Genomic DNA, 115,343 nt, shown 5'->3' with positions numbered 1-115,343 from the left:
GTAAACAATTCCGCCTAATGAGGAACCAAAGGCGATACCGACATTGCTTGCCACAGGCATCAGTGAAGCAGCCAATCCTGTAGCTTTGGGTTGATAAATACCGGCTAGGTCTATCAAATATAGCTGGGTAGATGTTGTTAAAAGGATGGCCATTAATGACATCAAGCTAATGTTAATCAAGCCAAAGATAAAATTATCTGTCGTCCAATATAAACTGATCAGGACAACTGCTTGGACGAGGAAAACAAACCTAAGGCGTCCGATGGCATTGTAGCTGGCAATTTTACCAGCGAGTATGTTGCTGAAAATGGAAATGAATCCGTAGCCAAACAAGATCCAACTGATTGAACCACTTGGTGCTTCCATTCCTTTCAGGATCGGAACAAGATACGTATAAACGGCATACGTCGCTCCAAATCCAAGCGATGGAATGAAAAAGGCCATTAAGATTCGCGGGTGTGTCAACAAAGAAAATTGATCACGCATTGAGCTGCGGAATGTACTGTGCATAGTAGGCAAAATGAAGAAAGATGCCAAAAACGCAATAGCTCCGAGAAAAGTCGTTAACAGGAAGGTTGCATTCCAGTCGTACCTTTCAGCGATGACAGTGCCAATTGGTACTCCGATCACGTTTGCAAGTGTAAAACCACCGAAAACGAATGATATAGCAAGTCCACGTTTTGCGATTGGCATGTTTTCACTGGCAACAATCATAGCAAGAGAAATTAAAACTCCTGTTACAATCGCAGTCATCATCCGAAGTGCAAGGAGCATGACGTAGGTGGTTGAAATCACGCACAAAGCATTCAGGATGATGAATGAACCTATCAAGAACAACATCCATTTCCGTTTTGGAAAATGGCTTGTTGCCGACATCACGAGCGGTGTGGCAATGGCAAACGTAATGGCAAACGCAGAAACGAGTGTGCCTGCTTTTGCATTCGTAATATGGAGACTCGAGGAAATATCGGTTAAGATCCCGACGATAACAAATTCGCTTGTCCCGAGAACAAATGTTAATAAAGTAAGTGTTAAGATGAGCAGCCAATGCCGCTTGGTTAATTCTGTGGTGTGCATAAATACCTCTTTCCTTGATGAATGTAAAAGTTGTCACAGGGTGGAAAAACAATCTAACTATCATACCATAAAACATTTTTATGAGGAAAACCCTTGCATAGTTACCATAGATTATTTCCTGCTAAAAAAGCTTGTACCTGAATCACTAATTTTACCGTAACCTGTTATGTTAGAAAACAAAAAAAGAATTCGAAACGGATTAATAAGGAAAAGCATAAGGGTAACAAGATAATAAAAATGTAATACTCTATATCAGGAAGAAGACATAAATCAAACAAGAAGGATGGGATCCTGATGGTTGATGAAATAAAACGGGAACAATGGAAAAAGAAAGTTATCGAAAATCTGAAGAGGGAAGCTGTCAAAAATATCATAGCAATAACGGGAGACCTAGCAAGATTAGATGCTAAAGTCAATAATACTTACACTGTATACATCAAGGATGGAAGGATGATAAAGAAGCAAACAAATGGGAAGTGTGTTGTCATTAATGGGAAAATACAAGGATAAAAAGTAGTGTAGGAAAAAAGAATGCACTTTTTGAATGCGAAGGAAGATAGCGGCTGGACAGTTTCCTGCTTTTAGCCCGGGTAAGGGATAAAGACGATAAAATAGTTGTATAGCATAAAAAAATACTCTGGGATGAGTTATTCTCCAGAGTATTTTTTTGTACTTGGCAGCAGCGGTAGCTAGGCATCTATTTTTCCAAGGCAACAAAACAAAAATATGAAAACTTAGCTAAAACAGATTGACAATGATAATCATTATCACATAAAATACTAATTGAAAATGATTATCAATTTCGATTGGTTCTCTGCATGTTAATAAAATGAATTTTGAATAGGCGGTAGCCGTCAAAAACAAATGGACTGACCAAGTGCCAAGGTTGAAGAAGAATTCAAAAAAACTGAATGTGAGTGAAGGAGGAGCACCTATGGATAAAAATTTTATTATATTAGAACTATTTCAGCATGAAGTAAGCTGCTGCTGTCCGGGTGAAAGGCACCAACATATAATTGAGTTTCTTCAAGGAGATGTTTGGACAATTACAAATGAACGGAAGTACATTGATTGCCTAGGATGGCACTCTTTAATAGTTGTCAACAACGAGTTTCAGTTTTTTATGCACGTGGAAGATATCGAGGAACTGTATTCCAAGGGCAGCATTTGCTCCATTTTGGATTTGAACCTTAAAATTAACCATTTGAGTTTTAAAGTAAACGAAGCACTTGATGCACATGATAGGGAGTCATTTCTTTCATTTTCCGATGAACTGAGCAACGTACAAAAAATTAAGAATAAAATGAACTTTGGTGATGTACATGCTTTTTAAGAAAACAAATTTCATGTACATATAACATAAAAACAATAAATCGTTCGAGATGTTGGAAGGGGAACTTATCATGTCTAAAATCATTATAATTTTTGCCAGTATGAGTGGAAATACAGAAGAAATGGCGAATACCATTGCAGAAGGAATCACAGAAATCAGTGATGTGAGTATCAAAGATAGATATTATGGATGGTCCTGAAGCTTCCATGCTTGAAGATTACGATGGAATCATATTAGGGGCATATACGTGGGGAGACGGGGAGTTACCCGATGATTTTTTAGACTTTTATGAGGATATGAATCATATTGATCTAACTGGAAAGAAGGCTGCGGCGTTTGGTTCCTGCGATTCATCTTACCCACAATATGGTGCAGCCGTAGATATTTTAACAGAAAAATTAAGGGAACAGGGTGCTGTTATCGTCCTGGAAGGGTTAAAAGTAGAATTAACCCCAGATGATGAGGATATCAAGAACTGCCAAAATTTCGGGAGGGAATTTATAAAGAATAGTTTTGTCACTTCAATATAGAATTTGAAATTTTATGAGGAGAGAGAGGAGAAGGGAATGATCGATAGGGAACATCGGATTTCCATTGCTACTTTAACTGATTATCATTTACAGGATTTTATAAGATGTCCTTATCAATTTTACTATTTTCATATAGAAGGAAAAATCACCACTCAATCGGATTGGAGGAAGATGGTTCAATTTGTGGTTAATCAAGTTGTAAGTCGATATTATAAACTTCCTCCAAAAAGTCAGACGACTAAGAAGGTTTTGGAGTTCATAGATGATCATTGGAGTGCCATTGAAGTACGTCAGTTCGAGTCGAAGATTCACTATTATAAGGCTCTTGCTAATATTACAGATCATTTACTCCAATGTTTAACTACTGAAAGAAATGAAAATCCACCTTTGTTTTTATATGAAAAATTTAACATGGACATGGATGAGTTGGGTACCGAACTTTCCTTAACTTTTGAAGTGGCAGAATGGTCAGGCAACTCATTCATCATAAAGAAGTATTTAGTTGATACAGATGAAGAAATGAATCTTTTATTTAATAATATGATTTCGGTATTTTGTGAAAAGGCATTTGATCAATTACCGGAAAGAATAGAGATATACTCGCTTATGGAAGGTAAAAAAGAAACGTTTATACCAACCAAGAAGGATGTTTCTGGTGGATTGGAATACCTCAACATGATCAAGAATCTTTTACAAGAACCCAAAAAGTATTTGAAGACGGATTCCTTAGCAGTTTGCAAAAGCTGTTCTTACCAAAAAAGATGTTATGAAGGAATTAATATAAACCAAGAAAGATTTAGTAGTCAATAATCGTGTTTGAAAAACCTGGAATTATTGTCTATATTATTAGGAATTACAGTATATTAAAGAAAAAAGAAACGTTCCTGGATGTTGCCTAATTAACTGAATCAGAGAAATATCCTTCCAAAAAGGTTTTGGAGGGTTATTGGGCATGGACCAAAATAGTAGATCTAAGGGAATTGAATCTTTTAGAGAAGGATATTGACATGCTATTAGCTGGTATATTTCACTAACTAAAGCTGTTAAATAACCATTGTATTAAGCAAAAAAAGAATGAGATTTGAGCGTAAAAAGAAGAATTGTCTATTTATTACATTTTGTATTCCAAGAATAACCTCGACAGAATACAAGTTCAAAACCAAATTCAAAGCGGTTAAGTCATAATCAAATCATTAAAAATGGAAAAAAATAGATTTTTAAAAGGAAATTCCATACTTTTGTTGAACATGAATATTGAGGAACATTTTAATTGTTTGAAATTGTAACCGTTTACAACGAGGCGTTTAACATATTTTATTTGTTCATGCTAGTAATTATCAGTAAAAAAAGAATGGAGGTTAGCCCATGGTTAGCACGATGGCAATCAATAAGGATGATTCCCGTTCCTTTCTAACGGAAGAACACCTATTATTTAAACAATCAATTCGTGAATTTCTCGCCAAGGAGGCTGTCCCCTTTTATGATCAATGGGAAAAAGAGGGGGAAATACCTTACTCATTTTGGGAAAAGGTAGGAGATAATGGGTTTTTATGTCCATGGATTGAAGTGGAATTCGGTGGAATAGGAGCAAATTTTGGATATTCTGTTGTGCTGGCAGAGGAATTGGAGATGGTGGGTTCAGCCTTGGGAGGAATATCCATTCATTCTGATGTTGTAGCCCCTTATATTGCTTCATTCGGAACAATAGATCAAAAACAAAGATATTTACCAAAGTTCATTACAGGGGAAATGATTTCTGCCTTTGCATGGACAGAGCCGGAAATGGGATCGGAATTAGCTGATATCCAAACCACAGCCATCAAGAAAGATGGGTATTATCTTCTCAATGGAGCCAAAACGTTCGTTACAAATGGCTTTAAAGCTGACTTCATGATAGTAGCATGCAAAACAGATCTAAATGCCGTTCCTCCCAAGGACGGAATCAGTCTACTGCTCATTGATAAAGATACGCCAGGGTTATCACGGGGAAGAAAGCTTAGTAAAACAGAACAGGGAAGCTCAGGCACAGCCGAACTATTTTTCGATGATGCTTCAGTTCCAGTTGGAAACCTCCTTGGGGAGGAAGGGAAGGGCCTTTCATATATCATGCAAAAACTGCAGCAGGAAAGACTAATCTGTGCGATCAGGTCTATAATGGCAGCAAAAGACATGCTTCACTTGACGATGAATTTTATAAAAAGTCAAAAAGCAATTGATAAGAAAAGAAGTGCATTTAAAAAGGCACAGATTACCATCGCTGAAATAGCGACAGATATTCATCTGGGAAGAACGTTTATTGATGGGTTGATCTGTAAACATATGACTGGGGAGAATATCATAACTGAAGTATCGATGGCTAAACAATGGATAACGGAGATGTCTAAGCGAATATCTGATAAGTGCATGCAGTTGCATGATCGTTACGGAAGTATGTGTGACGATAAAATTGCCCGGCGTCATAGGGACAATTCTTTGCCAACATTCTTTACAGGGACAGATGAAACCATAAAAACCCTCATTGCTAAAAATATAGGATTTTAATTCATTTTTAATACTATAAATCTATCAAACTGCCTCATACTTAATTGGGGCAGTTTTTTTATACCATTTTTTCAATATAAATACAATGAACTAGTTTTTTATAAAAAAAGGTTTAAGTAGTTCACCTTATGGGTACAAGAGACTGTGCATATGAAAAATTAATATTTTTGTAAAATTTGTAATTGTATGCGAATGATGGAGGTGCTTTTTATGTTAAAAATCGAAAATGTATCGAAAATCTATAAGGGAGGAAAGAAAGCTGTAAAAAATATATCATTGGATATTAAAAAAGGGGAGTTCATTTGCTTCATTGGTCCGAGTGGATGTGGAAAGACAACGACAATGAAAATGATTAACCGTCTTATCGAACCATCTGAAGGCAAGATGCTTATTAATGGTGAAAATATCATGGATAAAGACCCAGTCGAGCTAAGAAGACAGATCGGGTACGTTATCCAGCAAATCGGCCTTTTCCCTCACATGACCATTCTTGAAAATATCACCCTCGTTCCAAAACTTCTTAAATGGAATGAACAGAAGAAGAAGGAACGCGCACTGGAATTGCTTCAGCTTGTCGATATGGGACCCGAATACCTGGAAAGGTATCCCTACGAATTGAGCGGCGGGCAGCAACAAAGGATAGGCGTTCTCAGAGCACTTGCTTCCAATCCTCCACTCATTTTAATGGATGAACCTTTTGGCGCACTAGATCCAATCACCCGCGATGCCCTTCAGGAGGAGTTTAAAAATCTGCAGCGCACACTTGATAAAACAATCGTTTTTGTTACGCATGATATGGATGAAGCCATTAAGCTAGCCGACAGGATCGTCATCTTAAAGGCTGGTGAAATCGTCCAAGTGGGAACACCGGATGAAATCCTCAGAAACCCAGCCAATGAGTTTGTTGAAGAATTCATCGGCAAAGATCGTTTGCTTCAAACAAGACCCAATGTTGAGTTGGTTGAACAAATCATGAGTCGAAACCCAATTTCCATTACAGAGGAAAAATCCCTTACCGATGCTATTACGATAATGCGCGAAAAAAGGGTCGATTCTTTACTAGTGGTCGATGAGCAAAATGTTTTGAAAGGGTTCGTAGATGTTGAAACGATCAGTGAATATCGAAAAAAAGCTAAATTTATCAGCGAAGTCATCAATACTGAAGTCTATTCAGTGAAACAGGATACTTTAATCCGTGATTCCGTTCAAAAGATTTTAAAACGAGGTTTCAAATACGTGCCTGTAGTTGACCAAAATAAGCATTTGGTCGGAATTGTCACTAGGGCTACATTGGTCGACATCGTATATGACAGCATTTGGGGGGAGGAAGAAAATCAAGTGGCAGAAGTAGTAGAAATGTTTTAGGGGGTATAAGAGATGGAAACAATGCTCGAATTTTTACAAACGAACTGGCAGGAATTGATCTTTAAAGCATGGGAGCACTTATATATTTCCATGATCGCTGTTTTCCTTGGAATAATAGTCGCTGTACCACTAGGGATAATGTTGACGCGAATGAAAAGGAGCGCATCGATTATAATCGGAATTGCGAACATTATGCAGACATTGCCAAGCTTAGCGGTTCTCGCCTTTTTCATCCCTTTCCTTGGAGTTGGGAAAACACCCGCAATCATTGCGTTATTTTTCTATTCCGTTTTACCCATACTCAGGAATACATACACAGGCATTAAAGGAGTAAATGAAAATCTGCTGGAATCCGGACGCGGCATCGGGATGACAAGCTGGGAGAGGATTCGACTGGTTGAGTTCCCGCTTGCACTTTCCGTCATTATGGCCGGTATCCGTACGGCTTCCGTCTATTTAATTGGATGGGCCACCTTAGCTTCCTTTATTGGAGGCGGGGGCTTGGGAGATTACATTTTTATCGGCCTGAATTTATACCAAACAGAATATATCATCGCTGGTGCAGTTCCGGTAATCATCATGGCTATCCTGGTTGATTATGTATTCTCGATCATAGAGCGAAAAGTCGTACCAAAAGGCTTGAAAGGCATGAAGGAAGTTGCTTGAGGAGGATTACCATGAATAAAAAAATAAGAAATACAATTTTAATGGCTCTTATCGTTTGTGCATTAATGATCACCGGCTGTTCTTTGCCTGGTCTAGGGTCATCTTCTGGGACTACTGTAAAGATCGGTGCCCAAAGCATGACCGAATCCGAAATCCTGGCGAACATGATCGCTCAACTCCTTGAAAGGAATACGGAACTTGATACGAAAATCATCAAAAATCTAGGTTCGAATTTCGTTCAGCAAAAAGCGATGGAGACCGGTGATATAGATATAGCCGCAACTCGATATACAGGGACTGATTTAACGAGTGTCCTGGGACAGGAAATCGAAAAGGACCCAGTAAAGGCGATGGAAATTGTTCAAAGGGAATTCAAGGAACAATATGGGTTCAAATTTTTTGATTCTTATGGATTTGATAACACATATGCCTTTACGATTTCAAATGAATTGGCTGAGGAAAAAGGGTATCAGAGAATATCGGATTTGGAAAAGGATGCAGATAATTTAAGGCTAGGTGTGGATAGTGCTTGGCTGAAAAGAAAAGGGGATGGTTATAAAGGATTCGTCGATACATATGGATTGGAGTTTGGCGAAACTTATCCGATGCAGATTGGCTTGGTATACGATGCAGTCAAAAATGGTCAGATGGATATTGTCCTTGCATATTCCTCAGATGGACGGATTAAGGTTAATGATTTGAAGCTCTTAGAAGATGATAAACAATATTTCCCTCCATATGACTGTTCACCGGTCGTTACTGAAGAATTATTGGAAAGGTATCCTGAAATTGAAGAGGAACTTAACAAGTTAATTGGCGAGATCACTACTGAAACCATGCAGGAACTGAATTATGAAGTGGATGGGAACTTGAAGGAGCCATCGGTCGTAGCATCGGAATTCCTTAAAGCACATAAATATTTTGAATAATTGGGAGGTGCAAACTAATGGAAACCTTGCAACAGTTGGGAACTTATTATTCCCAAAATTGGATGTATGTTCTTACTGAATTTTATCGCCATTTTTTAATGTCTGCTTATGGAGTGTTATTTGCAGCAATTGTAGCCATCCCGATAGGCATTTTCATCGCGAAACATAAGAAATTGAGTAATTGGGTATTTTCGATAACGAATGTCATACAAACCACACCAGCATTGGCTATGCTTGCACTCCTGATGCTAGTGATGGGGCTGGGGACAAATACGGTAATCTTATCGTTGTTTTTGTATTCATTGCTGCCAATCCTGAGAAACACGTATGTCGGGATTACAAGTATAGATCATGCTTATTTAGAATCTGGCAAGGCAATGGGAATGACAAAGCTCCAGTTACTAAGAATGGTCGAACTGCCATTATCTCTATCTGTCATCATGGCTGGCTTACGTACAGCTCTTGTCGTTGCAATCGGGGTAACTGCTGTCGGTACATTCGTAGGGGCAGGCGGACTGGGGGATATCATTGTCAGGGGAACGAATGCGTCAAATGGAACGGCAATCATACTTGCAGGAGCAATTCCGACTGCATTGATGGCCATTCTCTCGGATCTTTTACTCGGATGGCTGGAACGGATTCTTTCACCGATAAAGAAGAAAAAAGTTCATACTGCCTAGAACAAATCAGGAAAATAAAAAAGCCGTTGCATGTTAATGCAATGGCTTTTTCTTAGCTTACCGATTAGAAGTCAGAAGCTTAGACTGGCAGATTTAGTTTTTTATTTCACGAAAAGGGTAACTATAAGGGTAGTCCTAAAAAAAGTATAAGGGGAATCATTCATGAAACTTACACCTGAGCAGCGTATTGAACTTCATGGCTTTAATAATCTTACGAAATCTTTAAGCTTTAATATGTATGATATTTGTTACACAAAAACCAGGGAAGAGAGGGAGTCCTACCTGGATTATATCGATGAACAATATAATGCAGAGCGGCTTTCGAAAATCCTGCACAATGTTGCGGATTTAATAGGGGCGCATGTTTTAAATACGGCCAAACAGGATTATGTCCCTCAAGGCGCCAGTGTAACCATTCTTGTTTCAGAAGGACCTGTCGTCGAAGTACCTATGGGGACTTATGAGGAATCACCAGGGCCTTTACCTGATAATGTGGTCATGCAACTGGATAAAAGCCATATTACCGTACATACTTACCCTGAATACCATCCAAATGAAGGCATTAGCACATTCAGGGCCGATATCGATGTCTCTACATGTGGAGAAATATCACCCCTTAAAGCCCTTAATTATCTCATTCATTCCTTCGATACCGACATTATCACGATCGATTACCGAGTAAGAGGATTTACGAGAGATAAAGATGGGCGAAAATTGTTCATTGACCATGATATTAATTCCATTCAAAACTATATTCCTGATGAAGTAAAAGGTTTATATGACATGATCGATGTAAATGTATACCAGGAAAATATATTCCATACGAAATGTAAGCTGAAAAGGTTCGATATTAATAATTACTTATTCGGTTATACAGAGGAAAAGCTGAATAAAGAGGAAAGGCAAGAAATTATAGAAAGGCTTCAAACGGAAATGGATGAAATTTTTTATGGTGCCAATGTTCCACATCCAATAGAAAAAAACAAGCATGCCGATTAAGGGATGCTTGTTTAAATTGAAAAGTTAATTTAAATGGAAAGCCTGAACCAATACATACCCGAGGCAAGTCAAAAATATAGAGCCAACGAGTCCAGCAAGAAAAGGTTTACCGCCATATTTCCTAAAAGTTGCAAGGTCGATATTCAATCCTAGTCCCGCCATCAACATAGCCATGAGGATATAGGAAAGCATAACAAGCTTTTCGGCCAAAGGTTCGGGAACTGCACCTGAAGAATAAATGGCACTCATCAATAAAAATCCAAAAATGAACCACGGTATCTGGATGGATTTCCAGGAAAATTTCTTTCCGGTAACCGTTGATCGTTCTTTCCAATTCATGATGAATCCAATTAAAATGGCAACGGGTATGAGCAGGGCCACCCTAGTCAATTTGACCACCACTGCCAAGTCGACAGCCTCATTTCCCCCTGGTGCCGCAGCAGCGATGACGTGAGCAATTTCATGGAGTGTACCACCCGAAAAAACACCATATCCTTGATCGGATAACTCCAATAATGGATATAGGATCGTATATCCGAAAGTGAAGGTTGTACCTAATACAGCAACCGTAGCTACAGCTATTGCTGTATCTTTTTCTTTTGCTTTTATTTGGGAGGAAATTGCCAGTATGGCAGCAGCTCCGCAAATTCCCGTTCCGCAAGCTGTCAATATGCCAAGCTTTTTCTCAACTTTAAATAGGCGGGTCAATCCATAAACTACTAATATACCAAATGCAAGACTAATGGCACCAACTGCAAATGTTTTCGGTCCGGCATTAATAATATCCTTTAGGTTCAAACGCATACCCAATAAGATAATGCCCACTCTCAAAAGGACTTTACTTGAATAATTTGTCCCAGCAACGGCGTAAGCCGGGACGCCGATCAGCGATTTCCAAACAACACCAATCAGTATTGCAATGACTAACTGTCCCATTATATGAAGGAATGGAAGCACTGCTAAGTATTTTGCGACAATGGCAATTAGCATAGTCAATGCTATTCCTTTTGTAAATCCGAATTTTTTTGTTTCAACTTTTATTTGTTCCAGTGTGATCACTCCATCTATGTTGATGCTTTAACTTTAAAACTAAATTAAAAATAAGTGAAATATATTTTTGCTATTTCAATGATTACTTCTACTTATGATAAAATGAAACGCATAGGAAAAAAGGGAGGTAACAATGGATCCGTTAAAAGTATTCGTAACTGTAATCGAACAGAAAAACTTTTCAAGAGCAGGGGATATCCTGAACCTGTCGCAGCCAGGAGTCAGTCTTCACATAAGGAATCTGGAAAATGAGTTAGGAACGAAATTAATTTATCGTTCCCCCAAACAAGTTCAAATAACAGAGCCGGGAAAAATTTTGTATAGACATGCAAAGCAAATGCTTAACCATTATGAAACAGCAAAAAGAGAAATAAATGAATTTAATAACGTGGTTAGCGGAACGATGAAAATAGGTGCAAGCTTCACGATAGGGGAATATTATCTTCCAAAAGTATTGGCAGAATTTGCGGCACAGTATCCGATGGTGGATATACAAATCATCATCTCTAATTCAAATGATGTCATTCAAGGAATCCGTTCGAATAAGCTTGATATAGGCTTGATTGAAGGGGAAACGGATTATAAAGATATAGATGTCAGGCCCTTCATGAATGACGAGATGATTGTGGTCGTTCCCCCGGATCATCCACTTTCACAGATGGATCTCATCGAGGGCAATATGCTCCAAAACCAAACATGGGTACTTAGGGAGCAAGGATCGGGGACCCGTACATATTCCGATAAACTTCTGAGCAGTCTGGAGTTAACCTAAAGAAAACCTTTATTTTCACCAGTATCCAAGGAGTGAAAGAAGCGGTGATGGCTGGACTCGGCATTGCCTTGTTATCCCGATTGACAGTACAAAAAGAATTGAAGTCCAATGAATTGAAAACTTTCCATTTGAAAAATGAGCCCCTAATAAGACCTTTTTCGATCGTGAAAAAGTTGGACTTTGAAGCATCAAAAGCCATGGAGCTGTTTCTAAGGAAGGTCGAAGAATTTGCAATAAAGGGCCGTCCTAAATAAAACCCTAAACATTTGCTCATCCTTTCATTTTCAATGAAAAGGTTGGGCATTTTTAACGACGAATTATTATTAATTTTAATGAAAACGTCGAAAGTAATTTGGAATATGTCAATGATTAAACAAATTTTACGTATTTTAACATAATTGCAAACATATAAATTAAATAGGTAGTCTCCAGGAAATCCCAATTTCCTGTAGACTTTTCCTGATATTAATAATCTTAAAAGGAGCAACCACATTGGCTATAGAGGAGCAGAAAGATAAACGGATTTCTGTTTTCGACAGGATTATAGGATTCATGCCAAAATTTTATGTGATTGGGACAATTTTAATTTTTGTTTACACGTTAGTTGCGATGGCTCATTTAGGTATCCAAACTTTAAAAAAGCCAGAGGAAACCATTGTACCTGCCCCCCCTGTTTCTCAGGGATTTGAACATACATTGATATCGTTAATCATCGAACCTATCGTAACGTCTGAATTTTATCAAATCATCTTTAACACATTATTCCTTTACCTAGTTTGGATATTGCTATTCCTATTAGCCCCGATTGCTTTTTACCGTTTAAAACACTTTAAATTTTTTAATATCGAAATTGAAATTGAAAAACAAGATGCAGCCGTTTATGAAGTATTCAGCATGAGCAGTTCAAAAATGAAATTTGCAGCCTATTTAACATCCGAGGAATTTCAATTGGAGATATCAGAGGAAATTGCCAACAGTAAAGACTTTAAAACACCCTTAATCTATACATTGGACTGTGCCGTGGATTTTTATTCCGATCAATTAGGTCTTTCCTTTACCTATGATATCTATACCCTGAACCAGTTCAAAAAAGCAAAGCTGCCTAAATCCATCAAAGCGATGCTTGATAAGTCCATTCAAACCGGCGATCCGTGCATTACGAATAAAAGCAATAGCGACAGTGAATATTACAAGAACTTTCTTATCCATTATTTCGAAAACATGGACGGGAAATTCGTCACCGTCTTAAATAGTTATCAAACTGAATTCGATACATTCGATAAATCACTGCTTAAAATCCTGCAAAACGTCATATACGATTACTATTTACAATATAACTATATTTACGAAGCAAGTGAGAAGTTGGAAAAGAATGAAACCATTTCCCCTAATAATTAAAAAAACCACCCTACAAGTGGTTATTTTTTTTGGAAAGGTGATTGTTAATTATATTTTGGACAATTACATTATTACCAATGAGCTCCGACGATTTATTTACATGCCGTTCCCGAAAATCCATGTTCTTTATTTTCTTGGACTTTTTCCCATTTTTAAAATTATTGAAGGCATTTAAAAAAGCTATCTGAATCACTCCCCTTATAGATTAGTATATTCATATTTTGGATAAAATTTCATGAAAAACCTCATTTTACTGAAAAATATTTTCTTGAATACACAAAGCAATTATAGACATTTAGAAAAAGTGTTTTAAATGTACGAAAAGATTTTTTATTTGCTCTAATCACTGATTTCTATGGCTTTATTTATAAGAACTAGAGAAATTTTCCCCAAAATGTTGTATAGTTAGGTATGCAGAGATTCGAACAAACATTCGTTTCTTGAGCAGATTACTTCTTAGAGGGACAGGAGAGAGACAGTGAACGGGACAGCACACATGGCTATAGGGGCAACAGTTGGATTCTTGACGGCAAACACACTTCAAACAGATTCAACCACCACTTTATTTTTGGTGGGCATCGGGGGAGTTTCAGGGCTGATGCCCGATATGGATATTGATGGGAAGTTAAGTAATAGGATTACCTTTTCACATAAGTTTATCCGAACGATAGCACAAACGATTGGAATTTTAATGATCATTTATAGTCTTTTGGAAGGCTCTGAAACGGAAAAGTGGATCGGTGCAGGGGCAGGAATCGGAATCATCATTATTTCATCTTTCATTAGGCAAAGGCATATGCTGACTTTGACTGGATTAGCGGTATTAGGAGGCGGTTTATCTTTGCAGGAAAGCTGGTTGTGGCTGTTGGGAGTCTATATAATCCTGGCATCCTTTACACCACATAGAAGTTATACCCATTCGATTGCCGGTATCGCTTTCTTTGGCATCATTGCCTTTCAATTCGAAGCTTTTATGGGGATTGACGGAATTTTCGCCACTTGTTCATTAGGATACATAAGTCATTTAATTGCAGATTTGAAATGTTTACCTTTCAATAAACGTGGGGTAAAACTATTTCTTCCATTTTTCTCAAAAGAATTTTGACAGTGGTTTTTTACCGCTGTTTTTTTATGAAGAAAAGATAGTTTTATTAAAGGTGCTTTTCAATATATTGAATGGACACTTGATTCGACTTATTTCTATGTTTTATATGGACATTCTTCCTAAATCTACTAAATGTAACATATTCGTAAAGATCCTGTGATGCGAGTGATATAGCTTTTCTAGTATATTAGGTTTAGCAAATCACATCAGGGGGTAAATAATTTGTTTAAGAAAATTGTCGTCGGATTGTCATTGGCTATCACGCTTGTAACCGCATCCTTTGCTGGAAACCAAGTGGAAGCTGCTTCATATCATACAAAAGCGATTAAAGTGGCTAAAAGTGAACTAGGTACAAAATATAAAATGGGTGGCATTTCTTCATCAGGTTTTGATTGTTCGGGTTTAGTGAAGTATTCATATCAAAAGGCTGGTAAGAGTTTACCAAGAACTGCTGCTGACATATATAAAAAAGGAAAGAAAGTTAAAAGCCTGCAAAAAGGGGACTTAATGTTCTTTGCACCAAATAAAGCGAAAACACCCACACATGTGGCCATATACATAGGAAACAATGAATTCATACACTCGTCATCATCAAAAGGAGTGTCATACGCTAAAACCAATAATAGTTATTGGAAGCCAAAGTATATCGGTGCGAAACGTATAAAGTATATCGGTGCGAAACGTATATAATAGAAGAAAATCAATCTTAATATAAAAAAGCTAAGAGACTTAATGAAGTCTCTTTCAAATTGTAGACAAAAAGGTTTCGAAAGGTTTCATTCCGAAACCTTTTTGATTTTTTATTGGAATTGAAGCAGCTATTGCGGAAAGGAAAGCATGGCATGGGTTGAACAACGAGGGGACTTTTAAGAAAGTATCGATATCACCTCAAGTATTAATACTACTTAAAAACAAAAAAAGACTGTAGGCAAAAGAGTTCTATTTTAAAATTAAAACAAAGATCATTGGAACGGAAGGTGCGAGACTCCTGCGGGAAAAGCGCGTCAAGGGGAGATCCCACAGGTGCGAAGACGCCGAGGAGGCTCCCCAACCGCCCGCGGAAAGCGAGTACATGGAGTGGAAATCCAACGTTTAAAAATTGTACTAACCTTAAAGAGACTTAATAAAGTCTTTTTTTGTATTAAAAAATAAGAGTGAATGAGGCACATGGACAAGAGAATTGGCGTTTTGCTAATAGTTTAAGGTTATGGTGAGTCCTGAATTCGGTAATCGGTAGTATGAAGCATTCATGAAAGCTTTTTAGTTGACTGGAAATGGATAGTTTAATATGCTAAGCAAACCAAATCGAAGGAATTCCTGTTTTTTGCAAAAAAATTCCCAGACAAAATTATTGAAAGTCAAAGAAGGTCAATGTATAATAAAGTTAGAAAGTCAAAGAAGGTCAAAGATTTATTTTCAATTTATTTTTTTAAAGGAGGAGTACTACATGCTTTGTGAAAAATGCCATGTAAACCAAGCTAATATTCAAGTTCACCTAAATATGAATGGTCAGGAGCATGATGTGAAACTGTGCTCCACTTGTTATAAAGAAGAACGAAACAAACTTGGAGCAGCTATGGGCGGAATGGATATAGGGAAATTCCAATTTAACGGATCTCCAAATTCATTCAATCCATTTAATTATAATGGTGTACCAAAACCGGATTCAGCTGAACATGGCGAGGACGGAGGATTGCTTGAGGAGTATGGCCGCAATTTGACCGATGCTGCTAAAGCAGGACTTATTGATCCGGTTATCGGACGAAATGAAGAAATCAAACGCGTCATTGAAGTTCTAAACAGACGCAATAAAAATAATCCAGTTTTAATCGGTGAACCTGGTGTCGGTAAAACAGCCATTGCTGAAGGCCTTGCTTTAGCGATTGTTGAAGGTTCAGTGCCAGTTAAATTACGTAATAAGCTAGTATATATGCTTGATGTAGCGTCCCTTGTTTCCAATACTGGAATTAGAGGGCAATTCGAAGAAAGAATGAAGCAATTGATCAGTGAATTACAGGAAAGGAAAAATGTCATTTTATTCATCGATGAAATTCATCAACTTGTGGGAGCAGGTTCGGCCGAAGGATCAATGGATGCAGGAAATATCTTGAAGCCTGCACTTGCACGCGGCGAACTTCAGCTTGTCGGAGCAACTACTTTATCCGAATATAGGAAAATTGAAAAAGACGGTGCCCTTGAAAGACGTTTCCAGCCTGTACAGGTTAACGAACCTACAACGGCTGAGGCATTGGTCATCTTACGCGGTTTAAAAGAAAGTTATGAATCTTATCATGGTGTAACATATAGTGAGGAAGCCCTAAAAGCGGCTGTTGAACTTTCAAACCGTTACATTCAAGACCGATTCCTCCCTGACAAGGCAATAGACTTAATGGATGAAGCTGGTTCCAAATTGAACTTGACCATCGAAGACGGCCAGGTAGAAAACATGAAAGAACGACTGGCGCAAATTTATAAAGAAAAAGAAATGGCCTTAAAAGAAGAAGCATATGAAAAAGCTGCCGTTCTTCGTGATGAAGAAGAAAAACTGGAAAAGTCATTGCAAGCAGGGGAAGATGCAATTAAGCCAACCGTTACCGTTGAAGACATTCAAAATATCATCGAACAAAAGACCGGTATTCCTGTAGGTAAGCTCCAAGAAGATGAGCAAGAAAGAATGGTTCATCTCCAAGCGGAGCTGATGAAAAAAGTAATTGGGCAGGAAGAGGCTGTCAAAAAGGTATCCAAGGCCGTTCGAAGAAGTCGTGCCGGGTTAAAATCCAAAAATCGTCCTACCGGTTCTTTCCTTTTCGTTGGTCCGACAGGAGTCGGTAAAACCGAATTGGCGAAAACTCTTGCTGAGGAATTATTCGGGGACAAGGACGCTATGATTCGTCTTGACATGAGTGAATTCATGGAGAAACACAGCGTTTCCAAATTAATCGGTTCTCCTCCTGGATATGTAGGACATGAGGAAGCTGGACAATTGACGGAAAAAGTTCGCCGCAAGCCTTACAGTATCATCTTATTGGATGAAATCGAAAAGGCACATCCGGATGTCATGCATATGTTCCTGCAAATCATGGAAGATGGCCGCTTAACCGACAGTCAAGGCCGGACCGTTACTTTTAAAGATACCGTGATCATCATGACGAGTAATGCAGGAGTCGGTGAGAAACAAAAAGTAATGGGATTCGGTACAAGTTCAGCTGTGGAAGAGGCTTCAATCCTGCAATCTTTAGGCAGCTTCTTCAAACCGGAATTCTTGAACCGGTTCGATAGCATCATTGAATTCTCTGCATTGAAGAAAGAAGATCTTCTGCAAATTGTTGATATCATGATTCACGAGCTAGACGAAACACTTGCTGCAAATGGTTTATCTTTAGATGTGACCAATGAAGCGAAACAAAGGCTAATTGAACTCGGATATCACCCAACTTTCGGGGCTAGACCGCTCCGCCGTGTTCTTCAAGAACAGCTCGAAGATGGCATCACAGACTTTATCTTTGAGCAGCCTGAAGTTAAGAACTTCACTGCAATTGTTGAAAATAACTCAGTGAAAATTATTAAAACACCATAAAGAGTACTAGAAATGCCTCCAAGACCGTAAAACTGTTATGGAGGCATTTTTTTTCTTTTTTTTGGATTCACTTTCATTATACGATAAGTAAGGTCCAGCAAAATGACCTGCTGCTTTCGATTATTAAATATAGATTTCTGAATTTTCGACATAATTTGCAGATTGGATGTTTTGATGGGTAATGCCTGTGGAATCATAACATAATGAAAGATTCGCTCATGATTATAAAAATGAATAATTCCTGTTCTAAAATGGGAATTTCAATGGAGGAATGACCTATTAAAGATTCACTTTCTTATTTTGAAGAGGAAAATAAAAATAATCAAAAACCTATGGATAATGAAACGGAAAATCAGTTGGAATCCCTGCCGATTGCTAATATTAATCCGGTAAACCCGTCAGAATTGGATGATTTATATTTCTATGAAGGCAAAGATTTAGGAAATTCCTATCTTAAAGATAAAACGGCATTCCGGTTATGGGCACCACTTGCATCTGAAGCCAAGCTAGTTACTTATAAACATTGGGATGATACAGATGGAATGGCGATTCAAATGGTTCGTTCGGAAAAGGGGACCTGGACCATTGAGCTGAACGGAAATCAGGATGGATTGATTTATACATATAAAGTGAAAGTGGGAGAAACCTGGACTGAAGCCGTCGATCCCTATGTTCGCGCAGTTACTGTTAATGGTGATAAAGGGGTCGTGATAGACTTAACAGATACGAACCCAAAAAGGTGGACACGGGATAAACCACCTCTTGAAAAAGCTGAGGACATAGTCATTTATGAATTGCATACACGGGATTTATCGATTCATCCTGAAAGCGGAATCCATCATAAAGGTAAATTCTTAGGAGTAGTTGAAGCCGGAACCAAAGGTCCAGAAGGAGCGAAAACGGGTCTTGATCATATTAAAGATCTAGGTGTTACCCATGTTCAGTTTATCCCGATATTTGATTTTGCTACAGTCAATGAAAAGAAATTGAATGAACCACAATATAACTGGGGATATGATCCACAGAATTATAACGCTCCCGAAGGCTCTTATTCGACTGATCCGTATCAGCCAAAAGTAAGGATCCGGGAGTTAAAGGAAATGATACAAGGTTTACATGACCACGGGTTACGAGTAATCATGGATGTTGTATATAATCACGTTTATTCTGTGGAGGACTCAAACTTCCATAAACTCGTTCCCAAATACTTTTTTCGCTATAACGCCGACGGCACCTTATCTAATGGAACTGGTGTAGGAAATGATACTGCTTCTGAACGTAAAATGATGCGAAAATTCATCGTTGAATCCGTAACCTATTGGGCGAAGGAATTTAACCTTGATGGTTTCCGTTTCGATTTAATGGGTATTCACGATGTGGAAACGATGAATGTAGTGAAAAAGGCACTGGCAGAAATTGATCCGACCCTCATTGTTTTGGGCGAAGGCTGGGATATGGATACTCCCTTGGCCCAAGAGCTGAAAGCAAATCAAAAGAATGCTTTTAAAATGCCTGGAATCGCTCACTTTAATGATGCGATCCGTGATGGTTTAAAAGGGTTTGTCATGAATGAACATGATAAGGGATTCGTCAATGGAAAACCAGGAATGGAAGATATTATAAAAAAAGGCATCGCTGGTGGTTTGAAATATGATGAAGATATCGCAACATATCAAAGACCAGATCAAGTGATCAATTATGTTGAAGCACATGATAATTATACTTTATGGGATAAGCTGCTCATCACTAATCCAGATGCGACAGAAGAAAAACGGAAACAGATGCATAAATTAGCTTCGGCAATTGTCTTACTGTCACAGGGGATTCCAATGATACATGCTGGACAAGAGTTCATGCGCTCCAAGGATGGGGATGAAAATAGCTATCAATCTTCTGATTGGATTAACAGGTTGGATTGGAAAAGGAGAGCGGAGTTAGATCGGGAAGTGGAATATATGAAAGGGCTGATTTCTCTCAGGAAAAATCATTCTGTTTTTAGGTTAAGCACACCCGAAGAAATTGAGGAGCAATTGCATTTCATTGATGCTCCGCCAAATGCGGTTGCATTCACCTTACAACATCAAGATTATAAAATGGCAGTGATTCATAATGCAAATTGGGACGCGATAACCATTACTCTTCCTCACGAAGGTAATTGGGCCGTTTTAGTGGATGGTCAGCATGCGGGCCTGGAAGAAATTGATAGGATTATAGGGAGTCAGATAACCGTTGCCCCTTTAAGTTCGTTTGTATTGAAAGCAAACTCTAATCAATGATACTAAAGTCGAAGTGAGTGAATACTATGTCTCATTTCGGCTTTAGTTCATTTTCTAATATGAAATTGGTCAAATGAAGACTTCCATTATTCACTTTCACAAGTTTGAGAAAATTTGTGCGAGGGTAGAAAATACCAAATGATGAATTTTATCGTTTTTTAAGAGGGGAGCGATTATTTTGCCAGAGAAAGTGCATATAAAAATCAATGGTGCTGAGACCAGTCTGGAAGGTAATCAAACAATATTACAAATGCTGACGGATAGCTCCATTGATGTCCCGAATGTTTGTTACCACCCTAGCCTAGGTCCTATCGAAACATGTGATACATGTTTAGTGAGCGTTAATGGAGAACTAGTCAGATCTTGTTCCACCAAGATAAAAGATGGGGATGTAATCGATACAGTTGGAGCAGAGGTAAAAGAAGCACAGGTCATGGCGATGGACAAGATATTATATAACCATGAGCTTTATTGTACGGTTTGCGATTATAATAATGGCACTTGTGAAATACACAATACCGTAAAGGAAATGAAGGTAAATCATCAAAGTGTTCCTTTTGATCAAAAACCCTATGAAGTAGATCGGACGAATCCATTCTATCGATATGACCCGGATCAATGCATCCTTTGCGGCCGTTGTGTTGAAGCTTGTCAAGATGTACAGGTCACTGAAACATTGACTATTGATTGGGAAGCAAAACGTCCGCGTGTCATTTGGGATGACAATGTTCCAATCAATGAATCTTCATGTGTCTCATGTGGGCACTGTTCCACCGTTTGCCCGTGTAATGCAATGATGGAAAAAGGAATGGAGGGTGAAGCCGGATTTTTAACTGGCATCGCTAAACAAACTCTTCGACCTATGATAGAAATTACGAAAAATGTTGAAACGGGTTATGGCTCGATTTTAGCGATTTCAGATATGGAATCCGCCATGAGGGATGCAAGGATCAAGAAGACGAAAACGGTTTGTACATACTGTGGTGTAGGATGCAGCTTTGACGTTTGGACCAAAGACCGTAAAATCCTTAAGATCGAACCGCAAGTGGAGGCACCTGCAAATGGAATTTCGACTTGCGTTAAAGGGAAATTCGGATGGGATTTTGTGAATAGTGAAGAAAGACTAACAAAACCTTTAATTAGAGAAGGGGATGCGTTCAGAGAGGCTGAATGGGAAGAAGCCCTTGAATTGATTTCCTTTAAATTCACCGACATCAAGGATTCTTACGGTCCTGATTCGATGGCCTTCATAACGTCTTCCAAATGCACCAATGAAGAGTCCTATTTAATGCAAAAGCTGGCTAGGGGAATCATCGGCACGAATAATGTGGATAACTGTTCCCGGTATTGTCAGACACCGGCTACTTTGGGACTATTCAGAACGGTTGGATATGGCGGAGATACAGGGGGCATAAAGGATATCGAAAAGTCCGAACTTGTATTGATCATTGGCTCCAATACATCCGAATCACACCCCGTGTTGGCTACAAGAATTAAACGTTCCCATAAACTGGGGAAACAGAAGCTGATAGTCGCAGACATCAGAAAGCATGAAATGGCTGACCGGTCCGACCTCTTCATCCAGCCTGCTCCGGGATCGGATATGATATGGCTTTCGGCCGTCACTAAATATATCGTCGATAAAGGTTGGACAGATAAAGACTTCATTAAAAATCGTGTAAATGGGATGGAGGAATATATCAAGACTTTAGAACCCTACACAATGGAATATGCAGAAAAAGTAACAGGCGTATCTAAGGAAGATTTAATTACGTTGGCAAAAGCCATTCATGAAGCGGGAAGCGTTGCAGCACTTTGGGCAATGGGCGTTACCCAGCATGGCGGAGGAAGTGATACGAGTACTGCAATTTCCAATTTATTGCTCATAACGGGCAACTACGGTAAACCTGGAACAGGCACTTACCCTTTACGCGGACATAATAATGTACAAGGAGCCAGTGATTTTGGCAGTATGCCGGATCGCTTGCCAGGTTATGAAAAAGTAACGGACGAAAAGGTAAGAGCGAAATATGAAAACATCTGGGGTGCAAAAATACCCAAAAACCCTGGCCTTAATAATCATGAAATGGTCGAAGGGATTCATTCAGGTACCATTAAAGCCATGTACTTAAAAGGTGAAGATATGGGGCTGGTCGATTCGAATATCAATCATGTCCATGAAGCATTTGAAAAACTGGACTTTTTTGTGGTACAAGATATCTTCTTATCAAGAACGGCTGAATTCGCGGATGTTGTCCTTCCAGCAAGCCCAAGCTTTGAAAAAGAAGGTACTTTCACGAATACCGAACGCCGTATACAACGTCTGTATCAAGTCTTTGAACCGCTTGGCGACTCAAAGCCTGATTGGCAAATCATAATGAATGTGGCGAATTCGTTAGGAGCGGGTTGGAATTATGGGCATCCAAGTGACATCATGGATGAAGCAGCTAAACTATCACCATTATATGCTGGAGTAAATTACGAACGCTTGGAAGGTTATAAAAGTCTTCAATGGCCAGTTGCTTCAGATGGTAAAGATACTCCATTGTTATTCACGGAAGCTTTTCCGTTTCCCGATGGAAAAGCGAGGTTATTTCCAGTCGAATGGACCAAACCGATTGACTTTGGGGATGAGTTTGATATCCATGTAAATAATGGCCGCTTATTGGAACATTTCCATGAAGGAAACATGACATATAAATCAAAAGGCATCAGTTCCAAAACGCCAAAAGTCTTCCTTGAGGTATCCCGGGAATTGGCAAAGGATAGAGGGCTTGAGGATGGCACTCTTGTTAGGCTCACTTCACCGTATGGACATGCAAAAGTGGAATGTCTGATTACGGATCGTGTAAAAGGTAAAGAAGTTTATCTTCCGATGAACGATTCAGGTGACGGGGCAATCAACCAATTGACAAGCAGCCATTCAGATAAAGATACTGATACTCCTGCTTATAAGGAAGTTCAAGCAAAAATGGAAGTGCTCAGGGTCAAAGGAGACTATCCATTGCCGAGCATCAACCATCGTAATGGTAATCCACAACCGCAGATAGGTGTACAAGTACAAAAAAAATGGGCCCGCGAAGATTATATATTCCCTGGTGACCTCTTGAAAATCAAAAAGGAGGAGAGGAACCGTGGCTAAAGCGACAAAAGTGATCAATCGAATCTCCATTAGCGATGAAGAAAGAAGAAGGATTGAACTCGAGGATATCGAGCGTACCCTTTTGGAAAATAAAGAAGTGATTAAAGAAACGTTTGAAGTCATGAAGGGCATGCAGGATCGTGGGATATTATCGATGGTTAACAGCTTGTTGAAGGAAGGGGATAAAGTGCTGAACATTCTTGTCAAGACAGCGGACACCCCAGAAACGGCAAATACGCTGAAAAATCTGCTTCTCATACTTGGCACATTAGGAACACTTAATGTTCAGCAGCTTGAACCGCTAATCCTCAAAATCAACTCAGGGATTGCCCGTGTAGCTGAAGCTGATAAAACGCCAGAAAAGCCAAGTTATTTAGCATTACTGCGTTCCTTGAATGACCAAGAAGTAAAACAAGCCATGACCTTCCTGATGACTTTTCTTAAAGGAATGGGAGAAGATACAAGCGATTTAGAAAGAACCACCCAATTGCCGGAGAATCAGCATTTGCATAAAACGAATGAAACAGCGGAAATAGAACGGCCCACCTCCAGAAAATCATACGGATCAAGTATTCCCAGTAAAAGCGGAAGCGATAAAAAACGAAACACCGGTTGGTTTTGGATTGCAGCAGGAGTTTCACTCGTAACGATTCCACTAACCTTAGCTAAAAGTAGGAAATAAAGTGCCTTGCTCGTTAAACTTATTGAAATGGACGTATCGTATACGAAATTGACTTTGTTTTTTGAGAACCCACTAAAAATATTTAAGCCGATGATTTCCAAAAGGGAATGCATCGGTTTTTTTCGTTGAACGTGCTATCAAAATTTCTCTCGCCATCCTTTTATTACATATATTTATATAAAAAAATATGGTAAATAACAAGAGCAGAAAGTAATCTTCTCCACGTCCTACGATCAAATATTGTTTTATTCTATAGAAAGAGCCATATATTCAAGCCCTGTAGGTTGTCGAGGAGTATAATAAGTAAATACGTGCCTAAAAAACACAATGATGCTAGCGCTCTTATCACAGTATCACCTCATTCTTTTATCTTAAAGCGTGGTAAATACTTTAAAATTATGTACGAAAGTCGTACCAGAAAGCCATTTTAGTATACTTGACATTTTAAATCCTAATAATTAAGGAAACTTATACTTGTAGAAACAGCTCGCGTGCCATAAAATGGGAGTATTAAAATGGTCAAGGAGTGTAAAAATGAAGCTGAAATTAATGACGGTCACTATGGGAATCTGTTTTTCGATAATACTTTCAGGTTGTTCAAGTGAAGAGGAAAGTGTTGTACAAAAAGAAAGCGGACATGAAGGACATTCAGAGCATACGGTATCCGGAGATCTTCAGGAGGAGACCAGCAGTAAGGAAATAGCACCGGATTTCTTAGCTGAAAAACCAGAGGATATGAAGACAATCTATTTAGCTGTTGCTCAAAATAAAGATTTACTAGAAAAAATACCTTGTTACTGCGGTTGCGGAGAGTCAGCTAACCATAAAAATAATTATGATTGTTTTATCCATGAGAATAAAAAAAATGGTGAAGTGGTTTGGGATGACCACGGGACAAGATGCGGAGTTTGCTTGGAAATTGCTGCGCAATCCATATTGGACTTGAATGACGGCATGAGCATCAAAGAGATCCGGAATAAAGTCGATGAAAAATATAAAAGTGGGTATGCTAAACCAACTCCTACCCCTGAAGTGTAAGTGAAAAAAAGTATGAAATTCTAGACTGAAATGATAACTTGGAAAAATGGCTTTGGCCCGATATTCTTTCGGAAAAAGGCCATTTTTTTAATTTCTTGGAGCGGTGGATTTTTCACATATATATTATTGGTCAAAAAGGGCAATACTTCCATTAAACATTCAACCGTAAAGGAGCCATCACCTTGACATTAATTCGCCTTGGTTATGTAGCCATGAGTAATCATGTGCCAAACTGTTCGCCATCCCAAACGATGACTTATACTCAGTTTTCGAAGATTAAGGACAGAGATGCAGCGATAAGGAAGCTCGAACGCCTTTCAATATCCAATCTTCATAATTGCTGGCGTTTACTGATTCATAACGAAGCCAATAATATTCAGTTCTTTAGGCTTTCTTCAAAACTTATCCCTTTAGCCAATCATCCGGAAATTCCAGAATGGGATTACATAGAAGCTATTTCAGAAGAACTGGCTAAATTAAAAACATTCATAAAAAATCACCCCAAAATAAGGATAGATTTTCATCCAGATCATTTTGTCATCTTGAATAGTTCAAATATTGATATTCTGAAGACATCCTTAAAAACATTAAGGATGCATTATACATTATTAAAAAAAATGGGAGTGGATCCCGAACATCGCTGTGTTTTGCATGTTGGCGGGGGGTATGGCGAGCATGTACAGGCATTAGAGCAGTTTATCCATAATTGGGGTTTGATTCCGGAATCGATTCAAAGAATGGTCATTCTTGAGAATGATGATACTACCTTTACTTTGTCGGAAACCCTTTATTTATGTGAGAAATTGGGAATACCGATGGTTTTTGATTATCACCATCACCTCGCACATCATTTACCAAGTGAAGATTGGAAAGATCATTGGGACCGAATATTGAATACCTGGAGTAATTCCAAACTACATCCTAAAATGCATATTTCAAGTCCAAGGTCCGATAAAGAATTTCGAGCACATGCTGACTTTGTGGATACTGGGATGTTCATGGAATTTTTGCAACAAATAAAAGGAAGCTTACCACATCTCGATTGCATGATTGAAGCAAAACAAAAAGATGGAGCGCTTTTCCAGTTGATGGAGGAGCTGAAAAGTCTCAAAGACATAGAAATCATTGATGATGCCAGTTTTTATATTCATTAATGGATTGAGGGATATTTGACAAAGGGAAGTAAATTGAATTCTCTTTATCAAATATCCATTGTTTACATAACATTATTATCGTTAATAGATTGGTGCTATTCCTGAATTCGAATTCCGTTATCAATAAAAAATTGTTTAGAAAGAGCGAGGGGTTAAAAAGTCATAAAAGTTATTGCAAAACTTCTTCATTAACAATCTGGTTAGCAGGGGGAAAGGCCCTTTTTTATAATTGGGAATACGATAGTTGTTCTGTTGTCTGTTTGAGCAGCTTTCATATTCCTTTGACTGCCCCTCTCCAAGGTACATTTATTTTTACAGGAATATATTGTAATCAAAGCCGAATATTCTATAACAAGGTGAAATCGGCGGCTTTTTAAATATCGAAAGCAGACTATGTTAAAAATTAGAAAAATAGTTATTTTTTAATATTTTATAGACAAAATATAATAAAAACCCCAAAAAACGAGCTCCATATTTGGCTTTTAAAGCTATTGTTTTAATTCATTGGAGTCTTAAGTCAAGAACCAATTAAAAGCGCTCTATGAAGCTATAAGCCGGTGAAAGGAGGGTAGTAGATTACAAGCTCTTTTTGGGTTGATTTTATAAGAATATTCCGAATGTAACAAAGGACCTCTATTGATACATTCGAAATCCCGTTAAATCAAGGTTTATAAGCGTATCAAAATTTATAAAACTTGCCTTTTTTTAAGCTGTTCACGTACAATGAAAGAAGGAGAAAGGGGAATGAGCCGTTCATGCAAGCAACCTCTCAAAAAATTAAAAATGTCCAGCCGATACGCAGGTTGGATCACATAGAAAAGATGAAAAAATCACTATTAAAATATTGCAGCTACAGGGATTATATGATGTTTTCGATCGGGATAAACATCGGGTTACGTATAGGCGACCTTTTACAATTGCGAGTGAAAGACATCCTTGAGGGTACGCATATAGTCATCGTGGAGCAAAAAACAGATAAAATTAAGCGGTTTCTTGTCAATCCTCAACTTCGTAAGGAAGTTAGGAAGTATGTCCGGAAATCGAACCTGAAAAATGAACAGTATTTATTTCCAAGTCGAAAAGGTAATGGTCCAATCACTAGGGTGCAGGCCTATCGGGTTCTGAACAAAGCGGCTGAAATGGCAGACATTCCGGATGTCGGTACACATACCCTCCGAAAAACCTTCGGCTATTTGCATTACCAAAAATTCAAGGATATCGCTTTACTGCAACAAATCCTTAATCATTCCAATCCAAAAGATACGATGATTTACATAGGACTCACACAGGATTTAATGGACGAAACATTAATGGATTTCTATTATTAACTGAACGGACAAAGACAACTCCTGTATTTTTCATTCTATTTATATGGATAACACAGTCCTTTAGAAGAGCGTTATTATAGAGAAACATTATTTCATTATATTTCTTAAAGGATAGATAAAACCGGCATCATTGGTGCGGAGAGAAAGGGCTTTCGGAAGGGGAAACGCTCCTTTTACTAGGAAAATCACCTTCACTGAGGATTTTAAAAAAATAAGAGTTTTGGTCGGGCAATAGTTTTAAATCAACCGAATGACTTTTCAAAAAAGACTAGAATATATATAGTCTTTTTTTTGATATCACCTCTACTGATTTTTATAAAGAATCGCTCAATTTCTTATCAATATAGTATATTAGAAATATTTTTTCTTTTAAAAATCTGTTGTTCTCCGGTTTAACAAATAATGAATCAGAAAGTTATCAGTAATGAATGGTTGCTGCAAAATGAAGTAACTATAATATAATTATGTTAACTAAGATGATATTATCCCACTGTTAATGGACTCATCAGATAAACTGCACCTCAATCGTTAAAGAACATCACATAATTGGGGTGCAGTATAGAGTGGTTGCCAGGAATATTGGTAATTAGTTCGGTTATAAGGTACTCTTATTCATTATATGATCTAGCTCCAAAGGTAAAAAAGCATACTCCCCGTCCTTAATAATCTCACATTTACGAACTGGAATTGGCTGTTTAAAAATAGGCCCATCTATTACTGTAGTATGAAACTCTCCACCTTCTCCGCAGGGGTCAATGCCTCGAGCTTCAAGTTCCTTCACGTATTCATGGGTTAACGTTCGTCCTAAATCATCCTCTCGCATCCCCAATGATAAATTAACGGTTACAATCATCGTAACGAATCCTAGATTCATGAACTCTTCGACAGCTTCACGATGGTTCATTTCCCATAAAGGCATTCCAAGCTTCAATCCGGCATTCTTCGTAACCTTATCATGCCAACAGCCATGGGCAGGCATATCCAGGTCTCCAGTTACCAACACTTCTGCTCCTAGATTCTTAGCATCTTTTAAAAGGCGCATAAATACCTTTTCATAATCAATCCAACTGGCAGCCGCAGTATATACAGGCAAACCTATTGATTCAGCTTGGGCTTTTATGAGTTCCGGAGGCATTCCATGGGATCTGGAACGTTTTCCTTCCTCCTCCAGCATGACAATCAGCCCTACAGCTTCTCCAACCTTCAATGCTTTATATAAGGCTAAAACACTATCTTTTCCTCCGCTAAAAGATGCTATGAATTTATGCCCGAGAGCACTATTTTTCCAATCGATTAATTCTGCCATGCAATTTTCCCCTTTATTCTAATGACTTTTACCAATTTCATATTTTGTATTTCATAACTATATTTGTTTGATTTTAACACGGTTGGAGCCTGCAGATAAGATATTAATGTATCTTGATACAAAAAGACTTGATTTAAATGGAATTTCATCCAAAAAAAACTTCTCTATACTGAACTGAACAATATAAGATGATTATTTTAAATCACTAGTGTTTAGCTACATATAAATGAATGCCATAAATTATCATTATATGAGAGAAGTAGATGTTTACCTAGGAATGTATCCAGTGTTTTTTTAATTGGATACAATTTATTTAATTTTCTGTATTGTAATCGCTTTATTAAGTTGATATAGTTTTAATTGTATCCAATATCGAAAGGTGGACGCTGGATTGGATAATGCTAATTCTAAAAGAGATAAATCTACAATCGTAAAAAATGTAACGAAAAGTCTTAGGAAGGCGATTTTGAATGGGACGTTGAAAAAGGGGGAGCGACTCATCCAAGAGGAGTGGGCAGATCGCCTGGAAGTAAGCAGAATGCCCATTCGTGAAGCCCTTACACAACTTCAAATGGAGGGGTTGGTGGAAATGGTTCCTCATAAAGGAGCAATCGTCACACCGATTACCCGGGATGATATTGAAGAAATTTATCATACCAGGTCCCTGCTTGAAGGCCTTGCTGTAGAAAAGTCGCTTCCTTTTTTAACAAAGGAGGATAAAGAAAAATTAAAGGGAATTTTGATTGAAATGGAAGGGATTCAGTTATCTGATGAAACCAATGAACATTATATCCTTTTGAATGCGGCTTTTCATGAAACCCTCCGAAAAGGGTGCCCATGGCCAAGAGTTCAAAAAATGGTAGAAACGTTGGGGATCTCACCCATTGCGCCGAATTTGCTGATTGATTATTACCCAGAAACGCAACGGGAACACCGGATGATATATGAAGCGGCACTAAGAGGGGATCCTGCAGAACTAAGGGCAGCAGTAGAATTTCACATCTTACGGACTAAGAACAATTTAATTACGTATATGGAGTTGCTGAATACTAAAAATCATCAATAAAAGGAGTGTTAATTGTGTATGATTTCGCAATTGTTGGCGGGGGAATTGTAGGTTTATCGACGGGAATGGCCCTTTATCAGCGGTTTCCTAATGCTAAAGTGGTAGTCATTGAAAAAGAGGCTGTTGTTGCAGATCATCAAACGGGGCATAACAGCGGCGTAATCCATTCAGGAATTTATTATAAACCAGGCAGTTTCAAAGCACGGTTTGCCCGTCAAGGAAGCAAATCAATGACGGAATTCTGTAGGATGCATGGAATTGATCATGATATTTGTGGCAAGGTCATTGTTGCAACAAAACCAGAAGAGTTGCCCCTTCTAGATGATTTATTTTCACGCGGTTTACAAAATGAGCTAGCTATCCAAAGAATCGGTGTGGAAGAGTTAAAGGAAATTGAACCGCATGTTAATGGACTAGGAGCGATTCGCGTCCCGCAAGCTGGCATCGTCAATTATCGTCAGGTAAGTGAAAAGATGGCGGATATCATCCGAGGCAACGGCGGTGAAATCAAGCTGAATACAAAGGTGGAGAAGATTGACGAGGATTCTGATGAAGTCATCATCACTACGAATAACGGGACAATAAAAGCAAGGATAGTCATTAATTGCGCTGGATTGCACAGTGACCGTATCGCAGCAGCCGCGGGGTATAAAACTGATATGAAAATTGTCCCGTTTCGGGGTGAATATTTTAAATTGAAGCCCGAAAAGCGCTTTCTTGTCAATCATTTAATTTATCCGGTACCTAACCCTAAGTTTCCATTTCTAGGAGTTCATTTCACACGGATGATTAGCGGCGAAGTAGATGCTGGACCAAATGCTGTACTAAGTTTCAAACGTGAAGGTTATAAAAAAACTGACTTCAATGCGAAGGATTTAACTGAAGTTTTAAGCTATAAAGGTTTTTGGAAACTGGCCAGTAAATTCATGAAGGAAGGGATGGATGAATATGTCCGTTCTTTTAGTAAAAAGCAATTTACGAAAAGCCTGCAGGAATTGATTCCGGAAATTCAAGAAGATGATTTAATCCCAGCACCTGCCGGAGTCCGGGCACAGGCGTTACAGGATGATGGTAATATGGTGGATGATTTTCATATTATAATGGGGAAACGGACCATTCATGTTTGTAATGCACCGTCACCTGCAGCAACAGCCTCCATTGAAATTGGAAAAGAGGTTGTTACCCGCATTCCGGAACAAACACACTTATTGGAAGCTGTATTGACAAAATAATATTCGTTAAAGAGAGGAAGAGGCCTCATGTTCAATGGTAAAACAATTTTTATTGCAGGTCACGCACGTTTACCTCAAGGGATGGCGGCGAAAAGTGTCTTTGAAACATTGACCATCACTGCAGAAGTCGATGCTAAATATGGTGTTGTCCTGGAGGCTTCTTGTACACTGGCAACAGAGCATGGACGGGAATTTATTGGGCATTTGTTAAAAGGAATCAGTTTAAATGATGGTGTTGATGAAGCGATAGAATCGATTACATCTTATTATCGGGGGAAAGCGGCTAATGCATTGATTGCTGCCTTGAAGGACCTGGATCTCCATTTTCAGCAAATTAAAGCGGCAGAAAAAACGAAACTACCAAGTTAGTAAAATGATTTATCAGAATAATTTGTAAAAGGTGTTGACATTTTTACGGAAAAACGTTTTAATGTAATTAAGCCAATATTATGACATTAACACCTTTTGGAAAATACCTTTTCAGAATCGTGTAAAGATCTTAATGATTGGAAACAGGAAAAATAAATCATACATAAACTGCATATTCGCTGTGACTCTATTTGCATAGAGCAGTGAAGTGAATATAAGCCAGTTGTACAGTTGGATTCCCATTTTATTTGGGGATCATGTGCGACTGGCTTTTTATATTTCCTGTTAACTTTGTCACCTATATTACAAATAACAGGAGGAATCATTCATGAACATTGCAGAAAAAAAGAGAGCGAAGTTTGAAAGGAAAACAGAAAAATACGAGGTGAAAGTTCACCCTCAATCCAGCCGTTTATATCATATTGAAATTTCAAAAGAGGCGATTGCTGCTTTTTTAGAAACGGTATCCAAGGATAATCAGTCTGTTCAACATCTGGAATATACGCCATATGCACGACTCATCATTGCTTCATATCTTTTGGATCAAGTAGGGGAAGACTTTGGTGAATTGCTTCGTAACATCGTTCATGATCGGGAATCCGGCGGCTTCACCCTTGGCTTGGAGGGTGTCACGGAGAATACAGATGAATATGTCATTTTTGCAACGGCCATTTCATACTTGCTGGGAACTCCAAACCATGATTCCATGTCAGGGAAATATTATGCCCGCTTCAGTGTTCAAGACACGGATAGCAGTGATTCATATTTACGTCAGGCTTATCGTTTATTTACACTTCATACGGATGGCACCTTTGTAGATGAACCAACGGACTGGTTACTAATGATGAAGATGATCGAACAAAATGCACGCGGTGGCGAATCACGTTTATTGCATTTAGACGATTGGAAAGAGCTTGATATGTATGTGAATCATCCATTATCCAGCCACAAATTTACGTATAAAGCTCCAAAAAGTAAGAACGTTGACCAGGAAATTGAAAGATTGACCTTCTTCAATCATAATAACAAACCTGGTGTATGTTTTATCGATCAATTTGTTTATCCTGAATCAATCGAACAAGCCAAATACTTGCGCGATTTATCCAATTCATTAGAAAGTGATGAAAGTGTACTTGAACTTGAACTGCCTGTTGGAGATTTAGTTGTTGTCAACAACATATTCTGGCTTCACGGCCGCGCTGCATTTGAAAAGGATTCGAACCTGAATCGTGAATTACTTCGCCAACGCGGAAGGTTCAATCAATAGTTTCATTTTGTAAACCCAAACATTTTTTTCATCCCCAAATACCATTTTAAAGATAAATTCTTTTCAATCCAAGGGTTGGAAAGCAATTTATCTTTTTTTTGAGGTTTCCAACAAGATTCATAATGCCCCTATGTCGGTGGCAAATCTGGATTTCTGATATACTGAATTGGCCAAAATAAATAAAGGGAAGAAGGGGTAGTAATTTATGGGGATCGCTAATTTTTCTAAGTTTACGCAATTTAAAGACTTAATTAAAGCTTTACCTGCTGTCTATACAGAAGAAATGATAAAGAGCGAGCAATTTTTGCTTGAAAGAGAAGAAAAGAAAAAACTCGAATTATATTATGCTCCTTTCGAATATATAAATGAACGGGCCAAAGTGGTGATTGTCGGAATCACTCCTGGTTTACATCAAATGAAAAAATCTTATTCTACCGTAATTAATGCAAGAGGGCACCTGCATGGTGACGAAGAGATCCTGCACGAAGTAAAAAAAAATTCCAGTTTTGACGGAACGATGAGAAAAAATTTAGTTAAAATGTTGGATGAGCTTGGATTACACACATACTTAAACATTTCGTCCACACTAGATCTTTTTGACGAAGCGAGTCACCTCGTTCATACTACCTCAGTTTTAACCTACCCAGTTTTTTATAACGGAAAAAACTATAGTGGAACAACTCCGAACATTTTAAAGACCGAGTTGCTTAAAAAAAATATAATGGAAGGCTTTGCTACCGAAATAGGTACCATTGAACGTCCGCTTATTATTCCTTTAGGCGTTAATGTTACCAAGGTCTTAAACTATTTAGCGGGTCAAGATTATATGGATGCCAATAACATACTTCTAGGATTTCCTCATCCATCTGGAGGAAATGGGCATCGACATAAGCAATTTGCAGCAAATAAAGAGCAAATGAAAATGATGTTACAGCACTATTTTTCAAAGGAAATGACCGCGGGTTAAAAAGGAGTGCTGTATGCTCATTGAATCTTTTGTAGGTATAAAAGGATGGAAAACAGTTAATTATTGAATTCTATAATTCATCTATTTGTGTTAAAAGTAAAATTAACTATTTACTACTGATATTATGGTGATTATAATAGGAACGAATGTTCTTAATTATAGGAGGCATTAACATGGATGAATTAGAGGAATTTTTAAAAACACTCACTATTGAAGAGTTAAAAGTTATTTATGAAGAAGTAAGTGAACCTGATATTAATAAATAGATGAAATAAATTGAAATGGAAGATTCTTATTTTTTCATTTCAAAGAACAGCATGATTTTTGAAATGAGGTACTTTATCATGAAAACCATAGCCTAAGAACCAACGGTAAGTCATATTTGTTTCCGCTTCTTCAATCGTTTTACGCATGGAGCGAATACCAAAGGTATGTTGAATGAATGTCAGTTTAACTAAAATAACTGGATCAATACTTGGGCGTCCTACCTCTGAATACATATCTTTCACCAAGTCATAAATGAAAGTGAAGTCAATGGCAGCCTCCATTTTACGAACCAAATGGTTCGGTGGCACCAGTTGATCTAAAGTAATCATTTCACGTTGATCGCGCAGAATAGAATCATGTTTAGAAAGCATCTTCATCACCTCAAGTTTTAATACTTCTATTTTAAAACAAAAATGACTAGGCAAAAGTGTTCTATCTAAAAGTTAAAGCAACGTCCAAATTGTACAAACCAAAATAAATAGACAAACTCTATTTTCCTCGAGTTTGTCTACAGTCTGAATCAAGGACCCATTAAAGGTCCTTGATTTTTTTATGAAAAGGACCATTTTAAAAAAACGGAACTGATCATTTTCTGATCAGTGGAGTTCATACAGCAAGTTAATTAAAGGGAAGCTAAATTTATAGCGCACCTCTTACATCATAATTTTCGATTTCGATTTCAATTTCTCTGTCAAGTGCGAGGTTTGCCAATAGTGAGCCTATATACGGGCCCATTGTTAAACCTGAAGCTCCAAGACCATTGGCTACGATTATGCCTCCCCAGCCAGGTAAAGGTCCCATGACGGGAAGGAATCCCGGCGTGAATGGACGGAATCCGACCCTTGCTTCAACAAACGTACTATCTGTCAAACCGGGGGCGGTTTGCAAGGCTTTGTTGAAAACCTCCTGCAGCCCTCCTGCGGTCATTCGGTTATCGAAAACTTCCGTATTTTCATGAGTCGCCCCCGCAACGATTTTATTATTATCAAAAGCCAATAGATATTGATCACTCGGAGGCATGACTACAGGCCAGTTATTTGTATTTTCATTTGCCATTTCCAGATGAATGATTTGAGCCTTTTGGAAAGTCACTTGAAAATTCACGCCCAGTGGTTTCAGTAATTCCGATGCCCAGGCGCCAGCACAAACAATCACTTTATCAGCAGGAATGAATTCATCTCTAAGTGTTACACCTGACACTTGAGTACCGTTATATGTAAGTTTAGCCTCGCCATACATAAGTTTTGCACCGTATTTTTGTGAAGCCCTCAATAAGGAATCACGTAGTGCGCGTCCATCGACCCGCGCTGCACCACTCACATGAACGGCTGCATATTCGCTGGAAAGAGGCGGGAATAAGGCACGTGTTTCCTCTGCGGAAAGTAAGGTGATCGCCCCCATCTCCGGTGCATCTTCTTGCCGTTTTGTCGCCCGGTCCTTCATGGCATTCAGTTTAGCTTCATCTGTATGCAGACTTATGGCACCGACCTGGGCATACCCGGTCTCGGTTTCACCGTCCCGTTCAAGTTCTTTAATTAAACCCGGGTAAAATGCCGCACCATTTTTGGCAAGAAGATACCAAGCTTGGTTGCGTCTTTGCGATATCCACGGGCAAACGATTCCAGCAGCTGCAGATGTTGCTTGACCGACATCTTGGCGGTCAATAATAATCACTTCAACCCCATTTTTAGCCAACTGATAGGCAGTGGAAGCTCCCAAAATTCCTGCACCAACTACAATGATTTTTTGCATGATTCAACATCTCATTTCTTTCATATGTATAAACACTTACCACTACTATATCGAAGACTCGAAATGATTGCCATATCTGATATTGTAATTTCTTTCACAAAGTTATTTTATCTATACTGAATATGCTATGATTGAAATTGTGAAAGCTTGAAAAGACACTAGGAGGACATATCATGCTAAAAAAACAAATGGAATCATACATATCAAAATCCGTAATCGAAAACAAGATTGAGTTATTTAAAGAAGAAAAGGACTATGTAGAAAAGCATAAATTACTCGCTGAAGATATCATTATAGTGGAAAAAGAAAATGCATCGCGTTTTACGGATGCTTATATGGAGCGGAGTAATAAAGAGAGTGAAGAATTAATCTCTGAAGAGAAGTCTGCATTTTTATCACAACCAATCGAGTATTTGAAAAAAAACAAAGATGAATTCCTTTACTTTGAATCACAATGGTTCGAATTAATCGGTGTTGAGGCACTTTCGTTAGAAGTCGATGATGTTTTCGGTACATATAATGCTATGTTCGGATTGAAATTCCAGAAAAAAATGGGAGATGTTTTAAAAACGTATTTAACCAAGGAACTCCAAGAAGGAATTGGGTCGTTCAGTTTAATGTTTAACCAGGGCGAAGGGCTATGGGATGTGAATTTTGCCTTGGATAACATTAATGGGTTTCAAGAAGACATGTCATTGGAAGAAGCTTTTCATTTAATTTATCATTTTCTTTTCAACCTTGTTCAAACGATCGAGGAAGATATGTAAAACGAGGTGCCGCCATTAATTTTAATGGCGGTTTTTTAAATTTTCATGGATAATCCATTGCCCCTAGGCTATGGCTTCTGGATTTTAATCGATTGGCTCTAGATATGATTAAAGGAAACTGAGAAAATTCGTCGAATTTATTAATGATATACGATATTTAATAAACTTAAATGTTTTGTTTTAGCAATTTCGATTTTTTTTATGTAAATGCAGTTAAATCGGAAGGGGAAGTTATACTTGCTGAATGAATTGAAAGTTACTCAAATTACCATTCCATTGCCTTTTAGATTGGACCATGTCCATTGTTTCCTAGCGGAAGGTGAAAAAGGATGGACTATCATTGATGCGGGATTAAATAACAAAACGACAAGGGATTTATGGAACCCAATTACCGAAAAACACGATATTACCGATATTATCATCACACATTATCACCCAGATCATTTCGGGTATGCAGGGACATTACAACAATTGACCGGTGCGGATGTATGGATGACAGAAGTCGATGAGCATGCGGGAACTACGTATTGGGAAGCCGAATCGCTGAATCTGCTTAAAGAAAATTACAATGCGTGTGGTATGGAAGAAGATGTCGCCGTGGCCTTATCCAGTGACGAAAGCGGATTCATGCCACAAGTAAAACCCTATCCTACCGTAAATCATCATCTTGAGGAAGGAATGAAACTGCATTTTGGCAAATATGAGTATGAAGTGCTTTTCACTCCGGGACATTCTGATGGCCTGATTTCCTTATACAATAAGGAAAATAGCGTCCTTTTCTCGACAGATCATATATTGCCCAAGATATCTCCAAATATTTCTTATTGGTTTAAAGGTTTCAGCAACCCATTGGAAGAGTTTTTTAATTCTTTGAAAAAAATACAAAAGCTGGACGTTGAATATGTCATCCCTTCTCATGGGAAACCGTTTCAAAATGCCAATAAAAGAATTGTTGAATTGTTGGATCACCACCAGGACCGGTTGCATATAATTCATGAAAACATGAAAGAGCCGATTTCTGTAAAAAGTGCTTGCCAGATCTTATTTGGAAATCTGTCCATTCACGAAACCAGATTTGCTGTTGGTGAAACATTGGCACACCTAGAATACCTTCTTTTGAATGACCAGTGCAGAAAGTTTAAACGTGATGGCAAATGGTATTATCAATCCATCTGAAATTTTTGATAATCCCGAATTTTAGCTAATGCCGCTTGTATTACTGCAGCTTATGTTTATTATCGCTATGGAAAGCTGGCGGGTAAGGGAAAAGTGGAGACAGGGGGATATTCGATTACATGCCTAATACATTTTTGCAGCTTATAAGGCTTCATTGATTGAAAAAGAAAAAAACACCGCCCCAACATACTTGGGCGGTGATTTTTTCATTGCCTGGAACCTATTTGTCCATTAACCTCTTTCATAATATCTTCAAGGGATGTAACAATTCCTTTATCGTCCTTATAGCTAATATGCTTAGGTTGAAAATGGTTAGGCGATTCTAAACCGGCAGCCGCTGAGATCCGAAATAATCCTTTTCTAAGGGTTACAAGAAAGTTAACCACGCGGTATTTCTTTTCATCTATGACAAGTGCTTTTTGCAATTCCGGATCAGTGGTGGCTACCCCGACAGGACAAGCATTGGAATGGCATTTCATCGTCTGGATACATCCTATCGCAATCATGAAACCTCGAGCTATGTTAACAAGGTCTGCTCCCATGGCCAGGGCTATCGCAATTCTATCAGGCGTGAACAATTTACCGGAGGCGATGATTTTAACCCGATCGCGGACACCGTATTTTTCCAATGTCGATACCAAAATCGGCAAAGCGGATTTTATCGGCAATCCTACGCTATCGATCAATTCCTGATAAGATGCACCTGTGCCGCCTTCACCGCCATCCAATGAAATGAAATCCGGACCTTTCCCGGTTTCTTTCATGTAGCTAGCAAGCTCTTCAACACTGTCAGTGCCGCCGATGACCATTTTGATACCGACCGGGATTCCAGTATGTTCCCTGATTTTTTCGATAAAATCGCACATGGATTTTACGTCATTGTATTGATAAAACCGATTCGGACTATCAATCGCTTTGTACGGAACGACCTTACGGATTTCAGCGATTTCCGGATTCACTTTTTCAGCATCGATATGCCCTCCGCGAGTTTTGGCACCTTGAGCCAATTTGATTTCAAATGCTTTGATTTCAGGTATTTCACTTTTTCTTTTTAACTCATCCCAATCCATTTCGCCGAAACTATCACGAACTCCAAACATGGCTGGACCGATTTGCATGATTATATCGACACCGCCAATTAAATGATAAGGAGATAGTCCACCTTCACCTGTATTCATCCAGGTGCCTTTTGCTGCAGCCAATCCCTCAGAAAGCGCAGTGATTGCGTTCTTTCCCAAAGAGCCATAACTCATGGCTGACATGCCGATAAGACCTTTTAGTCGAAAAGGGTTCTTAGTGTTTGGGCCAATGATTACGGCATCCTCATCATCCAATAAGAATGCAGAGGATACTTCATCTTCCCATTTTTCTTCACGTTGTGAGAAAAGCGGGTCTTTTAATAGAATGTACCTTTTCGTCGTCACTTTAGTTTCACGATCATATTTTTCTTCTTCGGCCAATTTTGGGAACATGCTATTTTTAACAAAGAAGCCTTCCTCATCAAAATCCCGTTTTGAGCCAAAACCTATGACATCCCGTAAATATTTTGAACTTTTCACCATATGTTCATAGTCATCACGGGAAAAGGGTTTTCCTTCGTTATCACTATTAAACCAATATTGCCGCATCTCAGGTCCGATTTTTTCCAGAAAGTATCGTACTCTCCCAAGCACGGGGTAATTCCTTAAAATTGCATGATGCTTCTGCATGCGATCAAAGAAAATCATATAAATTAATAGTAAAACCAAAACGATGATAATGATGAAAACAACGGTAAATCCAAGGATAATTAAAAGATTTGCGATGCCACTCATTCAATCCCTCCTGATATGCAAAAAAATCATGTATTTTTAATCTACTCGGTAATTCGATCAATTATACAGATTTCCATGCAAGGCTTTTATAGGGATTGAACGAAAACAATTTAAATTTGCAATATTGTTCTCACAATATCTTTCAACTTCTCCTTTTCGATTGGCTTACCCAAATGGCAAACTGCAAAGTTATGGCATCATGCAGCACCTGTGGGTTATATCCGGTAATTTCCTTGATTTTTTTTAATCGGTATATAAGGGAATTACGATGGATATACATTCTTTTTGCACATTCCCCGATATTTAAGTTACTAAGGAAAAATTGTTGCAGCGTCTCAATCAACTTTTCGGATAAGCTGCCTAAAATTCTTTCCTGAAATTGCTGTTTCGTCCGCTCATCTATCCTTTCCAACAGAGCTTTTGTTTCCACATCAGTATATCTAGTTAAAGCTTGATTGGCTTCACCTAGTAAAAGTGCCGCTTCAGCTTCACGGAAGGAGTGGACGATGTATGATTCCTTAGCCACAATAGAGCCCAAACCGATTCGTATAACGAAGCCTTTTGCTTTTAATTGTTTGATGGCTGAATCCAGTCTTTTGTCCATGTTTTTTCCGCTAAGCGCCGTAGTGAGAATGAAAACCCGATTCACATTCAGGAACCCAACAAGGGCTTGCTGGGAACCAAAAACAGTTTCAGTCATTTGAATCAGCTCATTCTTATTTAACGGATTTAATTTCATTTCCATTACCCCCACTTGATAGGGAGGTTCTAATTTCATTCCAATCAGTTCAAGTCTTTGATCAATCGAATGCTGATTGATATCTTCCTTTAATAAGTCTTCAAATACCAATTCTTTCAAGTGTTGTTTCCATTCGAGTTGTTCCGCCATAAAAGCTTGATGAAGCATCATTTCCGTTATCATCTTCACCAATTCGCCGAATTCCAAAAGTTCTGTCGGATCTCCGGTGATCCCGATGACACCTATAATTACATTTTGAAAATTAATCGGCAAATTAATTCCAGGAAGGACACCTACCCATTGATGACGATCATTTTCGGGAATGATTAAAGGCTTTCCCGTTTTCAGTACTTCCATTGCTCCTAAATGCAATTGGTCGATGCGGTCATGATTTCCGGAAGCGATGATGATTCCTTTATCATCCATAATATTAATATTTCTGTTAAGTCTATTGGTGGTTTGTTTGACAATTTCCATTGCAATTTCTTGGGTCAGCATTCAAGTCATCCTTCTAGAGTTTTTTTATTTGGTTATCCAGTTTGCGCTAACAGAATGGTAATCATATTTCATGCAAACAAGCTATGATTTTTCATGTAAAGGGGATTGTCGGTAGTTTAAGACCTTAGCTATCTTGTACTCTAGGAAAATGGGCAAATAACAGAAAACTTTCCCGAAGATCATTTTTTCTATACAGTATAGCCAAAAAAGTCAAATATGTCATACTAATTTTCGTTTAGAATGTACGATGATTAAAATATTTCTGAAGATTATAATTAAATTGATATAAAAATATATTCAAAGGGGAACTGAGCATGAAAATTGTTATTGCACCAGATTCCTATAAAGGAAGTTTATCAGCAACAGAAGCTTCAAAAGCTATTGAGCGAGGAGTCAGGAAGGCACTGCCGGATGCGGAGACAGAATTGGTTCCTGCGGCGGATGGCGGGGAAGGCACGATGGATAGTCTTGTTGCAGCTACAAATGGACGAAAAGTTGAAGTGACCGTTAAAGGACCTTTACTTGAAGATGTTCAGGCAGCATATGCAATCTTGGGCGATCAAAAAACATGTGTGATTGAAATGGCCAGTGCATCTGGTCTATGCCTAGTCGATCCAGCTGAATTGAACCCATTGATCACTACTTCATACGGGACAGGGGAGCTTATACAAAAAGCATTGAATGATGGCTGTCGAAAGTTCATTTTAGCGGTTGGTGGAAGCGCTACCAACGATGGCGGTGTCGGTATGCTCCAGGCTTTGGGAATGAAGGTGTTTGATGAAGAAGGTAAAAGTCTGGGATACGGAGGTGCCGAATTATCACGGATATCAGACATTAATACAGAGGATTTTGATTCCAGAATAGCGGATTCCGAATTTTTGATTGCGTCGGATGTCCAAAATCCGTTAATCGGTCCTGATGGGGCATCAAGGGTATTCGGACCTCAAAAAGGGGCGACTCCTGACATGGTTGAAATGCTTGATAAAGCTTTATCAACATGGGCTGATTTGGTGGAAATCAAAACAGGCATACACTTGCATGATAAAGCAGGTGCTGGTGCTGCAGGAGGAATTGGAGGTGCATTTCAAGCCTTTTTCCGTGCAGAAACAAAAAGGGGCATAGATATTGTCATGGAGTATACGAAACTGGGTGAAAAATTGTCCGGTGCCGATTGTGTCTTTACCGGTGAGGGCCAAATCGATTACCAGACTGCTTCAGGCAAAACACCCATGGGAGTTGCACAAGAAGCCAAAAAGCATGGTATTCCGGTATTTGTTTTGACTGGATCGATTGGAACAGGTATTGAAGTTTTATATGACCACGGAATAACGAGTGTTCATAGTTTGGTGAACTCTCCCATGCCTTTAAAGGAAGCTATGGAAAGAGGAGCTGAATTGTTGGAAGCTTCAGCCGAACAAGTAATGCGGACTTTTTTGGCAGCAATCAAAAATAGGGGGTAATCTTATGTTATTTATTGTTTTGGCCATCGGCGTGTTCTTAATTGTTTTTGCGACAACTAAATTCAAGCTTCATCCGTTCCTATCGCTTCTATTAGGCACTTTATTTGTGGGTTTTGCTTCTGGAATGCCTCTGGATCAGATCGTTGAGAATATCAACGGCGGTTTTGGCGGACTGATGACAAGCATTGGACTTGTAATCGTTTTCGGTACAATAATCGGAACCATTTTGGAAAAGGCCGGTGCCGCATTAAGAATGGCAGAAGTCGTATTGAGGATTGTCGGCCCTAAAAGACCGCAGCTTGCCATGAGTATGATTGGCTTTATCGTATCCATACCCGTTTTTTGCGATTCAGGTTTCGTTATTTTATCGAGCTTAAGAAAAGCATTGGCAAGACGCGCAAAAGTAGCGGTTGCTTCCATGTCAGTTGCACTTGCAACTGGTTTGTATGCAACACATACACTTGTACCTCCAACTCCGGGGCCAATTGCGGCAGCCGGGAATATCGGAGCGGATGGATACTTGGGGACCGTCATTTTGATAGGTCTTATTACGGCTATTCCAGCTGCACTTGCTGGTTATATATGGTCAATGAAAGTAGCGACCAAGATAGAAGTTGAAGATGACCGAAGTGACCTGGATTACGATTATGATGAAATTGTCCGTTCATTCGGCAAGATGCCTTCTGCCTTACAATCATTTTTACCGATCGTTTTACCGATTGTCCTGATTGGAGCCAGTTCTGTATTAACGCTCTTTGGGACAGAGGGAGGGATCGCCGCATTTTTCGTATTCTTGGGCCAGCCGGTCATCGCATTGCTCGTCGGAGTAATTTCCGCTCTGACATTGCTGCCTAAGTATGATGAAGAAACATTAACAAACTGGATAGGAGCCGCCTTATTGGATGCTGCGCCAATTTTATTGATTACCGGGGCGGGGGGAGCATTTGGTACCGTCATTAAAAATACGGGGATTGCAGACATCATCCAAAGTTGGGATATGGGCAGCATCTTTAGCGGTTCCTTGTTCCTGTTGGTCCCGTTCCTAATTGCTGCTGGGTTGAAAACGGCCCAGGGTTCTTCGACAGCATCACTGGTCATCACTTCATCTTTGATTGCCCCCATGCTTCCAACGTTGGGTATTGAAGGGGCTGTTCCTCTTGCATTGGTAGTCATGGCTGTTGGAGCAGGTGCGATGACAGTAAGCCATGTAAATGATAGCTTCTTCTGGGTGGTCACCCAATTTAGCGGGATGAAAGTGACGGATGCCTATAAAGCTCAAACAATGGCAACCTTAATACAAGGAGTGGTCACGATTATCACGACGATGATATTGTGGGTCATTCTTGTGTAATATTAATATTGGAAAAACGGAGAGGCGTGAACCGCTTCTCTTTTTTATGCTTTAAATAAAATATATTTTCATTTTTATGGTGTTATAAGAACTAAAATAGTGTATGATGCATAGTATAAGGTATGGTGTACGTCACATAGTATAGAGAAGGGGTGATTGGATGAGCACTTTACTGAATTCATTAACCACTGAGCTGCGCAGAGGCACTTTGACGTTAGCTGTCTTAAGTCAGCTCAAAACTCCGCAGTATGGGTACTCGCTTGTCCAGCGTTTAGAGAAGTCTGGAATTACCATTGATCAAAGTACTTTATATCCTTTGCTTCGCCGCCTGGAAAAACAAGAATTGGTGACCAGCAGCTGGGATACTTCTGAAAGTAGACCGCGCAAGTACTATTCTTTAAGTGATTATGGGGGAGAAATCTTCACTCAGTTAAAGGAAGAATGGGAAAAAACTTCTCAAGAGCTTTATATATTATTAAAAGGAGAGGGAGAAGATGGAGCTGATTGAACTTTATATTCAGGAAGTGACCTGCAGGCTGCCAGAAAAAAACCGGGCGGATATTGCGCTTGAGCTTCAATCCACGATCGAAGATATGCTTCCGGAGGATTATACGGAGCAAGACGTGAAAGCGGTACTTTTAAAATTAGGAGATCCGGTTACACTGGCAAGTGGTTATTGCGATCGGCCAATGCATCTGATCGGGCCTCGTTATTATGATGTTTATATCAGTCTATTGAAAATGATTTTACCAATCGCTGCAGTCATTTCACTGATTGCATTAGTAGGGGATAATCCGTTTCGGGATACGGGGAATACGGTTATGGAAGCAATTTTAAAAATATTCGGGAAAGGAATTTCAGGTATCATCAGTACAGGTATCCAAGTGTTTTTCTGGTTAACGCTTTCATTTGCCATTTTAGAACGCTTGGATACTTCAAAAGACCAGTCGCCTGTAACAAAAGACTTGAAACCATGGACACCGGAAAACTTAAAAGATATTCCAAACATTTCAAAGAAAAAAGCGGTCCCTATGGTCGAGGTTTTTGCAAGTTTGTTAGGCCTTTCCGTATTCGCAGCCCTTTATTTCAATGCAGCAAACCTCTTAGGCGTCTATGAAAAAAGAAATGGCAGTCTCATTTTCGTGACACCTTCTTTTAATCAAGATGTATTGAATTCCTATTGGCTGCTGGTATCTTGCGTCATTATCATTGGGGTGCTCTTAGCGATATATAAATTATTTTTAGGTCGATGGACCCTGAAATTAGCTTTTTTTCATGCCATATACCAGCTGTTGTACACTCTGGCTTTCATCATCATCATCAGTAATCCTGATTTATTGAACCCGGAATTCCTTGCATACCAAAGAACACTATTCTCAATCGATGAATGGAAAAGCTCGATATACTGGGGTCTCATACTCATCTCCATCATTTTTGCCGCCTACGATACCTATCAAGGCTTCCGAAAAGCAAAAATCCGTTAAGGCACAGCATCTAAGCTGTGTTTTTTTTATTAAATATTTTGTGAAGTGAAAGGTGAGCTGATACAAGTCTGAAAGATTATTTCTCAAGATACAAGGGACAACAAAAAAACACCTCATATATCATATAGTTTTTAACTAACTATACAGCATATGAGGCGTTACATTTAAACCAATGTTTTATTGAACTGCATCGAACTGATTGACTTTCCAAGCGGAACCGGACTTATAAAAGGTAACCGTTCTTTTTACTGACTCACCGTCAACTGTAGGTACTGTTAAATTGTATGACCTAACGTTTTGTTTTTGATAGACCAATTTAATTTTTGCTTTTTTCCACTCTAACATGCTAAAGCCGTCTCCGACTGGACGGGCTAATTTCCCTTTATGGGTAATGTAATTATATTTAGTCAGCCCTTTTTCAACTGCATTATTAGTAAATGTCTCTGCTAAGTAGGCAGTCAATTTATCTTTTGTATTAAACTCTTGGCAAAGGTATGAATATTCTGTCCCTTTATAATTGAAAGTTTTTTGTGAACATGAACGGGTTTTGTACCCATGTAAAGCACTCCAAAAATGTTTGCTGGCATTATCGGCTATCTTTAATGCATTTGCGTCAGACAATGATGTCGTTTTTGCGGTAACCGGACCACTTAATGTGAAAAATAAAATGATAATGGATAATAGCATACCTGAAAATTTTTTCATATCATATCTCCCCAATCCCTAATTAGGATACTTATGTAACGAAAGTTTAATAAATATTACAATTGTTACATTTATATTACAACAAGTTTGGCATAAGTAAAAGAGAAATCTTGTTAATTTTTAAATATAATTTTAGGTTTTATAAAATATTCATAGTTTGTTCACTTTATTCTTTTTGAAAGGCGTTCACCGATTTGTAAATAGAAGGAGGTGTTACATACTTCCTATTCCACGAACTGGCCTATTTAAAACCTGGCAGTTAATTCTCTCACTGGACAAGTTCATCCATTATATTTTCATTAATGACAAGATATGCTCAAAGAACTCGAATTACCCGGGCAGAGCCCGAAAAAAATAAAATATAAAGGTTTGACAAACTTTCTAATTCTACCGTATTATAAATTATATACTTGAATACATTCTCCAAAGGGGAGTAGCTTTTACAACAATGTCGTCATTACAGAGCTCTTTGCTCTCGGTGTTGTTGGCAGCATATTGTTGTTAGCCAGACCTTACCTATTGGTAAAGGTCTATTTTCTTTTAGTAAACCTTTACCAAAATGGTAAAGGTTTTTTTGTAGTCCCCTTAAGGAAATGTATAAACATGTGGGTTTTAATAGAAAAACAAATAAATATAAATGGAGTGTATTCTTTGATACTTAGAAAATCTTTGCTACTTTTAGGAATAGGTTCTGCACAAATAGATTTAATCCTTCCGAAAAATACGTATAAATCCGGTGAATGCATAAATGGATATTTTTTGATTAAGGGTGGTACCCTTGCGCAAAGAATAAGAAGGATTGAATGTGATTTGATCATGGATACTCATTCTACCGGAATGGAAGAGATCCTTAAAACGAGCACCATTTTGTCTACAAGGGAGATAAATTCAGGGGAAAGCAACGAAATTCCTTTCAACTTTTGTCTGCCTATATTGAAGGAGCCTTATAAGCGAGGGGTATCCTATCGCCTTAAAACGAGACTTATCCTTGATAAAGGGATAATCGGAAAGGATGATGACTGGATTTTAATCGATTCTGAATAAACGTGAAAATGGAGGTGAAAACATGAATATCTTGAAATTTTCTGAGCTTGCTGTGGATTACTGGGAAGAATTTTTATTATTGAGGCTTTTCATATTGGCTATACTGTTATTGGCGGTTTATTATATTTTGAATAAACTGGTTGAATGGTTCTTTAGAAGATCCAATTTTTTCGACGAAGAAGTCGAAAAAACAATACAGGGGGTTACTCGTTCTTCTCTTAGGTACGGTATATCCGGGCTTTTCCTTATATATTTGATTGGACAGTTTATAGACCTAAAAGGAATTTTAGCTGGAGCTGGTATTTTAGGGGTCGTGATCGGATTTGCCGCTCAGCAAATGCTTAAGGATATCCTATTGGGATTTGTAAGGCTCTCGGATAATGAATTCCGAGTCGGGAATTTCGTGACATTCAACGGGACAAGTTCCGGGACGATTGAGGAAATCGGTATCCGGTTCATGCAGATCAGGGAATGGTCAGGAAAATTGCTGACCATCCCACATAGTGAAATCAGGACGATCCAAAATTTTAATAAAGGGAGAATGCGAATCATTGAACGCATTACAGTAAGTTACCAGGAAAATCCTGAAAAGGTAAAAAGTCTGTTGGAGGATATATGTATTATCTGTAATGATAAGTATGGTGAAAGCCTTCTAAGGCTAGAAGATGGTACACCTGAAGAGGATTTTAGATACATAGGCATAACGGATTTAAATCCGAATCTAAAATATGTTGGATATGAACTATGCATAGTGGGACTTGTGAAACCTGATGATTACTTTGAAACATCGAGAAGCGTGAGGTTTGAAATGATGACTGCTTTACATGAGCATCAAATTCTAATGCCATCTTCCCATTTGCTTGTACAGGGCAATCCTAATCAAGAACGTTTATTGGAAAACTGAAAAGAAGAAACACAATTGCTTGAGATAATCCGGGAAAAGGTCATGAAAAAAATGATGGATAAGGTAACAAAGGGCAGAAGCCATATTCGACGGCAGCCCTTTGAAGCTTAAGGATATTAAAGGGCTTTCTTTTAAAGGAAGTCCTTTTTTTAATTAGAAAAATAGAACAAACCCATCCCCAAAAATAGTTTTATTTTATTAATTTTTCCCTTGATTTATCAGATTAAATAAATTATTATGAAAATAACATAAAATGGAAGGGTGACCTTTAAACAATGATCATTTAATCCTATTTTTAAAGAAAAAATGCGTGCTTAAAACGAATTTTTTTCTGGATAGGATTAGTCTGTACATTAAAATACAAACAAAGATCATTGTGTCCTTCGATTAGGGATATTTTGCCTTGTTAAATTTGTATTGTACTGCCTCCTGTCCAGATATTTCACAGGGGGTTTTTATATTGGCGAATAACACATCTGAAACATTAAATAATAAGGAACCTAACATTTTTAAAAATCGAGTATTCCAGGCCATTATCTTCTCAGGGTTGTTTTTACAAATAGGGATATGGGTACGGAATTTTGCCGTTTTGTTATTCGTCATGGAGAAGACAAATGGAGATGCCTTTGCCATTTCCATGATATCAGTAGCAGAATTCGCACCCATTTTTATTTTTTCATTTATTGGAGGCACATTTGCTGACCGCTGGAGTCCAAAAAAAACGATGGTTTGGTGTGATATTTTAAGTGCAATTTCCGTATTTGCTGTGCTTATCTCGCTAATCTTCGGCAGTTGGAAAATGGTTTTCTTCGCAACTTTAATTTCGGCGATACTTTCTCAATTTTCTCAGCCATCGGGCATGAAGCTATTTAAGATGCATTTGCCAGAAAGTCAAATCCAGACAGGGATGTCAGTTTATCAGACCGTTTTCGCAGTATTTATGGTTTTAGGTCCGATTCTCGGTACATTTGCCTTCCAAACTTTCGGGATAAACACCTCGATTGCGATTACTGGCCTGGCGTTTCTACTTTCAGCTGGCGCACTCGCCTTTCTTCCAAAAGATCGCAAACTGAATGAGGGGACAGCAAAAACAACATTATGGCAGGAAATGAAAAGCGGTGTGAGCTACGTATTACGAAAAAAAGAACTAAGTTTGCTTGGTTTATGTTTTCTGGCTGCTGGGCTCGGACTGGGTTTCATTCAGCCGCTCTCGATATTCCTTGTTACAGAACAACTGGAACTGCCTAAGGAAAATCTCCAATGGTTATTTATGGTGAATGGGTTTGGTATGATTTTAGGCGGGGCCGGTGTAATGATTTTTGCCAAAAAGGTGGCACCTCAAAGATTATTAGCTTTCGGAATGCTTGTGAATGCCATAGGGTTGGCGGTAATGGGGCTTTCAACAAATCTTTGGATTACACTTACTGCCGAGTTCTTTAACGGGCTAATGCTTCCTTGTATACAAATCGGGATCAATACATTGATATTGCAGAGGACCGAGGGCGAGTTCATCGGAAGGGTCAATGGAATCTTAAGCCCATTATTCACTGGATCGATGGTATTGACCATGAGTGCGGCAGGCGTGCTGAAAGAGCAATTTTCACTCGTCGCCATATTTGAAACCGCCGCTTTCTTTTTTATTCTAGGAATGTTTTTCATATTGCCATTGTACAATCAGAAGGCCGAAACGAAACCTCTGGAAGTTCAATCATAAGCATCTTGCGGTGTTCCAACACCTAAATACAGCTACAACCAAAAGAAAAGCAGCCAATTTTGGCTGCTTTTCTTTTTTTCTTTTTACTGTCATTAGAACTAACAAATTCTGGATTGACAATTATTTTGGGAGTACTGGTTCATACTAAAAATGGGCTTATTGGTACTTATGCAAAAATTAGTGAATAGCTTACAAAGGAGAAAAATTAATGATCCTTAAAGACATATTGATAGAAGCGATAAACGGGGATTTGCCGAAGGACGTTGAACATATATCCATAACAGGTGTAACCGATAACTCTAGAGAAATAAAAAAAGGATTCCTTTTTGTTGCCGTAACCGGATATAAATCCGATGGCCATAATTACATCCATGATGCAATTCGCTTAGGGGCATCGGCTGTGATTGGCAGTCGCGATATTAAGGGTTTGGAAGTTCCTTATTTAAGAGTGGAGAACAGCCGTAAAGCATTAGGGCAAATCGCCAAAAGGTTTTATGGTGATCCCAGCAATCAAAAAATAATGATAGGAATTACGGGTACAAATGGAAAAACTACAACTAGCTATATGCTTCAGCAAATATTAGAAGAAAATGGAGTAACCTGTTCAGTCATTGGTACGATACAGCATATTATCAATGGAAACAAAGTCGATTCCCATAATACGACTCCAGGTACCATGGAATTGAATTCCTTGCTGGATGAAAGTAGGGACATGGTTGTCATAATGGAAGTGTCTTCACATGGATTAGCTCAATACCGTTTAGAAGGAATTGAATTTGATTTCTGTGTCTTCACGAATTTGTATCATGACCATCTCGACTTCCATGGTACGATGGAGGATTATTTCCTGGCAAAATTACTGCTTTTTGAAAAATTGAAACCTAGTGGTCTTGCGATTATTAATGGAGATGATTTCTGGGGGGGAAAACTGCAAGAATACTTATGGGAGAAGAATGTCAGTGCCTTTGTTTTTGGAAAATCCAATCGCTGCGATTTAGCCATCACCAATTATAATACCGCAACGAACCCCTTTATTTTATTGAATGAGAATCATGACTTTGTGAAAATTGAGTTACCTTTACCTGGACTTCATAATTTATATAACGCAACAGCTGCCTATTCCGTAGCGAAGATGTTTCCAATTTCAAAACAGGAAATTCTCACTTCACTGAAACGATTTTCCGGTGTACCAGGAAGGTTTGAAATATATAAGAAAGCTTCTGGGCCGACTATAGTCATCGATTATGCACATACTGCAGATGCCATTCATCACATGCTTCAAACGGCCAAAGAGTGTGGGGCCAAAAAGATTTATCATATCTTTGGTTTCCGGGGTGGGCGAGATACAACCAAAAGGGCTGAAATGGTTAAAGTATCATCGGAACATAGTGATGTTTTGATTTTGACAATGGATGATCTGAATTCGGACGGAATTGAGGGGATGGAATCCACACTAAATAAACTGCTTAGCGATTACTCAGCTGGAAACGGGAAGGTTATTCCTGATCGTACCTTTGCTATCCAGGAGGCGTTACAAGCAGGAAAGGAAGGGGATTGGATTATCATTACAGGTAAAGGAATTGAGAGGTATGATCAAAAATTCGGACTGCCAACCATTTCTGACAAAGAAACGGTATTATATCTGCAAAATAAGGAGCAAGGGGATTTTATCGGTTATTTTGATCAATAGTTGATTATAACGAAGAACTAATCCAGCTTCCATCCATTCCACAGCCATAAGCAATTTTAAAATGGTGATTATTAACATTGTAATATGTGAGTAATTCAGGTATTATAACAATACAAGCTGCACTGTTCGTAATGATAATAAAGTTTTAACCTTTAAGCTGTAATAGGGAGTTTTATATTGAAACAGGAATGTTATGCCTCGTCACTGACTTGGACAACAGGATTTTTTCTGCAAACACCCACTTTGAGGAGTGGTGGTTTAAAACTTTCTTACTGAATACGGCATTGGCGGCTTATATCTTAAAATGTTGAAGCCGGTCTCGGTCTGAGGCCGGTTTTTTGCTTTATTTAAAATAGCGTACCGAAAAAATGTATGTACCGTTTGCAGTCTCCCAAACCAAATTGTACAATCAGCTTTAAAAAATCCAGTGTGGATACCATTGGGTAATTACATGTTTTTGTAAACAGTCACTCTTGTTTTGTATAACGGTTGGCATAACTTGAAGCGACGAAAGCATCCGGTTTGATTTTTGGTTCCACCCCCATGGATTCCATCCTGGCTACCATTTCTTTTACAAACTCACTGGTTTTGTTTCGCTTTCCAATCCCGATATCAATGTGACCTTCCATTGTGAACGTTGCCCCTTGATATACAGCAGGCAGGACAATATCGATTAACTGATTTTTCCTTTCTTCCGTAAACAGTGATACGATTTCCTCTGTTAACGACAACTCTTGAGAGATACGTTCATGTAAATGCAGCATCCTTCTAGGGATCATCACTTTTCTTATACAACCCCATACACCATTTCCGACCTGCCGTATTACGATGCCTGTAATGAAAACCGTATGTTTTTTATGTACTTGCGAATCTGTCCCGACCATTAATTGATAGTTACCGGAAGGATTTAATTCCATAAACTCAGCAATATGAACGAATACCTCTTCAAATGACATATCTTTTTTCTGAATATTTTGAAATGGGATGTTCTGAAATGGATATTGCTTCATATTATTGCACCCAACCTTTCCCCATAGAATCAGATTATTAAATATCTCATGCCGTTCATAACACATCATATGAAGGAGATCCTTGTTTCGTGCCGTGGGAAGAACCCACCTCTAAAGAAGAGGCAGTCATCAGTTAAAGTTGTTCGCACTGAATGGATATCACCTCAAGTTCTATTTCTTCTATTTTAAACAAAAAAGACTGTTGGCAAAAGGAGTTCTATCTTAATGTTAAACAAGTTGTTTGGGAGCGACTGCCTGGAATGGAATTAACGGACAAATATAAAACTGTAAACAAACCCCATTATAGTCGGGTTTATCTACAGACTGGAAGAGAAGCTTAAGCATTAGGCTTCTCTTTTTTGTATGGAGAATATTTCAAAATGTTATTGGAGTTTATTCCGGCCATAACTAAAAAGTTAAACAAGCTTGTAACTTTACATCACCTAAGTAAACCACAATATCATGCGATTTATATAAGAAAAAGGAAATGAATTTATTAAATTTTGACCAATACCTACCTTAAAGTATTCACATTTAATAACTTGCAAAAAAGTATGTGATGTTTTCTTACATAAACAAAGAAATCTTACTTTTATAAGAGTAAAATAAACAAATATTCAATTAATAAAGTATTGGAGAGATGAAAATGAAAATATCTGAATTGAAAAAAAGTGGTCATGCTCCGTCATTATTAGCTTCATTCCTTTATTTTGATATCAGTTTTATGATTTGGGTATTATTAGGGGCACTCGGTGTCTATATTACAAAGGATTTCGGACTTTCCCCAGCTGAAAAAGGCTTGATTGTGGCTATTCCGATTTTGGGAGGCTCGTTTTTTCGAATCGTCCTTGGTTTTTTGACTGACCGCATCGGCCCGCGGAAAACCGCAATTGGCGGGATGCTTGTTACAATGATTCCGCTTTTTTGGGGATGGTTATTCGGTGAAAGTTTAGCAGAGCTTTATTTAATAGGGATTTTGCTAGGAGTGGCTGGAGCAAGTTTTGCTGCAGCACTTCCTATGGCCAGTCGTTGGTATCCCCCGCATTTACAGGGTCTTGCGATGGGCATTGCAGGTGCCGGTAACAGCGGAACTCTTTTTGCGACATTGTTCGGACCTCGTCTTGCAGAATCTCTTGGCTGGCATAATGTTATGGGATTAGCTTTGATTCCTTTAACCATCGTGTTTATCATTTATATTTTAATCGCAAAAGACGCACCGTCTCAACCCGAGGCAAAACCACTAAAGGAATATTTCAACGTATTTAAAATAACGGACACTTGGTATTTCTGTATTCTTTACAGTGTGACTTTTGGCGGCTTTGTCGGGTTTACTAGCTTCTTAAGCATCTTTTTTGTTGATGAGTATGGGTTAACACGAATAAGGGCGGGGGAATTTGTTACATTATGTGTCATCGCCGGAAGTTTCTTTCGTCCCGTCGGAGGATTTATTGCCGATAAAATAGGTGGAGTTAAACTGCTTATGTTTTTATTTATTGGTCTCACTATATGTATGTTTGGGATTAGTTTTCTTTATTCTCTTACTGCCGTTACGATCCTTCTGTTCATCGGAATGCTATTTCTCGGTATGGGCAACGGAGCTGTCTTTCAGTTAGTTCCACAGCGATTTTCTAAAGAAATAGGTTTTATCACAGGGATTGTGGGAGCTGCCGGAGGTGTTGGCGGATTCTTGGTTCCAAACATACTAGGTACGTTGAAACAGATTACTGGCACATATGCTACAGGATTTTTAGTATTTTCCGCAGTTGGAATCGTGGCTTTGCTTATCCTGGGCCTAGCTCAGCTTTCATGGAGAAAAACGTGGGTACTCGGAAAGAATTCAGTTAAGATCTAGAACTTTGTTTACTTAGTTTGGCTTTTTTACAGTACTTGTTTTTGGGGGGATAAAATGTATAAACAAAAACTGGTCTTAGTAGGGAACGGAATGGCGGGATTACGTTGTGTTGAATCCATTATAAGTAAGAATCCGACTGCATTTGAGATTACTATTTTCGGAAGTGAACCGCACGTTAACTATAACCGAATCTTATTGTCGACTGTGCTTCAAGGCAACACCTCTTTTGAAGATATTATGATAAATGATCGAAACTGGTATACGGTGAATAATATCCAATTGTTCACAGGTGAAACGGTAGTAAAAATCGATAAAGAGACTAGGAAAATAAAAACAGACAAAGAACGGGAAGTTTACTACGATAAGCTGATAATTGCCACAGGTTCTGTCCCGTTCATTCTTCCTGTCACAGGTGTAGATAAAGAAGGCGTCATTGCATTTCGGACGATTGAAGATTGCCAAAAGATGATTGAAACTTCACGCAAACATAAAAAAGCAGTCGTCATCGGAGGCGGTTTGTTAGGTTTGGAAGCAGCGAGAGGGCTGTTAAACCTTGGCATGGAAGTGCATGTCGTTCATATCGCTGACTATTTAATGGAAAGGCAGCTCGATTCAACGGCATCACTTTTACTGCAAAAAGAGTTGGAAAACCAGGGAATGAACTTTCTTTTAAAAAAGGAAACACAGGAGTTAATCGGTAACGAGCGTGTAGAGCGCGTCCGTTTTAAGGATGGAACGGAGCTGGATGCAGATTTGGTCGTTATGGCTGCGGGAGTCAGACCGAATATTCAGTTGGCCAAAGAAAGCGGAATTGATACAAATCGTGCGATTATTGTAAACGACTATTTAGAAACCAGCAGCCCAGATATTTATGCGGTTGGTGAATGTGCTGAACATCAAGGCATGGTTTATGGGCTGGTTAAACCTCTATACGAACAAGGTGAAGTGCTGGCAAAGCATATTTGTGAGATGAAATGCAGCGGATACCACGGCTCGGTCCTTTCGACCCAGTTGAAAATATCAGGAGTTGAGCTATTTTCTGTTGGTGATTTCCATGGTGACGAAACCACGAAATCCATCACAACTTTTGATGAATTGGATAGTGTTTATAAAAAGTTGGTTTTTCAAGGAGGAAAAATCATAGGTGCTGTGCTTTACGGAGATACAAACAACAGCTCACGATTACTCGATATGATAGTAAAGCGGCAAGAAGTATCGTCAGAGGAAAGGCGTGCACTGTTCCAGTCACCAAATACGGCTGAGGGATTAATCGCTTCGATGGCAAATCATGAAATCATTTGCCATTGTAATGCTGTTTCAAAGGGGGGAATCATTGAAGCGGTTCAAAATAAGGGATTATCGACAGTGGAACAAGTTAAACAATGCACAAAGGCTTCCGGTTCTTGCGGCGGATGTAAGCCGGCAGTAACCGAGCTTTTGACCTATATTCAAAGTAACCTTACTACTCAGGATGAGAAACAAACTGCATTTTGCTCATGTACGAAATTAACGGAAGATGAAATCGTGTATAAAATGCAGCTCCAAGACGTATCGACTGTCCAAGAAGCGATGGATGCTCTTGAATGGGAAAATACAAAAGGTTGTTCAACTTGCAGGCCTGCATTGAGCTATTATTTAGGGATGATTCATCCAGAGTACGAGATCAGACAGCAAACTCTTTTCATAAACGAAAAAAAGAATGCAACAGTTCAAAGTGATAACCGATACTCAGTTATCCCGCAAATGTACGGCGGGATGACGAATGCAAAAGACTTGCGAAAAATTGCTAATGTTGCCGATAAATATGAAATATCCCAGGTTGCGGTAACAAGTGAACAAAGGATTCATTTAATGGGGGTGAAAAAAGAAGATCTCCCAGGTGTGTGGGCTGAATTAGATATGCCGTTAAGTTCGAAATATGGTAACACCGTTCAAAACGTCAAAACATGTATCGGTGAACATGTTTGCTCTTGTGATAAACAGCAATCCCTATTACTTGCTGTAGATTTGGAAAAAAGATTGGAGCAAGTATCAACACCATACCGTATAAAGATGGGCATATCCGCTTGTATGCATAACGGTGCAGGATCAACAACGAAAGATATAGGTGTTATGGGCATTGACAGGGGCTGGGAAATATATGTGGGCGGAAGCAGCGGGCGTGATGCACGTGCCGGTGAACTGCTATGTGTAGCCGGCACAAATGAAGAAGCCATTGAAATCATCATCGGCTTTATTCAATATTATCGGGAAACAGCCAACTACTTAGAACGGACTTGGAAATGGATTGAACGAGTGGGTTTAATTCATGTTAGAGAAATTTTGTTTGATAATGAACTTAGTCAGCAACTATCTCAACGATTGGAAATGGCCTAGATCAGGGAATGAACAAAAGGGAAAACTAGATGCAAGACTTAATAAGCGGATAAATGTTTGTACCATGAAAAATCCATAGAAATCCATGAGTAAAGGGTGAGGAGCCTTGACCGATTTATTTTTAAAGTATTTCCGCACGAAGCAACAAGAGGTCCAATCAGAAAAACGATATGATACACAATGTCCATTTTGCAGCATGCAATGTAAGATGCAGCTGCTGGAACAAACAATAGTGACAAGAAAAAAGTATTTGACGATTGGAAAAGATAATCCAACCTCAGAGGGGCGCTTATGCATTAAAGGAATGAATGCACACCAACATGCTTTGCATAAAGATCGAATTAAATACCCATTGTTGAAAAAAAATGGGGAATTTGTTCGAATATCATGGGAGGAAGCATTAAGCCACATTAAGGAGAATTTCACTAAAATTCAAGCAGAAGATGGTGTAAATGCATTATCTGTTTATGGAAGTGCATCCATTTCAAATGAAGAAGCCTATTTGCTTGGGAAATTTGCAAGAGTGGCTTTAAAAACAAAGTATATAGATTATAATGGCCGTTTGTGCATGTCTGCAGCTGCTTCGGCAGCAAGCCAAACATTTGGTATGGACAGGGGCCTGACCAACAGCTTATCAGAGGTTCCGTTCACAAAGTGCATAATCTTGGCGGGTACGAATATTGCGGAATGCCAGCCGACAATCATGCCGTACTTTGAGCAAGCGAAACAAAATGGGGCATATATCATTGCTGTAGATCCCCGGGAAACCGCAACAACGAAAATGGCCGACTTACATCTAAAGGTGAAACCTGGGATGGATGCCGCCTTGGCAAACGGATTATTGAAAGTGATCATTGAAGAGGATCTTATTGATGAAGCGTTTATCCGGGAACGTGCAAATGGCTATAAAGAAGTTAAAGAGTATGTTACATCTTTAGAGTTGGAGGAAATTGCAGAATTGACAGGTGTTCCTAGTGACCAAATCCAAAAAGCGGCTGCCATGTTCGGGAAAGAAGAATCAGGGATGATTTTTACAGCTAGGGGTGTTGAGCAGCAAACAGATGGTTCAGCGGCTGTCCGTAATTTTCTTAATATTCTTATTGTTACAGGAAAAATCGGAAAAGTGAATTCGGGCTATGGGGCCATAACCGGTCAGGGGAATGGACAGGGAGCAAGAGAGCATGGCCAAAAGGCAGACCAGCTGCCGGGGTATCGCATGATTGAAAATGAGGAACATAGATTACATATTGCAAGAATATGGGGAATTGATGAGACTGAATTGCCGCGTAAAGGCGTCTCGGCATACGAGATGATAGAGAAGATAAATGAAGGTGAAATTACCGGCATGTTTTTAATGTGTTCCAATCCCATTGTTTCGAATCCAAATGCTAACTTTGTCAAAAAGGCATTGAAAAAATTAAAGTTTCTTGTCGCGGTAGACATGTTCGTTTCTGAAACTGCTAGATTGGCTGATTTGATTTTACCTGCTTCGTCTTATTTAGAGGATGAGGGAACAATGACGAATTTAGAAGGACGGGTAACGTTGCGGGAAGCGAGTTTTTCATCACCTGGGGAAGTGAAGCATGATTGGCAAATCATCTGTGATATAGCTAAAGCTCTTGGGAAAGGGGAGCATTTTCCCTTTCAATCTGCAAATGAGATATTTGAAGAACTAAGAGTGGCAAGCCGCGGGGGAACCGCCGATTATTATGGTATAACGTATGATCGCTTAAGAAAAGAAGGAGGCATTTTGTGGCCATGTCCATCCATTGACCATAAAGGGACAAAAAGGTTATTCGAATCGTCTTTTGCCCACCCGGACGGAAAGGCGGCCATGGTAGTGGTTAATAACCTGCCTCTTGTTCCAAAAGAAAAGCCATGTACGGAATTTCCGCTTTATTTAACAACTGGAAGAATCATGTCACATTATTTAACAGGGGTACAAACGAGAAAAAGCTCATCATTAGCCGCAAGAAATTTTGAATCATATATGGAAATCCATCCGGAAACAGCCAAGAAATATCATATTTCAGACAATACTTTGGTGAAAATTGAATCAAGGCGCGGAAGTATTGTCGTAAGAAGCAAATGGTCCCCAACGATTCGCCATGATACTATATTCGTCCCTTTTCATTGGGCAGACTCTCAAAATGTCAACCGCCTCGTTTCACAGGATTTAGACCCGACATGCAAAATGCCCGGCTTTAAAGTAAGTGCTGTAAAAGTACATCCTATATTAAGTTAACGTCTCATTAAGGGGAGGTTTTCTTCTTATTCATGACAATATTTTTGGTTAGATCATCACACAGGCTTTCATGACTAAACAACAAAAGGGGATAAAGGATGGAAAAAGGTAAGGTCTATATTGTTGGTGCCGGTCCTGGTGATCCGGACTTAATTACTGTCAAGGCAATCAAATGCATCGCGGAAGCGGATGTCATCTTGTATGATCGATTGGTAAATCGTGAATTGCTTTTCTACGGTAAACCTGGAGCTGAATACATTTATTGCGGTAAAGCGCCTGGTATACATTGTGTCCCTCAAGAGGGCATTCATCAATTGTTAATAAGTAAATCAATGGAGAGAAAAACGATTGTTCGTCTAAAAGGGGGAGATCCTTTCATTTTTGGCCGAGGCGGTGAGGAAGCAGAAGTGCTAGCAAAGCATGGAATTCAATTTGAAATAGTCCCTGGAATCACATCTGGAATCGCTGCGCCAGCTTATGCTGGAATTCCCCTGACTCACAGGGAATGGGGGAGTTCCTTCGCAATTGTCACAGGACACTGCGTGACCGGCAAACCTGATAACATCAACTGGCATCATTTGACACATGGTGTTGACACCATTGTTATTTATATGGGTATCAAAAACCTTCCATATATCTGTAAACAATTACGCTCCTGCGGAATGAAGCCTGAAACTGCCATTGCAGTCATTGAACAAGGAACGACAGGTTTTCAAAGAACTATTACAGGAACAATCGATTCAATAGTGGCAATCGTTACAAGTGAGCAGGTTGCCAATCCCGCCATGATCGTAATAGGAAAAGTGGTGAATTTATCCGAGAAATTATCATGGTTTTCAGAGAAGACAAAAGATAAGGAGTTCGCTTAGAAAAGGAATGATTACCTAGAAAACTTTTACTGTCATAAAAATGGAAAACTGGACATGAAAGTCATCATGTCCAGTGTGACAATGTTAACAGCTATTTTAATATTGCAAGGTGAAAATGTTGTCGAAGAGTAAAATATGGACATTGAACAGCTAATAATTCAGGTTTCTAGGCGAAAATCAATTACGCAGGCCAAAGTGTGCATTTAATTGGCCCTGCAGCATTTTTTTTCGCATTTTTTCCTGTTCAATTTTTCTGTTCTCTTTTAATTTTTCCTGTCTAATTTCATGGGTTTGCACTCCATCCTCTATTTTATCGGCGATTTCCACTAATGCCTTGACGTCGGAAAAAGAGTATTTACGGTTACCACCCTTAGACCTTTCGGGGAAAACGAGTTTTCTTTCTTCATAATACCGGATTTGCCTATCGGATAGTCCGGTTAATTCTCTGACGACTCCTATGGAAATAACCTTTCTATCTATATAAGATTCTTTTTGCTGGACGATGAAAATCACCTCATTTTTGATTTATGCTGAATCAATAAGGATATTATATCCTAATTTTCTGAATATTTGTAATAAAAACTAACATAAATTATTAGTTTTTAAAAACTATGTAAGATTTTATTACATGTTTGTGGCGATAAAAAGTGACGTCACCTATAATCAATCATATCATCCTTTCAAAAAAATCTTATTGGAGGACAAAACATGTCTAAGCAGAAATTGGCACTCATTGGGAATGGTATGGCTGGAGTAAGATGTATAGAAGAAATTTTGAAAATTCAACCGGAAAGGTTTGAGGTGACTGTCTTCGGAAGTGAGCCGCATCCGAATTATGATCGAATCCAACTATCGAATGTATTGCAAGGGGCTACGACGATAGATGATATTACAATAAATGATTGGAACTGGTACAAAGAGAACAATATTACACTTTTTTCAGGTGAAACAGTCACGAACATCGACACCACAAAGCAAATCATTTACTCAGACACTAATCGCGAAGTCGAATATGATCAATTAATTTTAGCTACCGGATCGATCCCTTTCATACTTCCGATAAAGGGAGCTGATAAAAAAGGAGTGACCGCCTTTCGAAATATTGAAGATTGCGAAAAGATGATTGAATATTCTAAAAATAATAAAAAGGCTGCAGTCATTGGTGGAGGATTGCTGGGTCTTGAAGCAGCAAGGGGGCTTTTGAATCTAGGTATGCAGGTAGATGTAATTCACCTTTCGGAATATTTGATGGATAGGCAGTTAGATCCAGCAGCAGGAAAAATGCTGCAAAGGGAACTTGAGAGCCAGGGAATGAATTTTTATCTCGGGAAACAGACTCAGGAGGTTTTAGGTGAAATTGATGTCAAAGGATTACGTTTTAGTGATGGCGAGGAAATCAGCGCCGACTTAGTGGTCATGGCAGTTGGGATTAAACCAAATGTTGCAATGGCCCAAAATTCCGGCATCCCTGTCAATCGAGGAATTATCGTGAATGATTATATGGAGACAAAGATCCCGAATATTTTTGCGGTTGGTGAATGTGCGGAACACCGTGAGATGGTGTATGGTTTGGTCGCCCCCCTATTTGAACAGGGCAAAGTATTAGCCAAAAGGATTTGCGGACTTGAAAGCAAAGCTTACGAGGGGTCCGTGCTTTCTACTAAGTTAAAAATATCTGGTGTTGATGTATTTTCGGCTGGAGAAATTTTCGAGGATGAACAAGCCAAATCAATCAAGGAATTTAATGAATGGAATGGTACTTACAAAAAAGTAATGATTCGAAATGGGAAAATATCTGGTGCGGTATTATTCGGGGATACAAAGGAAAGCAATACCCTATTGAGCATGATCAATAAAAATGCCGACGTTTCGGATTATTTAAATGTTGGAACAAGTGAACCAAGTGTCAGCCTTGTCACTTCGATGTCAAATGAAGAAATCATCTGTGGTTGTAATGGTGTAACGAAGGGTGATATTGTGACGGCTATCGAATCTAACGGTTTAACAAGCATTGAGGAAGTAAAAGGCTGCACAAGTGCTTCGAGATCATGCGGTGGTTGTAAGCCGTTAGTCGGTGATATTCTCGAGCTGACATTAGGCGCTGATTTCAGTAAGTCAAACCAGAAGGAATCAATATGTGCGTGCACTACTTTATCAAGAGATGAGGTTGTTGCCGAAATACGCGAAAAAAATCTGACACATACTCGTGAAGTCATGAATGTTCTCGGCTGGAATGCAAGTGATGGATGCTCTAAATGTAAACCGGCACTGAACTATTACTTAGGCATGATCCATCCTGTTGACTATGAAGATGAAAAAGAATCCCGCTATGTCAATGAAAGGCTACATGCAAATATTCAAAAGGATGGTACATTTTCCGTTGTGCCAAGAATGTATGGCGGCGTCACAAATCCCGATCAATTACGGAAAATAGCAAATGTTGCCGATAAGTATAATGTTAAGTTACTTAAGGTAACAGGCGGTCAAAGAATAGATTTGTTCGGCGTTGAAAAAGAAGACCTTCCAAGCGTATGGGCCGACCTGGATATGCCTTCTGGATATGCGTATGGAAAAACGCTTCGAACTGTGAAAACATGTGTCGGTGAAAACTTTTGCCGTTTTGGCACCCAAGATTCAATCGGTCTGGGTATTGCCATGGAGAAGAAATTCGAACGTGTTGGCACACCGCATAAGGTTAAGATGGCTGTGTCGGCATGTCCTCGTAATTGTGCTGAATCCGGTATCAAAGATCTTGGTGTTGTCGGTGTTGACGGTGCATGGGAAATTTATATTGGCGGCAATGGCGGTACTCATTTACGAGCTGCTGAATTATTATGTAAAGTGAAAACAAGTGATGAGGTAATTGAAATTACGGGTGCGTACATCCAACATTATCGAGAGACTGCCAATTATTTAGAAAGAACGTCGGTCTGGGTTGAGCGTGTTGGTTTCGATACCATCAAGGCGATTATTGGTGATAAGCAAAAAAGGATGGAGCTTAACCAACGCTTGGATGAGGCCTTATCCGTATTGCAAGAACCGTGGAAAGAAATCATTGAGAGCAATGCGATCAAAACCGGTTTATTTCAAAAAGTGAAAATTCCGGCTATATCAAATAAATGAATATGGGGGCAGCCTAAATGGGGAAAACACTTCAAAAGATAAAGGTCTCAACCGTAAAAGAAATGCCAAAAAACCTGGGGAAAACAGTAACCATAGGATCTCATGAAATTGCTCTTTTTCATTTAGCAAATGGTGAATTCCGGGCTATTGAAAATCGTTGCCCTCACAAAGGTGGGGTTCTGGTGGAAGGCATTGTGAGTGGTGATCACGTATTTTGCCCGATGCATGACTGGAAAATCAGTGTCAAGAATGGAGAAGTCCAAAAACCTGATAATGGTTGTGTAAAGACATTCCATGTTGAAATAGAAGATGGTAATGTTTATATAGTTTTATAACCAGCCGCTCTGGATAGTCTCTTAGACTATCCATTTTTCTTTGTCGATTTTTGAACTAAATTCCTCCGATGAAATAATTGATAAATATTTCCATAACAAATATAATTCTAGTAAAGGAATGACAAAAAAAATAAAAAGATTGTAAGCGGTTTCGGTGATGAACCGAAATTTAAACAAATAAAGTTATAGGGGAAAGGTTGGCGTTTCATGAATAAATTATCCGTTGGCGTTTTTACCTTTATGCTGTATTTTGTTCCTTTATCAAATACACCTGGAATAGCAGAAGTACAACCAGATTACAAGCTTTATGTGATGGCCCCATTGGGTGAAATAACAGATTGGGAGGCATTTAAAGCAGAACTGACCCAGTTAAAGGAAAATGGAGTATATGCAATTACGACAGATATCTGGTGGGGATTGGTCGAGAGTAAAAAAGATAATCAGTTTGATTGGTCCTATTATAAAAAATATGCGGAAACCGTGAAAGCTTCCGGTTTAAAATGGGTGCCCATTTTGTCTACGCACCAATGCGGCGGTAATGTGGGGGATGATTGCAACTACCCCATCCCGAGTTGGCTCTGGAATAAAGACACTGCCGAAAACATGGCTTTCAAGAGTGAAAGTGGTTTCTGGAATAAGGAGGTACTTGCTCCTTGGTGGGAAGGCACAGCCGGTCAGTACAATGAATTGTACAAATCCTTTGCAGAGAACTTTGCTGATAAGAAGGGTTTAATAGCAAAGATATATCTAAGTGCAGGACCGGCAGGGGAATTAAGATATCCCTCCTACCAGAATGCCGATGGCTGGGATTATCCTGAGAGGGGACAGCTTCAAGTTTATACAGAAGGAGCAAAACGGGATTTCAGGCTTGCCATGAGAGAAAAATATTCCACGATAAAAAAATTAAATGCCGCTTGGGGCAAAACGTATAAAAACTGGAAGGAGATTCAGCCGCCAGGAAATGGGGATGAATTTTTCAGCAGGGGCGGCGCAATCGACACTAGATTTGGCTACGATTTTATGCAGTGGTATCAAGGAGCACTCGAAAAGCATCTTGCAAAAATCTCGAAGTTTGCCCATAAACATTTTGATGAAGTCTTTGGCGTGCCAATTGGAGCTAAAATCTCAGGGGTCCATTGGAAAATGAATGATCCAGTAATACCGCATTCAGCAGAGTATAGTGCCGGGTACCATAACTACTCCCAATTATTGAATCAATTTAAGAAATCGAATATGGCCCTCACATTCACCTGTCTTGAAATGGGAGATCAAGACGCACATACTGCACCGTCCTATAGCGCTCCTAAGACTTTGGTGACCCATATTGCCTCTTTAGCAAATGAAAAAGGAATTTCTTTAAACGGGGAAAACGCACTCCCTCTGATCAATAATGAATGGGGCTTTGACAATGTAGCAGAAATGGTTTTTAACCATGGTTTTGAAGGATTTACATTGCTTAGGATGTCTTATTTATTCGACGATGAAGGAAATCCTACTAATGAGTTCAGGATGATGGCTGATAAATTGGAAGGCAAGTCGATTCCCGTTACATTCACAGTTGAAAATGTACCTGCCACACAGGGAGTTTACTTAATTGGGGACAGAGGGGAAATCGGCCGATGGAATCCTGAAGATTACGAATATAAACTCACTCAAAACACAGAAGGCAGCTGGAGTGGAACATTTCGTTTAGCTGCAGATCGATTCTATGAATTCAAGTTCGTCCTGAAAGATGAAAATGGCAATATCACTTGGCAAGATGGCGAAAATAATAGGTATACAACTCCTTTGAATGGAGAAGGAAACTATAAAACTGAATGGTAAATGAAGAAATGTGGTCTTTCATTTTGCAAGCTTAAACTGTTTCTATCAAAATTTTAATACCATTTTATCGACAAATGGAGGTTCGAAAAGTTTATACAATCATCTCTATAGGTAAACTTAGTTATCCATCTTGTTTTTACACATAAATATATGGATGAACCCCTGAATAGATTGAAGAAATTTGCGACATTCCTGCCGAAAAACTGGCTGGCCGAGACCCCACAGCCGCTTTGCTTTGATGCTGCTTGGCAGACAGTTGGCGGAAATGAGCCTTTCTGAAATCATTTGGAATATTTTTTTAGGTTTTAAAGCCTGAAGAGGTAATCAACGTTCAAATTTTACAGTATGACTAACTAAGCAGGACTTGTGGGAAGAATATAAGGTATGGAAAATCATCACAAGTTAGGGTATAAAAAATCCAGAATCCAAGTGATGTATATTTGCATACTGACCCCATTACGGCAATATTTTTTAATACTTAAATGATATAAATTTACATTAATTGAAATGTGGGCTATTTTTAGAACAAAACAACAAGAAAGGGAGGAATCAAAATATATGAAGACAATGATTACATGGACAGGGGAACTGGCCTTTTCTGGCACAACTCCGTCGGGACATGAAATAAAGATGGATGCCGCCGAAGAAGCAGGAGGTAAAAATAGTGGAGCAAGACCCACAGAATTACTTTTACACTCTCTTGCCGGCTGTACAGGAATTGATATTGTAATGATTTTAAAGAAAATGCGATTTGAAACAAAGGCCTTTCAAATAGAAATAGAAGGGGCACGGTCAGAAAATCATCCTAAACGTTTTACCGATTTTCATATCCATTATTTATTAGAGGGAGATCTACCTGAAGATAAAGTCGTCCGTGCAATTCAATTATCCAAAAATACGTACTGTTCAGTGTATCACTCATTAAATACCAACATTAAAATCAGCTATTCAATCAATGGTGTTAAAGGAAAACAAGACATATAATATATAATTTAAAGGACTATCATTTAACAGAAAGTTGTTTTACATCCGTATAATAAAAACAGCCCCATTTTTGAAAATGGGGCTGTTTTTACTGAAATGAACATCCTCATTTCATGGATAATCATCTATAACAAAACGTGCAAACCACAGAAAATAATCCCTCTCATGTTAATCCAAGGATATTCTTTCGAAAAAATCAATCTAAAATTGGTTTTCAAGGTTACCGAACTCCATTTTACGGAAGGAAAGGGATTATTCAGTAAGCAAGTAATCAAAATGTAATGGTTTGTCATTGGAATGCCCTTGATGTTAGGAGTTTATCCATATAAACTTTAGATACTATTGAGGAGTGGTTAAAGTTGAAAGAGATAACAATTGACAAATTAATTTTTAAAAATCATTTATCGATGATTGAGCAATATTCATTGAAAGATTTCATGTTTAAGTGGCTCGGCAGCCCCGAAGAAGGTTTAGATGATCTTCTTCCGCTTGCATACACAGATCAAGTTTTTGCAAAAATGGAAACGACAATGGAGACTAAAATCAAGATTCATGGAGAAGAAATTTTCAGATATGTCACCATTACGGAAGATAATCAAATTGTAATAGGGGGCTTGGACTCGAATCAAGAGTTAAAGTTTAGAATTGTGTCCCTGGAAGAGCGTTTGAAAAGCTACTAAAACTGAATCATAATTTTCAAAAATAAAAAGGCCGTTCCTGTGGAATGGCCTTTTTATTTCATCACGTTAAGAGAGTCGTGAGAGTCGTCAATACCACATGTTAACTGTACTCGAAAGTAATTGATAGCCTTTTCTTATGCAAGCTAAAAAGCGAGTAACTCTTTAAACTCGCGATATTTTTGGATTAATTTAACAAAATATAAATGTTTATTGGTTTGTCTTAGTATATTATATAGTAATGAAGTCGACTAAACATTTGGGGGGATTGAGATGAGCGAGACGTTGGCAAGTTCTCTAAAAACGCTTTTGAAGGAAACGTTTGAAGGACCGGGAAATGAAGGGAGCTATTATACTGATTCAAAACCGACTACCGGGGTTTTTGGTACACTTGATGGCTTAACCGCAGAAGATGCTTCATGTTCCATAAACGGATCGACAATTGCGGCACACTCAGACCACACCCGGTATTATTTATGGGTGATCCGATCGATGATCAATGGCACAGACTTTGAAAAAGATTGGGAAGAAAGCTGGACCATTGCTACTGTTGATGAGGTGAAATGGGCTGAAATCAGAGAGGAATTACATAAAGAATATGTATCTCTTTTCGCAGAAATCGAAACAATCGATTTAGGAAAATGGCTTACAAATGTAAATGCGACCATTGCCCACTCAGCTTATCATCTTGGAGCGTTACGGCAAATGATAAAAAGTCTTGAAATAGAAGAAAAAATATAACATATAGAAAAATAATATAACATATTGAGAGTTTTTAAACTGATTGGAACGTAGGGCACTCGCTTTCCGGAGGCAAGTCCGCCCTCGGCGCTCTTGCGCCTGGATTCTCCTTTCGACACGCTTTTCCCGCGGGAGTCTGGTACACGCGTTCCAATCAACTTTGTTTGAAAACCCAGATAGATACTTTTAGTCTTAGTCGATAAGAGGGGTTCGTATGATCTCATCCCTAAGTTGAAGGTTTATAATATCTGATAGTTTATTTCCTTTTTCATATACTTAAATGAAGTCATAAAAAAATCCCCAGTAACACCCACCTCTGAATTTCCGCAATCAAAAGTGTCTCATTTTTAAGTACCATAGTATCTGAGTTCAATCTCAAGTAATATACTTCCACTCTCCGAATGAATCATCATAATCCCTACCCAATCCGTCTAGTGAATCAAGGAATAATAAACGCTTTCACGAATGATTAAGCGCATCCCTGATATGGAAACCAGTGAAACTCTTTTCCACTTTGCTTATCAATGAAGATATAATTCCAAGATACTCCTTTGCTGAAACACGAGCATATCCAATATTCAAAAATAGCAATTGATCATATAAGAATCACTTTAACTAACGGGGCCAGTTTAGTTGTAAAAGGATTTAATTATATACTTGATGATATTAGAATAAAACAAATAAAGTGTGTCAATAATAAAATTGACATGACACCAATCAGTGTCATATAATAAAAGACACCAATCAGTGTCATATAATAAAAGACACCAATTGGTGTCCAATTAAAAGGGTGGGTGATTTTGAACGAGAAAAATCAAGAACGTGATATTTATGTAGCCATTGCTGACCCAACAAGACGTAAATTGCTACGTTTGTTGGCGGACGTGGAAGAATTGCCACTAAATGAGTTGACCGTACATTTTGAAATGGGCCGTACTGCGGTTTCAAAGCATTTGGCAATCCTTAAAGAGGCAGGTCTAGTAATCAGCAGAAAAGTCGGCAGGGAAACCCGTTATCGGCTGAATGCTGGTCCGTTGAGAGAAATTGAGGATTGGGTATCGTTTTACAGAAGATTCTGGAGTGAAAGAATATTACTTTTAAATCAAATATTAGAGGAGGAATAAAAATGAGTATAACAGTAACACAAGATTTTAATTTTAAGAGCCCGATCGAGAAGGTATGGCTTGCCTTAACGGATGCAAATACTCTTGGGAAATGGGTAATGGCTAATGATATTAAACCTGTCGTCGGACATAAATTCCAGTTTCGGAATGAACAGTGGAATTTAATTATTGATTCCGAAGTTCTTGAAGTCGAGGAGCCTTATAAGTTATCTTACACCTGGGTAGGTGGCGGTATAAACACTACAGTCACATGGACATTAAAGCACGAGGATGGAACTACCCACTTACATCTCGAACAAACAGGATTCGAAAAAGAAGATCAAGCGTTCAATGGTGCGAAATATGGTTGGGCGAAAATGGGCGAAGAACTTAATAAAGTGTTAGAGGTATTATAAGACAAAATCTCTGCCTTGTTTTTTAGTATTTAGCTAACGTATAAGAAAAAAGCAAACTGCTCGAAAAGAGGAGTGTTCCGTGATGACAAAAAGTAGAACGAATCCTAAGGTTGATGAATTTTTAGGTAAAGCTAAAAAGTGGAAAGAAGAATTTGAGACGTTAAGAAATATCGTTCTTGACTGTGAGCTGACCGAAGAATTTAAATGGATGCATCCCTGTTACACGTTTGAGAATAAAAACATCGTTTTAATACATGGATTTAAAGAATATTGTGCGCTTCTGTTTCACAAAGGTGCCTTGTTACAGGATGCCCACGGGCTTCTAATTCAACAAACGGAGAATGTACAGGGAGCGCGCCAGATTCGGTTCACCAATGTTCAAGAAATAGTTGCAACGGAATCCATTCTGAAAGCCTATATTCATGAAGCCATTGAAGTTGAAAAAGCCGGGTTGGAAGTGGAATTTAAAAAGAACGAAGAATTCATAATTCCTGAAGAACTTCACAACAAATTCGATGATAACCCTGCCTTGAAAACTGCTTTTGAAGCATTGACCCCAGGAAGGCAAAGAGCATACATCCTTTATTTTTCACAAGCCAAACAATCCAAAACCCGAGAGTCAAGAATCGAAAAATGCATGCAGAAAATTCTCGATGGGAAGGGTTTAAAAGATTAATATATTTGATGAGAAAATAAATTAGGGTTCTCGAACACCCGCTCCAATCAACTTTGTTTTAAAAGATAGAACTCGTCTTGTCTGCAGTTTTTTTGAGTCGGTGTAAAAATTAGATTTCAACTGTGGGAAAAGCGTGCCCTAGGGGATCCAAAGGTGCAAGGATTGCCCAACTTTCCAATCATTTAACCCTCAATATGTTATCTTATTATTATATTTCAAGGGTTTTTATCATTTGCCGTAACGTTCCAAGATGATACGCCAAGTGGGCAATGGTCGTTAGCATTTTCCTGAATCGAAATATTCGAAAAAAAGCCCGATTTCTCAGTAATAAAATTGAGAAATTGGGCTTTTTTTGCTATTCCATAAAAGTGCCATATTATGAAATAACACATTATTTTTAGTGGTATGTTGAAATCATTACTTAAACCTTTATTCAAGATAAGCACCCGTTAGCTGAAACAAGTAAGCCTGTTACACGGCAGATTGCTTACACTCTATGGATCACTTCTTTGTTTTATCCATTTTATTATTCGGTTGAGTATTTACTTGCGTTCCAAAAAGGAGTTCGAATGTACGCAAAGTAGGATGAAATCTAAAACATCATTCCAATCAAATTTGTTTTAAAAGATAGAACTCCTTTAGTGCTATAATCCTTATTGGATAGAAGAAATTTGCGATACTCCTGCCGAATAACTGGCTAGCCGAGACCCCAGAGACGCTTGCGTCGAGGAGGCTTGGCAGACAGTCGGCGGAAAGGGAGCGGATTTCTGAAATCAACTGGAACTTATTCAAAGAAAAAACTGCAGGCTAAACGCGTTTTCTTCGTATATGTCAAAAAACAAGACAAGAGTAACCTTCATGTTCCTTTACTGCAATCCTTTTTGGATGGAAGAAATTTGCGACACTCCTGCCGAATAACTGGCTAGCCGAGACCCCACAGACGCTTGCGTCGAGGAGGCTTGGCAGACAGCCGGCGGAAAGGGAGCGGATTTCTGAAATCATCTGGAACTTATTCAAAGAAAAAACTGCAGGCTAACGCGTTTTCTTCGTAATTATCAAAAAACAAGACAAGAGTAACCTTCATGTTCCTTTACTGCAATCCTTATTGGATGGAAGAAATTTGCGATACTCCTGCCGAATAACTGGCTAGCCGAGACCCCACAGACGCTTGCGTCGAGGAGGCTTGGCAGACAGTCGGCGGAAAGGGAGCGTATTTTTGAAATAAACTGGAACTTATTCAAAGAAAAAACTGCAGGCAAACGCGATTTCTTCGTACTTATCTAAAAACAAGACAAGAGTAACCTTCATGTTTTTTTACTGTAATCCTTATTGGATGGAAGAAATGTGCGACACTCCTGCCGAATAACTGGCTAGCCGAGACCCCACAGACGCTTGCGTCAAGGCTTGGCAGACTGTCGGCGGAAAGGGAGCGTATTTTTGGAATAAACTGGAACTTATTCAAAGAAAAAACTGCAGGCAAACGCGATTTCTTCGTACTTATCTAAAAACAAGACAAGAGTAACCTTCATGTTTTTTTACTGTAATCCTTATTGGATGGAAGAAATTTGCGACACTCCTGCCGAATAACTGGCTAGCCGAGACCCCACAGACGCTTGAGTCGAGGAGGCTTGGCAGACAGTCGGCGGAAAGGGAGCGGATTTCTGAAATCATCTGGAACTTATTCAAAGAAAAAACTGCAGGCAAACGCATTTTTTTCGTATATGTCTAAAAACAAGACAAGAGTAACCTTCATGTTTTTTACTGCAATCCTTATTGGATATGGCAGCTTATGCATTCAGAAACACTCTCTTTTGTAGGTTATTGTTATATTGTGTCAGATTATACTAAGAATTCTTTACATATTAAAGGGTTCAAGTCTTAATTGGAGAAGTATATAATCATGATGTTTTTAACAAAGGAATACTGACTGCAAGGATTTTGACGTAGAAGGAGGGCTCTTAATTAAAAAGCAGCTGTTTAAACTAAGTATATTTTGCTTTATAATCTTTGTTCAAACATTATGGTCTCCCGCTGTTTTTGCTGAAGAAAAAACATTTATAATTGCTGGAGAAAGTGCCCTTCCACCATTTTCATTTGAAAATGAAGCTGGTGAACTGACAGGTATCAATATTGATTTAATGGAGGAAATAGCGAAATATAATGACGTAGATTTCAAATATATTCCGATGAGGATGGAAGAAGCCGAAAAAGCCTTAAGTAACGGAACAATTGATGCTATTGTCGGAAGTACCTATAATACCGAAAAAGATAACCAATTTGATTTCACGCAATCCTATTTTACAATGTCCCAATCCATAATCATTCCTAGTAAAAGGAAACAGGATATTCATACGTTAACGGATCTACGTGATTCACATGTTGTCCTTGACCATAACACACCAGTTATCAGTACATTTCTCAATATGAGGAATACAAACTTAACGACCGTTTCAAATCAATACTCCGGAATTTTAACATTATTGAACAACCGAGCTGATGTGTTCATCGGAAACAAATGGACTGCTGATTTCTATTTAAAAAAATTCCGCCAAGAAAAGAATTACATCATTCTTGATGAAGTCATTGAACCTGCGGATTATACGATTGCAGTGAAAAAGGGTAATCAATCGCTTCTTTTCATGATGGACAATGCACTCACAGAACTTAAGGCAAACCGAAATATCAATGGGATAATCGATAAATGGGTAATGCCACAATCCAATCAAAAAATTGCCAGACTCGAACAATTCATTTTTTGGTTGATCATAATCTTAACTGCCGTGGCCCTTATCCTTCTAATCATTTACATATGGAATCAAAAGCTAAAAAAATCCGTACATAACCAGACTTTGAAATTACATTTATTAAATAAGGATTTAGAGAAACAACGGCAAAACATCGCTAATGCTGAAGCGTTCAAAGATCAAATCTTAAACAATATCCATAATGGCATCATAACATTCGATCTCGATTTCATGATTACTAGCTGCAATGCAAAGGCATCGGACATTCTAAACATTTCCAAGGAAATGATTCTGAATCTTACGAATCATTCGCATTTAATGAAGAATTTCGAAGCTTTACACCAAGAACAAAATGAGAATAATCGTACGGGTTCTTTTCGGATATTGGTATTAAATGAGGAAAATGAACAGAAGGTGATTTCTTATTCGATTCATAAGATGTTCAATTCTGAAGATATACAAACCGGATACTTACTTTCCATGAATGATGAGACGGAAAAGAAAACATTGGAGAAAAAATTGGTCACACAAGAAAAGCTGCACGCTCTTGGTCAACTAGTTGCAGGTGTCGCACACGAAATAAGGAATCCTTTAACATCGATTAAAACATTCATTGATTTACTTCCGAGTAAATATGATAATCCTCAATTCCGACAAGTTCTAATGGAACACTTACCTACTGAAGTTAACCGCTTGAATGGGATTGTTACCGATTTAATTGAATATGCACGTCCGCGTCCGCCAAATATTACAAATTGCCACGCTCATGAGCTTATATCCTTACTTGCTTTTCATAAGGTGACAATGGAAAAGAACCAAATAAATTTCGAGCAGATGATTGAGGAGGACTTTATTTTTTATATAGATTTACAACAAATTCAACAAGTGCTTCTTAACTTGGTGTTGAATTCGATTCATGCCGTGGAAGAAACAAAGGAAAAGACCATTAAAATCACCATTGATAAAGTGAACGAAAAGACAGGGCGGATTACCATATCGGATACGGGAAAAGGGATGAAGCAGGAAGAACTGAACCATATTTTTGAGCCTTTTTTCACGAATAAAGAAAAGGGCGTCGGTTTGGGACTTACGTTATCGTATAGGCTTATTAAAGAAAATAACGGAGATATCCATGTAAAAAGTTACCCTAATTCAGGAACGACATTCACCATTTTACTACCTATATATATTGAATAGAAGCCTGGAAAGAGGAGGAGTCATATGAAAATGCAAGTATTGGTGATTGATGATGAACCTGCTATTTGCACCGCTCTTAGCTTTGCATTGGAAGATTCTTATGTTGTCATGACAACTACAGACCCGGATGAGGGTCTACGGAAAATCGACAATCAGCACTTTGATATTGTGTTACTTGATTTGAGAATAGGAAATAAAAGTGGACTTGATGTCCTCCAGAAAATCAAACAAATATCACCTAACGTAACAGTCATCATGATGACTGCCTATTCATCCATTGAAACTTCCATTGAGGCCATAAAAAAAGGAGCCTACTACTATATTGAAAAGCCAATTAATATTGAAGAACTTTCTTTGCTGTTGATGAGGGCAGCCGAATTCAAACAGATGTCCAATCAATTGGAGACATTACATGAAGAATTAGAGATTCAAAAGAGATTTGGTAACTTCCTTGGTAACAGCAAGGCGATGCAGCGTATTTTCTCAATGATCGAAAGAGTGAAAGATATTGATTCCAGTGTTCTCATCACGGGTGAAAGTGGTACTGGAAAGGAGCTTGTAGCACGAAATATCCATACTTTGGGAAGAAGGAAAAACAATCCAATGCAGATCGTCAACTGTGCAGCAATTCCTGAGATGCTGCTGGAATCTGAATTGTTCGGTTATGAGAAGGGAGCATTTTCAGGTGCAACTCAGAGGAAGGAAGGGAAATTCGTTGCTGCTAATGGAGGTATCCTTTTTCTGGATGAGATCAGTGAAATGCCCCTTCCACTTCAAGCCAAATTATTAAGGGTATTGCAGGAACGGGAAGTGACGCCTCTGGGATCCAATACAAAAATCTCATTGGACGTCCGTATTATAAGTGCAGCCAATAAAAACCTGGAACAAATGGTGATGGAAGGGGAATTTAGGGAGGATTTGTTTTTCAGGCTAAATGTCATTCCCATCTCGATGCCGCCACTAAGAGATAGAAAAGAAGATTTACCGATCCTTATGGATTATTTTATAAAAAAACACGCGAAGGATATGAATCGTGAAGAAAAGATGTTCTCGGCAACCGCACGTCGGATTTTACTGGATTATCATTACCCTGGGAATGTCCGGGAGCTTGGAAACATTATAGAATATGCTGTTGCCCTATCAAACTCAAAAAAAATGGAAGAAACCGACTTGCCGCAATATGTTCAAGAACAGAAGTTCATTCTCCAGCCGGATGGCACGGACGACGATTTTAACAGTTTCAGGATTCCCATTGGCATTTCCATGAAAGAGATAGAAGAAAAAGTCATAACGGCCACTCTTCAATATTGTAATAATCATCGTCAAAAAACAGCCCAAATCCTAAAAATTTCTGAAAGGAGCCTTCGTGATAAAATCAAGCTCATTTCAAAAGAAGAATAAAGGGTTCATCGTGTTAACCGGCAATTTTTTCTGGAAAACCGGAAAAAATTGCCGGTTTGTCCTTGTATAACATTCTTGAAATCGGCAGAATTTGCGTTTTAAAGCAGAAAATCGACTTGGCATGGCATTTGCATCTAAATTCATTAAGAAAGGAGGATCACGATGAAAAATGGAGCACTCTTTATAAAAGTCGCTTTGTTATTTTGTTTCATGACAGGATGTTCTTTTATGAATGAGCAGCAGGAAATATCTAAACCTGCTACTACCTTGATCCAGAGGCAACTAACTTCTGAAGGACAGGATTTAAATAACAGGATGTTAATCATTGGAACCGGAGATATGACAGGGGTTTACTTTTCATTAGGACAAAGATTATCAAATATGTATGAAAAATACAACGGGGCTGTGTCAGGTACCCAGGTCACCGATGCTTCCATCGAAAATACTGAATTGGTTAGCCGTCATCGAGCAGAAATTGGTTTTACCTCAGTGGATGTACTGGATTTGCCTGAAACGGATAAATCCAAGTTAAGAGCTTTAACGGCCCTATATTCCAATTATGTTCAAATTGTTTCTACTAAACAAAATGATATTGATTCCTTGGACGATTTAGTTGGTAAACGCATTAGTGTAGGAACGGCTGGAAGTGGTACAAGGCTTATTGCAGAGCGGATACTGTTAGAATCCGATTTACCGACTGATCAATTGAATTTATCCTATCTTTCTTTTTCTCAATCTGCAGAAGCATTACGAAATGGTACCATTGATGCAGCTTTCTTTTCTTCGGGAATTCCTAATAATGAAATCGCTTTCATATCCAAGCAGACGGAACTAACTTTCATTCCAATACCGGGAGACATCATTGAACGCCTTCAAAAACAATATGGAGTTTATACTCATAATGAAATTCCCAGTGATACATACAGGGGGATGAAAAAAAATGTCCAAACGATTTCAATTAAAAATGTCCTGGTAACCTACAAGGAAATGTCTGATCCTCATGCTTACAATCTTGTGAAAACATTATATGAACATCTGCCTGAACTGCAGCATACACATCCAGCTGCTTCTGATATTTCAATAACGGAAGCAACTAAACAAGTTCCCTTGGATTTTCATCCAGGGGCCGTGAATTATTTCACCGAACAAGGAATTATTGGAAATCAATGAAAAACGGGAGGTAATGACTATGAAAAAACTGATGAGTCTTTTATCAATAATAGTATTGATCGCTCTTGCGGGATGTGGTAATCCCACTCCGCAAAAACCGGGGGAATCTGTACAAACGGGTGCAGATGAAAAAGGAGAGAAAAAAATAACGATAGCCGGTAATGGCGGTGTCATCGAAAGTGCCATCCGAGATGTGATTGCCCCAAAATTCAAAGAAGAAACGGGAATCACGGTTAATTATATTTCCGGTTTATCAGGTGAAATCCTATCCAAAGTGGAATTACAGAAGAATGCTCCGCAAATAGATGTTGCCCTTTTTGTACCGGTTGATGTTATACGCGCTAAGGAGAAGGAACTGATCGTACCAATTGATGAGTCCAATGTTCCCAATATGAAATCGGTGGATTCACGGTTCATTCCGGTTGAAAATGCCGCCGCTCCAGCATTTGGTTTAGTCATTGCACCAGCTTATAATACGGAAACCTTTAAAAAGGAAGGCTTAAAATCAATTGAATCATGGAATGATCTTGTCTCACCTGATTACGAGGGTAAAACGGCATTTTCAGATATTACGAATGATTGGGGTTTCAATACCCTTAATGGTCTGGCGATTTCAAACGGCGGCAGTACGGAAAACATGGAACCAGGTCTCGAAAAGGCAAAAGATCTTGCAGCGTATTCCAATACATTTTATAAAAATTCAACGCAAATGATGCCAGCTATCCAACAAGGAGCTGCTGACGTAACGGTCATGGGAAGTTATTCCATAGGTGAATTAGCCGTTTCAGGTATTCCGATTAAGATGGCCGTGCCTAAAGAAGGCGTGCCGCTTCAAGCTTTCAGCGCTGGTCTAGTGAAAAATACTCCAAATAGCAAAGAAGCCCTAGAATTCATCAACTATGTAATCAGTGAAGAAGCACAGGCATTAATTTCGGAAAAAGGATTTTATCCGACAGTGGAAGGCATGAAAATTCCAGAAAAATATGAAGAGTCAATCGGGCTTAAAGCAAGTGATAAAACATTCAAACCTGATTTCGCCAAGTTTGCTGAGATCCGTGCAGAGGTGTCAGACAGATGGGCGAAAGAGGTTACTCCTGAATTAGGGAAAAAACTCAAATAAAAAGGAGCGTGTTGATCACATGGAAGTAATAAAAAAAGATGTGGAAATTAATAGACAACACCTGGAGGCAGTTCAGGGGGTTGGCTCAAATAAAAATGATGTAGAGATAAAAGGCGCGTTTAAACAATTTGGAGCGAATGTTGTCCTGAATGGCATTGATTTGGAGGTGAAACAAGGAGAGTTACTCACTCTTCTTGGTCCTTCCGGGTGCGGAAAGTCCACAACCTTAAACCTTATTGCCGGGTTCCTCGATCCGGATCGGGGCGAGGTCCATATTAAAGGCAATAATGTTACGAAGGTTCCGCCTTACAAGCGTGATTTAGGAATGGTTTTTCAAACTTATTCGCTTTTTCCCCATATGACAGTCTATGAAAATCTCAGTTTTGGCTTGAAACTGCGCAAAGTCGGGAAAGCTGAGCAAAAAAAGAAGATTAGTAAAGCGCTTGAATTAGTGAAAATGTCAGGATTGGAGAATCGTTATCCAAGGGAATTATCAGGAGGTCAGCGTCAGCGTGTAGCGATTTCAAGGGCACTTGTTGTTGAACCTGAGCTCCTTTTGCTTGACGAGCCGCTTTCAAACCTTGATGCAAAGTTGCGTCATGAACTAAGGGCTGAGATTAAGCGTTTACAAAAGGAAATTGGCGTAACGACCATTTTTGTGACTCATGATCAAGAAGAAGCTCTATCCATGTCTGATCGAGTCGTGGTCATGAATGCAGGGAAAATTGAACAAATCAGTACTCCGACTGAGATATACAATCATCCGAAGACAGAGTTCGTCTTTCAATTCATCGGGAAATCTAATTGTTTTGAAGGGAATGTGTCTGCTGTCGATAAGCGGAAAGTTGCAGTCAAGATCGGTTCTGATATCACTCATGTCGACACAAATAACGTCATGGGAAATGAAAGTGATCTGAAAACCGGGGATGAGGTAAAGCTTTATATTAGACCGGAAAAACTGCAAGTTGTTTCTCTTGATGAAAAATCTTCATCTCCATTGGATTTCCATCGTGCCAAGATCAGCCAAATGAACTATCTCGGTACCTCATGGGAAATCAATGTTCTGTTACAGGGGAAAAGTATTCAAGTATTGACTTCCGCTTTCGATTCATCATGGCAAAATGGAAGTGAGGTGTTGATTGGATGGAGCCCATCAGAAGTTATGCTAGTCAAGAAATAGAACAGCAAACGAGTCCTATTGAGCCGCAAAAGAAACCTAAAAGCAAGAAAAGGAAAGTCTGGGTGCCGGGATTACTACTTTTAACGCCGATTCTGCTTTTCATATTTGGTTTCTTTGTCATACCGATGTTATACATTTTATATTTAAGCTTCATATCCACAGATAATCTTGGAGGAGCGGAGGCAGTTTATAGCATAAAAAACTATACACAATTATTTTCCGATAGCTATTACTTATCTTCATTATGGCTGACAGTGAAGATCAGTTTATATTCGGTCTTGGTTGCTTTATTTCTTGGATATCCAGTAGCTTTGACAATGGCCAAAAGTTCAGCGCGGATCAGAGGGTATATCACTCTCTTGATCGTGTCACCGCTCTTGGTAAGTATAGTTGTCCGTAATTTTGGCTGGTACCTCTTGCTCTTGCCTAATGGAACGATTAATCAAACCTTGATGGCCCTTGGCATAATAGATGCACCATTGAAACTATTGTTTTCGGAAATCGGAGTTGTGATTGGGCTTTCTAATGCATATCTTCCTTTCATGATCTTATCCATCGTTGCAAGTCTTTATAATATCGATCCTTCTCTTGATAAGGCAGGAGCCATACTTGGGGCAAGCCCATTCAGAAGATTCTTTTCCATTACATTGCCGCTAAGCATCCCAGGTATCGTATCTGGCTGCATTCTCGTATTCAGTTTGTCAATGAGCGCTTATGTTACGCCTGCACTAATGGGGGGAGCCAACGTGCCCGTGATGCCTGTTGTCATCTATGATCAAATTAATAACCTCCTGCATTGGACATTCGGATCTGCTCTATCTTATATTCTATTAGCAACCACTGTCATATCGGTAGCCGTCTTTACCAGAGCGTTTGAAAAAGGGAAATTCAAGGAGGTATTCCGATGATGAAAACGTTTGGCGGCCTTCGGATTGCAGTAGCCGTTTTGGCCATTATCTATATCTTGATCCCGCTCATTGTCGTTATTCCCGCTTCTTTTACAAGTGCCAATTATCCAAGTTTTCCGGCTGAAGGCTTTTCACTGCAATGGTATGCCAAGATCTTGGAGCGCCCTGAATTTTTGGAAGCATTTTTGAACAGTGCGAAGTTCGCAGCATTAGCTGCTCTTTTCTCCGTCATATTCGGTACTTTGGGTGCCCTTGGCATCGCAAAGTATGATATTCCGGGAAAATCGTATATTACGGCCCTTTTAACTTCTCCATTAAGTGTGCCGCAATTAGTCTTAGGGATTGCACTCTTAATGTACTTTACACCAATGATGCTTGCCGGTACGTCCACAGGATTTTTAATTGCCCATATCGTGATATGCATACCATATGTCATGCGGCTCGTATTAACCGGTTTAAGTGGATTTGATTATAATCTGGAAAGGGCCGCGGCCATACTTGGAGCCAATCCACTAACGGTATTCATGAAAGTGACACTTCCGCTAATTGGATCCGCGGCCATCTCAGGGGGATTATTCGCATTTTTGACATCATTTGATAATGTAACGGTCTCTCTTTTTATGGTATCACCTGAAATGAGAACGCTGCCGATCGAGATTTTCTCGCAAATGCAGGATGCCTACAATCCAATCGTCGCATCCGTGTCAAGCGTGGTTATTTTCATATCAGTCCTTCTGATTGTCATACTTGAAAAAATTCAAGGTGTAGGAAAAGTTTTTGGCGGTTCGCATCATACAAACGGTTAAAAAAAGATATATATGATGTGACAAACGATCATGCTCGCAAAGTTATGATTTTTTCGAAGAAAACTCATGTGTACATTCCATTCAAATGGGCCAAACACCTTTTCGCAGCCAATAACGGCGCCGTTAGGACTGGGACAGAGGGATTAACCTGCTTTGCGATATGTTCCATACTATATTGTGAAAGCAAAATCACGTCTGTCTTTCCATCCAATTGTTCCACCATCTTTTTAACCCGATCGTCATGTTCCTTTCTTTTTCCTTGTGATAATAAATGGATGATTCCGGGATCGACCAATGACTCGATCATACAGTCCGGTTTCTTATTTAATAAGTAATTTTGAAGGGCGATCGGCGTTTCTTTTACGGTAGAAACCAGGCCAATGCGAGTATAGCGAAGAGCTTCATCAAGCATGGCCTCATCTGAACGAAATAACTTTACAGAGTATAAAGGTTGTAAAATTGCAGTGATGTCATTAAAGGCAGAACAAGTAAGTTGGATGCATGAAACATCAGAATCATAGGCGATATTCACTAATGCAGAAAAGCGGCGGATGATTTCAGGAGTTAACTTGCCGCTCTTTTCCATCAAGGAGAGAAGAGACGTGTCCATGAAATGAAGGAGTTCAATGTTCGGTGCAACGGTCTGAAAGGCAATTTCAATTGGTTTTAGTGCAGTTGTGGTTGCATGAATCAGTGCGATTTTCAAAAAAAACCTCCTTTTCTTTCATCATTATAACTAGCAGAATCTTAAAATGCCATTATATTACATGCGGATAGACCTTTTCCAATTTCTATTAAGAAAGGAAGTGAGAAGCATGGAGAAAGAAGCCCTGGTCGATCTTCGACAGGTAATTCCAGGTGACAGAATGTTTCTTGATTTGGCAGAAAGGTATTGTTATAGCTACGACGCTTCTTTTGGGGAATATTTACCCGAAATCGTCATCCAGCCAAAAAACGCGGAGGAAATCAGTGAAGTGGTTAAATTGGCTAATACTCACAAAATACCTGTTTACCCTAGAGGATCTGGAACTTCGCTAAGCGGCGGCCCTTTACCTGTTAAAGGGGGGATGGTTCTTGATATGACCCTTTTGCGGGATAAATTGATCATTGATCGGGAAAATATGCTTGCCATAGTCTCTCCAGGTGTGATTACGGCTGATATTCATAAAAAGGCTGAAGAAGCCGGCCTATTCTATCCGCCCGATCCAAGCAGCTCCAATGTAGCCACTATTGGCGGGAATCTATTAGAAAACTCCAGCGGGCCAAAGGGATTGAAATATGGAACGACAAAAGAATATGTGATAGGCCTGGAGGTGGTCACCCCAACGGGAGAAATCATTCGTACTGGTGGAAAGACCGTAAAAAATGTAACAGGGTATGATTTGACCCGATTGATCGTGGGATCGGAAGGTACTTTGGGCATTGTTACAGAAGCAATCATCCGCTTAATACCAAAACCTCAATCTAAACAAACATTTGTCGCCCACTTCAATCATTTGATAGACTCTGGTCATGCCATTACCAGCATTTTATCGTCAGGAATTCTACCATCTGCCCTGGAATTGATGGATAATGCGTGCATCCTTGCTGTTGAAAGCTACCGTCCTTCCGGATTGCCTCTTCAGGCAGAAGCCATTTTGATCATAGAAATAGATGGACACCCATTGGCGATTGAGGAAGAAATCAATAAATGCGCCGATATATGCAGGGCAGAGGGTGCTTCCTACGTCAAGATAGCAGAGACAGAGGAGGAACGACAAACGATTTGGAGTGCGCGTAAATTGGTTTCCCCTGCCATTACACAAATGGGGCCTACAAAAATTTCTGAAGACGCGACCGTTCCACGCAGTCAAATACCGGCAATGATGGAGAGATTAAACAATATCCGGGAGAAATACGGGTTGAATTTGGTTGTATTCGGTCATGCAGGGGATGGAAATTTACATCCGAACATCATTACCGATAAAAGAAATATTACGGAAATGAAAAAAGTGGAGCTTGCTGTCAGTGAAATTTTTGAAGCAGCAATCGAATTAGGCGGAACACTTTCCGGGGAACATGGAATCGGTACTTTAAAGTCACCATATATGGAAATGGAATTAGGAATAACCGGGGTGAATATGATGAAAAAAATTAAAGAAGCATGGGATCCCAATAACATCCTGAATCCAGGGAAGATTTTTCCTGATAAGGGACAGACAAGGGTCGTGTTGGTTACATGAATCTACCCGCCAAAACGAATGAGTCAAATGCTGCGGTCCAAAATTTATATTCAGATGCCTATGATTGGACAAACCAATGCGTAAAATGCGGATACTGTTTACCGGCATGCCCTACATATGAATCAATGGGTGTGGAATCCGCCTCTCCACGCGGTCGTATCAATCTAGTGAAAATGGCAGCCGAAGGAAAAATAGATTTCCAAAAAGATTTAGCTGAACCAATCGACTTATGCTTAGGCTGTCGTGCTTGTGAAACAGCATGTCCCGTTGGTGTGCCATACGGACATATACTGGAAGCGGCAAAAGAAGCCATTGAAAACTCCCCGTCAGCAAACCAAAAAAACAAAATGACAAGAATCAAAAAACTGGCATTGGTTCATCTTTTTCCATACCCAAAACGAATGAACAGGATTGGAAGTGCAGTGCAACTCTATCAAAAAACAGGCTTATCCAAGCTTATCCGTTCATCAAAAGTATTGCAGAAGGTTTCCCCTGCCCTTGCACATTTAGAACAGGCACTTCCAGACATCGAGACTTCCTCCAAACGTATCCGGCCAGGTACGCTTATGCCGGCAAAAGGGGAAACGAAATTAAAAGTGGCATTTTTTACTGGGTGCATCATGGATTCCATGATGTCACGAATAAACCGTCTTTCCATTGAGCTGCTTACCATAGCAGGGTGTGAGGTCATTCTCCCTGAAAATCAGAATTGCTGCGGTGCTCTGCATTCCCATCAAGGTGAAACAAAACAAGCGAAAGCATTGGCAAAGAGGAATATCCAAGCCTTCATGCAAACGGATGCTGATGTAATCGTCAATAACGCTGGAGGCTGCGGTGCTTCGCTTCTTGAATATGGACATCTATTGGCAGAGGATCAAGAATGGGCTGCGGCGGCAAAGTCTTTCTCGGAAAAATCAAAAGATATCAGTCAAATACTTCATCAAATGGGGCCGCTACCCTTCACTGAAGAATGGCAAGGCATCGTTTCCTATCAAGATTCATGTCATTTACGCAATGTTCAAAAGGTCCAAAAGGAACCTCGTTTATTATTGCAATCCATACCAGGAGTTTCCTATGTCGAAATGGAAGGGTTTGACCGTTGCTGTGCATCTGGAGGCATTTACAATCTTCTCCACTTTGATGAATCCATGAAAATTCTTGATGAGAAAATGAAAAATCTTAACGAAACGAAAGCAACTACCATTGTTACGGTTAACCCAGGATGCCAAATGCAAATGAGCATTGGCATCCAAAGGAAGGGAGCGGCAAACCAAATGAAAAGTTTGCACCTTGTTGAAATACTCGCCAAAGCTTGCGGCTTGGATTGACAAAAAGAAATACTTCAAACTTCATAGGACATTACTCGTCAGTATTTCCTGCACTTATGGGAAAATACTGACGTTTTTGTTTTAAATGATGAAGGCGGAAAAATCTTTGCAGTCAATAATGCAGTGCCATATGTGAAAAAATATCGGTGCCGGTTCGTAAATGAAAAAAACCGTTCAATTATCTGAACGGATGGAATCAAATTAAATGTGTTAGTAAATAAATTTAAATTCCTGTTTTTATCCCAAAACCGATTAAAATTACGCCAGTTGATTTTTGGAATGCTTTCTGGAATTTGGAATTGTTCATCCACTTTTTTGCGTAATCAATTAGATAAACAAGAAATAGAAACCACAGTACAGCTAGCAAGGTTAAGATGAAGGCTAATATAATCAATTGCTGGTTTACATTTCCGTTCAAATTGATAAATTGCGGCATGATTGTTATATAAACTAAAACGGTCTTTGGATTAAGAATATTATTAAGTAATGCTTGCATGAAGGAATCTTTATTGTGCCGGTTTGAATACTTCGCAGGTGTATTTGCTTGTGCTTGAATTTCTTTTAAGGAAAAAACGCTTTTAGCAAAAAAACTTTTTATTCCTAAGTAAATTAAATATGCGGCTCCCAAATATTTGATTGTACTGAAAAGAATCACAGACTTTGCAATGACAACAGATAGTCCAAGAATGGCTATTAGCGTCCAAAAAGTAAGTCCCGTTGCCATTCCGAAAACGGTATAACGTCCCGCTTTCGGACCATGGCTAAGTGTGTTTTTCACTAAGAGCATTGTATCTGCTCCCGGTATAATAACCATCATTGCCACTATTGATATGTATGTAAGTAAGCTGTCCATACTAATTCCCCCTCTCACTTTTATAGTGGTTACTAAAGTAACTACTTAATAAGTATATTAGATGAAAATGGAAAACGTCAACAGATTTTGCTAAAATATTAGTTACAAAGGTAGCAACTACGGTTGTGTTGGAGGGTTTATGAAAGAAAACATTTTAGAAACATTAAAAAATCTGAATTTCACCGAATATGAAGCGAAAGCATATCTTGCCTTATTGGAAGAATCGCCATTAACAGGCTATGCAGTAGCAAAAAATTCCGGTGTACCACGTTCAAGAATATATGAAATTCTGGATAGTCTCGCCATACGCGGAGATATTCTGGTCAGTCCTGGAAACACACCACAGTATACTCCTGTTCCTGCAAAGGAGCTAATAAAAAACCGTCGGATGAAAGCGGAAGAGAATTTTGAACGGGCAGAAAAATCATTAGCGGAGTTCGAACGATCTGCAAATGATCGTGAAAATATCTGGAATATCATGGGGCGCAATGAAATACTCGATAAGGTAAAAGCTTGTATATTATCTGCTAAAAAAAGAATACTCTTAGAGATTTGGGAAGAAGAATTCGAAGAATTAGAACCTGAACTAAGACAGGCCGCAAATAGTGGGGTCAATGTAACAATTATTGCCTACGGGGAAATCGTCTGTGATTTTGCAAATGTTTACCTCCATTATATGGGTTATGAAATTACAGAAGAGTATGGTGGACGATGGCTTGTTATCAGTGGAGATGATTCAGAAGTAGTCGCAGGTATAGTCTCTCTTGGTAAAGATAGCCGTGCAGCATGGACCATGCATGTAGGTTTAGTGATGCCCATTACAGAAGTCATGATTCATGATTTGTATCTCATGGAAATCATGGAGAAACATAGAGAACTTTTAGAAGAAAGTTTTGGTGAAAACCTCGTCAATTTACGGAAGAAATTTTCCATTCATCCAGATAATAAAAAACATTACGTGGACTAGATTTGTACATGTTCCATAATAAAAGCATCCTTCAAAGTGGCATGAATCCAGGCAGGATTTATGCCTTTTAAAGTTGAAGTTGATAGGCGCAGGTAAATTGAAGACAAACAAAGCATCTCGTCCCCGGAACCCGGGTGATTGACGATACGGCAGATAAATTTAACTATATTAAAATATGGAAAAGGGTATAATAAAGAATGGAATAAGCCATTTTGGTAATGGGATTATCATATCGGATTACATGTTTGATATCCGGATCACTAAGACAGAAGGAGAAATGATTCATTTGAATAACAAGGAAACAAAGGGTATCGAGTTACCTGCCAACTATGAGGAATTAAAAAAATCTGCCAATCGAAAATCTAATTGGAGAGAACGTTTAGATGCAATCGAAGAATTAGGTCAAGCAAAAAATAAACAAGTAATCGACATTCTCACACATATCATGAATAATGATTCTGTATATAAAGTTCAAGAGGCAGCATACCGTCAATTGAAAAGTTTAGGCGAAGATGTGCAATTGCCAGCAAGGAAAAAGGGCGAGTTAATCAAAGGTTTGACCAAAATCTTAGTGAGGATCAAGAAGAGTTTACCTGAAAATCACACATATCACGAATTCAAAGACAAACTCCAGAAGATGAGAATGGATATATATGATACATATGAGGGTGAAAAAGGAGCAGACTTTGATAAATGGCTTGAAAATACGTGGTCAGCTTTATCCAAAAGATAAAAGTATATAGAAAAATACGCAATATGGATACAGGAGCAAAGTTTTTGCTCCTTTTTCTTATGTGTAAAACAAAGTTTTAGCTATGGTATGCTAATATATTTAAAAGAGGAAGTATTTGGCTGTTTGCTTTATTTTGAAAACCGATAACTACATACGAATTCAGGGGAGACAAGATGACAGATTATATTGAACTTTGGAAACAGGCAATGACAGATCATACAGGGAAGATACCTAACAGGCTAAAAGATGATGCTGCAGAAGAAGCTTTTTGGGCTTCCAAGGTTGCAGCGAAAAAACAACATAAAGCGGACCCTTATGCAAAAATTGTGCAGCAAGAGTTATTGGCATTATTAAAACAGGATGATCATGTATTGGAAATCGGCCCTGGATGGGGCAATTATACATTTGATATTGCAAAAGAAGTCAGGAAGCTAACTTGTATAGATAGTTCCAAAAGCATTATCAGCTTTTTGGAATCCCAGGCAAACGAAAAAGGTTTCGAAAACATGGAGTTAATTCATGATAAGTGGGAAAGTGATAACAAAAAAGTCAAATATGATGTAGTATTTGGTTTTAATTGTTATTACCGAATGAGTGAAATCGGTCATACCTTATTAAAAATGAATGATTCTGCAGCTCGTTTAGCGATAGTAGGTATGACAACCGGACCAGAAAAACCTCATTATATGGAATTGAAGCAACGAGGATATATGATTAATTTAAGAAGACGGGATTACATACACATCTTGAATGTTTTGTATCAACTTGGAATACTGGCGGACTGTAAGATCGTTAAATTGAAAAGTAAAAAAATCTATTCCACCTATGAAGAAGTGATCCGAGATAATACAACAAAAATTCTTGATGAACATTTTTCCTATGATGAAGTAAAAACGATCCTAAATAAATATGTCGTGGAAAAAGAAGGAGTTTTCGAATACGAATATCCGTTTCATGCAGCTTTGATGTATTGGAATCCAAAGTTAAATTAACAATTTTAGTACCTTTTTCTCTGGCCCTTCAGGAAAAAGGTATTTTTTCTGTTGGATATTCGCAAAATAATAGTAAGGCTACAAAAAATGATGAAAAAACGGAGTGTGAATGATAAATGAAAGAAATATCCGAAAAGAGATTTTGTGAAACTTGTAAAAAAGAGACAGTTCATACAGTAACTGAAGATGCATTGGAAATAGAATATTCATGTAATGAATGCGGTAAGCACCAAGATATTTTCAAGACATTTTTTTAGAAACACAAATTTCACTTGAAAATAATCAGTAAAGTGAAGAAGTATCCAGTTCATTCACAAGAAATATCCAATATTTGTTAATTACGAAAGCGATAAACTACACATGCCGTTAGTCTCAATCTAGTGTACTAAGAATTTTAAAATACATACAATGGTATACAAAAAATAGAACTTTATTTTTAATCAGTGAATCGTTGTAAATCTAAAGCACGAGGACTCATGGTAAAAGGATTACTTTCATCATCGTAAAGAAGTGTTTTTACTATGGAAGGATTCCCTTTTATTATGTGAAAAGATGCTTGATGTTTTATTAAAGGACCCAGATTAAAATTTTCTCTAATTTCTTCCAACGGTATGCAATATGTGATATATTGCATATTATATATCTGTATTTTAAGGAGTTATAGCCGTTGAAGCATTCAAATTATTCACAAAAAATTAAACGTACGTCTGTACGTGAAGAAGCCTACATGATATTGCGGGATTGGATTGTCCAGGGGATCCTGACGCCAGGTCAACAATTACGCGACAAAGAATTAGCGGAACAATTGGGAGTAAGCAGAACCCCTATTAGAGAAGCACTTTTAAGGCTTGAGGATGAGGGATTTGTCGAGACCAAACCGAGCCGTTCAACTATTGTTTCACCTATTCGATTCGAAGGGGTATTAAACATATATTCCCTTGTTTGGACACTGGAAAAGCTGGCTATGGAACAGGCTTTTGATTTCATTGAAGAAAGACACTTAATGGAGATGGAAGCCATCAATCATGAAGTGAAAAACGCAATCGACGAGGGAAATCAAATAGTGGCCGTCCAGAAAGATAATGACTTTCATTCCATTTACATCAATCTTTCAACAAATGACGAGTTGAAGCGGATTCTATCGGGACTCAAACAAAAACTTATACGAATGGAACTGTTTTATTTCAATCAGGTAAGTGATGTTCACTTTTCCGTTGATGAGCATGATCAAATCATACAGGCAATTAGGGGTGGAAGTCTCACTATGGTGCTTAAGGAGATAGAAAAGAATTGGAAAGAAAGTTACTTTAGAATTCAAGCCCATACGGAACGTGTAATAAGTGGGGAAGAAAAAAATGAATAATGATACTTTAGTTGCTATATCACCTTCAAGAAATAAAGGGATTGCACTGGTACTGACTGGCGCTGCGTTATGGGGAGTGTCAGGAACGGCAGCTCAATATCTATTTCAGCAGCAAGGTTTCAGTCCTGAGTGGCTTACTGTGGTACGCTTGTTGCTTTCTGGAATCATCTTATTGGGGTTCGCTTATAAGAATGAAAGGTTGAAAGTTTTTGAGATTTGGAAAACTAAAAATGATGCACTTCAAATTATCCTTTTTGCCATCCTGGGAATGCTCGCTGTTCAATACACATATTTTGCAGCAATTGAACATGGCAACGCAGCCACTGCCACTGTCCTTCAATACTTGGCCCCGGCACTGATCACTTGTTATTTAGCCATTCGTTCCAAACGTTTTCCAAGCATTACGGTGAGCGTAGCTGTGATCATAGCGATTTTAGGCACTTTTTTGCTTGTGACGGGAGGAAGCATCCGTACACTCTCCATTTCCGGGTGGGCAGTATTTTGGGGAGTAACATCAGCCTTTGCCTTGGCATTCTATACATTGCAGCCTTTTAAACTCCTTTCAAGATGGGGTTCAATGATTGTTGTGGGTTGGGGCATGTTGATTGGGGGCATATGCTTTAGCATGATCCACCCCCCATGGGCATTTGAAGGCAAATGGACGTTATCTTCATTTTCAGCGGTTTTATTCATCATCATTTTCGGTACGATCATTGCTTTTTATTTTTATTTGGAAAGTACAAAATTCATATCTGCTTCAGAGGTAAGTTTATTGGCTTCCGTTGAGCCATTATCCGCAACCTTAATATCCGTTTTCTGGTTGAATGTAACGTTCGGTTTTGCCGAGTGGCTCGGCACACTCTGCATTATAAGCACCATTACGATACTATCCATCGTAAAAAACAAGTAAGGTCATTGTAAACCGGGGAAAATCTGCAGTAGTTTATTTTTACTTGGCGATTAAACCATAGTCTACCCTGTAAGGGGATAGCTCGAATATTAACGAAAGCTTAATTAACATGAGTATATCCATACACTTCTTTAAAAAAGCAATTACACTGCATGTGAATTGCTTTTTTTGTATCGCTTGCCGAAGAAAAGGAATCCTCAGCAACAAATGGGACGAGGGCTGAGGTAGTTCAACAACTGGAAAAAGACCTATTTGAATTGTATAGGGATCCTGATTGAATGTTAAACCGACTCAACTAGAAAAGCGCGGTGGAGCGTATTACAGCGAAGCGGCCTGCAGTCTCATCAATTCGATTTACAATGATAAGCGGGATATTCAGCCAGTCAATACACGTAATAACGGAGCGATAGCGAGTATTCCAGATGAATCAGCAATTGAAATTAACTGTGTGATCACCAAAGAAGGGCCAAGACCAATCGCCATAGGCGACCTGCCTGTAGCAGTCCGGGGGTTGGTCCAGCAAATTAAATCATTTGAAAGAATAGCTGCTGAAGCGGCTGTCACAGGAGATTATCATAAAGCTTTGGTAGCGATGACGATAAACCCTTTGGTACCATCAGACACCATCGCCAAAAAAATGCTGGATGAAATGCTCGAAGCGCATAAAGAAGACCTGCCGCAATTTTTCAATGAAGTGAAATCATGAATTAATTCAATGAATACAGAATGGGAATATTAAATAGCAATTGGCTTTAAGACTAAAATAGATCACCCCTTGTCCGCTTTCAATCAGGGTGTGATCTATTTTATTGACCTGCAATTTATTCAAAACTTTTATCGATTAAGGCTGTTGTCGAGATGGTCTTACAATAAACTCATTAACGGTAACATCTAGAATCGTTTCCGCTATACGGGCAGGACTAATCGCAAAAGCATCGTATAATTCTTCGAACGGACCTTTTAAGTCTGTATCAGCAATAGTTTGAGTTAATTCTGTTGTGATAGCTCCTGGAGAAACAATCGACACCCGAACAATACTTCCAGCCACGGCCTCCTCTTGACGTAACGTTTCACTAATCATATTTACAGCTGCTTTCGTTGCGCTATAAACAGCTCCAATTAAATTTATTGTTTAATCAGGAGGCAGTAATGGCAAAAAAGCACAAAAGATAACTGTTTACCTTTTACAACGGATGACAAAGCCTCAAAGAAGGAAAAATCACCACAGAAAATTGAAAGATCTGGGTGGCTAGATATGTCTTAAGAAACCACCAAAATTAATTAGGCGATAGGGCAGGGGGAGGATAGTAACTTTAAAATTACATATCTCATATGTGTCGAATCTTTATGTGTACCCGGTATGAACTTCTGCTTGGCGGTACAATGCTATGGGAGTTGGGGTATAGATATACGCAGCCAGAAAGAAAAAGTAATTCGATGATCAAGTTGTTCACATGTGGATGATCGCAAAGTGTGCAATGAATGATATTCGATCTCTTAAACAAAGCAGAAATACAAAAAGAGCAACTCAGATTAAAGTTGCCCTTTCGATTTACTATTTATCTAACCTACGGTCTAATGTAAAAAGAATGGGTGACATGTAATTAAGATTGAGAAAGGGTTACCGTATATCTATATAATGTTGCAGAACCTTTGACGGGAAGAATTTGAGGGGCAATGGTCGTAAAGATACGATAATGGCAGGGGGCATAGTTAAATTCCGTTGTGCTTGCTTTAAACAGTTGTACATCGCTTTACCGCCAACTGAATTGGCAGAGTGAATAGTAATGCGATTAGCAAATAGTTTTTCTTTCACCATCATTTGAACAAGCATAGAACCATTCCTGGTTTTATTTAATAAATCATGGTCCAATGAGAGATGTTCAATATCAAAGTTTTGCAATAGCTCTAAACATTCGTCAATAGTCTCGACTAACACATAGCCATCGGGTGCTTTCCGATAGTCATCCAAAAAAACGCTGATTTTCTCCATTTCCTTCACTCCTTTGCTTATGCAAGTGTGACTAAGAAAAGTCAATTAAACCCAAGAAAATATATGGTTTTATCTTTTAAGTCTAACACAATAAGGTAATAAGGGGGCATATTCGACGTTTAATACTACTATACGACAGCCTTTTTTATCTATATAATGATCGTCGTGCTCTTCAACTAACGGATCTTTACTATAAGAAGGAACTATTACTGAGCAATCCCTTGTGAAATATAGTACAAAACATCCACTTATAAGTTAATGATTGTAATAATTTGGGTAAAAGGTAATATCTTGATTAAAAGGAGAAGTGATATGTTACATCCAGACGAGATTTACCTTATATTAAGGGACAAAACGCTGCTGTTGGAGTTAAAGGAACAAATTAATGACTATCATATTTCCTACTTATCAATGATTAATGAACAGCTTTCATTGATTGATAATGCTCTAAAAGTATGTAACATTGATTCCTTCACTATGTCAAAAGGATAAAGCCAACATTTACTTATATAGGGGATCAATTTTTTAACTATAATTAACCAACTTAGCGCCCTCTGAGAAAGGCGCTTTTTTTATTGGGCAAAGTAGTGTCAATTAATAGGCCAAGGTTAAAAAATCACTAAATTGATAATTTTAGAGGTGTAGTTCCATATTGGGTTAATCATATTGCAAGCGGAACTTTATTTTTCACCTACAGCATTGTGAGGCTGGTCATTTTTATTTGGATAAGCAGCAATTTTTGCATCTTCTCCAATGCTTTCAAGTGTAGCCGCAGCCATCTGCTCTCTAATGCGAATGATATGGGCATTCATTAGTTGCTTGGCTTTGTCCGCGTCCTTTAATGCGATGGAATAGTAGATTTCTTTATGTTCTTGAAGCGTTTCTTGAAAATGACCTGGTTTTGCGAAACGATGCCGTCTGGTGGCACGAATCGTATTTTTCATTTGGTCACTTAAAGTATGAACCAATCCAGCATATATGGAATTATTTGTGGCTTGTGCAATACTATGGTGAAAAAGCAGATCTGCTCGCAAGCCTAATTCTTCATCATGTTCCGAGCGTGCCATTTCTTCTAGAGCTTTAAGGATATTTTGTAAATCAAGAGAGTTTGCTCTCTGCGCAGCAAGAAAAGCACACTCCGTTTCAATTACTCGACGGACTTCAAGCATTTCATAGACCATGTTTTCCTCAGATTTGATGATTGAGGTGGATAGCTGTTCAATCAGTGATTTAACATCCGATTGTCTGATAAATGTTCCATCACCTGGTCTAATCTCAATGACTCCGTTTATCTCCAATACTCGAAGGGCTTCCCTGATTGATGTTCGACTCACTTTAAAAAGGTTGGATAATTCGCGTTCAGGCGGTAATTTATCTCCAGGTTTCAATTCACCGTTAATAAAAGATTCCTTAATTTGATTGAAGATGACTTCGTACACTTTGGGAGATTTAACTGGTATTGAATCCATTACTTTCTTCCCATCCTTCCATGACAACCCTAACAACTTACTGGTACGACTATTAGTGAAATCATTCTAACAAGCATTCATTTATGAAGCAAGGGGATAATCCCCAATTATAAAATTTAAATAAATAACTGTTCAAAAAATCTGATATTTTAATTGGTTAGACCAATATTGTAAAAATATTATGGTCTAGATTCAGTCAAATTACGTTCACATGGCTATTAAAGGTCATTTGGGTTTTTGTTATAAGGATGGAAAATTAACTATAAATATTGAGAATAAAGCATATTTTTATGGAGAAAAGTATAAAACGGATAATTGTTGAAAAAGTCAAAAAATTTAGTATAATGAAAATTGGTTAGACCAATTTTCCGATAAATGGAAGCGGTATCATATAAAGCCATTTAAGGAGGGGGAAACCATCTCTTGATACTCAGTTGAAGAATAGAAGAAGAAACTAAATATTGGTATAGGTACGACCAAAGTTTTTGATATGACAAAAACGGATGCTATAGCAGAAAGAAGGAGAATAGAATGGAAGCGGCTAGTGTAAATTTAATCAACGATTTAAAGCAAATCCTTTCGGAAAGTCAAGTAACGGAAAACCAGACAGTAAGAGAATTGCATGCCAGAGATGAATCCTATCATGCTGTAAGTCTTCCTGATATTGTTGTATTTCCGGAAACAGCACAGCAAGTAAGTGAAGTTGTGAAATTGGCAAATAAGTACAAAATCCCGATGGTTCCTTTTGGGTTGGGATCAAGCCTCGAGGGACATGTCATACCATACAACCATGGCATAACAATTGATTTTTCACTAATGAATAAAATCCTGGAAGTGCGTGAAAACGATTTTCTCGTAAAAGTTCAGCCTGGCGTAACGCGTTCGCAACTAAACAAAGAATTGAAAAAATACGGTTTGTTTTTTTCCGTTGACCCGGGAGCTGATGCTACTCTTGGCGGAATGGCGGCAACAAATGCCAGTGGAACGACATCAGTTAAATATGGTGTGATGCGTGATCAAGTCCGTGATCTTGAAGTGGTACTTGCAGATGGTTCGATTATACATACTGGCAATTTGGCCGCTAAATCGTCATCAGGCTACCATCTAAACGGCCTTTTTGTTGGATCAGAGGGAACGCTTGGCTGCTTTACGGAATTGACGTTAAGAGTTTACGGAATTCCTGAGCACGTTATGGCGGCAAGAGCATCATTTCCGACATTGACCCATGCGGTGGAAGCTGTTGTATCCATTTTGCAGTCAGGTGTTCCAATAGCAAGGGTGGAACTTGTCGATGAACCCTCAATGAAGCAGGTTAACCTTTATAGTGATACAAGCTATAACGAAGCGCCTACACTATTTTTGGAGTTTCATGGCAATGAAGCCGGGTTGAAGCAAGACATAGAGTTCACTAAGGAAATAGTAGCTGAACATAATTGTTTCGATATTGAATTTGAAACAGATAATGCTGCCAGGAACCGCCTATGGGAAGCTCGCCATAATCTTGCCTATGCTTATATTCATGGCAATCCTGGGAAAAAACTAATGGTGACTGATGTCTGCCTTCCGATTTCAGAGCTGTCCGGTGCCATTCACCACGCAAGGGAAGCTATTGATTTCCTTGGCCTTACCGGTGGGATCGTCGGCCATGTAGGCGACGGGAACTATCACGTACTTTTAATGATTGATAACAATAATCAAGAAGAGATTAAAAGAGCTGAACAGCTAAATGAACAAATTGTCCTGTATGCCCTAGAACGTAAGGGAACATGTACTGGCGAACATGGTGTTGGGGTCGGTAAACAAAAATATCAGGAAAAAGAACATTGGAACTCACTGTTTGTGATGGAAAAAATCAAATTAGCCCTTGATCCAAATAATTTATTAAATCCCAATAAAATATTAATGCTAGAAAGAGTGTGATGGAATGAAAGTATTAGAAGCATTAAGCGCAGTAGCAGGAAAATATTTTGCTGTTTGGGTTATCTTAATATCCGTCATTGCTTTTATTTTTCCTGAGCCATTTTTGGGATTGGGGGGATTCATTACAATATTGCTTGGCGTTGTCATGTTTGGAATGGGGCTCACTTTGAAAGCAGTTGATTTTAAAATCATCATTACTAAACCACTGCCCGTGATAATTGGAGTTTGCGCCCAGTTTATCATTATGCCATCTGTAGCATTCCTTCTTGCTAAACTCATGAATTTGCCAGCCGAATTAGCTGCAGGTCTGGTATTGCTTGGTTGTGTACCAGGCGGAACAGCCTCTAACGTGATGGTATATCTTGCAAAAGGGAATGTACCTTTATCGATAGCTATGACTTCGGTTTCAACTTTACTGGCTCCAATCATGACACCACTGCTTCTGCTTTTGCTGGCAGGACAATGGATGCCGGTTGATTTTTTTGATATGTTTAAGTCCATTGTACAAGTCATCCTTCTTCCGATTGTTTTAGGATTGGCCATTAAGCGGTTTTTCCCAGTAGCAGTTGAAAAAAGCTTGACTGTTTTACCACTTATTTCGGTAGCAGCCATCATAACTATTGTAAGCGCAGTAGTCTCAGGCAACGCAGCTAGCATTGCTGCTTCCGGGTTCCTTATTTTTACTGCCGTGATGCTTCATAACGGATTTGGGTTACTTTTTGGTTACTTAGCAGCAAAAGTGCTTGGACTTGATGAAGTCAATAGAAGAGCGATTTCGATTGAAGTGGGCATGCAGAACTCTGGGTTAGGTGTTGCGCTTGCTACTGCACATTTCGGCCCGCTGGCAGCACTTCCAAGCGTCCTGGCTGCTGCATGGCACAACATATCGGGACCAATTCTCGCGACTTACTGGTCAAAAAAACATGCTGGCGACAGTATAGAGGAACCGATAGTTCATCCGGTGGAGACCAAGCTTTAATTTATATGTAATTAAAAAAAAATCCTATGCTCCCAGCTGGGGTTTTTTTGTTATCTATAAATCCCAGCACTAAGTAAGGGTTTTAACCTTCCACTAACTGATTTTTACCAATTCGCTTAAACGCCTTTTGAAATATTGAAGCAGGTCATAAGAAATGTACGATATCGTAATTATAAGGAGTGTCTCAAATAGTTTTAAGAAAAGATTGTCAGATATATGATCCATTCTTAGTGCCGATATAATTAAATCAAAAATATCGATGAAGACTACATGAACAATGTATATACCCAGGGCTCTTCCTCCTACTTTAGTAATGAACAAATCCTTCCCCAATGTTTTATTATTTAATGCAAATAAAAAAAGAAATGCAGTTAAAAAGATAGTAGAAATAAAATACTCCCCATGACTTCCCGATAATATCTTTTCTAATAAGTATCCTTCTACCACTTGGATAGTAAAGAAGATAAAAATTAAAGATAAATTGGTTTTGGCTGTTATTGCTCCCGACTTTTTAAAGAATTTATCATCCGCAAAGAAGAATCCCAAAGTTATATAAAAAAGACCAATGAATAAAGCATCCCGTGTACTCAGAGGAAGATCATAGAACACCGAATACGATTGTCCGAAAAGACCTAACAAGTTGAATATTAAGCTAAGGGGTAAAAGAAGCCTTGCTTTTTTTAACTTAAAAAAACCGAATAGAATGATAACACTCCAAATTAATGCGGTTAAAAACCACAATTGGTATCCGCTAGTCCCAGTTCCGTAATATAAAAGGTCAAGAAAAGAAAAATGATTAATGTATTGCGCAAATTCCTTTGGTACATCGGCAGCATCTTTATAAAGAATTAGAACATCATACATCATATAAAAGAAGAGCCAGCACAAATACAGTTTCAAGATTTTTATAATATACCTTTTAAAATAATCAAAGGAATCCCTTTTATGGATCATCTTTTGACCGAACAAATAACCAGATGCAGTAAAGAAGAATGGCACCGCAAACCTTGAGAGGTTATCGAGAATAAATAGACCAATTTGGCTATCCCTAGGGAATACATGAATGACTACAACAGAAAATATGGCAAAAAATTTAATAAAGTCAATCGCGTTATTTCTTTCCATTTGTTCACCCTTTTCATAACACTTTTACTATCATTGGTTATTCCCTATATTATGTACACCAAAGAAAAATTTATTTTTCTCTTTCTGATTCCAATTACAAGATACTGTAAGACTTAATTAATGAACAGCTAATCGTTCAGGAGGGTGGTCTGTTTATAGTAGTAGCTTCACTATACAGATAGTAATCATTTGAATGCCTATGTTCTTGTTAATCTGGCCCTTACAGAAGAAACCCCTGTAATCAAGCCTTTTGACTAAGGGAAATGGGAGACTTTCTGATTGCAACTTGCAAATTGATATTTAATTATCATTGCTTGGAGCACTGCACACATGCTGGAGCATAAGTCCTGCTGATATATTAAAAACATTTAATTTTTGCTGCTCTAAAAGAATGCTTAATAGTTTTGGTAAGACAATGTGATGAAGGGGGAGGAGGCGTTCTTATTTTCTACTTTCTCTATTAACTTGCTCCCATATTAAATTCACTAATTCTTTGCGTCTCATTCCTGAATTTTCAAGTAATTTAAACATTAATTCATCCTATTTAAAGCACCAATGCGACGTAGCTGTGTCTGTGTATTAATCATGATTGATGACCTGATTTTATACAAAACAGCTTACATTGGACGATGTGAGTCCATCTAATTCCAATTTAATATAAACATGGTAAGTACAAGCAATTTTATGCATATAAAATTCGCATATATCAATAATAAAAAGGAACTTTTTAACTTTGGAAGGAGATGGTTTTATGAAAAAATTATTGTTGATGGGATTTATTTTATTATTTCCTCTAAACATGGTGGCCGGAACAACTAGCGCATACGCTAAGCCACAGGAACAACGTATTAGCCAATCTGAGGTAAACTTCGAAAATGAATTCAGGAGACTTTGGATTGATCATGTATTATGGACAAGTAATTATATAACAAGTGCAACCACCGCTGGAGCGGAGGATCAAACACAGGTACTGGCTAGACTTCTAAAGAATCAGGAGGATATTGGTAATGCTGTAAAGCCAGTATACGGAGAGAAAGCTGGTAACAAACTTACGGATCTGCTTAAGGAGCATATTGTAATTGCGGGAAAGATTGTAGATGCGGCTAAAAGCGGAAATGATGCCTTGGTGAAACAGCTAAACAAAGAATGGTATAGAAATGCTGATGAAATAGCAGCTTTCCTTAGCGGTGCCAACCCCTATTTAAAAAATGAGGATCTAAAAAATTTGCTGTATATGCATCTGAAATTTGTGACAAATGATTTAACTGCAAGCTTAGCAAAAGAATGGAACGCTAGAATCATTGCAATTGACGAAGGGGTCACACATATAATCTTAATGGCAGATACTATCTCTGCGGGAGTTATAAAGCAGTTTCCGGATAAATTTAAATAATAATCTTAAGAATCCTCCAGCATTCTGTTGGAGGATTCTTTCATGTTGAGAGAGGAATTGATTATGTTTATATAACTGGTTCAATCAAATGCGCGCTGGTTGCGTAACTGCATTATTACACTGAACTGCACCGTTACTTTAAGAACATTCCTTCACAACCTCTTTTATAAAAGAGATTTCTTTAGCATCATGCCAGAGCATTATGAACGCTTTAATGACAACTGAAGAAAGGTAAATTTCACTTTTCGAATTATTAAGGGTATGGGGATATTTCTCATTAGTTAAAAATCAGTGGAGTAGAAGCTAAAACAAATAATAAAGTAGAGTGATTAACGACACAAAAGTGTTGTTTTTCATTCGATTAACAAAAATACAAATTTAATCCAAAGACAGCAGGTTTGTGTTTGTGTCACTAAATTAATAAACACAAATCTACTGTCTTTTTAATTTTTTGACATTATGACTCCACTAGTGTGTAACCAAAACCACCACGTTCAGTAAATCGGAAAAAGCCCACAACATTTAGGTTAGGGCTCTTCTTGCTCCTATTTAATGACTTTGGCAGCTAGTTGGCGATTTTTGTGACTACTAATGATGGATACCTATATGTTATATTGGCAGATGCAGTAATAACTCTAATACTTAGCCTATCGTTTGCGGATAATTGAAGTTGGATTGTTCTTCCTATCGTGTTTCTAGTTTCAACTTGCGATGGTTGCCCGCCTGGACCCCCTGTAATTCGATTAAAGGATTCAAAAGTACTTTCAAGAACTGGGGTTGTGTCATTGATGAATAACCTGAACTGCACTTCGGTATTAAACGTTAAGTTAGAAGCATTAATTAGTCTAGCTGTTAAATCCATGCTAATCTCATATACCCCAGCAGTCAGAACCTCAATATCAGTATAAGGTCCAAGACCAGGAGGAAAAGGAGCTGTTCCTAATAACGGCCCAGGAGTTGTGAAAACAACCTTCTGCCCCAGAGTAGGGGGATTTACCGTAGACACTGTGACAAAATTTCCAGACGGATCGTACAGTGATCCATAAGCCAAAGCACCCCCTGGGCCTGGAGGTCCTGGAGGTCCTGGAAGTCCTTGAAACCCTTGAGGTCCTGGAGGTCCTTGAGGTCCTCGAGGACCTTGTTCACAATCCTTACATTTTTTATGATCGTTTTTATTGACGAAATCATCTTTTTTATTAAAGAAATCATCTTTTTTACACTTATAGGTCGTGTCAACAAATCTACGACCTTGAATTGGAATATCTATTTTACTCACCCTTTTTCTCATTGTTCACTTTCCGAAAAGTCGAGCAATGAAGCTTTTTTTCTGTTTTTTCTGTTTCTGCTTTAATAGTTTCTATTTCCTCTTTAGCAGAGGATACAAGGGGTCCTATACGTAGTTTTACAGTAAGTGACGGAGATCTATAAGAAACACTTCCACTCACATTTTGAATAAACACAAACACTTTTTCTCCTGCATTTAATTCCACTTGGACGGTCTTACCTATAGTGTTAAACCATGAAGGTTCTCCAGTTTGACATGTCAATCCTGTTACGATTTCGAAAGAGGAACCTGAAATGGGCCCTATGACACTTCATTTAATCGTGAATAATGAAGTTTCAAGTTCATTAGTAACACAAGGTCGGCACTTATTTCATAGACACCACTTAGAGAGACAGTGATCTCATTTGTTTCCGGATTCGGGATTGTATTTAAACTGAATCCTCGGAAATCAAAATCTTATGACAAAATTCCCAGACGGATTTGTACAATGATTAAGCCAAAGCACCCCCTGGTTCTTGAGGTCCTGTTTTCCGCAGTGTGATTCTTTGCAACAATTATTATCGTAATCGGCCAAGTTAATCACTCCCTTTCTACACTATATATGCCGATATAAAAAAAGGCTTGGATTTTTAAGTTTGTTTTTTTAAAAATAAGGATCTATTTAAAGTTATATTGAATGGGTACAATTAAGAATGATAGCTGAATATCGTTTGGGCAAGTTATTTTAAAGAAGAAGCTGGAATATCGATTTATCAACGTTATGTATATACTGAACATAAAAAACCTATAAATGTGCTTGTTGAAACACCATGAAAATTAACTTCAGGGGAAAAAAGCAATACAGAAGAAGACGCAGTTCATTTGTAAAAGGGGAGAGCGCCTTATATATGGAATCGGATTGGTTAACTGAATTAAGAAGCCTCCGGTTCTGCCAATGTAACCGTGTAGCTTAAACTTACAAGTCTTCCAAGCGAATTCCGAACAATGGATTGTTGCAACTGAGAAATATGATTTTCGTAAAAGAAAGTATTGTCGAATCCCGTTGCGTGTGGAAAATCATGGATTTCTAAATCTGAATCACCCTGGGGTATATTTGAAAAGTTTAGATTCATGAATAGGATATTTGTAAAGATTTGTGAATTATTTCGGGAATAAGGAAATGAATCAAATAATAAACGGTTCAACAAGGATATTTATCAATTAGATAATAATTTTAAAAAGAAAGACTTGACAGGAATTTAGAATTAATCATAAAAGGAAAATAGAGAAGCTAAAACATTCGTAAAAATGATTTTCCGTATGGATGTCTATATATCAGGGGTAGACGTTGTTAAAAATGTTTAATAGATGAGGGGCGGTAGTCATGGTTGACTAATGACACAAAAGGGTGGACTTTGAAATTCCTTTTCTCTTAATGAAATTTAAATTAAAGACAATACTTTAGTGTCATTGAGAAGTCGACACAAAAGTGTTGTCTTTGTTTATTGTTGACACAAAAGTGTTGCCTTTGAGGATTGATGAAGAAAGCAAAGTTGTAATCGAGCATGCAAGCATTACTCGTGCTATTGAATTTGCAATTGAACAACCATCAGATTTTGTGATTATTGAAATGATTATTCGTCAAAACTTCTAAAATTTCGGAAGTTTTGTGTAGAAATTATTTTTTGGTTAAAAATCACCACCGAAATTTATGATCACCTTCATCTGATTGTTTCTAACAGTTAGGTGTGTTGAAAATGAATAATAATTATTTGAATAATTTGATTTTAAAGTTAATTCATACCATTTTTTGATATATAATGAAGTTGTTCGACTTTTATTTATCAATTTTTTCTAAAAAGAATGGAGTGGCTTAATGAAACTACATAGTTTACGTATTCAGGGGTTGAGAAAACATTTTGATATTACGATTAAATTCGGCTCTAGTACATTTTTAATTGGAGCAAACAATATTGGAAAAAGTACTGTTTTCAAAGCATTAGAATATCTTTTAACAGATATAAAAAAAATTGATGCAGACGATGAGTTCTTTAGTATCCTTAATTCCGAAAACACCAGTAATGTAAGATTGAGCGACAAAATAATTTTAACTGCTGAATTTAGGGATTGTCCCGAAGAATCAAGGGAATGGCGAGGTCTTAAAGGGAGAGTATTTAGATATGATAATTCGAATTGCCCAGATGAGACGGGGTATAGGATATATTATAGAAAAACGTTTGAAAAAGGTTTGAATGTCAAAATTGAAATGAAACAAGTAAAAAGGGTTTTAAAAGACTGTTTTGCGACCTGTAGGACGTTGGACCAATATATTGAGAATGGATTGAGTGAAGAACTAGTTGACGAGACATTTGACGGTGTAAATAGGGGACGAAACTTAAACGCAACACAAAGAACTTTAATAGAATCTTTTGAAGAATTATATGATCTAATTGAGACTGGAGAAGAAGAATGGTTTACAAACCCAGGTGGTATCCCAGGGGTTGTTCTATCCCGATTACCTAATTTCTTATTGATTCCTGCTCAAGATAAAATTGATGAATTATCTGGTACCAGTGGAGCATTAACTAAAACATTAAATAGTTTGTTTGAGGAAGTTAGAAATGCCTCATCCCATTTTCAAGAGGCGCAAAGACATCTTGCTTTACTTGAACTAGAATTAGACCCTGGAGATGAGACAAAAGAATTCGGTAGAATGATGAATGAATTAAATAACATTTTAGACGGAGTGTTCCCTAATACTAAATTACACGCTGCAGCTAACCTTTCAGATGCTAATAAAAGTATTAGACCGGTTTTTGATGTTAGAATGAGTAACTGTAATCCCTGCCTTTATGCTCTTTCATATATAATATGAAGAATGAGTGTGGAGGGGCTTTCTCAAGCTATATCCGTTGACAATCAGAAACAAAAAAAGAAACATCTGTGATTTCTTCGAACTGGATTTAAAAAAGGATCAAGAGATAATAGAATCCCTTTATTATTATTTATCAACAAATTTGCAAGACAGTCATAAGTTTGCAGTTTTTATAATAAATATATACTTATCAATAATTCTTTTTGAGAGATATAGATTAATCTTTAACTCTTTCAGGAGTAACCTCGAAAAAGAGCAATACACAGACCTAAATGAAGTCCTTAACGAAAAGATTAATATACTATTTATTTTAAATAAAAGAGAAGCACACTTTATAGGCAAATATAAGATAGTTTTATAAACACCAAAGAAATTATTTCTGAGCCAAAACTAGCTTTTGTTATGATTACAAATATTTTCAAATAAAGTAAATATTTTCAATTATTAATTTTTGAGTTATAATTGTTTACGTTAACCAAGTTATGAGGGGGTTCTGGTGTGACTGAGGAAAAGTATGAATTAGAAATAATCCCTAAAGCTGAATTACAACTAGACCCAAATCACGAAATTATAGAAGAATCCGGGGTAAAAAATTATTTAAGCAGAATTAGGCCTGCATGGCATGCAAAGCAATTGGTTCAACGGACAATGAGAATTTTACCCGTAGACCCTAGCAGCGCGTGTCAGAGAATCTTTAATGCAAGTATTCATGATCTGCGGGAAAAAATAATCATGGCAGGTATAGATATTGCTCAGGAAGCTGCAAGAAATAATAAATTACCCAACATCTCTAGTGACGAAGATATCCTGGAAAGGTACGATACAGGAAAACTAATAACATTAGCTTACAGAATGGGTTTATTGTCCAGGCCTGAATATCGTCGAATCTGCAGAGTATATGACATACGTAAGGATCTTGAACACGAGGATGATGAATATGAAGCAGGAGTGGAAGATGTAGTTTACATTTTTAAAACTTGTATCGATGTAATTCTTGCTAATGATCCTGTCCAAATTATTAAACTAACGGAGATCAAATCCATTGTCGAGTCGCCTAATCCAGTTACAATTGACCGCGCAGTAATTGAAGATTATAAGCAGGCTCCAGATCCAAGACAAACAGAAATTTATCAATTTTTAATAAGTACTTCACTCGATAGTAAACATGCCGATATAGTAAGACAAAATTGCTACAATGCATTAGGAAGTATAAGAGCATTTACCAATCGAAATACCACTTTAGAAGCTGCGCAACACTTTGTTGAAAAAAGATTAGGTAGAAGGCCACCATTGCTAAGTGAAATGAGAGTGGCTAATGTATCTGGCATACTTCCTTATTTAAGAACAGCACATGTAAATGGCTTTTACAAAAGCTATTTAGAAAGACTTGAGTCCACCGGTTATCATTGGGATAATAACGATAAACATGGTGAACTGTTGAGGGATTTAAAAGAAGTTAGTGGAACTATCCATTGTAGTGAGGAAATTATTAAAGATGATATCATTGAATGGCTAATTATGTGCTATTTAGGTGAACCTGGAGGTTATGGATACCACGGAAGACACAGACCTGTTTTTTATAGCAATTCTGGAGCTCCGTTAGCTTTTGAAATTATTCAAGAAGATTCGAATATAACATTACAAGATATCAATAGGATTAAAGGCAAAAGTCATGAAATAAAAAAACAGATATCTAATAAATACGTAATGAGAAGGTTTCAAGAAATATTGGATATATATTCTTAATTAGTGTAGATATTAATATCATAGTTCAAACCAACTACAAATCGTAGTTGGTTTTTTATTTTGGATAAAAATCATATTTCAGCAGAGTGAAATGAAAGTCAGGTGTCGGTAGACATTAAAGGAAAGAATCATTTTTATTAAACATTTTTCTAGTTTACATAATATATATTATAGGAAGTTGTATTTTTAATGTTTATTTTGTCTCATATCTTAAGAATACTTAACTTAGTGAGACGAGATGCAGATTTTTTATATTTAATCATTGCCATTATTTATCTATAATTTTTTTATTAATTAGTCATTGTTAACTTATACTTTAAAACGTAAATAAATATTGTTCCAATTAAAATGATTGATCTTCAATTAAAAATTCGGTTTAAATTCGCAATAAGATTTGGATTTAAGCTAATTTCACATCAGTTACGGTCATTAAAGTTTTCTTGATTTATATATTGAATTTTAATTTATCTGCTAATTGTTAACATATTTCGTTTTCAGTCATTTTTATGCTATAAATCGGATTATTCAATTAGTATTTATCATCCTTAGTCATTTCACTCTAAGGATCTCTAATTGCTTGGTTGTGGTAATTAAATCTATTTTATTATTTTCCTTCATGTATAAAACTGAACTTTTCCCCTTTTTCCATCCATTCGCTTTAAGGGCCATTGCATATCCAAATGGAATGCGGTCTTCTTCAGAAGCCCTTGACCATTCATATCTATTCCCTTGTTCATTTAACTGAACCAATTCAGCATTTTTAGGTACAGGGAATTCATTTAAATCTTCTGTAGCTGTGTATAAAGATATAGAAATTGAGTAATAAATGATTGCCCCTCCTATTAAAAAAGCAGCTAGGGTAAATGCACAACTAATCTTTTTCTTCATATTGCTCCCTCCTTTCCTAAAGACCTATTATCGTCATCTAATAATTCTGCAGTAATCTAAATACCCTTGATTTATTTACATATTTTTCATTTTTATTATTCTTATATATAAATTAAATGGATAAATGAAAAAAATCACGGGTTAACACTCAATAAAAATTATATAAATATAATTTATCTCAATGACAATTCAATAGGTTTTTTATCATGAAAGTTCCGCTTTCTACCTGAAATTGATGATAGATCCTCCATTTGGCCACATAATCTCCTATAAGCTTTCTTAATTAACCCCATAGCAGCCTATAGCATGAATAACCTTTAAAAAATGTTTTAAACTTAATGATGCTCAATCCGCCATCGAGTTTTGATGTACAATAACAAGCATTGACCGCTTTCATATGTGCAGCAAACATGCAGTGAATCAATAGGAAGCTCCCAAGGGTTATAAGGCAAATCAAATTTGTTTAGAGCCACACCTACTTTCAGCAATCAGTTCTTGTTTCTCATGAGTGAAATAAAATCGTAAAAGTCGATTTTGCATTTCATATAAAAAGGTTTAAAAGTTTCAGGAATTAAATATGCCAGAAGAAATTAGAATGGTTTTAAGATCTCAAGCTTTATTTGATTTAGCTGAATAAAAATGTTATGTAAACACTCACGAAATGTTAATTACCTTTTTCTTTGGTTTTTTACTTGTGAAAGTCTTTATTAAGAAGTTGCTTAAAGTTAGTTAGCAAGTAATTGATCGGCTATGTAGCTTTTTTCTATTGAATTGGCCTTTCTCGTTAGAGTTATAAATCATTCTTCTGTTATAAATAACGGTCATGCATTTTTGAAAAAGTCTATTCTTGACCACCTATGGAACTTTATGTTTAATAGATAAAAAAAGGAACACGAAATCACTATTGATCGCATGTTCCAGTTAGGTTATTTATGTTCGAATGGATTCGATACGGCTTTGGATGAATTCGAACGAGTTTTTTGCTTCTTGGACGATTTGTTTGATCAGTTCATTGACGGTCAATATTTCTTTTATGAGTCCTACGGATTGACCGCATGACCAGATGCCTCCGTCTAAATTTCCTTCAAAGTAAACTTCCTTGCTTCTTTGTCCCGTAATTAGCGGAATCAATTCCTCTATAGTGGCACCTTCATTTTCAAGTTTGTCCACTTCTTTACTGACGGCATTTAATGCTACACGCGAAGGACTGCCTATATTCCGTTGGATGACGACCGTATCCGTTTCATTGGCCGATACCATCCACTGCTTCACGTTTTCATGAATCGGTGCTTCTTGCGTTGCCATAAAGCGAGTCCCCATGACGATACCTTCAGCACCGAGTGATAAGGCGCTGATAAGGCCCCTCCCATCCGAAAATCCCCCTCCAGCTATTACTGGTATATTTACAGAGTCAACGGCTCTAGGGAGCATGACAAGCGTTCCTACATCCCCCATGCCTGGATGTCCGCCTGTTTCATTCCCGACAATAATAATGGCATCGACTCCTAATTTCTCTGCAGACACAGCGTTTTTGACGTTCGCTACCTTATGTAACACGGTAAAGTCGTGCTCTTTAAGTCTGGGCATTAAACTTTCTGGGCTTCGGCCACTCGTTTCAACAATTTTCACATCTTCCTCAATTAAAATATCGATGAACTCATCATTCGGGGTTGCCGTTTGACTTGGAAATAGGTTCAGGTTGACAGCAAAGGGTTTCTTGGTCAAAGTTTTCACTTTGCGTATTTCATCACGGAGACCCTCTGGTGTCACCTGTGTTTTCGAAGTGATGATACCAAGTCCCCCCGCTTCTGAAACAGCGGCTGCGAGCGGGGCTCGGCCAACTTGAAACATCCCGCCGCAAATAATCGGATATTCAATCCCCAATAATTCAGTCATTCTCGTTTTCATTTGCCATACCCCTTTCATTTTTAAAGGATTTCTATAAGTTTGCTTTTCTTACATAATGTACACACGCATGTCTATATACCATACTTATGGAGCCGCTTGTAAAATGTACTTCTTGGTATATCCATCAGCTTTGCTGCAGAAGTGACATTTCCTCTTGATTTTTGTAATGCCTCTATCATTAGATCCCGTTGAATTTTTTCACGGATCGTCAGTTCATTTCCCTTGATTCCTTTTTTACCACCAGGTTCCTCCCATGCAGGGAACTCATCATGCTGTGTAACCGGCTGTGAATGCATGGAATTCAACACTTTAACATAATCCAGAGGTCCTTCTGCTAGTAAGATGGTCAATCGCTGAAGTACATTCTGCAATTCTCTAATATTGCCTGGCCAATTGTACTCCTTTAAACGATTCAATAATTCTTCCGTTAATGGAATATTCCAACTATTCTTCGAACACAAGTAGTTGACCAGATAAGGAATATCTTCAATCCTTTCCCTTAAGGGAGGTACATGAATGGGGTAAACGTTCAACCGATAGTATAAATCCTTCCGAAATGAACCTTCATTGACAAGCTCTTCAAGATTACGGTGTGTTGCAGTGATAATGCGAATATCCAATGATATGCTTTTTGTGCCGCCGATCGGAACGATTTTTCTTTCCTGAAGAACACGCAGTAAGGCAACTTGCATCGCTTGAGGGATTTCACCGATTTCATCGAGAAAAATGGTTCCTCCATTTGCCTGCTCGAACTTCCCTTTGTGACCTTGCCGTTTAGCCCCTGTAAAAGCGCCATCAACATACCCGAATAATTCACTTTCCATTAAATCTTTAGGTATGGCTCCGCAATTTATCGTGACGAACGGTCCTTTTTTGCGCATGCCATTTTCATGAATAGCCATGGCAATAAGCTCTTTCCCGACACCTGTTTCACCGGATATATACACATTTGCTTCTGTCGGTGCAACAAGCTTCACTTTACGTAATGTGTTATGAAAGGATTCACTAATCCCCCTTTCCCCTTCGAAGGCAAATCTTTCTAAAGGCATTGAAGCAGGAAAAAGCCTATTGGCTTCACGACCATGATTCTCCGATAAGAATAAACACTTACCGGAAATCCTATTATCCTCTTTGGATAGAAGCGGATTTTCCTTTACGATTCGATATCCATGATTTAACAGATCGGCCAACGCCATACCAATGGATTGAGGAATTTTTTTGCGAACCTGTTTACTGGCGGAGATTATCATTTGTTTATGATTACATACGATAAAAGGCAAATCTGGATAGGTTTCTGCAAGTTCTATCGAGTGCTGGGTCAGTGCCAGCTCCTTTTTATAGGAACGCATTCCCATTTCCTGTTCGATCGTATACGCCAAATTGGCTACCATCCCCAGCATGGAGGGATGGAAATATTCTACTGGACATGATATATCCAAAACTCCCAATATCTTACCGTCTTCATTTAATATGGGCATCGCAGAGCAACTCCATTTGTGCGAGGCAATCGAATAGTGCTCGGTACCTTGGATCATTACGGCTTCACCCGTTTTCAAAGCTGTTCCAATTGCGTTCGTTCCGACCTCACCCTCCGTCCAGCATACGCCCTCCACAAAATTTATTTTTCCTGCCTCATCGAGGATTTTCTCGTTTCCGGAAAGTGAAAGGACATACCCATCCGGATCGACCAATAAAGCCATCATTCCAGATTCTTTTATCGATTGATTCATCCTGGATAATTGGGGTGATGCCACTTCTAATAGGAAGGAGTTTTTTTCTCTTTGAATGTCCAATAATTCATTCGTCAAAATATGTTTGCCTTTATTAAGGTATGGGTTGACTTGATCTTTTTTGCAGCGATACCAGGATTCCATTATTCGCTTGTTCAGACGATTTGAATCGAGAACCCCTTCACTGACAAAGCGTTCCCATGTACGTAGATAACAACTGGTGGATAGCATATAATCCTCCTCTAATCATTTGGTTTGAACCTTCATTTGACCAGTCAATCTAGAGGAAAAATACCATGGAGTAATAAAATAGGATGTTATTCGAGGTCTTTTTAATTATAGTAGATTATGTATTCGCTTACAATATATAGATTGAGTTTACAAAAAAGCATCATGTGATCATTCACATGATGCTTCTCCATTTAAACAATAAAGTTTATGAAAAAATAACTCCTCCATCAATCATGATGGATTGACCTGTCATATAATCCGAATCCGGTGAAGCAAGGTAAGAGACGAATTTCGCCACATCTTCTGGGGTTTCGGAGCGTCCTAAGGTTATGGAATCTATAAACTTTTTAAATGTTTCCCCTTTAGCAAGATTCATATATTGACCCATTTTTTCATCGATTAAATCCCACATTTGCGTCCCGACTATTCCTGGACAGTAGGCATTCACCGTAATGCCAAACTGGGCCAATTCCTGTGCAGCCGCTTGTGTTATTCCTCTTACGGCAAATTTCGTGGCCGAGTATGTACCTAGTAAGCTAAATCCTTTATAACTGGCGATGCTGGCAGCACTTATGATTTTCCCGCCTTCTTGCTTTTTCATTTGTTCTGCCGCGGCTTGCAGGCAAAAGAGGACACCATTTACATTTATTTTGAAAATCTGTTCAAGATCTTCTTGAGTTACTTCCAATAGAGGCTTTATTTGTGCAATTCCTGCATTTGAAACCATAACATCCAGTTGTCCAAAACGTTCCACAATTTGATTCACCATTTCGAATACTTCCCGCCTATTGCTTACATCCGCTTTAACGGCAAAGCTTTCACGTCCAAGTTCCCTAATCTCCTTCACGACCGATTCAGCCGTATCCAGATTGACGTCATTAATGACCACATTCAATCCATCTTGAGCTAATCTTAAAGCAATGGCACGTCCGATACCACGACCTGCACCAGTGACTATCGCCGTCCGTTGACCGCTAGCCATACAAATTCCCCCTTCAGTTTTAGCAATGCACAGCTTGACCTACAACATTTAAAAGAGCTTCATGTATGGATTCCGACAAGGTTGGATGCGCCGCCACTAAATCTTCCATCATATCTGCCGTTATTTCTGCATGCAGCATGATCGTTCCTTGTCCAATCAATTCTGTTGCATGCTGACCAACAATGGAAAAACCTAGAATTTCATTATATTGTGGATTCACTAGGACTTTGACCTTTCCTACCGGTTTATTAGAAAGGACAGCTTTCCCATTTGCCGAAAAAGCGAATTCACCTACTTTTATTTCACCATATTTTTGACGCGCTTCTTTTTCGGTCAAGCCTACACTGGCAATCTCGGGGGAGGTATAAATGCAGCGAGGGATTGCCCGGTAATTCACTTGTGCAAATTGACCGCAGGCATTCAGGGCCGCCACACGCCCTTCATGAAAAGCTACATGGGCAAGTTGGATGCCCCCTATCACATCACCGCAGGCATAAATCGATGGATTGCTTGTTTGCATTCGATCATCCACCGAGATGCCAAGTCGGGAAAAATCAATATCGTTTTCCTCTAAGCCTATTCCGTTCACTCTTGGTCTTCTCCCTATAGATACGAGTACGTAATCAGCTTGCATTTCTTCCAATTTGCCATCGCTATTCTCTAAATATACCGTTTTACTGCTTGCGTTGATGTTTTTGACAGCTGTGGAGGTATGGACCGTAACGCCTTGGTTTTTCAATTCTTCATGCAGTATGCTCGTGATATCCTCATCTTCCCCTGGAAGCAGCTTTTCCCCCATTTCGATAACGGTAACATCGGTGCCCATCCTGCTATAAATGCTGGCAAATTCACATCCGATGACGCCCCCTCCGACAATTAGCAGGGAATCGGGAATGGCAGGAAGTGACATGGCATGACCACTGTGAATGATCCATTCACCATCAAACGGCGCAAAAGGTAGTGGAATCGGTTCAGAACCCGTTGAAATGATGATCTTACTTGCATCAATCACTTCATTTTTATTTCCGTTCTCGATCCGCAGTCGATTGCTTGAAAGGATAGAAGCTCTGCCCTGTATAACTTTTATTTTATTCTTACCCATTAAATATCGAATGCCGTTCACTAGTTTAAAGATGACCTCTCTTTTTCGTTCCTGTACGGTATCCCAATCGACTTCAATCAAATGGGGGGAAAGGCGAATTCCCATTTGCCCGGCATTTTTCACCAAGTCATACGTATCGGCACTTTTCAATAATGATTTCGTTGGCATGCAGCCTTCGTTTAAACAGGTTCCGCCCAATGGCCCATCGACTACCAATATGACCTCCTTATCCTGCTGGGCAGCAGTGATTGCCGCTACATACCCTGCAGGACCACCGCCTATAATAACTATACGATTCAAGGCTTTCCCTCCTTTTCTATAAAATAACGGTGATCGGCTCTTCTAAATACCGTTTTAGTGTTTGTAAAAAGGCAGCAGCGGGTGCTCCGTCCAGTACACGGTGATCAAAAGTTAAACTGAGTGGCAAGATCGTTCTCCTCTCCAATTCTTCACCAATATAAAGCGGGGTATCGTAAGCAGAGCCAATTCCAAGTATCCCCGTTTCCGGAGTATTGAGAATGGGTGTAAAATGCTCAACGCCAAATGCCCCGAGGTTACTGATTGTAAAAGTGGACCCTTGCATGTCTTCAATTGGCAATTGACCGTCACGTGCACACCGGGCCAACTCCTTCCCCTTATTCGATAACTGTCTTAGGGTACAATTTTCGGCATTTCTTATGACGGGAACCACTAGTCCATTCTCCAATGCCACCGCTAATCCAAGATGGATATGCTCATACAAAATGATGTTATCTTCAATATAGGCACTATTCATTTTAGGGTGCTCTTTAAGTGAAAGCACGACAGCCTTGGCAACAAAGTCCGTTATAGTCAATTTAGTTGAGTCATGTTTTTGCAGCGTTTCTGTAGCCTGTTTTTGCAAAATGACTAGATCAGTGACATCAACTTTCATCGTTAGCGTTAATTGGGCACTGCTTTGCAAACTCTCTTTCATACGTTTGGCAATGATGTTCCTCATTCCCATAACAGGAATCTGCTGCTGACTCTCTAAAGCAGGTTGGGGCGGAACTATTCTTTTTTCTGTATTTACCGGGATGGAATCTCTTTTCTCAATTACTTTCTGGACATCTTCTTTAGTGATTCTTCCTCCTGGCCCGGTGCCTTGAATCTTCTCAATGTCAAGATTCGCTGCCTGTGCCATTTTTCGTGCAACCGGAGTGATCATCAATCGATCTCCCATGGGCAAAGTGGGGGACTCTTTTGTTTTCGGCTTTTCTTGTTCATCAATTTTCAACTGGGTCTCTACAGCAACAGGTTCATCGATCTTTATTTTTTCATTCGGATCTCCGATATGACAGATAACGGTTCCTGGAGGTACTCCTTGTCCTTCTTGAACAGCTATATTCAGAATCGTACCTTCCGCTGGAGATTCAATATCCATTTCTATTTTCTCTGAATTGATGCTGGCTATTGCTTCACCTTTTTCGACTGGATCCCCAACAGCCTTACTCCATAACGAAACAGTGCCTTCTTTCATTGCCATGCCCAATTTCGGCATTACCACTTCGACAGCCATATCTTATTTCTCCCTTCAGAATGGTTTGTTTGTCCATCATTGGTTTTGTTGCTCCAACTTTTGCAGTTCAATGCGAAGAAGCTGGAGCATGCATCTGGATTTATTTACACTCCTAGAATGGAAGGTTCCCCTAATAATTCTGAAACGGCTTGTATCACTTTTTCTGATGTAGGAAGGTAAATATCTTCAAGCGGTGGAGAAAAAGGGACAGGTGTATGTGGTGCCGTAATCCTCTTAATTGGCGCATCGAGCGTATCAAACCCCTTATCCGCTACCAGTGCGGCAATATCCGTTGCGACGCTGCATCTTGGGTTCGCTTCATCGATCACGATCAAACGATTTGTTTTTGCCACAGAGGAGAGAATCGATTCTTCATCCAGTGGTGACAAGCTCCGCGGATCGACAATCTCAACTTCAATGCCTTTAGCTGTGAGTTTTTCAGCAGCCTCCATCGCGGTGTGAACTTGTTTACCGATGGCAACGATTGTCAAATCCGAGCCTTTCCTTTTCATTTCAGCTTTACCGATTGGAATTGTATAGTAGCCTTCCGGAACCTCCCCTACCATGTTGTATAGCGTTTTATCTTCAAAAAAGATGACGGGGTCATTATCTTCAATGGCTGAAAGTAAGAGCCCTTTTGCGTCATAGGGGGATGAGGGAACGACGACCTTCAATCCAGGAATGCTGGTGAACAAGGCATAAAGGCTTTGTGAATGCTGAGCTGCAGCCCTGAACCCTGCACCATGCATCGTACGGATCGTCACGGGAACCTGTGCTTTACCGCCAAACATATAGCGGAACTTCGCACCTTGATTCAATACTTCATCCAAACAGCTGCCAATGAAATCGTTGAACATTAACTCGGCAATCGGTCGCAAGCCTGTCGAAGCAGCTGCCATGGCCGCTCCCATATATCCTGCTTCCGCAATGGGTGTATCAAGAATTCTATCCCGGCCAAACTCTTGAACCAATCCTTTCGTGACACCTAAAACACCCCCCCATGCTTCGTCATCCTGCAAATGATCGACCTCTGCACCGCCGGCTACATCTTCTCCCATAAGGATGACATTTTCATCTTTTCTCATTGCCATGGCCATTGCTTCATTTATTGCCTGTGACATACTGATTTTTCTACTCATCTCAATTCCTCCTTTTATAGTTTAATAAGATACATAAACATCGTTTAATAAATCGGATGCCTCTGGATACGGGCTATCTTCACTGAACTTGACTGCTTGTTTAATAGATTCCTCAACGGCATTCTCAAGAGAAATCAGTTCTTTTTCCGCCAGCAGATTCTGATTCAGCAAGTAATTCCTAAATAGGGCAATCGCATCTTTCTCTTGTTTATGCTCCTTTTTGTCTTGTTCCTTTTTATACTTCTGTGCATCTCCCTCGAAGTGGCCATAATTACGATAAGTAACGCATTCGATCAATGATGGCCCTTCTCCCCTGCGAGCCCTCTGAACGGCTTCTTCAGCAGCCTTATACACAGCCAATACATCTTTCCCATCCACACGGACACCCGGGATATTGTAGCTTATCGCACGATCGGCTATCGTTTTACAGCTAGAAGCATAGTTGAAAGGCGTGGCTTCCCCATACCCATTATTTTCAGCGATGAATATTACTGGTAGCTTCCAGATTGCCGCCAGATTTATCCCTTCATGGAATGTCCCATGATTATTGGCACCATCACCAAAAAAACATACACTAACGTGATCGGTCTTTTTATATTTGGCAGTTAATGCTGCACCGCATGCGAGCGGAAAGCCTCCACCGACTATCCCGTTTGCACCTAACATCCCTTTATCCAAATCGGCAATATGCATGGAACCGCCTTTTCCTTTGCAAAGCCCGGTCACTTTCCCATAGATTTCAGCCATCATCCCGTTTAGGTCGCATTCTTTTGCAATACAGTGGCCATGGCCTCTGTGGGTGCTTGTAATGCTGTCCTTTTCGGATAGGTGGGCACATACACCAACAGCAACCGCTTCTTCCCCTGCATATAAATGGACAAACCCAGGTAAAATCCCTTTTGCAAAAGATTCATGAACTTGGTCTTCGAATTTTCTGATCTCCAGCATTTTCTTGTACATCCAATAAGCTTTGTCCTGTGATAACTTTATTTCATTCGATTGAACCGTTTCCATTTTTCAGCCCCCAATCAGTAATAGCGAGTCAATCTTATATAGTGCAATTGCCGTGCCAAAATGGGCGGCGATAAAATTAGGACTTTAACTATTTTCAGCAGAAACAAAACGAGACAAAATGAGATTGCTGTCTCGTTTTGTCTCGTTTTGTTTAAAATATACGATCCGAATTCACTTATAGCTGAAGTTCAAAGATGGTTTGAATGTGGAAAGCAGCTGCTTAAGCTTAAGGAATAAGCTCTTTTTGCACCTTTTAATTAGGTTTCAGTACTTACTAACATGAATTTTGTTAAATGGTTAGAGAGGAAGGAACTAGCTAGTAAACTATCAAGCTTAACGTAAATTTTTTAGCGCACCGCTCCATGCAATTGTTTGATCTAGCATTGCATGGACATTACCAAGGTGTATATCAGCTGGTTTAAACGTTTTGAAGTTTTCAAAGTCTGTAAATAGCGATAATGTTGGATTTACACGAACGTCCGCAACTAGTAATTCCCCTAATATGCCACGCAAATGTTCGGCTGCACGGGCTCCGCCAGTTGAACCATAGCTTACGATGCCCGCAGCTTTGTTGTTCCATTCATCACGTGCGGAATCAAGTGCGTTTTTTAATGCCCCTGTAATGCTATGATTATATTCTTGTACGATAAACACAAAACCATCCAAGCTAGAGAGTTTTTCTGACCAAGCTAATAATCCTGGTTCTTTA

General features: G+C 38.6%; 92 protein-coding genes, 1 other RNA gene and 6 pseudogenes (2 of these 99 cut by a window edge). 72 read left to right on the top strand and 27 right to left on the bottom strand.

The annotated features are described in order from the left end of the window. Nucleotides 1–1,077, bottom strand: the 5' portion of a protein-coding gene (locus MKX49_RS11355) for an MFS transporter (RefSeq protein WP_340876521.1). It extends 114 nt beyond the left edge of the window; the window shows 1,077 of its 1,191 coding nt (coding positions 1–1,077); it begins with the start codon at nucleotides 1,075–1,077; the stop codon falls past the left edge of the window. Between the two features lie 294 nt (nucleotides 1,078–1,371). On the opposite strand from MKX49_RS11355, the gene MKX49_RS11350 reads away from it, so the two are divergent. From MKX49_RS11350 to speD, 10 genes and pseudogenes are all read left to right on the top strand, one after another. After that, nucleotides 1,372–1,587, top strand: coding sequence for a hypothetical protein (locus MKX49_RS11350; RefSeq protein ID WP_034306869.1), 216 nt, complete (start codon nucleotides 1,372–1,374; stop codon nucleotides 1,585–1,587). A gap of 424 nt (nucleotides 1,588–2,011) precedes the next feature. Next, the gene (locus tag MKX49_RS11345) at nucleotides 2,012–2,410 is read left to right on the top strand and encodes a hypothetical protein (protein WP_340876520.1); all 399 of its coding nucleotides are present in this window, start codon (nucleotides 2,012–2,014) and stop codon (nucleotides 2,408–2,410) included. Nucleotides 2,411–2,480: 70 nt separating this feature from the next. Continuing rightward, a pseudogene (locus MKX49_RS11340) lies at nucleotides 2,481–2,940 on the top strand (flavodoxin). A 36-nt stretch (nucleotides 2,941–2,976) separates the two neighbouring features. Next, on the top strand, nucleotides 2,977–3,750 hold the full coding sequence (locus tag MKX49_RS11335; RefSeq protein WP_340876519.1) for a hypothetical protein: 774 nt from the start codon (nucleotides 2,977–2,979) through the stop codon (nucleotides 3,748–3,750). 555 nt (nucleotides 3,751–4,305) lie between these two features. Beyond that, complete coding sequence (locus MKX49_RS11330) at nucleotides 4,306–5,481, top strand: acyl-CoA dehydrogenase family protein (RefSeq protein WP_340876518.1); 1,176 nt, start codon at nucleotides 4,306–4,308, stop codon at nucleotides 5,479–5,481. A 210-nt stretch (nucleotides 5,482–5,691) separates the two neighbouring features. Then, nucleotides 5,692–6,846: a betaine/proline/choline family ABC transporter ATP-binding protein gene (locus MKX49_RS11325; protein ID WP_340876517.1), complete on the top strand. Its 1,155-nt coding sequence runs from the start codon at nucleotides 5,692–5,694 to the stop codon at nucleotides 6,844–6,846. A 12-nt stretch (nucleotides 6,847–6,858) separates the two neighbouring features. After that, nucleotides 6,859–7,512, top strand: a complete 654-nt coding sequence (locus MKX49_RS11320) for an ABC transporter permease (RefSeq protein WP_340876516.1) — start codon at nucleotides 6,859–6,861, stop codon at nucleotides 7,510–7,512. 11 nt (nucleotides 7,513–7,523) lie between these two features. Further along, on the top strand, nucleotides 7,524–8,441 hold the full coding sequence (locus tag MKX49_RS11315; protein ID WP_262868995.1) for an osmoprotectant ABC transporter substrate-binding protein: 918 nt from the start codon (nucleotides 7,524–7,526) through the stop codon (nucleotides 8,439–8,441). A gap of 17 nt (nucleotides 8,442–8,458) precedes the next feature. Further along, nucleotides 8,459–9,121 carry an ABC transporter permease gene (locus tag MKX49_RS11310; RefSeq protein WP_053535093.1) on the top strand — a complete coding sequence of 221 codons (663 nt, stop codon included), beginning with the start codon at nucleotides 8,459–8,461 and terminating at the stop codon, nucleotides 9,119–9,121. A 162-nt stretch (nucleotides 9,122–9,283) separates the two neighbouring features. Continuing rightward, nucleotides 9,284–10,120 (top strand): adenosylmethionine decarboxylase, encoded by an 837-nt coding sequence (speD, locus tag MKX49_RS11305; protein WP_054395755.1) that lies wholly within the window; start codon nucleotides 9,284–9,286, stop codon nucleotides 10,118–10,120. A 24-nt stretch (nucleotides 10,121–10,144) separates the two neighbouring features. On the opposite strand, the gene MKX49_RS11300 is transcribed toward speD, so the two are convergent. Next, nucleotides 10,145–11,170 (bottom strand): YeiH family protein, encoded by a 1,026-nt coding sequence (locus tag MKX49_RS11300; RefSeq protein WP_340878525.1) that lies wholly within the window; start codon nucleotides 11,168–11,170, stop codon nucleotides 10,145–10,147. A 133-nt stretch (nucleotides 11,171–11,303) separates the two neighbouring features. On the opposite strand from MKX49_RS11300, the pseudogene MKX49_RS11295 reads away from it, so the two are divergent. From MKX49_RS11295 to MKX49_RS11245, 11 genes and pseudogenes are all read left to right on the top strand, one after another. After that, nucleotides 11,304–12,196, top strand: a pseudogene (locus MKX49_RS11295) (selenium metabolism-associated LysR family transcriptional regulator). A 238-nt stretch (nucleotides 12,197–12,434) separates the two neighbouring features. Beyond that, the gene (locus MKX49_RS11290; RefSeq protein ID WP_340876515.1) at nucleotides 12,435–13,340 is read left to right on the top strand and encodes a hypothetical protein; all 906 of its coding nucleotides are present in this window, start codon (nucleotides 12,435–12,437) and stop codon (nucleotides 13,338–13,340) included. 478 nt (nucleotides 13,341–13,818) lie between these two features. After that, nucleotides 13,819–14,445 carry a metal-dependent hydrolase gene (locus tag MKX49_RS11285; RefSeq protein ID WP_340876513.1) on the top strand — a complete coding sequence of 209 codons (627 nt, stop codon included), beginning with the start codon at nucleotides 13,819–13,821 and terminating at the stop codon, nucleotides 14,443–14,445. A 222-nt stretch (nucleotides 14,446–14,667) separates the two neighbouring features. Then, the gene (locus MKX49_RS11280) at nucleotides 14,668–15,135 is read left to right on the top strand and encodes a C40 family peptidase (protein WP_340876512.1); all 468 of its coding nucleotides are present in this window, start codon (nucleotides 14,668–14,670) and stop codon (nucleotides 15,133–15,135) included. A gap of 757 nt (nucleotides 15,136–15,892) precedes the next feature. Next, nucleotides 15,893–18,022 (top strand): ATP-dependent Clp protease ATP-binding subunit, encoded by a 2,130-nt coding sequence (locus tag MKX49_RS11275; RefSeq protein ID WP_340876511.1) that lies wholly within the window; start codon nucleotides 15,893–15,895, stop codon nucleotides 18,020–18,022. 389 nt (nucleotides 18,023–18,411) lie between these two features. Next, nucleotides 18,412–20,298, top strand: a pseudogene (gene pulA / locus MKX49_RS11270) (type I pullulanase); the annotation flags it as partial. A 178-nt stretch (nucleotides 20,299–20,476) separates the two neighbouring features. Next, entirely contained in the window at nucleotides 20,477–23,440 is a 2,964-nt protein-coding gene (gene fdhF / locus MKX49_RS11265; RefSeq protein ID WP_340876509.1) for a formate dehydrogenase subunit alpha, read from the top strand. Beyond that, nucleotides 23,433–23,954: pseudogene (locus MKX49_RS11260) on the top strand (DUF1641 domain-containing protein); the annotation flags it as partial. The gene fdhF and the pseudogene MKX49_RS11260, both read left to right, overlap by 8 nt. A gap of 702 nt (nucleotides 23,955–24,656) precedes the next feature. Continuing rightward, nucleotides 24,657–25,160 carry a PCYCGC motif-containing (lipo)protein gene (locus MKX49_RS11255; RefSeq protein ID WP_340876508.1) on the top strand — a complete coding sequence of 168 codons (504 nt, stop codon included), beginning with the start codon at nucleotides 24,657–24,659 and terminating at the stop codon, nucleotides 25,158–25,160. A gap of 182 nt (nucleotides 25,161–25,342) precedes the next feature. Then, complete coding sequence (gene uvsE, locus MKX49_RS11250) at nucleotides 25,343–26,314, top strand: UV DNA damage repair endonuclease UvsE (protein WP_340876506.1); 972 nt, start codon at nucleotides 25,343–25,345, stop codon at nucleotides 26,312–26,314. A gap of 755 nt (nucleotides 26,315–27,069) precedes the next feature. Then, nucleotides 27,070–27,642 (top strand): tyrosine-type recombinase/integrase, encoded by a 573-nt coding sequence (locus MKX49_RS11245; RefSeq protein WP_249595880.1) that lies wholly within the window; start codon nucleotides 27,070–27,072, stop codon nucleotides 27,640–27,642. Between the two features lie 595 nt (nucleotides 27,643–28,237). Here MKX49_RS11245 and MKX49_RS11240 read toward each other — a convergent pair. After that, a complete protein-coding gene (locus MKX49_RS11240) occupies nucleotides 28,238–28,948 on the bottom strand; it encodes a Dph6-related ATP pyrophosphatase (RefSeq protein WP_340876503.1) in 711 nt (236 codons plus the stop codon). A gap of 391 nt (nucleotides 28,949–29,339) precedes the next feature. Between MKX49_RS11240 and MKX49_RS11235 the strand changes: the two genes are divergently transcribed. The 5 genes from MKX49_RS11235 to MKX49_RS11215 all read left to right on the top strand — a co-directional run bounded on the left by MKX49_RS11235 (nucleotide 29,340) and on the right by MKX49_RS11215 (nucleotide 33,849). Continuing rightward, nucleotides 29,340–30,014, top strand: a complete 675-nt coding sequence (locus tag MKX49_RS11235; protein WP_048681884.1) for a GntR family transcriptional regulator — start codon at nucleotides 29,340–29,342, stop codon at nucleotides 30,012–30,014. 14 nt (nucleotides 30,015–30,028) lie between these two features. Beyond that, entirely contained in the window at nucleotides 30,029–31,246 is a 1,218-nt protein-coding gene (gene lhgO, locus MKX49_RS11230; RefSeq protein ID WP_340876501.1) for an L-2-hydroxyglutarate oxidase, read from the top strand. Between the two features lie 27 nt (nucleotides 31,247–31,273). Continuing rightward, on the top strand, nucleotides 31,274–31,615 hold the full coding sequence (locus MKX49_RS11225) for a DUF3870 domain-containing protein (RefSeq protein WP_340876499.1): 342 nt from the start codon (nucleotides 31,274–31,276) through the stop codon (nucleotides 31,613–31,615). Between the two features lie 328 nt (nucleotides 31,616–31,943). Beyond that, nucleotides 31,944–32,882 (top strand): glutarate dioxygenase GlaH, encoded by a 939-nt coding sequence (gene glaH / locus MKX49_RS11220; protein ID WP_340876498.1) that lies wholly within the window; start codon nucleotides 31,944–31,946, stop codon nucleotides 32,880–32,882. A 205-nt stretch (nucleotides 32,883–33,087) separates the two neighbouring features. Next, nucleotides 33,088–33,849 (top strand): uracil-DNA glycosylase family protein, encoded by a 762-nt coding sequence (locus MKX49_RS11215; RefSeq protein ID WP_340876497.1) that lies wholly within the window; start codon nucleotides 33,088–33,090, stop codon nucleotides 33,847–33,849. 326 nt (nucleotides 33,850–34,175) lie between these two features. Here MKX49_RS11215 and MKX49_RS11210 read toward each other — a convergent pair. Next, nucleotides 34,176–34,487: pseudogene (locus MKX49_RS11210) on the bottom strand (transposase); the annotation flags it as partial. A gap of 268 nt (nucleotides 34,488–34,755) precedes the next feature. Continuing rightward, a complete protein-coding gene (locus MKX49_RS11205; RefSeq protein WP_340876496.1) occupies nucleotides 34,756–35,868 on the bottom strand; it encodes an NAD(P)/FAD-dependent oxidoreductase in 1,113 nt (370 codons plus the stop codon). Nucleotides 35,869–36,041: 173 nt separating this feature from the next. On the opposite strand from MKX49_RS11205, the gene MKX49_RS11200 reads away from it, so the two are divergent. After that, nucleotides 36,042–36,635, top strand: coding sequence for a branched-chain amino acid aminotransferase (locus MKX49_RS11200; protein ID WP_340876495.1), 594 nt, complete (start codon nucleotides 36,042–36,044; stop codon nucleotides 36,633–36,635). 237 nt (nucleotides 36,636–36,872) lie between these two features. Next, nucleotides 36,873–37,811 (top strand): MBL fold metallo-hydrolase, encoded by a 939-nt coding sequence (locus tag MKX49_RS11195; protein ID WP_340876493.1) that lies wholly within the window; start codon nucleotides 36,873–36,875, stop codon nucleotides 37,809–37,811. A gap of 206 nt (nucleotides 37,812–38,017) precedes the next feature. Here MKX49_RS11195 and MKX49_RS11190 read toward each other — a convergent pair whose 3' ends face one another. Further along, a complete protein-coding gene (locus MKX49_RS11190) occupies nucleotides 38,018–39,625 on the bottom strand; it encodes an FMN-binding glutamate synthase family protein (RefSeq protein ID WP_323596933.1) in 1,608 nt (535 codons plus the stop codon). 142 nt (nucleotides 39,626–39,767) lie between these two features. Beyond that, a complete protein-coding gene (locus MKX49_RS11185) occupies nucleotides 39,768–40,862 on the bottom strand; it encodes a CdaR family transcriptional regulator (protein ID WP_340876490.1) in 1,095 nt (364 codons plus the stop codon). Between the two features lie 314 nt (nucleotides 40,863–41,176). On the opposite strand from MKX49_RS11185, the gene MKX49_RS11180 reads away from it, so the two are divergent. The 4 genes from MKX49_RS11180 (at nucleotide 41,177) to MKX49_RS11165 (ending at nucleotide 45,157) form a co-directional block, all read left to right on the top strand. Continuing rightward, nucleotides 41,177–42,322 carry a glycerate kinase gene (locus MKX49_RS11180; protein WP_340876489.1) on the top strand — a complete coding sequence of 382 codons (1,146 nt, stop codon included), beginning with the start codon at nucleotides 41,177–41,179 and terminating at the stop codon, nucleotides 42,320–42,322. 4 nt (nucleotides 42,323–42,326) lie between these two features. Beyond that, a complete protein-coding gene (locus tag MKX49_RS11175) occupies nucleotides 42,327–43,673 on the top strand; it encodes a GntP family permease (protein WP_101222202.1) in 1,347 nt (448 codons plus the stop codon). Nucleotides 43,674–43,833: 160 nt separating this feature from the next. After that, on the top strand, nucleotides 43,834–44,181 hold the full coding sequence (locus MKX49_RS11170) for a PadR family transcriptional regulator (protein ID WP_034306796.1): 348 nt from the start codon (nucleotides 43,834–43,836) through the stop codon (nucleotides 44,179–44,181). Further along, nucleotides 44,168–45,157: a hypothetical protein gene (locus tag MKX49_RS11165; protein WP_340876488.1), complete on the top strand. Its 990-nt coding sequence runs from the start codon at nucleotides 44,168–44,170 to the stop codon at nucleotides 45,155–45,157. The genes MKX49_RS11170 and MKX49_RS11165 overlap by 14 nt, the downstream gene beginning before the upstream one ends. Before the next feature lie 177 nt (nucleotides 45,158–45,334). Here the strand turns inward: MKX49_RS11165 and MKX49_RS11160 are convergent, their stop codons facing one another. Next, entirely contained in the window at nucleotides 45,335–45,862 is a 528-nt protein-coding gene (locus MKX49_RS11160; RefSeq protein ID WP_323596919.1) for an IseA DL-endopeptidase inhibitor family protein, read from the bottom strand. A gap of 651 nt (nucleotides 45,863–46,513) precedes the next feature. Between MKX49_RS11160 and MKX49_RS11155 the strand changes: the two genes are divergently transcribed. The 5 genes from MKX49_RS11155 to ssrS all read left to right on the top strand — a co-directional run bounded on the left by MKX49_RS11155 (nucleotide 46,514) and on the right by ssrS (nucleotide 51,512). Continuing rightward, a complete protein-coding gene (locus tag MKX49_RS11155) occupies nucleotides 46,514–46,906 on the top strand; it encodes a sporulation protein (protein ID WP_063594970.1) in 393 nt (130 codons plus the stop codon). 22 nt (nucleotides 46,907–46,928) lie between these two features. Further along, the gene (locus MKX49_RS11150; RefSeq protein WP_048686051.1) at nucleotides 46,929–47,810 is read left to right on the top strand and encodes a mechanosensitive ion channel family protein; all 882 of its coding nucleotides are present in this window, start codon (nucleotides 46,929–46,931) and stop codon (nucleotides 47,808–47,810) included. A 460-nt stretch (nucleotides 47,811–48,270) separates the two neighbouring features. Then, nucleotides 48,271–49,524 carry an MFS transporter gene (locus MKX49_RS11145; RefSeq protein WP_340876486.1) on the top strand — a complete coding sequence of 418 codons (1,254 nt, stop codon included), beginning with the start codon at nucleotides 48,271–48,273 and terminating at the stop codon, nucleotides 49,522–49,524. Between the two features lie 208 nt (nucleotides 49,525–49,732). Further along, entirely contained in the window at nucleotides 49,733–51,214 is a 1,482-nt protein-coding gene (locus MKX49_RS11140; RefSeq protein WP_340876485.1) for a UDP-N-acetylmuramoyl-L-alanyl-D-glutamate--2,6-diaminopimelate ligase, read from the top strand. Between the two features lie 111 nt (nucleotides 51,215–51,325). Next, nucleotides 51,326–51,512: non-coding RNA, 6S RNA (gene ssrS / locus MKX49_RS11135), on the top strand. 169 nt (nucleotides 51,513–51,681) lie between these two features. On the opposite strand, the gene MKX49_RS11130 is transcribed toward ssrS, so the two are convergent. After that, nucleotides 51,682–52,224: a ribonuclease H-like YkuK family protein gene (locus MKX49_RS11130; RefSeq protein WP_340876484.1), complete on the bottom strand. Its 543-nt coding sequence runs from the start codon at nucleotides 52,222–52,224 to the stop codon at nucleotides 51,682–51,684. Nucleotides 52,225–52,870: 646 nt separating this feature from the next. On the opposite strand from MKX49_RS11130, the gene MKX49_RS11125 reads away from it, so the two are divergent. The 4 genes from MKX49_RS11125 to cobA all read left to right on the top strand — a co-directional run bounded on the left by MKX49_RS11125 (nucleotide 52,871) and on the right by cobA (nucleotide 59,566). After that, entirely contained in the window at nucleotides 52,871–54,076 is a 1,206-nt protein-coding gene (locus MKX49_RS11125) for a nitrate/nitrite transporter (RefSeq protein ID WP_340876483.1), read from the top strand. A gap of 54 nt (nucleotides 54,077–54,130) precedes the next feature. Continuing rightward, nucleotides 54,131–56,452, top strand: coding sequence for a nitrite reductase large subunit NirB (gene nirB / locus MKX49_RS11120; protein WP_340876482.1), 2,322 nt, complete (start codon nucleotides 54,131–54,133; stop codon nucleotides 56,450–56,452). Between the two features lie 106 nt (nucleotides 56,453–56,558). Beyond that, complete coding sequence (gene nasC / locus MKX49_RS11115; protein ID WP_340876481.1) at nucleotides 56,559–58,697, top strand: assimilatory nitrate reductase catalytic subunit NasC; 2,139 nt, start codon at nucleotides 56,559–56,561, stop codon at nucleotides 58,695–58,697. Between the two features lie 98 nt (nucleotides 58,698–58,795). Beyond that, entirely contained in the window at nucleotides 58,796–59,566 is a 771-nt protein-coding gene (gene cobA, locus MKX49_RS11110) for a uroporphyrinogen-III C-methyltransferase (protein ID WP_340876480.1), read from the top strand. Nucleotides 59,567–59,743: 177 nt separating this feature from the next. Here the strand turns inward: cobA and MKX49_RS11105 are convergent, their stop codons facing one another. Continuing rightward, the gene (locus MKX49_RS11105) at nucleotides 59,744–60,070 is read right to left on the bottom strand and encodes a MerR family transcriptional regulator (protein ID WP_048686371.1); all 327 of its coding nucleotides are present in this window, start codon (nucleotides 60,068–60,070) and stop codon (nucleotides 59,744–59,746) included. A 204-nt stretch (nucleotides 60,071–60,274) separates the two neighbouring features. Here MKX49_RS11105 and nirB (MKX49_RS11100) point away from each other — a divergent pair, with 204 nt between their 5' ends. The 16 genes from nirB (MKX49_RS11100) to MKX49_RS11025 all read left to right on the top strand — a co-directional run bounded on the left by nirB (MKX49_RS11100) (nucleotide 60,275) and on the right by MKX49_RS11025 (nucleotide 79,971). Continuing rightward, nucleotides 60,275–62,689, top strand: coding sequence for a nitrite reductase large subunit NirB (gene nirB, locus MKX49_RS11100; RefSeq protein WP_340876479.1), 2,415 nt, complete (start codon nucleotides 60,275–60,277; stop codon nucleotides 62,687–62,689). Between the two features lie 17 nt (nucleotides 62,690–62,706). Next, the gene (gene nirD, locus MKX49_RS11095) at nucleotides 62,707–63,024 is read left to right on the top strand and encodes a nitrite reductase small subunit NirD (RefSeq protein ID WP_340876478.1); all 318 of its coding nucleotides are present in this window, start codon (nucleotides 62,707–62,709) and stop codon (nucleotides 63,022–63,024) included. A 207-nt stretch (nucleotides 63,025–63,231) separates the two neighbouring features. After that, nucleotides 63,232–64,848, top strand: coding sequence for a family 14 glycosylhydrolase (locus MKX49_RS11090; RefSeq protein WP_340876477.1), 1,617 nt, complete (start codon nucleotides 63,232–63,234; stop codon nucleotides 64,846–64,848). Nucleotides 64,849–65,406: 558 nt separating this feature from the next. Next, a complete protein-coding gene (locus MKX49_RS11085) occupies nucleotides 65,407–65,832 on the top strand; it encodes an OsmC family protein (RefSeq protein WP_340876476.1) in 426 nt (141 codons plus the stop codon). Between the two features lie 359 nt (nucleotides 65,833–66,191). Further along, nucleotides 66,192–66,512, top strand: coding sequence for a hypothetical protein (locus MKX49_RS11080; protein ID WP_340876475.1), 321 nt, complete (start codon nucleotides 66,192–66,194; stop codon nucleotides 66,510–66,512). 270 nt (nucleotides 66,513–66,782) lie between these two features. Next, nucleotides 66,783–67,250, top strand: coding sequence for a hypothetical protein (locus tag MKX49_RS11075; RefSeq protein ID WP_340876474.1), 468 nt, complete (start codon nucleotides 66,783–66,785; stop codon nucleotides 67,248–67,250). A gap of 800 nt (nucleotides 67,251–68,050) precedes the next feature. Then, on the top strand, nucleotides 68,051–68,374 hold the full coding sequence (locus MKX49_RS11070) for an ArsR/SmtB family transcription factor (protein ID WP_048686368.1): 324 nt from the start codon (nucleotides 68,051–68,053) through the stop codon (nucleotides 68,372–68,374). Nucleotides 68,375–68,376: 2 nt separating this feature from the next. Next, nucleotides 68,377–68,769 carry an SRPBCC family protein gene (locus tag MKX49_RS11065; protein WP_340876473.1) on the top strand — a complete coding sequence of 131 codons (393 nt, stop codon included), beginning with the start codon at nucleotides 68,377–68,379 and terminating at the stop codon, nucleotides 68,767–68,769. Nucleotides 68,770–68,851: 82 nt separating this feature from the next. Beyond that, nucleotides 68,852–69,445 (top strand): YdeI/OmpD-associated family protein, encoded by a 594-nt coding sequence (locus MKX49_RS11060; protein ID WP_340876472.1) that lies wholly within the window; start codon nucleotides 68,852–68,854, stop codon nucleotides 69,443–69,445. A gap of 1,961 nt (nucleotides 69,446–71,406) precedes the next feature. Further along, complete coding sequence (locus MKX49_RS11055) at nucleotides 71,407–73,386, top strand: transporter substrate-binding domain-containing protein (protein ID WP_340878523.1); 1,980 nt, start codon at nucleotides 71,407–71,409, stop codon at nucleotides 73,384–73,386. Nucleotides 73,387–73,410: 24 nt separating this feature from the next. Next, the gene (locus MKX49_RS11050; RefSeq protein WP_226990466.1) at nucleotides 73,411–74,787 is read left to right on the top strand and encodes a sigma-54-dependent transcriptional regulator; all 1,377 of its coding nucleotides are present in this window, start codon (nucleotides 73,411–73,413) and stop codon (nucleotides 74,785–74,787) included. 162 nt (nucleotides 74,788–74,949) lie between these two features. Further along, on the top strand, nucleotides 74,950–75,957 hold the full coding sequence (locus tag MKX49_RS11045) for a TAXI family TRAP transporter solute-binding subunit (protein WP_251539549.1): 1,008 nt from the start codon (nucleotides 74,950–74,952) through the stop codon (nucleotides 75,955–75,957). Between the two features lie 19 nt (nucleotides 75,958–75,976). Next, on the top strand, nucleotides 75,977–77,077 hold the full coding sequence (locus MKX49_RS11040; protein ID WP_340876471.1) for an ABC transporter substrate-binding protein: 1,101 nt from the start codon (nucleotides 75,977–75,979) through the stop codon (nucleotides 77,075–77,077). 19 nt (nucleotides 77,078–77,096) lie between these two features. Continuing rightward, entirely contained in the window at nucleotides 77,097–78,257 is a 1,161-nt protein-coding gene (locus MKX49_RS11035; protein ID WP_340876470.1) for an ABC transporter ATP-binding protein, read from the top strand. Further along, complete coding sequence (locus tag MKX49_RS11030; protein WP_048684420.1) at nucleotides 78,221–79,165, top strand: ABC transporter permease; 945 nt, start codon at nucleotides 78,221–78,223, stop codon at nucleotides 79,163–79,165. The genes MKX49_RS11035 and MKX49_RS11030 overlap by 37 nt, the downstream gene beginning before the upstream one ends. Continuing rightward, entirely contained in the window at nucleotides 79,165–79,971 is an 807-nt protein-coding gene (locus tag MKX49_RS11025; protein WP_094246734.1) for an ABC transporter permease, read from the top strand. Before MKX49_RS11030 ends, MKX49_RS11025 begins: the two co-directional genes overlap by 1 nt. A 64-nt stretch (nucleotides 79,972–80,035) precedes the next feature. On the opposite strand, the gene MKX49_RS11020 is transcribed toward MKX49_RS11025, so the two are convergent. Further along, complete coding sequence (locus MKX49_RS11020) at nucleotides 80,036–80,677, bottom strand: hypothetical protein (RefSeq protein ID WP_202187122.1); 642 nt, start codon at nucleotides 80,675–80,677, stop codon at nucleotides 80,036–80,038. 109 nt (nucleotides 80,678–80,786) lie between these two features. On the opposite strand from MKX49_RS11020, the gene MKX49_RS11015 reads away from it, so the two are divergent. Both MKX49_RS11015 and MKX49_RS11010 read left to right on the top strand, forming a co-directional pair. Then, the gene (locus tag MKX49_RS11015; RefSeq protein ID WP_340876469.1) at nucleotides 80,787–82,193 is read left to right on the top strand and encodes an FAD-binding oxidoreductase; all 1,407 of its coding nucleotides are present in this window, start codon (nucleotides 80,787–80,789) and stop codon (nucleotides 82,191–82,193) included. Next, entirely contained in the window at nucleotides 82,190–83,521 is a 1,332-nt protein-coding gene (locus tag MKX49_RS11010) for a (Fe-S)-binding protein (RefSeq protein ID WP_340876468.1), read from the top strand. The genes MKX49_RS11015 and MKX49_RS11010 overlap by 4 nt, the downstream gene beginning before the upstream one ends. Before the next feature lie 223 nt (nucleotides 83,522–83,744). Here MKX49_RS11010 and MKX49_RS11005 read toward each other — a convergent pair whose 3' ends face one another. Further along, nucleotides 83,745–84,374 carry a homoserine/threonine efflux transporter gene (locus MKX49_RS11005; protein ID WP_251539545.1) on the bottom strand — a complete coding sequence of 210 codons (630 nt, stop codon included), beginning with the start codon at nucleotides 84,372–84,374 and terminating at the stop codon, nucleotides 83,745–83,747. A gap of 139 nt (nucleotides 84,375–84,513) precedes the next feature. Here MKX49_RS11005 and MKX49_RS11000 point away from each other — a divergent pair, with 139 nt between their 5' ends. From MKX49_RS11000 to MKX49_RS10975, 6 genes and pseudogenes are all read left to right on the top strand, one after another. Further along, on the top strand, nucleotides 84,514–85,341 hold the full coding sequence (locus tag MKX49_RS11000) for a TrmB family transcriptional regulator (protein ID WP_340876467.1): 828 nt from the start codon (nucleotides 84,514–84,516) through the stop codon (nucleotides 85,339–85,341). A 277-nt stretch (nucleotides 85,342–85,618) separates the two neighbouring features. Continuing rightward, nucleotides 85,619–86,074: a HEAT repeat domain-containing protein gene (locus tag MKX49_RS10995; protein ID WP_063594967.1), complete on the top strand. Its 456-nt coding sequence runs from the start codon at nucleotides 85,619–85,621 to the stop codon at nucleotides 86,072–86,074. A gap of 173 nt (nucleotides 86,075–86,247) precedes the next feature. Continuing rightward, a complete protein-coding gene (locus MKX49_RS10990; RefSeq protein WP_340876466.1) occupies nucleotides 86,248–87,066 on the top strand; it encodes a methyltransferase domain-containing protein in 819 nt (272 codons plus the stop codon). 667 nt (nucleotides 87,067–87,733) lie between these two features. Further along, nucleotides 87,734–88,429 carry a GntR family transcriptional regulator gene (locus tag MKX49_RS10985; RefSeq protein ID WP_323596875.1) on the top strand — a complete coding sequence of 232 codons (696 nt, stop codon included), beginning with the start codon at nucleotides 87,734–87,736 and terminating at the stop codon, nucleotides 88,427–88,429. After that, nucleotides 88,422–89,339, top strand: a complete 918-nt coding sequence (locus MKX49_RS10980) for a DMT family transporter (protein WP_340876464.1) — start codon at nucleotides 88,422–88,424, stop codon at nucleotides 89,337–89,339. Before MKX49_RS10985 ends, MKX49_RS10980 begins: the two co-directional genes overlap by 8 nt. Before the next feature lie 176 nt (nucleotides 89,340–89,515). After that, nucleotides 89,516–90,045: pseudogene (locus tag MKX49_RS10975) on the top strand (family 4 glycosyl hydrolase); the annotation flags it as partial. A gap of 135 nt (nucleotides 90,046–90,180) precedes the next feature. Here the strand turns inward: MKX49_RS10975 and MKX49_RS10970 are convergent. Both MKX49_RS10970 and MKX49_RS10965 read right to left on the bottom strand, forming a co-directional pair. Next, nucleotides 90,181–90,459 (bottom strand): SDR family oxidoreductase, encoded by a 279-nt coding sequence (locus MKX49_RS10970; RefSeq protein ID WP_323597394.1) that lies wholly within the window; start codon nucleotides 90,457–90,459, stop codon nucleotides 90,181–90,183. Between the two features lie 501 nt (nucleotides 90,460–90,960). Then, a complete protein-coding gene (locus tag MKX49_RS10965) occupies nucleotides 90,961–91,332 on the bottom strand; it encodes a cyclic-phosphate processing receiver domain-containing protein (RefSeq protein WP_034306719.1) in 372 nt (123 codons plus the stop codon). A 312-nt stretch (nucleotides 91,333–91,644) separates the two neighbouring features. Here MKX49_RS10965 and MKX49_RS10960 point away from each other — a divergent pair, with 312 nt between their 5' ends. Next, complete coding sequence (locus MKX49_RS10960; protein ID WP_034306717.1) at nucleotides 91,645–91,824, top strand: hypothetical protein; 180 nt, start codon at nucleotides 91,645–91,647, stop codon at nucleotides 91,822–91,824. 188 nt (nucleotides 91,825–92,012) lie between these two features. Here the strand turns inward: MKX49_RS10960 and MKX49_RS10955 are convergent, their stop codons facing one another. Further along, entirely contained in the window at nucleotides 92,013–92,801 is a 789-nt protein-coding gene (locus MKX49_RS10955) for a FadR/GntR family transcriptional regulator (RefSeq protein WP_340876462.1), read from the bottom strand. Nucleotides 92,802–93,332: 531 nt separating this feature from the next. Here MKX49_RS10955 and MKX49_RS10950 point away from each other — a divergent pair. Continuing rightward, nucleotides 93,333–94,721 (top strand): FAD-binding oxidoreductase, encoded by a 1,389-nt coding sequence (locus MKX49_RS10950; RefSeq protein WP_340876460.1) that lies wholly within the window; start codon nucleotides 93,333–93,335, stop codon nucleotides 94,719–94,721. A 4-nt stretch (nucleotides 94,722–94,725) separates the two neighbouring features. After that, complete coding sequence (locus tag MKX49_RS10945; protein ID WP_323596864.1) at nucleotides 94,726–95,700, top strand: bile acid:sodium symporter family protein; 975 nt, start codon at nucleotides 94,726–94,728, stop codon at nucleotides 95,698–95,700. Between the two features lie 93 nt (nucleotides 95,701–95,793). On the opposite strand, the gene MKX49_RS10940 is transcribed toward MKX49_RS10945, so the two are convergent. After that, a complete protein-coding gene (locus MKX49_RS10940) occupies nucleotides 95,794–96,825 on the bottom strand; it encodes an acyltransferase (protein WP_340876459.1) in 1,032 nt (343 codons plus the stop codon). 751 nt (nucleotides 96,826–97,576) lie between these two features. On the opposite strand from MKX49_RS10940, the gene MKX49_RS10935 reads away from it, so the two are divergent. After that, nucleotides 97,577–98,218: a glycosyltransferase gene (locus MKX49_RS10935; protein WP_340876458.1), complete on the top strand. Its 642-nt coding sequence runs from the start codon at nucleotides 97,577–97,579 to the stop codon at nucleotides 98,216–98,218. A 565-nt stretch (nucleotides 98,219–98,783) separates the two neighbouring features. Here the strand turns inward: MKX49_RS10935 and MKX49_RS10930 are convergent. Next, on the bottom strand, nucleotides 98,784–99,494 hold the full coding sequence (locus MKX49_RS10930) for an exosporium leader peptide (protein WP_340876457.1): 711 nt from the start codon (nucleotides 99,492–99,494) through the stop codon (nucleotides 98,784–98,786). Then, nucleotides 99,487–99,708: a hypothetical protein gene (locus MKX49_RS10925; RefSeq protein WP_340876456.1), complete on the bottom strand. Its 222-nt coding sequence runs from the start codon at nucleotides 99,706–99,708 to the stop codon at nucleotides 99,487–99,489. Before MKX49_RS10925 ends, MKX49_RS10930 begins: the two co-directional genes overlap by 8 nt. A 1,272-nt stretch (nucleotides 99,709–100,980) precedes the next feature. On the opposite strand from MKX49_RS10925, the gene MKX49_RS10920 reads away from it, so the two are divergent. From MKX49_RS10920 to MKX49_RS10910, 3 genes are all read left to right on the top strand, one after another. Then, nucleotides 100,981–101,136, top strand: a complete 156-nt coding sequence (locus MKX49_RS10920; RefSeq protein ID WP_340876455.1) for a hypothetical protein — start codon at nucleotides 100,981–100,983, stop codon at nucleotides 101,134–101,136. Between the two features lie 222 nt (nucleotides 101,137–101,358). Continuing rightward, entirely contained in the window at nucleotides 101,359–102,357 is a 999-nt protein-coding gene (locus MKX49_RS10915; protein WP_340876454.1) for an AAA family ATPase, read from the top strand. Between the two features lie 498 nt (nucleotides 102,358–102,855). Next, on the top strand, nucleotides 102,856–104,103 hold the full coding sequence (locus tag MKX49_RS10910; protein WP_340876453.1) for a hypothetical protein: 1,248 nt from the start codon (nucleotides 102,856–102,858) through the stop codon (nucleotides 104,101–104,103). Between the two features lie 549 nt (nucleotides 104,104–104,652). On the opposite strand, the gene MKX49_RS10905 is transcribed toward MKX49_RS10910, so the two are convergent. From MKX49_RS10905 to MKX49_RS10865, 9 genes are all read right to left on the bottom strand, one after another. Then, complete coding sequence (locus tag MKX49_RS10905; protein WP_340876452.1) at nucleotides 104,653–104,991, bottom strand: hypothetical protein; 339 nt, start codon at nucleotides 104,989–104,991, stop codon at nucleotides 104,653–104,655. A 930-nt stretch (nucleotides 104,992–105,921) separates the two neighbouring features. Next, complete coding sequence (locus tag MKX49_RS10900; protein WP_340876450.1) at nucleotides 105,922–106,899, bottom strand: NAD(P)H-dependent flavin oxidoreductase; 978 nt, start codon at nucleotides 106,897–106,899, stop codon at nucleotides 105,922–105,924. 71 nt (nucleotides 106,900–106,970) lie between these two features. After that, nucleotides 106,971–108,860 (bottom strand): sigma-54-dependent Fis family transcriptional regulator, encoded by a 1,890-nt coding sequence (locus tag MKX49_RS10895; protein ID WP_340876449.1) that lies wholly within the window; start codon nucleotides 108,858–108,860, stop codon nucleotides 106,971–106,973. Nucleotides 108,861–109,065: 205 nt separating this feature from the next. Beyond that, entirely contained in the window at nucleotides 109,066–109,842 is a 777-nt protein-coding gene (locus MKX49_RS10890) for an acetoin reductase (RefSeq protein WP_340876448.1), read from the bottom strand. A 19-nt stretch (nucleotides 109,843–109,861) separates the two neighbouring features. Then, the gene (gene lpdA, locus MKX49_RS10885) at nucleotides 109,862–111,244 is read right to left on the bottom strand and encodes a dihydrolipoyl dehydrogenase (RefSeq protein ID WP_340876447.1); all 1,383 of its coding nucleotides are present in this window, start codon (nucleotides 111,242–111,244) and stop codon (nucleotides 109,862–109,864) included. Between the two features lie 16 nt (nucleotides 111,245–111,260). After that, on the bottom strand, nucleotides 111,261–112,481 hold the full coding sequence (locus tag MKX49_RS10880; protein WP_340876446.1) for a dihydrolipoamide acetyltransferase family protein: 1,221 nt from the start codon (nucleotides 112,479–112,481) through the stop codon (nucleotides 111,261–111,263). Between the two features lie 104 nt (nucleotides 112,482–112,585). Next, a complete protein-coding gene (locus tag MKX49_RS10875) occupies nucleotides 112,586–113,620 on the bottom strand; it encodes an alpha-ketoacid dehydrogenase subunit beta (protein ID WP_098936477.1) in 1,035 nt (344 codons plus the stop codon). 21 nt (nucleotides 113,621–113,641) lie between these two features. Further along, nucleotides 113,642–114,634: a thiamine pyrophosphate-dependent dehydrogenase E1 component subunit alpha gene (locus MKX49_RS10870; protein ID WP_241591712.1), complete on the bottom strand. Its 993-nt coding sequence runs from the start codon at nucleotides 114,632–114,634 to the stop codon at nucleotides 113,642–113,644. Nucleotides 114,635–114,967: 333 nt separating this feature from the next. Further along, nucleotides 114,968–115,343: the 3' portion of an NADPH-dependent FMN reductase gene (locus MKX49_RS10865; protein WP_340876444.1), read on the bottom strand. 167 nt of this gene lie beyond the right edge of the window; only the last 376 of its 543 coding nucleotides appear in the window; its start codon lies off the right edge, out of view — the gene reads right to left on this strand; its stop codon occupies nucleotides 114,968–114,970.

The organism is Peribacillus sp. FSL M8-0224 (assembly GCF_038003055.1).
Taxonomy (GTDB): Bacteria; Bacillota; Bacilli; order Bacillales; family DSM-1321; genus Peribacillus; species Peribacillus frigoritolerans.
This window is presented reverse-complemented; position numbering and strand designations above follow the sequence as displayed.

Coding starts and splice junctions, on each gene's coding strand:
- MKX49_RS11125 (WP_340876483.1), top strand. CDS start 52,871: ATGAAAATATCTGAATTGAAAAAAAGTGGTCATGCTCCGTCATTATTA.
- MKX49_RS11060 (WP_340876472.1), top strand. CDS start 68,852: ATGACAAAAAGTAGAACGAATCCTAAGGTTGATGAATTTTTAGGTAAA.
- MKX49_RS11025 (WP_094246734.1), top strand. CDS start 79,165: ATGAAAACGTTTGGCGGCCTTCGGATTGCAGTAGCCGTTTTGGCCATT.
- MKX49_RS10890 (WP_340876448.1), bottom strand. CDS start 109,842: ATGGCTAGCGGTCAACGGACGGCGATAGTCACTGGTGCAGGTCGTGGT.
- MKX49_RS11040 (WP_340876471.1), top strand. CDS start 75,977: ATGAAAAAACTGATGAGTCTTTTATCAATAATAGTATTGATCGCTCTT.
- MKX49_RS11325 (WP_340876517.1), top strand. CDS start 5,692: ATGTTAAAAATCGAAAATGTATCGAAAATCTATAAGGGAGGAAAGAAA.
- MKX49_RS11140 (WP_340876485.1), top strand. CDS start 49,733: ATGATCCTTAAAGACATATTGATAGAAGCGATAAACGGGGATTTGCCG.
- MKX49_RS11350 (WP_034306869.1), top strand. CDS start 1,372: ATGGTTGATGAAATAAAACGGGAACAATGGAAAAAGAAAGTTATCGAA.
- MKX49_RS11075 (WP_340876474.1), top strand. CDS start 66,783: ATGAGCGAGACGTTGGCAAGTTCTCTAAAAACGCTTTTGAAGGAAACG.
- MKX49_RS11240 (WP_340876503.1), bottom strand. CDS start 28,948: ATGGCAGAATTAATCGATTGGAAAAATAGTGCTCTCGGGCATAAATTC.
- MKX49_RS11045 (WP_251539549.1), top strand. CDS start 74,950: ATGAAAAATGGAGCACTCTTTATAAAAGTCGCTTTGTTATTTTGTTTC.
- MKX49_RS11010 (WP_340876468.1), top strand. CDS start 82,190: ATGAATCTACCCGCCAAAACGAATGAGTCAAATGCTGCGGTCCAAAAT.
- MKX49_RS11180 (WP_340876489.1), top strand. CDS start 41,177: ATGAAAATTGTTATTGCACCAGATTCCTATAAAGGAAGTTTATCAGCA.
- MKX49_RS11030 (WP_048684420.1), top strand. CDS start 78,221: ATGGAGCCCATCAGAAGTTATGCTAGTCAAGAAATAGAACAGCAAACG.
- MKX49_RS11160 (WP_323596919.1), bottom strand. CDS start 45,862: ATGAAAAAATTTTCAGGTATGCTATTATCCATTATCATTTTATTTTTC.
- MKX49_RS11275 (WP_340876511.1), top strand. CDS start 15,893: ATGCTTTGTGAAAAATGCCATGTAAACCAAGCTAATATTCAAGTTCAC.
- MKX49_RS11090 (WP_340876477.1), top strand. CDS start 63,232: ATGAATAAATTATCCGTTGGCGTTTTTACCTTTATGCTGTATTTTGTT.
- nirD (WP_340876478.1), top strand. CDS start 62,707: ATGGGGAAAACACTTCAAAAGATAAAGGTCTCAACCGTAAAAGAAATG.
- glaH (WP_340876498.1), top strand. CDS start 31,944: ATGAACATTGCAGAAAAAAAGAGAGCGAAGTTTGAAAGGAAAACAGAA.
- MKX49_RS11085 (WP_340876476.1), top strand. CDS start 65,407: ATGAAGACAATGATTACATGGACAGGGGAACTGGCCTTTTCTGGCACA.
- MKX49_RS11320 (WP_340876516.1), top strand. CDS start 6,859: ATGGAAACAATGCTCGAATTTTTACAAACGAACTGGCAGGAATTGATC.
- MKX49_RS10960 (WP_034306717.1), top strand. CDS start 91,645: ATGTTACATCCAGACGAGATTTACCTTATATTAAGGGACAAAACGCTG.
- MKX49_RS10950 (WP_340876460.1), top strand. CDS start 93,333: ATGGAAGCGGCTAGTGTAAATTTAATCAACGATTTAAAGCAAATCCTT.
- MKX49_RS11200 (WP_340876495.1), top strand. CDS start 36,042: ATGCTAAAAAAACAAATGGAATCATACATATCAAAATCCGTAATCGAA.
- MKX49_RS11190 (WP_323596933.1), bottom strand. CDS start 39,625: ATGAGTGGCATCGCAAATCTTTTAATTATCCTTGGATTTACCGTTGTT.
- MKX49_RS10875 (WP_098936477.1), bottom strand. CDS start 113,620: ATGAGTAGAAAAATCAGTATGTCACAGGCAATAAATGAAGCAATGGCC.
- speD (WP_054395755.1), top strand. CDS start 9,284: ATGAAACTTACACCTGAGCAGCGTATTGAACTTCATGGCTTTAATAAT.
- MKX49_RS11050 (WP_226990466.1), top strand. CDS start 73,411: ATGAAAATGCAAGTATTGGTGATTGATGATGAACCTGCTATTTGCACC.
- MKX49_RS10990 (WP_340876466.1), top strand. CDS start 86,248: ATGACAGATTATATTGAACTTTGGAAACAGGCAATGACAGATCATACA.
- MKX49_RS11315 (WP_262868995.1), top strand. CDS start 7,524: ATGAATAAAAAAATAAGAAATACAATTTTAATGGCTCTTATCGTTTGT.
- MKX49_RS10935 (WP_340876458.1), top strand. CDS start 97,577: ATGAAAAAATTATTGTTGATGGGATTTATTTTATTATTTCCTCTAAAC.
- MKX49_RS10980 (WP_340876464.1), top strand. CDS start 88,422: ATGAATAATGATACTTTAGTTGCTATATCACCTTCAAGAAATAAAGGG.
- MKX49_RS11215 (WP_340876497.1), top strand. CDS start 33,088: ATGGGGATCGCTAATTTTTCTAAGTTTACGCAATTTAAAGACTTAATT.
- MKX49_RS10870 (WP_241591712.1), bottom strand. CDS start 114,634: ATGGAAACGGTTCAATCGAATGAAATAAAGTTATCACAGGACAAAGCT.
- MKX49_RS10905 (WP_340876452.1), bottom strand. CDS start 104,991: ATGAAGAAAAAGATTAGTTGTGCATTTACCCTAGCTGCTTTTTTAATA.
- cobA (WP_340876480.1), top strand. CDS start 58,796: ATGGAAAAAGGTAAGGTCTATATTGTTGGTGCCGGTCCTGGTGATCCG.
- MKX49_RS11225 (WP_340876499.1), top strand. CDS start 31,274: ATGTTCAATGGTAAAACAATTTTTATTGCAGGTCACGCACGTTTACCT.
- MKX49_RS11255 (WP_340876508.1), top strand. CDS start 24,657: ATGAAGCTGAAATTAATGACGGTCACTATGGGAATCTGTTTTTCGATA.
- MKX49_RS11175 (WP_101222202.1), top strand. CDS start 42,327: ATGTTATTTATTGTTTTGGCCATCGGCGTGTTCTTAATTGTTTTTGCG.
- nirB (WP_340876482.1), top strand. CDS start 54,131: ATGTATAAACAAAAACTGGTCTTAGTAGGGAACGGAATGGCGGGATTA.
- MKX49_RS11035 (WP_340876470.1), top strand. CDS start 77,097: ATGGAAGTAATAAAAAAAGATGTGGAAATTAATAGACAACACCTGGAG.
- MKX49_RS10940 (WP_340876459.1), bottom strand. CDS start 96,825: ATGGAAAGAAATAACGCGATTGACTTTATTAAATTTTTTGCCATATTT.
- nirB (WP_340876479.1), top strand. CDS start 60,275: ATGTCTAAGCAGAAATTGGCACTCATTGGGAATGGTATGGCTGGAGTA.
- MKX49_RS11000 (WP_340876467.1), top strand. CDS start 84,514: ATGAAAGAAAACATTTTAGAAACATTAAAAAATCTGAATTTCACCGAA.
- MKX49_RS10915 (WP_340876454.1), top strand. CDS start 101,359: ATGAAACTACATAGTTTACGTATTCAGGGGTTGAGAAAACATTTTGAT.
- MKX49_RS11185 (WP_340876490.1), bottom strand. CDS start 40,862: ATGCTGACCCAAGAAATTGCAATGGAAATTGTCAAACAAACCACCAAT.
- MKX49_RS10945 (WP_323596864.1), top strand. CDS start 94,726: ATGAAAGTATTAGAAGCATTAAGCGCAGTAGCAGGAAAATATTTTGCT.
- MKX49_RS11015 (WP_340876469.1), top strand. CDS start 80,787: ATGGAGAAAGAAGCCCTGGTCGATCTTCGACAGGTAATTCCAGGTGAC.
- MKX49_RS10900 (WP_340876450.1), bottom strand. CDS start 106,899: ATGAAAACGAGAATGACTGAATTATTGGGGATTGAATATCCGATTATT.
- MKX49_RS10965 (WP_034306719.1), bottom strand. CDS start 91,332: ATGGAGAAAATCAGCGTTTTTTTGGATGACTATCGGAAAGCACCCGAT.
- MKX49_RS11130 (WP_340876484.1), bottom strand. CDS start 52,224: ATGAAGCAATATCCATTTCAGAACATCCCATTTCAAAATATTCAGAAA.
- MKX49_RS11205 (WP_340876496.1), bottom strand. CDS start 35,868: ATGCAAAAAATCATTGTAGTTGGTGCAGGAATTTTGGGAGCTTCCACT.
- MKX49_RS11245 (WP_249595880.1), top strand. CDS start 27,070: ATGCAAGCAACCTCTCAAAAAATTAAAAATGTCCAGCCGATACGCAGG.
- MKX49_RS11335 (WP_340876519.1), top strand. CDS start 2,977: ATGATCGATAGGGAACATCGGATTTCCATTGCTACTTTAACTGATTAT.
- MKX49_RS10880 (WP_340876446.1), bottom strand. CDS start 112,481: ATGGCTGTCGAAGTGGTAATGCCGAAATTGGGCATGGCAATGAAAGAA.
- MKX49_RS11150 (WP_048686051.1), top strand. CDS start 46,929: ATGAATATCTTGAAATTTTCTGAGCTTGCTGTGGATTACTGGGAAGAA.
- MKX49_RS10995 (WP_063594967.1), top strand. CDS start 85,619: ATGATTCATTTGAATAACAAGGAAACAAAGGGTATCGAGTTACCTGCC.
- MKX49_RS10895 (WP_340876449.1), bottom strand. CDS start 108,860: ATGCTATCCACCAGTTGTTATCTACGTACATGGGAACGCTTTGTCAGT.
- MKX49_RS11345 (WP_340876520.1), top strand. CDS start 2,012: ATGGATAAAAATTTTATTATATTAGAACTATTTCAGCATGAAGTAAGC.
- MKX49_RS11065 (WP_340876473.1), top strand. CDS start 68,377: ATGAGTATAACAGTAACACAAGATTTTAATTTTAAGAGCCCGATCGAG.
- MKX49_RS11330 (WP_340876518.1), top strand. CDS start 4,306: ATGGTTAGCACGATGGCAATCAATAAGGATGATTCCCGTTCCTTTCTA.
- MKX49_RS11310 (WP_053535093.1), top strand. CDS start 8,459: ATGGAAACCTTGCAACAGTTGGGAACTTATTATTCCCAAAATTGGATG.
- MKX49_RS11170 (WP_034306796.1), top strand. CDS start 43,834: ATGAGCACTTTACTGAATTCATTAACCACTGAGCTGCGCAGAGGCACT.
- MKX49_RS10955 (WP_340876462.1), bottom strand. CDS start 92,801: ATGGATTCAATACCAGTTAAATCTCCCAAAGTGTACGAAGTCATCTTC.
- MKX49_RS11165 (WP_340876488.1), top strand. CDS start 44,168: ATGGAGCTGATTGAACTTTATATTCAGGAAGTGACCTGCAGGCTGCCA.
- MKX49_RS11005 (WP_251539545.1), bottom strand. CDS start 84,374: ATGGACAGCTTACTTACATACATATCAATAGTGGCAATGATGGTTATT.